Genomic DNA, 111,083 nt, shown 5'->3' with positions numbered 1-111,083 from the left:
GCGCGACCTCGGGGAGCCGGCTACGTAGCTCGGCACCGTCGTTGTTCCCCCAGCAGGCGAGCAGCGCCCGCGACCTGTCCTCCAGCTCGTCGAGGAGCTCGGGGGCGACCCAGTCCCCCGCGTGGACGACGAGGTCCGCCGCCTCGACCTCCTGCCACACCTGCTCCGGCAGCTTGCGGGCCCGCTTGGGGACGTGGGTGTCGGCGAGGAGGAGGACGCGCATGGCGACCACCGTGCCACGGTGAGGTGACGACGCACGCGGGGGGCGGCGTCGTCGTCGCTCAGGAGTCGAAGGGGACCGCCTCGGCAGGAGCGGGGTCCGCGGCGGGGCCGTCCGCCGCGGGGGCGGCCACGCGGTCGCCGCCGAGGGGCTGGCCCTCCCAGAGCTCGGCCCACCAGCCCTCGCGGGGGCTGCCCTCGAGGACGACGGCGCCGGTGTTGGTGATGGGGTGGTACGCGGCGTGCTCGCCGGTGACGTTCTCGGCGCGGACGGCCGTCCACGAGCGGATGACGGCACCGTGGCTGAACAGGACGGCGGTGCGGGCGCCGTCGGCGTGGGCCTCGGCGACGACGTCGTCGAAGCGCTGCCACACCTCGTGGCCGTTCTCGCCGCCCGGGAGCCGACGGCTGGGGTCCTGCGCCCAGCCGAAGATCGTGCCGACGTAGGCGCGGTGCGCCTCCTCGTCGCCGCGCATCTCGAAGTCTCCGGCTGCGATCTCGCGGATGCCGTCGCGCACGCGGAGCTCGAGGCCCCGCTCGGCGAGGAGCGGCGCGGCGGTCTGCTGGGTGCGGACCAGCGTGGAGGCGTAGACGACGTCGATGTCCTCGTCGGCGAGGCTGCGCGGGACGGCGGCGGCCTGCTCGCGGCCGAGCTCGGTGAGGTCGGCGCCGGGCTCGGCGGTGTCGAGGAGGTCGGCGACGTTCGAGCTGGTCTGGCCGTGGCGGACGAGGATGAGGCGCATGCCTCCCATCATGACCCAGCCGGGCGAACGGGCGGTGACCGGAGGGGTCACCTCCACTCCATGACGCGACCGGCGTGCCGGACCATCTCGTCCACGACCCCGAGGTCCACGGCGTCGGCTGACGGGAAGGAGATGCTCGCCGACCCGACCTTCGTCGCCCCGAGGCGCTGGCCGTAGACCTTGGCGAGGGGCTCTCGTCCCTCGGCGGCGTTGACGTAGAGGCTGAGGTAGGTCGCCTGCCGGGCGAGCCCGACGAGGAACCACTCGACGTCGGCACCGCGGGGGCGGGGCTGGACGGTCGCGCCGTAGCCGATGATCGACTGCTCGGTGCCGCCCCAGAACACGCCCTGCCAGAGCACGCGCGTGGCGCCGGGCAGCGCGGCGGTGATGACGCGGTCGAGCGTGGCGAGCGAGCCGTCGGGGTCGTTCGCAGGGATGAACTCGTCGACGGGGATATCCGTGGTTCGCATGGACTGGCTCACGGGGCCAACCTACGGCGGGTGTAGGCGAGCCGTGGTCCGGAGAATCCGGCTCTCGGCGGTAACTGTACTGTCGGCGATAAGTGTGCTGTCGGCGATAAGTGTGCTGTCGGCGGTAAGTGTGCTGCCGGCGCGGACGGGGGCGGGGCACTCACTCGAAGAAGATGCGTTCGACGACGGTCCTGGCGCGGCGGGTGGCGCGGAGGTAGTCCTCCTCCAGCTCCGCCGTCTCCCCGGGGCCGTAACCGAGCAGGCGGGCGACGGCGGTGAGCTGGCCAGGGTCGTGCGGCAGGACGTCGATCTTCGCGCCGGTCACGCGGCCGGTGGCAAGCGCGATCCCCGCGCGCAGCCGTGAGGCGAGGGTCCACGCGCTGACGAGCAGCTCGCAGTCCTCCTCCCCCAGCACCCCGGCGTCGCGGGCGGCGGTCAGCGCCTCCACCGTGCGCGGCGTGCGCAGCTCGGGCACCCGGCCGGCGTGCTGCAGCTGGAGGAGCTGGGCGGTCCACTCGACGTCCGAGAGCCCTCCGCGCCCGAGCTTGAGCTGCCGGTTCGCCGGCACGCCGCGCGGCATCCGCTCGGACTCCACCCGCGCCTTGACCCGCCGCAGCTCCCGCAGGGCGCGGTCGTCCAGCCCGTCGGCCGGGTAGCGGTAGGGGTCGACGAGAGCGCAGAACCGCTCGAGGAGCCCCTCGTCCCCGGTGACCGGCCGCGCCCGCAGCAGCGCCTGCTGCTCCCACGGCTCGGCCCACCGCTCGTAGTACTGGGCGTAGGACGCGAGCGAGCGGACCATCGGGCCGTTGCGCCCCTCGGGCCGCAGCGCGGCGTCCACCGGCAGAGCAGGTTCGGGCCCAGGGTCGCCGAGCAGGGCGCGCACGTGCCCCGCGACGGCGACGGCGAAGTCCTGGGCGCCGTCGTCGTCCTCACCCTCGAGCGGCTCGTGGACGAACAGGACGTCGGCGTCCGAGCCGTAGCCCATCTCCTGTCCGCCCAGGCGCCCCATCGCGAGGATCCCGAAGCGCACCGGCGGCTCGGCCAGCCCGCGCTGCTCAGCGGTGCGGCGCAGTGCGACCTCGAGGGCCGTGGTGAGGGCCTGGTCGGCGGCCACGGACAGGACGGTGCGGTCCCGCTCGTCGCGCACGCCGTCCAGGACGTCCCCGACGGCGCCGCGCAGCAGCTCCCGGCGGCGCAGGTAGCGCACGGCCCGGACCGCCTCCTCCGGGTCGGGCCGCCGGCGGACGAGCGCGCTCGCCTCCCGGGCCAGCTGCTCGGGCGTGCGCGGGCGCAGGGCCTCGTCCTCCCCCAGCCAGGCGGCGGACTCGGGCAGCGCCTCGAGCCCGTCGGCGACGTACCGGCTGGTGGCGAGGAGGTAGCTGAGCCGCGGGGCGGCCACGCCGGAGTCGCGGAGCATCTGGAGGTACCAGTGGGTGCTGCCCAGCGCCTCGGAGACCTTGCGGAAGGCGAGGAGCCCGCCGTCGGGGTCGGCGCCGCGGGCGAACATGCCGAGCATGGCGGGCAGGATCTGGCGCTGGATGGCCGCGGTGCGGGAGACGCCGGCGGTGAGCGAGTCGAGGTGCCGCACGGCCCCGGCCGGGTCGCGGTAGCCGATCGCCGCGAGCCGCTCGCGCACCGCCTCGGGACGCAGGCGGGCGTCCTCGGGGCTGAGCTGGGCGATGAGCGGGAGCATCGGCCGGTAGAAGATGTCCTCGTGGAGCTCGCGCACCTCGCGGCGCACGGTGCGCAGCCGCTGCTCGAGCGACTCGGCGCTGCGCGGCCCCTCCCCCGGCAGCGCCCGCGCGAGCCGCCGCAGGTCCGCCTCGCCGCTCGGGATGACGTGCGTGCGCCGCAGCCGGTACAGCTGCATCCGGTGCTCGAGCACGCGCAGGTAGCGGTAGCACTCGTCCAGCCGCTGCGCCGGGTCGCGCCCGATGTAGCCGGCCTCCGCGAGCCGGGCGATCGCGTGGAGCGTGCCGGCGGTCCGGATGCTCTCCTCGGTGCGGCCGTGGACCAGCTGGAGCAGCTGGACGGTGAACTCGACGTCCCGCAGCCCCCCGCGCCCGAGCTTGAGCTGCCGCTCCGCCTCGGCCACCGGGATCGTGTCCTCCACGCGCCGGCGCATCGCCTGGGAGTCCTCGACGAAGTTCTCCCGGCCCACCGCCGACCACACGAAGGGCTCGACGGCGGCGACGTACTCGGCACCGAGCGCCGGGTCCCCGGCCACCGGGCGCGCCTTGAGCAGCGCCTGGAACTCCCACGTCTTGGCCCAGCGCTCGTAGTACGCGCGGTGCGAGGCGACCGTCCGCACCAGCGGCCCGTCCTTGCCCTCGGGGCGCAGGTTGGCGTCCACCGGCCACAGCGGCGGTTCCGCCCCGACGGCGCCGCTGACGTTGCGGGCCATCGCGCCAGCCAGGCGGGTGGCGACGGCGGTGGCCTCCGCCTCGTCGGTCCCCTCCGCGGGGGCGACGACGTAGACGACGTCGACGTCGGAGATGTAGTTGAGCTCGCGCCCGCCGGTCTTGCCCATGCCGATGACGGCGAGCGGCGCGCCGCGCCCGTGGTCGGGCAGGTCGGCGCGGGCGACGGCGAGAGCGGCCTCGAGGGCAGCGGCGGCGAGGTCGGAGAGCGCGGCGGCGACGGCGGGGAAGGCCGCCAGCGGGTCCGCGCTCGTGAGGTCGGCGGCGGCGACCTCGAGGAGGCGGCGGCGGTAGCAGCGGCGCAGCGCCTCGACCCCGGCCGTGCCGGTGACGGCGGCGACCGGGGCGTCGTCCGCCGAGTCGGCGCCCACGGCGGCCAGAGCGCGCTCCCGCTCGTCCTGCGGGCTGAGGTCGAGGACGCCGTCGGCGTGCTCGTCGGCGAGCAGCGCGGCGTCGGCGGGGCGGGACACGAGCATGTCCCCGAGCGCACTCGAGGCGCCGAGGACGGCGAGAAGTCGGGTCCGGTGACCGCCCTCGGAGGCGAGCACGCCGGCGAGGTCCGGTGCGCCGTCGTCGTCCGCAGACGCCTCGAGGAGGCGGACGAGGGTGAGGAGCGCGAGGTCCGGGTCGGCGGTCCGGCCCAGGGCCGTCGGAAGCGGCGCGCCGGCGTCCTCCGCGCGCGCGAGCGGCCCGGCGAGGACCGGCTCGTCCAGCAACTGCTCGGCCCGGCGCGGGTCGGTGAAGCCGAGCCGGAGCAGCTCCTGGGTGGGCGTGGGGGCGCGCACGGCTGTCAGACGCCGGGCAGCAGGCTACGCAACTCGTAGGGCGTGACCTGGGACCGGTACTCGGTCCACTCCTGGCGCTTGTTGCGGACGAAGAACTCGAAGACGTCCTCACCGAGGGTCTCGGCGACGAGCTCGGAGGACTCCATGACCTCCAGCGCCTGCTCGAGGCTGCCGGGCAGCGGCTTGATGCCCATGGCCTTGCGCTCGACGTCGGACAGCGCCCACACGTTGTCCTCGGCGCCGTCGGGCAGCTCGTAGCCCTCCTCGATGCCCTTGAGGCCCGCCGAGATGAGGACGGCGAAGGCGAGGTAGGGGTTGGCGGCGGAGTCCAGCGCGCGGTACTCGGCGCGAGTGGAGGGGCCCTTGTCCGGCTTGTGCCGCGGCACGCGGACGAGCGCGGAGCGGTTGTTGTGGCCCCAGCACACGTAGCTGGGCGCCTCCCCGCCGCCCCACAGGCGCTTGTAGGAGTTGACGTACTGGTTGGTGACGGCGGTGATCTCGGCGGCGTGGTGGAGCAGGCCGGCGATGAAGGAGCGGCCCGTCGCGGAGAGCTGGTACTGGCCCGCGGGGTCGTAGAAGGCGTTCGCGTCGCCCTCGAACAGCGAGAAGTGCGTGTGCATGCCGGAGCCCGGGGACTCGATGAGCGGCTTGGGCATGAAGGTGGCCATGATCCCCTGCTGGAGGGCGACCTCCTTGACCACGGTGCGGAAGGTCATGATGTTGTCCGCGGTGGACAGGGCGTCCGCGTAGCGCAGGTCGATCTCGTTCTGCCCGGGGCCGGCCTCGTGGTGGGAGTACTCCACCGAGATGCCCATGGACTCGAGCAGCGTGATGGTGTCGCGCCGGAAGTCGTGGGCGGTGCCGCGGGCGACGTGGTCGAAGTAGCCGGCGGTGTCGATCGGGACGAGGGGCGCGTCGAGGCTGCTGCGCTGCTCGAAGAGGTAGAACTCGATCTCGGGGTGGGTGTAGCAGGTGAAGCCGGCGTCCTTGGCGCGCTCGAGGGTGCGCTTGAGGACGTTGCGCGGGTCGGAGCGGGCCGGCTCGCCGTCGGGGGTGAGGATGTCGCAGAACATCCGCGCGACACCGTTCTCGTCCCCGCGCCAGGGCAGCAGCTGGAAGGTGGCCGGGTCCGGCTTGGCGAGCATGTCGGCCTCGTAGACGCGGGTGAGGCCCTCGATCGAGCTGCCGTCGAAGCCGATGCCCTCGGCGAAGGCCGCCTCGATCTCCGCCGGGGCGATCGCCACGGACTTGAGCACGCCGAGGACGTCGGTGAACCACAGCCGGATGAACCGGATGTCGCGTTCCTCGATCGCGCGGAGCACGTACTCCTGCTGCCTGTCCATCGGCGGCTTCCTTCCGTCGTCGCGTCGTGCCACCTGCTGCGCCGAGAGTACAGTTCCCGGCCGACATCCCTCGTCACCGGGCCACCCGGTGACCGCGCCGCGTCAGGAGACGGCGGCGCAGGCGTCGACGAGCCGCTTGAGCGGGGACTCCAGGCCCCAGCGCTCGGCGAGCTCGAGGAGCTTGTCCCCGTCCGCCGGGACGTCGCCGATCTCGCCGCGGTCGTCGGCCACCGGTGCGTCACGGGCCACCTGGACGACGGTCGGCGCGACGGCGAGGTAGTCGGCCGCCGCGAGGATGCGCTTGCGCTGCGTCGCGGTGAGGGAGGACCCGGCGTCGTTCGCCGCCTCGACGATCCCGGCGAGCGTGCCGTGCTGCGCGAGCAGGGAGGCGGCGGTCTTCTCCCCGATCCCCGCGACGCCCGGCAGCCCGTCGCTCGGGTCGCCGCGGAGGGTGGCCATGTCGGCGTAGGCCTGGCCGCTCACGACGCCGTACTTCTCGCGTAGCCACGCCTCGTCGATCCGCTGCGGCTCCTTCTGCCCGCGGACCGGGTAGAGGACGGCGACGGCGGCGGCGTCGTCGACGAGCTGGAACAGGTCCCGGTCACCGGTCATGACGAGCACCTCGGGGGCGCGGTCGGTGGCAGCGACCTCGCGGGCGGCGAGGGTGCCGATGACGTCGTCGGCCTCGTAGCCGGGCGATCCCAGCCGCGGGATCCCGACGGCGGAGAGCACGTCGACGATGATCGGCACCTGGGCGGTGAGCGCGGGCGGGACCTCCTCACCGCCGTCGTCGGAGAGTCGGTGCTCCTTGTAGGAGGGGATCGCCTCGACCCGGAACGCCGGGCGCCAGTCGTCGTCCCAGCAGGCGACGACCCGGGAGGGGCGGTGGGTCTCGACGAGCCGGGAGATGGCGTCGAGGAAGCCGCGCACCGCGTTGACCGGCGTGCCGTCGGGCGCGGTCATCGTCTCGGGCAGGGCGAAGAAGGCCCGGAAGTACATGGAGGCGGAGTCGAGGAGAAGCAGGGGTCCCGGCTGGTCACTCATGCGGGCGATCCTTCCAGATCGACGGCGGGCGCGGACCCGCCGCGACGGCGGGCGTGGTGAGGTGTGCGCGAGACGTCCAGCTGATTCACCGGGTGGATCAGCTGGACGTCTGCGCACACCACACGCCGGGCCTCTCCTCAGGTCCGCACCGCGTGGTGGAGGCAGACCACCCCGTTGGCGAAGCGTCGGTGGTCCAGGAGCTCGAGCTCGAGGCGCACACCTCGCGGCAGCGCGGGCTTCCCGCCCCCGACGAGCACCGGGTGGACGAGCAGGACGCACTCGTCGACCAGCCCGTGACTGAAGGCCTCGGCGCCGAGGCCCGCTCCCCCGACGCTGATGCCCGCGCCCGACTCCTCCTTGAGGCGCCGTACCGCCTCGGGCTCGAAGCGCCGCTCGAGCCGGGTACGCGCCGTCGTCACGGCGTCGAGCGTCGAGGAGTAGACGACCTTGTCCGCGTCCCGCCAGATCGTCGCGTACTCGCGGACGATGGCGGGTGCGTCGACGAGCCAGTCGTCCTCCTCCCACACGCGCATCGCCTCGTACATGCGCCGCCCGTAGAGCGAGGTGCCGATACGCCGCTCGTGCTCGTTCCAGAAGGCGTGCACCTCCTCGCTCGGCACGGACCAGTCGAAGGCGCCGGTCTCGTCCTCGAGGTAGCCGTCGAGGGAGACGTTGGCTGCGTAGACGAGCGTGCCCATGGGTGCCTCCAGCCGGACGGAGGGCTACAGGGTCCTGCGCCGAACCGGCGCCGTCAAGGGCCGCCTCGTCGCCGCCGGGCCGTGGCGGGTCGCACGCCCGCTGCGCCGGGTTTCGCCCGGTTCACCGACCTAACCTGGACGTATGCACTCCGACGACATCAACTTCCACACCCGCAAGTGGATCCGGCCCGAGGACCTCAACGCCAACGGCACCCTCTTCGGTGGCAGCCTGCTGCGGTGGATCGACGAGGAGGCGGCCATCTACGCGATGATCCAGCTCGGCAACGAGCGCGTCGTCACGAAGTACATGTCGGAGATCAACTTCCTCAGCTCCGCCACGCAGGGCGACATCGTCGAGATGGGGCTGCGCGCCACCCGTTTCGGGCGGACCTCGCTGACCATGCGGGCCGAGGTGCGCAACCTCTTCACCCGCCACAGCATCCTCACGATCGACTCGATCGTCTTCGTCAACCTCGGTGAGGACGGACGACCCACCCCGCACGGCCAGACGGCGATCACCTTCGACCGTGACCGCATCCCCGAGCGGCTGCGACCGGACGTCCACGAGCCGCGCCCCCGCTGATCCGGCCCCTGTGGACGGGTGGCCCGTCCACAGGTCCGGGAAGAACTCTGCTCTCGGCGGCAGGGGGCGTTGTCAGCGGTTGGTCCAGGACAGCAGGTCCTCCAGGGGCAGGGCGTTGACGATGCGCTCGCGCGGCACGCCGGCCTCGGCGGCGCGGGCGCAGCCGTGGTCGAGGAACTCCAGCTGACCGGGCGCGTGGGCATCGGTGTCGATCGCCATCCGGCACCCGAGCTCGACGACCCGCTCGAGCAGCCGCATCGGCGGGTCCAACCGCTCCGGGCGCGAGTTGAGCTCGACGGCGACGTCGTTGTCCAGGCACGCCCCGAACACCGCCTCCGCGTCGAACTCGGACTCCGGGCGCGTGCCCCGGCCGCCGGTGACGAGCCGTCCCGTGCAGTGCCCGAGGACGTCGACGAGCGGGTGCTCGACGGCGGCCACCATCCGCCGCGTCATCGCGCGCGCGTCCATCCGCAGCTTGGAGTGGACGCTGGCGACGACGACGTCGAGCCGGGCCAGCAGCTCGGGCTCCTGGTCGAGCCCGCCGTCCTCGAGGATGTCGACCTCGATACCGGTGAGGATGCGGAAGGGTGCGAGCTCCGCGTTGAGCTCCTCGACGACGTCGAGCTGCTCCCGCAGCCGCTCGGGCGACAGCCCGCGCGCCACCGTGAGCCGCGGCGAGTGGTCGGTGAGCGCGAGGTACTCGTGCCCGAGCTCGACGGCGGCACGCGCCATGTCGAGGATCGGGGTGCCGCCGTCGGACCACTCGGAGTGGGAGTGCAGGTCCCCGCGCAGCCAGCCGCGCACCTCCTCCCCGCCCTCCGCGAGCGGGCCGTCCGCCCGCTCCTCCAGGGCCGCGAGGTAGTCGGGCACCTCGCCGCGGGCCGCCTCCATCGCCACGCCGGCCGTCCGCTGGCCGACGTCGGGCAGCTCGGTGAGCGTCCCCGTGGCGAGGCGTCGCTCGAGCTCCCGGGCCTGCAGCCCCTCGAGCCGGGCCGCCGCCTTGCGGAACGCGGTGGCACGCCGAGCCTCGGCCCGCTCCCGCTCGAGGAGGTAGGCCACGCGCTTGAGCGCCGCTACCGGGTCCATCTGCGGAAGGCTACGACGGCGCCGCGCGCTCTGCGCGGGATCACTCCGAGGTCCGCAGGAGGCCCTGCTCCTCGACGACCTGCTTGGACAGCGTCTTGTACCCCTCGTCGGGGAAGAAGACGGTGAGGCGGTCGTCCTCGGTGTTCATCACCGTGCCGCGGCCCCACTGCTCGTGGACCACCTCGTCCTGCATGCCCGGCCCGTCGCCGGCCGCCGCGGCGTCCTCGGCAGCCCGCTCCTGGGCGGTGCCGGCGGCGCAGGTGTCGCAGCTCTCGCACGGTCCGGGGTAGTCCTCGCCGAAGTAGCCGAGGAGGAACTCACGGCGGCAGGACAGCGTCTCGGCGTAGCCCCGCATCATCTCCACGCGCGAGCGCTCCACCCGCTGACGGGACTCGGTGTGCTCCTCGGCGAGGGCGACGACGTCACCCGGTCGCTGCTTCCCGCGCGCCCTGACCCCGCGCCGGGTCTGCGTCACGGCGCCGACCTCCTGGAGGAGGTTGACGGCGGCGGTCACCCGCCGGGGCGGAAGCTCCAGGGCGTTCCGCAGCGCCGTCGCGCCGAGCGGCCGGTCGGCCCGGCGCACGGCGGTGAGCACCGCCCGCAGGTCCTCCTCCCGCACGCTCGCCGTCGCGAAGAAGGACCGCAGCCCGAGGTCCTCGGGCCGGTAGTGGAGCACCGCGAGGGCGGGCTCGCCGTCACGCCCGGCACGGCCCACCTCCTGGTAGTAGCTGTCGAGCGACCCGGGCGGGTCGGCGTGCAGGACGAAGCGGACGTCGGCCTTGTCGATGCCCATGCCGAAGGCGGAGGTCGCGACGACGACGTCGAGCCGCCCCGCGGAGAAGTCGTCGTGGACCTGCTCGCGCACCTGCGCCCGCAGGCCGGCGTGGTAGGCCGCGGCCCGCAGGCCGCGCTCGGCGAGCTCGGCGGCGTAGGCCTCGGTGTCCTTGCGCCGCCCCGCGTAGACGAGGCCGGGACCGAGCAGCGTCGCGGCGTCCTCGAGCAGCGCCCGGCGCTTGTCCGCGGCGTCGACGTGCCGCACCACGCGCAGCTCGAGGTTGGGCCGGTCGAAGCCGCGGGTGATGAGGAGCGGGTCGCGCAGGCCCAGGCGCCGGGCGATGTCGTCGCGGACGGGAGGTGCCGCCGTCGCCGTGAGCGCGATGACCGGCGGGCGGCCGAGCCGCTCGATCGCGTGGCCCAGGCGCAGGTAGTCGGGGCGGAAGTCGTGGCCCCAGGCGGAGACGCAGTGCGCCTCGTCGACGACGACGAGCGAGGGACGCACCTGCGCGAGCCGCTCGACGACGTCGTCCTTGGCGAGCTGCTCCGGGGAGAGGAAGAAGTACTCGGCCTCCCCCGCCGTCACCGCCTGCCACGCCTCCTTGCGGTCCGCCGCCCGCAGCGCGGAGTTGAGGGCGACGGCGTCGGGCGCCTCGGGTGCGTCGGTGATCCCGGCGATCTGGTCGCCCTGGAGGGCGATGAGCGGGGAGACGACGACGGTCGCCCCCGGCAGGACGACGCCCGTCACCTGGTAGATCGCGGACTTCCCGTAGCCCGTGGGCATGATCGCGAGGACGTCACGCCCCTCGAGGACGCCCTCGATCGCCTCGAGCTGCCCGCCGCGCAGGTCGTCCCAGCCGAACTGGTCGTGGGCGATGTCCTGCAGCTCCTCGCGCGTCGTCATCCCCCAACGGTCAGGGGCGTCACCCGGGTCGGCAAGCGGGAGTGGGCCCCGCCACCTGCCCCGCCCGTGCCGGGTGTGGGCGCGCGGGTGGCTAGGCGTCCGCGGTCTCGCGGCGCCGCGCCAGCACGCGGCCCCACCGGTCCACCCCGACGACGACGGCGAGACCGAGCACCGCGAGCAGCACCGGCGCACCGACAGGGTCCGTCGGCGCGCCGAGCACCGTGCTCTCCAGGCCGTGCGGCCACGGCCACAGCAGCCGCAGGGACCCGAGCATGAGCCCGATGAGCGCGGCGAGCACGAGGTCGTGGTAGCGGTCGAGCAGCCAGGTGAGCAGGGAGGAGAAGGCCGCGAGCCCCAGCCCCGCGCCGAGGACGAAGACGAGCAGCACGCCGATCTGCCGGTCGTTGACCGCGCCGAGCACCTCCGTGTACATCCCGAGCAGGACGAGGATGAACGAGCCGCTGATGCCGGGCAGGATCATCGCGCAGATGGCGACCACGCCGGCGAGGAAGAAGGCCCACGCCGGGCGGGTCACCGCCTCCGTGCCGGCGGCCTGGCTGGTGTCCTGCAGCCCGAGGAAGAGCGCGAAGGCCACAGCGGCCACGAGCGCGACCACCGCGAGGCGGGGGCTGGGGCGCTTGACCAGGCGCCAGGAGACGAGGACGGCCCCGAGGATGAGGCCGAAGAAGAGCCCGGCCATCGCCTGGGGCTGGTCGGTCAGCAGCCGCTCGAGCGGTCCGGACAGCAGGACGATCGCGGCCCCGATGCCGGCCAGCAGCGCGATGACCCAGACCCAGGGCACGGCCGCGAGCCGGCGTCCGGTCTCGCGCAGGTCACCGCGCACGAGCGACCCGAGCGCGGAGGACGCCGTGAAGATGGCGTGGACGAGCCGCTCGTAGATCCCCAGGACGAGGGCGATGGTGCCGCCGGAGACGCCGGGGACGATGTCGGCTGCTCCCATGAGGAAGCCGCGGAGCAGCTGGGGCACGGGCTGGGAGGCGTGCCGTGGCGAGGTCGGGCGCACGGCGTTGCGAGGCTCAGCGGGCATCGCGCCAGGCTACCCAGTCGCGGAGGGAGGACAGGTCGTAGTCGGGGCCGCTAGCGGAGACGGTGAAGAGCGTGGCACCGGCCTCGACGAGCGCCTCCCCGCTCTCGCTCGGGCTGCCCTTGACGCCGACCGAGCGCTCGATCTCGCCGGGGTCACGGCCGATGTCGGCGCAGTGCTGGTCGAGGACCGCGCTCTTGTGCCGCAGCGTCTCGAGGTCGGCGAAGCTGTGCCAGATGTCGGCGTGCTCGGCCGTGTAGCGCAGGGTCTTGCGCTCCCCGCCCCCGCCGACGAGCACCGGGATGTCACGGGTGGGGGGCGGGTTGAGCCTCCCCCACCGGTCCTTGATCCGGGGCAGTGCCTCGGACAGGTCGGCCAGCCGCGACCCGGCCGTGCCGAAGTCGTACCCGTACTCGAGGTAGTCGCGCTCGAACCAGCCGGCCCCGATGCCGAGGATGAGCCGGCCGCCGCTGATGTGGTCGACCGTGCGGGCCATGTCGGCCAGCAGCTCGGGGTTGCGGTAGCTGTTGCACGTGACGAGCGCGCCGATCTCCACGCGGCTCGTCTGCTCCGCCCACGCCCCGAGCATCGTCCAGCACTCGAAGTGCTGGCCGTCGGGCTCCCCGGTGAGGGGGAAGAAGTGGTCCCAGTTGAAGACGACGTCGGCCCCGGCGTCCTCGGCGCGCAGGACGGCGTCGCGGATCTGGGCGTAGTCGGCGTGCTGGGGCTGGAGCTGGACGGCGATCCTCACGGGGTGGGTCATGGCGCCATCGTGCCAGCGGCCGGCGACGTCCCGCGCGCCGCACAACGTCAGAAGGTGAGGACGAGCCGCCCGCGCGTGCCGCCCGCCGCCAGCTGCCGGTGCGCCTCGGCGGCGTCCTCGGCCGGCAGGGTGCGCGCCACCCGCAGGGACAGCACCCCGCGCACGGCGAGGTCGACGAGCTCGGCCAGCCCCTCGCCGTCGTGCACGTAGTCGGCGGGGGTGACGGTGTAGACGTCGATGCCCCGCTCAGGCTCCCCGTCGAAGGGGCGGACGCAGGCGACGACACCGCCGTCGCGCACCGCGGTGAGGACGGGCGCGCCCATGACGGCGGCGTCGAGCAGCGCGTCGACGCCGCCCGGCTCGTGCTCGAGGACGGCGGCGGGGAAGCCCTCCCCGCGGGGCAGGACGAGGTCGGCGCCGAAGGACTCGACGAGGGCGACGTCCTCCTCCTTCGCGTCGGCAACGACCCGCAGCCCCGCGTGCTTGGCCAGCTCGATCGCGTAGCCGCCGACGGCGCCCGCGGCGCCCGTCACCGCGATGGTGCCCGCGTGCGGGACCCGCATGCGCCGCAGGGCGTGGCGGGCGGTGAGCGCGTTGAGCGGCAGGGAGGACGCGGCGACGAGGTCGACGTCGTCGGCCAGGCGAGCGACGCCGTCGGCGGGGACGACGACGAGCTCGGCGTACGCGCCGCCGCGTGGTGTGCGCGGGTCGACGATCGCGACCACCCGGTCACCGGGGGCGAGCTCGACGCCCTCCCCGACGGCGTCGACCACGCCGGCGGCGTCCATGCCGGGGACCCACGGCGGCTCGAGGCCGTCGGTGCCGACGCCCTCGCGCAGCACCGTGTCGGTCGGGTTGACGGCCGCGGCGACGACGGCGATGCGCAGCTCTCCCGGCCCGGGCTCGGGAAGGGGCAGGTCGAGGACCTCCAGCTGCTCCGGTCCCCCTGGCGTGGTCACTCCGATGGCTCGCATCCGTCCACGCTAGGACGACGACGGCGCACCCGCCGCCCGAGAGTCACTCCCCCTGGTCCTGGGGCTTGGTGAGCCGGGCCTGGGTGGCCGCCTTGGCCTGCTCGGGCAGTGCCTTGGCACCGCGCGACATGAGGGTGTTGCGCACGGTCGAGCCGACGACGCCGTCGTCCTTGCCGGCAAGCATCGCCTCGATGCCGTCGCGGGCCACCTGGACCGGGTCGTCCTTGCTGTCGCTCTGCCCCACCCGCGTGTCCTCCATGTCGGCGCGCGCGAAGAACTCGGTGTCGGTGGGGCCGGGCATCATCGTCGTGAGGGTGACGCCGGTGTCCTTCAGCTCGTAGCGGACCGACTGCGCGAAGTTGAGGAGGAAGGCCTTGGAGGCGCTGTAGGTCGCGTAGTAGGGGCCCGGCATCATGCTCGTGACCGAGCCGGTGATCAGGACGCGCCCGCGTCCCGCGGCGACCATCCGGGGAAGGAGGCGCTTGGCGAGGTGGACGTTGGCGGTGACGTTGAGCCCGATGAGCGTGAGGTCGTCGTCGAGGGAGGTCTCGACGAAGCTCCCGCCGACGGCGATGCCCGCGTTGAGGACGAGCGCGTCGACGTCGCGGTCGCCGATCGCATCGACCAGGTCCTCCACGCCGTCGTAGGTGGACAGGTCCGCCCGGACCGCCTCGACGCTGAGGCCCGGGGGCGCGGGGACGGCGGTGGCGACGGCCTCGTCCTCCGCGCAGACGACGAGGTCGTAGCCCTGCTCGGCGAGGAGGATGGCGACCTCACGGCCGATGCCGCTCGAGGTGCCGGTGACGACGGCGAGGGGGTGGTCCGACTGGGTAGCTGACACGGGTCCTCCCGGTGCTGGTGTGGGTGCCGGACACGCTAGGCCGGGGACGGGGGCGCCGCGCGCCGGGGCCACCCTTATCCACATACTTGTCCACGCCTTGTGCATGAACGCGTCACCGTCGCGCCGGGCAGCGACGCGCGCGGACCGCGCCGCAGTCGTGCCGGCCGATGACCGCTGAGACACGGGTACAAGTGGGGGCCCGCGTGTCCGCGTCCGTGCCATGATCACCCTCACGGGAACGGTCGCACGGCGTTGGGGGACGTCATGAACGGAACGGCAGGCTGGGTTCGGGTACGTACGCGCCCCCACAGCGTCCTGCTCGAGCTGGGCGGTGAGGTCGACGCCGTCATGGAGGGTGAGCTCGAGCGCGCCGTCACCGAGGCCCGCTCGCGCGACCTTCCGGTCGAGGTCGACACCCGCGCGGTCACCTTCATGGACTCCCTGGCCCTCGCCAGCCTCGCCCGGCTCACGGCAGGTCAGCGCGCCACGACCTTCGTCGACCCGCCCGACCTCGTCCGCTTCCTCCTCGAGGTGACCCGCCTCGGTGAGGTCATCGCCATCCGGGAGAGCGGGGACGGCGCCCGGTCCGCCACCTGAGGCACCCCGGCGTGCGGGGGCGTGCGGTGTGGTGGAGCCTGGTGGCTCGACCTGAACTGGAGGGTGAACCATGGCTCAGCCCAGCACTGCTGCACGTACCCGGGGACCACACCAGTACCTCGCGCTGGTCATCGGTGTCGTCTACGCCCTGGTCGGCGTGGCCGGCTTCTTCGTCACCGGATTCGACGGCTTCACCGAGCACAACCACGACCAGACGCTGCTCGGCTTCGCGATCAACCCGCTGCACAACATCGTCCACATCATCATCGGAGTCGCGGGCCTCGTCCTGTGGAGCAGCGACTCGCGCGCCCGCACCTACGGGTGGCTGCTCGCCATCGGGTACGGCGCCACCTTCGTCTACGGCCTGTTCGTCGTGGACGACCCCGACACCAACATCCTCAACATCAACTGGGCCGACAACTGGCTGCACATCGCCAGCGTCGTCGCCGGTCTCGCCATCGCGCTGTGGCCCCGCCGCCGGGTCGACGACACCCGGGGCACCACCCGCCGCTGAGCCGCTCCCGCTCCCGACCGTCGCCCCGGAGGCGCAGGACCGCCCGTCCGCGCCGTCGGGGCGTCGTGCACGCCGCCCGGTCACGACGGGCGGGCCGCGGTCACGCACACTGGTGGGCATGACCCCCGTGCACGCGGCCCGCAGGCGGCTGAGCGACCTGCTGCTCGCACGTGTCGCCGGCCCGGAGGCCCACGACGCGCGCCGGCGCATCCACGGCGAGCCCGGCGAGCGCTGGTTCGAGCCGAACTCCCCCATCCAGCGCGTCCACGGGGACGCGTCGATGTACGTCGGCGGCCTGCGTGCCCTGCTCCTCCAGTCGCTCCACCCGCTCGCCATGGCGGCAGTCGCCCAGCACTCCGACTACCGCACCAACCCCTGGGGCCGGCTGGCCCGCACGAGCACCTTCCTCGCCGAGACCACCTACGCGCGGGTGGAGGACGCCGAGCGGGCCGTGGCGGTCGTCCGCGCCGTGCACCGGCACATCTCCGGGACGACGACGGACGGCGTCCCCTACCGCGCCGACGACCCCCACCTCATCATCTGGGTGCACGTCGCCGAGGTCGACAGCTTCCTCACCGCCCACCAGCGCTTCGGCGCGCGCCCGCTGACGCCCGCGGAGACGGACGCGTACATCGGCCAGGCCGCAGGCGTCGCCCGGCGCCTCGGCGGGGAGTCGGTGCCCACGACGCATGCCGAGCTCGTCGCCGCCCTCGAGCGCTACCGCCCCGAGCTGCGCTCGACGCCCGAGGCGCTGGAGGCGGCGCAGTTCCTGCTCCACCGCCCACCGGTCACCGGCCCCGCACGGGCGGGCTACGCCCTCATCGGGCGCGCCGCCGTCGCGACCCTGCCCCGCTGGGCGCGCGAGCCGCTCCGCCTGCCCGACCGCCCGCGCCGCGACGCCACGCTCGGCGTCGCCGCGGGCCAGGCGGCGACCCGGGGCCTGCGGTGGGTGCTCGGCGGCCTGGGCGCCACCCCCACCGCCGAGGAGGTCAGTCCCCGCTGACGCGCTCGCTGCCCTGCTGGAGCTCGTCGATGAGGCTGGACGCCTGCGCCTTGGTGAGGTTCCCCGGGACCTCCCGGCCGGCCTCGCGGGCGAGGGTGCCGAGGTAGCTGAGCTGGGCTCCCGTGGCGGGCTCCTCGCCGGTGGTCCAGTCCTCGGGGTCCTTGATGGTGCCGCTGGGCTGCTCGCTCATGCGCCCACGCTAGGACCGCGCCGGGCACCCGGCGAGCGGAGTCAGGTCAGCTGGAGCGTCGTCAGGCAGGTCGGGTCCTCCTCGCCGGTGGCGACCGGGACCTCACCGGTGCGGCCGTCGTGGGTGACCTCGAGGACGCCCTCGACGTCGCGCGGCAGCCAGAAGCCGGCGAAGCCGTTGGCGAAGGTCGTCGTCGCCTCCTCGAGGAGCACCTCGCCGTCGGCCGTCGTGAAGGTCACCTCGATGTCCGCCTCGGCGAGCTCGCCCTGGCAGGTGGTGAGCGAGTGGAAGTAGCACTCGTGGCTCGCGTCGACGTAGGGCGCGACGGAGAGGTAGAACTCGTCCTCGGGCAGCGCGACGGCGAGCTCCTCGGTGCCGTCGGAGACGAGCAGCTCGTCGGGGCGCACGGAGGCCATGAGCTCAGTGGGGCGGTCCGCCCCGCCGAGCCGGTCCAGGTGGTCGACGATCTCCCTGCCGCTCATCCCGTCGAGGCCGTACTCGGCGAGCAGCGGTGCGGGTTCCGGGGCCGCGGCGCTCTCCTCCGCGGGGTCGGAGCAGGCGGACAGGGTGAGCAGCAGCGCGGCGGTGGCGGCCACGGCGGGCGAGAATCGTGCCATATGTCGAGTGTGCGGGAGGCGCCCGCTGCTCGTCCCGGGCCCTTGGTCCCGCGGAGAATCCGACTCTCGGCGAAGGGGGTGGGGGCCGGTCGGGCGGCGCCGGGCGCGGGTGACATCCTGGGCGGATGCAGCCGATCCTCGCCGTTGCCGCGATGGGCGGGACCATCGCGATGACCGCCCCCGAGCCGGACGCCACCGCCCAGCCGCGCCTCGACGCCGTCGACCTCGTCCGCGGCGTCCCCGAGCTCGCCGAGCTCGCCGCCGTCCTGGCCACCTCCGTGTGCACCAAACCCTCGGCCTCCGTCGACGTCGCCGACGTCCTCGCGGCCCTCACCTGGGCCCGGGCGCAGGTGGACGACGGCGCGCGCGGCGTCGTCGTCACCCACGGCACCGACACGCTCGAGGAGACGGCCTACCTCCTCGACCTCGTGTGGGACCGGCCCGAGCCGCTCGTCGTCACCGGCGCCATGCGCCAGGCTGACCTCACCGGCACCGACGCGCCCGCCAACCTCCTCGCCGCCGCGCGCGTCGCCCTCGCCCCGGAGGCGCGCGAGCGCGGCGTCCTTGTCGTCCTCAACGACGAGATCCACCTCGCCGCGCGGGTGACCAAGGAGAGCTCGACGGCGCTCGACACCTTCACCTCCCCCGGCTTCGGTCCCGTGGGGCGGGTGCAGGAGCGCCGGGCCCGCTTCTCCTCCCCCGTCCCCGTCCGGCCCGCCCCGCTGCCGCCGCCCGAGGCGGGGCCGGTGGACGTCGCGCTCGTCGAGGCGCCCCTCGCCGACGACGGCCGCATGGTCCGCGCGCTCCTCACCGCCGGCTTCCGCGCCCTCGTCGTCGACGGCAGCGGGCTCGGCCACGTCTCCGCGGCCACCTCGCGCGAGCTGGCGACGGCGGTGGGTGACGGCGTCGTCGTCGTGGTCGCCTCCCGCACGCTGCGCGGGGGCACGGGACGGGCCACCTACGGGTACATCGGCTCGGAGGCGCAGCTCATCGAGGCGGGGGTGCTCATGGCCGGGGAGCTGTCCGGGCGCAAGGCGCGGCTGCTGCTCCACGTGCTCCTCCACGCCGGGTACACCGGTGCGGAGCTGGCCGCGGCGCTCGAGGAGCGCTCCCTCGTCTGAGCCGGCTCAGCGGGCCAGGGTGGTGAGCAGCTGCTCGAGGAGCGGGCCGGCGGTCTGGGCGCCGGAGACGCCGGTCTCGACGAAGACGGCGACGGCGAGGTCGCCCTGCGCGGCGACCATCCACGTGTGGGTCTCGTGCGCGCCGCTCTCGTCGGGGTTGCCGAACTCGGCGGTGCCGGTCTTCGCGAGGACGGGCTCGCCGGGGACGTCGGCGAGGAGGATGCCCGAGCCCTCGCTGACGACGGCGCCCATGAGCTCGCGCAGCTGGGCGGCCTCCTCCTCGGTGAGCGGCCGGGCCGGCTCGGCGGCTGCGGGCCCGTCGTCCGCGTCCGCGACGAGCTGGGGGACGACGGCGTGGCCTGCCTGGACCGACGCCGCGACCGTCGCCATCGCCAGCGGGCTGGCGAGCACGCGGCCCTGGCCGATGAGCGAGGCGGCCTGCTCGGTCTCGCTCTCCGGGGCGGGGACCTGGCCGAGGTAGGCCGGGAAGCCGAGCTCGCGCTCCACCCCGATGCCCAGTGCCTCGGCAGCGGCGGCGAGGTCGCCGTCGTCGAGGAGGTCGCGCTGGGACATGAGCGCGGTGTTGCACGAGTGGGCCAGGGCCGTGCGGAAGGGCACCTCGCCGAGCGCGGAGGCCGGGTAGTCGTCGTAGTTGGTGAACTCGCGGCCGTCCACGGTGAGGCTGGGCGAGCAGGTGACGACGTCCTCGGGGGCGAGGCCGGCGCGCAGCAGGGCGAGGGAGGTGACGACCTTGAAGGTGGAGCCCGGGGCGTACTGGCCCGCGGTCGCCGCGTTGAGGCCCCCGTTGCCCGGGCCGTTCGCTGCGGCGAGGACCTCGCCGGTGGAGGGCCGCAGCGCGACGATCGCGCTGGCCGAGTCCTGCGTGTCCGGGCTGGAGTAGAGCACCTGCTCGGCGGCGGTCTGCACGCCGAGGTCGAGGGTGAGGCGCAGGTCCTGCGGCTCGGTGCCCTCGGCGGTGAAGAGGGTGCGGCGGGCGTCGCCGGCGCCGACGGCGGCCACCTCGATGTCCGGGGTGCCGCGCAGCTGGTCCTCGAAGGCGGCCTGCAGGCCCGACAGGCCCACCTCGTCGCCGGCCCGCACGCGGCCCTCGGAGGCCTCGACGACCTCCGCCGTCGCCGGCCCGACGCGGCCGAGCAGCTCCCGGGCGAACTCGCGGGTGGGGGCCAGCGGGATCTCGTCCTGGACGACGCGGGCGCCGGGGATGTCGGTGAAGCCGGGAGCCACCGTGCCCTCGACGTCCTCGGGACGCAGCACGATCGCCTCGACGAAGGCGCGCGGGCCCATCGACTCGGCGCGCTCGCGGAAGGCGGCCGGGTCGACACCCAGGGCGGTGGCCACCTCCTCGGCGCGCTGGCCCACCTCGGCCTCCTCGACGAGCGTCTTGTCCAGGCCGTAGCGGCCGACGGGACGCTCGGTGACGATGAGCTCGTCGTTCGCGCCGAGGACGGCGGCCCGCTCGGGCAGGGTGCGCACGACCTCGAGGCGCTCGTCGGCGGTGAGCTCCGGGGCGAGGACGGCGGGGTCCCACGCGAGCGCCCAGCCCTCCTCCTGCTCCACGAGCTCGGCGCTCGTCGTGTAGGCCCACTCGTGGTCCTCGATGGTCCAGGTCCACGCGAGCTCGACGCTCGCGTCGTCCTCCTCGCCGCGGGTCACCTCGCCGGCCTCGACCGTGAGCTCGTAGTCGGCCAGCGGCGCGAGCTGCTCGACGGCGGCGTCAGCGCCGGCCGGGTCGGTGAGCGTGACGCCGTCCAGCGTGCGGTCCGCGAGCGCCGCGGCGAGGCCGGAGGCGGCGTCGTCGAGCCCGTCGTCGTCGGAGCCGGAGCAGGCGGTGAGGAGAAGCAGGGCACTGACGAGAGCGAGGCGCCGGATCACCCGGGCGAGTATTCCCGGCCGCGTCCGTGCCGGGCAAGGCCCTCCGGGTGCCGCGCAAGGCTGCGGACGCTAGACAGGAGGCATGCCTCGCTACGGTTTTCACGCCTCCCACGAGCAGATCGCCCCGTCCCAGCTGCTGCGCGACGTCCAGCAGGCCGAGCGCGCCGGTTTCGACATGGCGATGTGCTCGGACCACTTCGCCCCGTGGTCGGCGCGGCAGGGGCACTCGGGCTACACGTGGTCCTGGCTCGGCGCCGCGCTCGCCACGACCGGGCTGCGCCTGGGCACGGTGAGCGCGCCGGGCCAGCGCTACCACCCGGCCGTCCACGCGCAGGCGTCCGCGACGCTGGCCGAGATGTTCCCCGGCCGCTTCTGGGTGGCACTGGGCAGCGGGCAGAACATGAACGAGCACGTCACCGGCGAGAAGTGGATCGGCAAGGACCTGCGCCAGGAGCGGCTCGAGGAGTGCGTCGAGGTCATCCGCCGCCTCCACGCGGGTGAGGAGCTCACCTACCGGGGCCGCCACGTCACCGTGGAGCGCGCCCGCCTGTACTCCCTGCCCCCGCAGCCGCCCGCCCTCCTCGCACCGGCCCTGTCCCCCGCCACCGCCGCGCGCGCCGCCCGCTGGGCCGACGGCCTCATCACCGTCAACGCCGAGCTCGAGTCGGTGCGCGAGATCGTCGCGGCTTACCGGGAGGGCGGCGGCACCGGCCCGCTCGCCCTGCAGGTGCACGTCTCCCTCGCGCCGACGATGAGCGAGGCCCGCGACATCGCCCGCGACCAGTGGCAGAACAACACCTTCCCCGAGCCGATCGCCCACGACACGGCGACCCCCGAGGACTTCGACAAGATCGGCCGGTACGTGCCCGACGACGTCATCGCCGGGGCCGTCATCGTCACCGACTCCGTGTCCGGGCTCGTCGAGCGGCTGCGCGAGTACGAGGCGCTCGGCTTCGAGGAGATCTACCTCCACCACGTGGCCCAGGACCAGGCCCCCTTCCTGAAGATCGCGGAGGACAAGCTCCTCCCGGCCCTGCGCGCCTGACCCCTTCTCCGCCGAGTACGCACCTACGGTCACCCAGCAGCGGCCGGACGGGCCGTGCAGTGACCGTAGGTGCGTACTCGCGTTGGGGGCGACGACGGGGCGGCGGTGAGTTTGCCCCGGCCCGTCGGTCTGTTCCTCCATGGCTACCTTCATGCTGCTCCCCGGCGCAGGCGGCTCCGGCTGGGTCTGGCACCTCGTCGCCCGTGAGCTCGAGGCCCGCGGCCACCGCGCGGTCCCCGTCGACCTCCCCGCCGGGGACGACGACGCCGGGCTGGCCACGTACGTCGACACCGTCGTCGCCGCGGTGCCGCCGGGTGCCGACGACCTCGCCGTCGTCGCCCTGTCGATGGGCGCCCTGACCGCCCCGCTCGTCTGCGAGCGCCTCCCTGTGCGGCTCGTCGTCCTCCACAACGCCATGGTCCCCATGCCCGGGGAGACCGGCGGAGACTGGTGGCGGGTGACCGGCCAGCACGACGCGATGGTCGAGCACGCCCGGAGCATCGGCCTGAGCGAGACGGACCTGGAGGACGAGGCCGTCCTCTACGGACACGACGTCCCGCCGTCGCTGTTCGCCGAGGAGGGTGAGCGGGGCGGCGACCAGTCCAGCCGCCCCTTCGCGGAGCCGTGGCCGCTCGCCGCGTGGCCTGACGTGCCCACCCGCGTCATCACCGGGCGCGACGACCGCCTCTTCCCCCGCGACTTCCAGCACCGCCTCGCCCGCGAGCGCCTCGGGATCGTGCCCGACGACGTCGACGGCGGCCACCTCGCCGCCCTGAGCCACCCCGAGCAGGTGGCCGGTCTGCTCGACCGCTACGCCAGCGAGCTTTTCGCCCCTGTAGCCGGCTGAGCCACCCCCGGGCGCACGGAGGACCAGCGGGCGCAAGGTGCGCGAGGGACCTTGTTAGGTGACTGTTTGGTCACCTATGCTGCCGGTGTGGACGACGACCTCGTGTTCAAGGCGCTGGCGGACCCGGTCCGGCGGCTGCTCCTGGACGCCCTCTTCGAGCGCGACGGGCGTGCGCTCGGGGAGCTCGAGGCCGTCGTCGCCGAGCACGTCGAGATGACGCGCTTCGGCGTCTCCAAGCACCTGCGCCTGCTCGAGGCGGCGGGCCTGGTGACCACCCGCAAGGTCGGCCGGGTCAAGGAGCACTACCTCAACCCGGTCCCGGTCCAGCAGATCCACCGCCGCTGGATCGGCAAGTACACCGACAGGGCGCGCACCGCTGACGCCCTCATCGATCTCAAGGAACGTCTCGAGGACAAGGACCCGTCATGAGCACCGACGTCATCCACACGATCTACATCAACGCCCCGGCCCAACGCGTCTGGGACGCCATCACCACCTCCGAGTACACCAAGCAGTGGGGCTACGGCGGGGAGGTCGAGATCGACCCGCGGCCCGGCGGCACGTACCGCAACCTCTCCACGCCGGACATGGTCGCCTTCGGCATGGGGCCGGTCGCCATCGAGGGCGAGGTCGTCGAGATCGACCCGCCGCGCCTCCTCGTCCTGTCGTGGAGCCCCACCTGGCGACCGGGCGCGCCGGCGACCCGCCTCACCTGGGAGCTGACCGAGTACCCCAACGGCCAGACGAAGGTCGTCCTCACCCACGACGTCAGCGCCGCGCCCGACCAGGCCGAGGAGCTCAACGGCGGCGGCGACCCGGAGGGCGGCGGCGGTGGCTGGCCGTGGTCGCTGTCCGGGCTCAAGACGCTGCTGGAGACCGGCCGGCCCATGGACGCCCCGGCCGCCTGAGCCCTCGGGCTCCACAGGAGGGCGGTGCGGGCTGGGCTGATACCCGGGATCGCGCCTCCGTGTGCCACTATCGTCCCGGCGCTCGGGGCACGCCTCGCCCGGCGCCGGTGTCGTGCCTATCGAGGGAAGGGCAGAACGGGTCGATGACGGTCGCTCCTGCGGTCACCTGCGGCGTGTGCGCACACCCCCTGGGCGAGCCGACCGACCGCTGCCCCGCCTGCGGCGCCCCCACCGGCACGGCGGCGCCCGTGGCCCCCGGGGCACTGCCCACGCTGCTCGCCGGGTGCGTCCGGGCCACCGGCGGTGCGCGCGCCCTGGCCGTCGTCGTCGACGCCGTGGTCGCGGTGGCCCTCGCCGCGCTGGCCCTCCTCGACCCCGTGCTCGGCGTCGCCGCCGTGCTCGTGCACGTGCTCGGCACGCTGCTCGCCCTCGCCCTCACCGGGCGGACTCTCGGCGGGCTCGTCGCCGGGCTGCGCACCGTCGACCTCTTCACCGGCGCGCCCCTCTACGGGCGGGTGCTGACGGCGTCGGGCGGGGACGGCGTCACCCTCGACGTGCGCCGGGGCCGCGACCCGCTGCGTACCGCCACCACCGGCCACACCGCCGGGCGAGCCAGTGGCTCCCGGTCACGCCGGGCCGCCGCCCAGCCGCCCGCGGCCGCTGCCCAGCAGCCGACCCGCGCTGCGGCACCCCAGGCTCCCGCACCGCCCTCACCCGCAGGCTGGGCACCGACTCCACCGGAGAATCCGGCTCTCGGCGCGGGTGGCGCGGGCGGGCCGGCGGAGTCCGGCTCTCGGAGAGGGGCGGGCGCACCGGCCAGCCCCACACCGGGCGCTGGGGCGTCGTGGGCGCCGCGCCCCGCCGCACCCGCGGCCGGCACCGCGTCGCTGCCCGTGACGCCTCCCGCCACGACGCCTCCCCCCGCGCCCGGCCGGCACGCCGAGCCCGCGCCGTCCCAGCAGCAGGGCGGCCTCACCCTCGTCACGGCCGACGGCGGACGGCACGTCGTCGTCGGCACCGCCCTGCTCGGACGCAACCCGCAGCCGCGGCCGGGTGAGCAGGTCGACGGCCTCGTCCCCCTCACCGACCTCGCCCGCACGGTGTCCAAGACGCACGCCGCCCTGCGCTGGGACGGGCGCACGGCCTGGGTCACCGACCGCGCCTCGACGAACGGCACCTTCGTCACCGACACCGCGGGCGTCACCCGGCGGCTCGAGGCCCACGCCGAGACCGCGGCGGAGCTCGGCTCGACGCTGCACCTCGGCGACGTCGTCCTCACCCTCACCGGCGAAGGAGTCCAGCGATGAGCGTGCCCCACCCCGGCCAGGACGGCTACGCCGCCGGCGCGCTCGTCTCCGAGACGCGCGCCGAGGTCGCCTACCTCAGCGAGCTGCGCGCGGACCTCGTCTCCCGGGCGGCCACCGAGGGCCACCGGGTCATCCTCGTGAGCGACGAGGTCACCCGCCTCACCTACCCGATGCGCCAGCTGCTCCTCGACACCGGCGGCGGCTGGGCCGTGCGCGGCATCGACGGCACGCTCCGCGACGGCCTCACCGGGCGCCGGCTGAGCCGGGTCTCCGAGGTCCTCGACGCCACACCGATCCGCGCGCAGGAGGACGTCGCCGTCCGCTACCTGCGCCCCGCGCCCGCCCAGGCCGTGCAGCTCGTCGTCTCCCAGTCCGTGCGTCACAAGGCCGCCGACACCACCCTCCTCGGCGGGACGGCCGAGATCCTCTCCCAGGAACTCCTCGGCGCGGCACCCGCCGGCTGGGGGCCCTACGAGCCGGCGCTGCGCCGCTGGGACCGCGGCGCGCTCACCGAGCTCGTCCGCGGCCGCGCGCCGCAGGACACCGCCCTCGTCCTCAGCGGGGACGCGACGCACCCGCTGAGCGGCACCCTGCAGCTGCACCGCACCGCCGAGGGGCTGGAGGAGACCACCCAGCTCCTCCTCGGCGTCGGCGCCCCCGGCAGCGACGCGACCCGCCGCGCGCTCGAGGCCCTCCCGGGCGCCTTCGCCACCCTCGCCGCCCACCACATGCCGCTGTTCGGGCTCGTCATGGCACGCACCGGGCGCCGCGACCTCACGCTCGACTCCCTGCTCTCGGCGCCGCCCACCGCGCTCGGGATGCTCATCGGCCCGCCCGGTGTGCGCGAGCTCGGCCTCGCCGTCACCGATCTCGCCGAACGGTTCGACGCGCGCGTCGTCGGCCGCCCCCGCATCCCGGGCCTGTACTTCCCGCTCGGCGGGCTCGGCGAGCCGGGCTGGGACCGGCTCGACGCCGTCGTCGCCCACCTCGGGCGCGACCGTGTCCAGGGCATCGTCGACATCGCCGGAACCTGGATGGAGAGCACCCGTGCCCGCTGACTCCGACGCCCTCCTCCTCGAGTCCGCGCGCGTCCGGCGCCAGCGCCTGCGCGCCGCCTTCCTCCACGGGGACCTGCGCAGCCGCCGCCTCACCCGCGACAACGTGCGCCGCTTCGTCGGCAGCACGGTCATCGCGGCCCTCGCCTGCGCCGGCTGCGCCGGCTGGTCCTTCATCCAGGCGAACACCGACCGCCCGCTCTTCGGCCAGACGGCGGAGGGGCAGCGGTGAGCGACTACACCCGGCTCACGCTCGTGGGCACCACCCACCGCGCCGACGTCGTCGTCCCCTCCACCGAGGAGCTCGGCGCGATGCTCCCCGAGCTCCTCGAGCTGCTCCGCGAGGAGCCCCAGGACCTCCCACAGACCGTCGCGCTCGTCCGGGTCACCGGGGAGCAGGTCGCCCTCGACGCCGACGCGGTCACCCAGCGGCTGCGCGACGGCGAGGTGCTGCGCCTCGTGCGCTCCGCCGACGCGCCGCCGCCCCCGCAGGTCGCCGACGTCACCGACGCGACGGCGGACCGGCTCGGCGAGCGTGCCGACCGCTGGACCGTACGCACCCGCCAGGCCGTCACGGCCGTCGTCGTCGGCCTCGCGGTCGCCGTCGCCGGGCTCCTCCTCGCCGGTGTCCCGCTCCTCGACCCGACACCGCAGGGCGCCGTGGGACTGCCTGCCGTGGGCGCGGCTGCTGCCGTGGCGGCACTGGCCTCCGCCGCGCTCGGCCGCGCCGGGCGGCGCTACGCCGGGACCGTCCTCCTCGCCGTCGGCCTGGGGCTGGTGCCCGCGCTCGTCGTCTCCGCGGGCACGCTCTTCACCGGGGAGGTCACCCTGCGCCTCGGCGTCCTCGCCGCGTGGGTGGTGCTCGGCGCGGGACTCGGCATCGGCCGCTCCTCGCGCGGGGCCCTCACCGGCGCCACCGCCGGCATCGTCCTCACCGTCCTGGCCACCGCGCTCGACGTGCTGCTGCCGGCCACCGAGGCCGACGCCGTCGTCGCCGCGGTCACCGCCTTCCTCGCCGGGCTGCTCCCCTGGTACGCCATGGCCTCCTCCGGCCTCACCGCACTGGACGACCAGGCGCTCGACGGCGCGCCCCCCGCCGCCGGGCGGGTGCGCGACACCCTCGAGGACTCCTACCGCTCCCTCACCTGGTCCACGGTCGCCGTCGCGCTCACCGCGGCGTGGGCGACGAGCGGGCTGCTCACCTCCGGCCAGGGCATCGCCGCGGTGCTCGGGCTGCTCGTCGTCGCGGTGCTCGCGCTGCGCAGCCGCAGCCTGCCGCTGCGCTGGCAGGTCGTGGCGATGTGGGCCGGCGTGGCCGTGCCCCTCGTCGTCGCCCTCGCCGGTCCGGTGGCGGCCCACGACACGCTGCTGGCCGCGGCCGTGGCCGCCGCGGTGGCCGCCGTCGTCGCCGTCGCCGGCGCGCTGGAGCCCTCGGGCCGCCAGCAGGCGCGGCTGCGCCGCCTCGGCGACCTGGCCGAGCTGCTCGCCGTGCTCGGCGTCCTCCCGCTCCTCCTCGGCGTGCTGGGCGTCTACGGCCGGCTGCTGGAGACCTTCTGATGCCGGCCCTGGCCGACCCGCTGCGCGTCGCGACGGGCGCCCCCGCGCTCCTGCGCCGGCTCACCACGGCCGACGGGGAGCTACGCCGGGCCGTGCCCACGAGCCGGCGCCTGTCGATCCTCCAGGCCGACGGCGGTGCGGGCGCCACGACGACGACGGCGCGCCTCGGCGCCGCGCTCGCCGTCCGCCGCCACGGCGAGGTGCTGCTCGTCGACGCCGCGCGCGGCGGTGGCGCCCTCGCCGCCGCCGCCGGGCTCAGCGACCCGCCCTCCCTCGCGCACGCCGCGCGCCGCGCCGCCGGGGCCACCCGCGCCGGGCAGCTCCGCGACCTCGGCCCGCGCACCGCGTCCGGTCTCCTCGCCGTGGGCGACGGCGCGGCCCCCGCCACCCGGGCGGACTGGGTGCCGGTCATCAGCGGCGCGGGACGGTTCTTCGACGTCGTCCTCACCGACTGGGGCGTGCGCGACCTCCCGCAGGGACGCGAGGTGGCCGCCTCGTCCCACGCCGTCGCCATCCTCGCGCGGGCGGACCGCGGGCCGGCCGAGCGCGGCCTCGCCCTGGCCGCCGCGCTCGCCGCCGACGGCGCCGCACCGGTCCACCTCGTGCTCGTCGACGTCGGCGGGACGGGCGGGGCGAGCGCCGCCGTCGTCGCGGACCTGGCCCCCGTCCCGGTCCTGCGCCTCCCGCATGTGGCCGCCCTCGGCGCCGGCGGAGCGGCCGCGGCACGGCTGGGGCTCAGTGCCCGGGCCGCCTACGCCGCGGCGGCCGCCGCGCTGCTGCGCGCGTCCCTCGGGGAGGCGGCATGACCCTCGAGCAGGTGCACCGCCCGGCCCGTGTCGTGCCCCCGGTGGCCGACGCCGAGCCGGTCGCCGTCTCCCCGCCGCCGCCGCTCGGGGAGTCCGGCGGCGGCCTGCCGCTCCAGGCGCTCCTGCCGGTCGTCGGCGCGCTCGCGTCCATGACGATGATGATGGTGCTGCGCAACAACCCGCTGTTCGTGCTCCTCGGCATCGTCATCCTCGTCGTCGCGATCGTCGGCGGGGTGGGCATGGCACTGACCCAGCGCGGGCAGGCCGCCCGCAACCGCCGCACGCAGCGCGAGCGGTACCTCGACTACCTCGAGTCCCTGCGCGGGGACCTGCGCGAGCGGGCCGACCGTGTTCGCGAGCACGCCCGCAGCGTCCACCCCGACCCCGCCGCGCTGCCCGACGTCGTGCGCAACCCGGCGCGCCGGTGGGAGCGCCGCCGCGCCGACCGCGACTTCCTCCACCTGCGGGTGGGGACCGGTGACCGGGCCTGGTTCCCGGTGACGCTGCCCGAGGACCCCAACCCCACCCAGCCCTTCGACCCGACGATGCTCGCCGAGGCGGAGGGCATCGCCCAGCGCTACGCGACCGTCCACCAGCTGCCCGTGCCGGTGCCGCTCGACCTCGCCGGGGAGGTCGCCGTCATCGGCCCGCGGGAGCAGACGCTGGCGGTCGCCCGCGCCCTGCTCGCCCAGGCGCTGGCCCTCCACGCCCCCGACGACCTCGTCCTCGCCCTCACCCACTCCCCCGAGCGCGCGGCCGACTGGGCCGCGCTCGGGGCCGTGCCGCACCTCGTGGACGACGAGCTGCTCGACGGCCCGGTGCCGGTCCGCCGCGTCACCCCCGACCTCGCCTCCCTCATCCGGGTCGTCGGCCCCGAGCTCGCCGAGCGCGCCCAGCGCGTGGCCTCCGCCCAGCGCAGCTCCGCCGGCCCAATCGCCCGCTTCGGACCCCGCATGCTCGTGCTCGCCGACGAGCACGGTGAGGTCGCCGGCACCCTGCCGCACGTCGACGAGGCGCTCACCCCGGCGGCCCTCGGCGTCACGGTCGTCCACCTCCTCGCCGACCGCCTCGACGAGCCCTCCGACGTCGCCGTGCGCGTCACCGTCGACGCCGCGGGCGCGCTGACGGTCGAGGACCTGCGCGAGGAGGGCACCCCCGCCGTCCACGCCGTCCTCGACGACGTCCCGCCCGCCCTCCTCGAGGGCCTGTGCCGGGCGCTGACCCCGCTGCGGCTGAGCGTGAGCGAGACCGAGGAGGCCACGCAGGCCGCCATCGGCGTCGGCGACCTCATCGGCATCGGCGACCCGACCCGGCTGGACCCGGCGGCCGGGTGGCGGCCGCGCTCCTCGCGCGACTTCCTGCGCGTGCCGATCGGCCTGGACGACGCCGGCCGGCCGGTCCTGCTCGACCTCAAGGAGTCCGCCCAGCTCGGCATGGGCCCGCACGGCCTGTGCGTCGGGGCGACCGGCTCGGGCAAGAGCGAGATGCTCCGCACGCTCGTCGCGGCCCTCGCGCTGTCCCACCCGCCCGAGGACCTGTCGATGATCCTCGTCGACTACAAGGGCGGGGCCGCCTTCGCGCCCTTCGCCACGCTCCCGCACGTGGCCGGGATCATCGACAACCTCGCCGACGACGCCGGCCTCACCGAGCGGGCCCGCGCCTCGATCGCCGGGGAGGTGGTCCGCCGCCAGCAGGTGCTCCGTGACGCGGGCAGCTCACCGTCGATCACCCACTACCGCGAGCTGCGGGCCACCAGCCGCCCCGACCTGCCCGCCCTGCCCCACCTCCTCGTGGTCATCGACGAGTTCGGCGAGCTGCTCACCGCGGACCCCGACTTCGTCGACCTGCTCCTCACCATCGGGCGCATCGGCCGGTCCATCGGCATCCACCTGCTGCTGTCCAGCCAGCGCATCGAGGCGGGCAAGCTCCGCGGCCTGGACACCTACCTGTCCTACCGCCTGGGCCTGCGGACCTTCTCCGAGGCCGAGAGCCAGGTGGTCCTCGACTCCCCCGACGCCTTCCACCTGCCCGCCGTCCCCGGCTTCGGCTACCTCAAGGTCGACACGACCGTCTACCAGCGCTTCCGCGCCGCCTACGTCTCCGGGCCGGTGCACGTGGCACCCGAGCCCACGACCGAGCACACCCCGCGACCGCTGCGGCTGCCCGTCTACCAGGGCGTCGCCCGGCTCAACGGGCTGGACGACGGCGACGCCTCCGCCGAGCCGGAGCTCGTGCGCCCGACCACCGGTGCCACGCTCGTCGACGTCATCGTCGAGCGGCTCTCCGGCGCGGCCACCCCCACCCGCCCGGTGTGGCTCGACCCGCTGCCCACGACCGTCGCGCTCGGTGAGGTCCTCGGGCCCGTCGGCCACGTGCCGGGCCGCGGCCTGCAGGCGGAGTCCGCCCGCGGCGGCCTGCGCGCACCGCTCGGCGTCCTCGACGACCCCGGCCGCCAGCGCCAGGAGCCGTGGACCCTCGACCTCACCCGCGCCGGCGGGCACGTGGCGATCATCGGCGCCCCGCAGTCGGGGCGCACGACCCTGCTGTGGACGCTCGCCGCGTCCCTCTCCCTCACCCACACCCCGCGCGAGGTCGCCGTCTACGGCATGGACCTCAGCGGCGGCGGCCTGGGCCGCATCCAGTCCTTCCCGCACGTCGGGGGCGTGGCCACCCGCGCCAGCCGCGAGCGGCTGCGCCGGCTCCTCGAGGAGCTCCACGGGATGCTCGCCCAGCGCGAGCGGGTCTTCGCCGCCCACGACATCGACTCCCTGGCGATGCTGCGCGCCGAGCACGCGGCCGGGCGGGTGCCCGAGCTGGCGGCCGCCGACGTCGTCCTCCTCGTCGAGGGGATCGGCGCGACGCGCACGGAGTTCGAGGAGCTCGACGAGCCGCTCACCGAGCTCCTCCAGCGCGGCGGGAGCTACGGCATCCACGTCGTCGCGACGATGACCCGCTTCAACGAGCTGCGGATGAACACCCAGTCGCTCGTCGGCACCCGGGTGGAGCTGCGGCTCAACGACCCGGCCGAGTCGAGCATCGGGCGCAAGCTCTCCGCGACGCTGCGCGCCGACCAGCCCGGGCGGGTGCTCACCGAGGACCAGCGCTTCGCGCAGGTCGCCCTGCCCGTCCTGGAGACCACGGACGACGACGCCCGCCCGGTCGGTGGCGCCGTCGAGGATCTCGCCCACGCCGTCGCCGAGGCCTGGGGCGGGCCGGCCGCCCCGCCGATCCGGCTGCTGCCCACCGAGTTGTCCCCCGCCGAGCTGCCCGACCCGCTCGACGAGCCCGACGCCGTCCCCCTCGGCCTGCGCCAGGACACCATGGGCTACGAGCTGCTCGACGTCACCGGACGCGACCAGCACCTCCTCGTCTTCGGCGACACCCGGTGCGGCAAGACGACGCTGCTGCGCGGGGCGATCACCGGCCTCGTCGACCGTGCGACCCCCGACGAGCTCGTCGTCGCCGTGTGCGACGTGCGCGGCGGCCTGGCCGAGGTCTGCCCCGAGGAGTACCTCGGCGGGCTCGCGACGAGTGCGCCGCTCGCCTTGTCGCTCGCGACGTCGATCGCCGCGGAGCTGGAGAACCGCACCGGCAAGGGCCCGGTGACCGGCCCGCGGATCGTCGTCGTCGTCGACGACTACGACATCCTCGCCTCCGGCGGGACCGACCCGCTCGGCCCGCTGCGGCCCTACCTGCCCGCAGCCCGCGACCTGCGCCTGCACGTCCTGCTCACCCGTCCCGTGGCCGGCGCCTCCCGCGCCCTGTACGACCCGATCCTCCAGGCGCTGCGGGACACCGGCGGGACCGGCGTCCTCATGGCCGGCGACCGCAGCGAGGGCCAGGTCTTCCCCGGCACCTACGCCGAGGCGCTGCCCGCGGGCCGCGCCAAGGTGCTGCGCCGCGGCGAGCGGCCGCACCTCGCCCAGTTCGCCCTCTTCCCGGAAGGTGGCCCCCATGCCTCGTGAGATCGTCGTCCTGTCCCCCACCCCGCCGGACGTCGAGGCGCTCCTGCGGGCCGGCGCGGCCGTGGACGACCAGCTGCGGGTCCGCACCCTCTACGGCGGCGCGGTCCACGAGCTGTGCACCGGCGACGGGACCGGGGACGACGCGGTGCTCAGCGTGTGGCAGCCCAACGACGTCGCCAACCGCGCGGAGATCGGACGGCTGCTGCCCGACGCCCCGAGCCTCCCCGACCCGGTGTGGTGGGTGGAGGCCGTCGCCCCGTGGGGCGAGCGCGGCAGGGTCGGGGTGGCCGTCGCCTACGAGCTCGCCGCCGTGCTCGGCGGCGCGTGCGTGGTCCAGGACGGCGAGTGAGCGTCGTCGTCCCGCCCGAGGCACGCCGCTGGCTCGACGCCCCCGTGCCACCCGGCGCGCGCGTCACCGTGGCGGGCGTGGCCGGCGGCGTCGGCACGACGACGGTCACCGGGCTGCTGTGGTGGGCGTTGACGACGTACGGGCACCGGCGCGTGGCCCTGCTCGACCACGGGGGCGGCTCCCTCGCGGCCCGGCTCCCCTCCGCCCCGCCCGTCCCGGCAGCGGACCTCGAGCTGCACGACGCCGGGTCGCTGGTGGGCGCGGCGGCACACCTTCCCGGCGCGTGCGTCCTCGTCTGCGGGGCGCACGCGGCCGGCCTGACGGCGGCGGCCACGGCGGTCCGGGACGGCGGGGCGCACGGGCGCTGCGTCGTCGTCCCCGTCGCCGTCACGGGCACCGCGCTGCCGGGTGCCGCACTGCTCGCGACGGCGCGCCGGCTCGGGCTCGACGCCCCACTCGTGCCGCTGCACCGCAGCCGCGCGCTCGCCGCCGGCGGTGACGTCCCCGGCCCGGAAACCGCACGATCGCTGGCCGACGCGCACCGGGCCGGCGTCGCCGTCGCAGCGGAGACCATGCGCGTGCTCGTGTCCATGGGGACCTCTCCCCATGCGAAACACGGCTGATCCCTTGGTCCCTCCCCCGGGCCTGTGTCAGCATCGTGCACCGTAGCGGTCCAAGCCGCTGGACCCGATCGGGAGGGGAAGGTCATGAAGTTCGCCATGGGGTCGGACGTCCTCGGGACGCTGACCAAGAAGACGTCGAGCTCCAACGAGGACCTCGGTGCCCTCGTCCGCGAGCTCGCCGCGGCCGCCGAGCCGCTGCAGGGCAAGTTCAACGGCGCCGGACGCGCCGCGTTCGACCGGTTCAAGTCGGAGACCGACCGGATCTCGGTGGACCTCAACCACGCGCTGTCCTCGGTCCTCACCGGTATCGCCGGCATGGACCGCACCTTCATCGAGGGTGACCAGCAGATGGCTGACGAGACCCGGGCGACCGAGTCCGCCACCGCATTCGACGCCGCGCGCTTCAGCGCCCGAGGCTGAGGGGAAACGACATGACCGGAAACGCTGCCGACCGCCGCGACTACGACGAGGCCGCCTCGCAGACGGCCCAGGAGAACTTCAACCGCGTCGCCGCGCGCCTGGAGTCCCTCATCGACCAGCGCGACTCCGACGTCAAGGCCGCGATGGCGGACTACGAGGCCACCGGTGTCTCGGAGGAGTACGCCGCCAAGGAGGCCCGGTGGAACGCCGTCGCCCAGGAGGTGCGCACGATCATCCGCACCCTGCGTGAGTCGCTGACCAAGACCGACGCCACGGCCCAGTCCACGCTGAGCCGGGCCAAGAGCGCCGTCGACGCGATCGGCTGACACAGTGGCGGGCTGGAGGATCACCCCCGAGGGGGTCGGGACGGTGCTGACGTCCGTGGGGACGGCGGCTGACCTGCTGTCCGGGACGATCGACGAGCTGCCGCCGGCTGCCGAGGCCGCGGCCGCCGGTACCGGCAACAGCCCGGTCATCGCCGACGCCCTCATCGGGTTCTTCGAGCACTACGCGCCCACGCTGGAGTCGATCGGCACGCGCATCAACAACGCCGTCGGTGGTGCCAGCGCAGCGACGCGCGCCTACATCGACGGTGACCTCGAGATGGCCGGTGAGGTGCAGGCCGCGGCCGCGGCCGCCGGCGGTACCGAGGTCTGGGCGCCCGCGGGTGCGGGCACGGGGAGCCCGGAGGGGCAATGACGGACATGTGCTACGCGTCGGGGATCAACCCCTCGGCGATCCCGGGCCAGGACCTGGACCCCGACGCGGTCGAGGCGGGCGCCTCGACGCTGCGGACCAAGGCCGGGGCGGTGCGCGACAACGGCGCGGGCGTCGTGGCCGAGTGGCGCGGGCTGGCGGCGCACTACGAGGCGCCCGAGGCCGCCCAGCTGCTCGCGGTGATGGACGAGGTGGAGACCAAGTCCCGCGACTTCGGCGACGCGCTCGAGTCCGTGGCCACCGCGCTCAGCGACTTCGCCGCCGAGATCCGCCCGATCAAGTCCGCCCTGGACGCGGTGCGGGCCGACGCCTACGCCTTCCGCGAGAGGATCTCCGGCAACGCCGAGTGGGAGTACGACCAGGACCTGGTCGACGAGAACACGGCGCTGGTCAACCGGGTGAACACCCAGCAGGTGGCGCTGTGGGACGCCGAGCGCCGGTGCGCCAACGCCATCCGGGCGCTGTACTGCGCGGCCCCGTGGCGCGCGGCGACCAGCGAGAACGACCCCCTGGGCTACGGCGTCAGCGAGCTGAGCAGCGACGTCGCGATGCCGTGGGGCTCCGCCGTGGACCGCAAGGACCACTGCCCCAAGGCCGCGGCCGTGGAGGTCAAGCGCTTCGTGTGGGACGGCGTCCTCGTCGAGGGCGTGTGGGGCACCGTCGAGGGTCTGGGCCTGCTCGTCGGCATCGACGGCAACGGCTTCTCCACCGAGACCCTGGGCAGCACGTGGAACGCCATCGGCTCACTCGTCGGCCTGGGCGACATCCCGCCCGGCGAGGCGTGGGCCGGCATGGGCAAGGGCATCATCATGTGGGACGCGTGGGCCGAGGGCGACTACGGACGCGCCCTGGGCGGCACCGCGTTCAACGTCGTCACCGCCATCATCCCCGGTGGCGCCGCAGTCTCCTCCATCAAGGGCGGGTCCACCGCCGGACGCGCCGGGCGCGGGGCGAGCTGGCTGACTCGCGCGAACAACGTGCTCGACTTCGTCGACCCCGTGGCACTCGGCATCCGCGGTGGCCGGGCCATCGCGCCCACCATCTCCAACCTCTTCAACGGCCTCACCGACGGCCTGCGCAACCTCGAGGTTCCCGACTTCCCCACCCGCTTCGACACCGGCGACGTGCCCGGCGGCGGCCGCGGCACCGACTACGACGCCCCGAGCACCGACACGGCGCCCGTGCGCGACCCCGACGCCGCGCCTGTCCGCGAGCAGCCCGCCGAGGCCCCCGCGCCCGAGCCGGTCCCCGTCAACGCCGGCGGCGTCAGCGACAACCTCACCGACGGAGCCCAGCCGGGCGGGTCCGGTCAGCCCGGACCAAGCCAGCCCGGCGGGTCCGACCAGCCCGGTGGCGCCGGCACCAGCCCCGAGGGCTACACCGGCTCCCCGTCGCACTCCCCGGCTCCCCACGCGGGCGGGACTGACGCACCCACGAGCGGGTCCTCCGGGCCTGATGGGGGAAGTGGCGCACGTAACACGATCGTGGACTCCGGTACCCCGCGCCAAGGCGGCTCCGCCAGTTCTGGTGCGGGCTCCGGCACCCTTGTCGACGAGCTGACGCCCAGCGACGTCGCCGACGACGTCACCCGCGGTGCCGACGACGGTGCAACAGCTGACGTCAACGGCGGTGACGCACCACCCCCGGGCGGTACGGCCCGGTACGACACGGATGCCATCGAGCCGCAGCGCTCGATGAGCGAGGTCCTGGCGAGCCCCGCCTTCCGCGAGGTCCTCGAACGTCACGGGCTCTCCCGCGCCCGGCTCGGCGAGCTGATCGCCACCCCGCTGGACGAGCTGACCTCCGGCCAGGTCCGTGCCCTGGTGGAGATCCGTTCGCAGATGCCCCCGATCATGCCCGGGGACATCATGGAGAAGGTCGTCCGGCCGGAGCTTATCCACCGGGAGCTCGATACGAAGATCTTCGAAGCTCTCGCCGACGAGAACCTCATCCGTCACCTCGACGGCCAGAAGGGCCTGTACGGGGCAGATGCCTTCACCGGCTTCGTCGCGCGGTCCGCAGACATGCTCGACCCCTCAGTCCAGCGAATCTTCCACCAGCTCGGTTTGGGTTACCCAGGGTCGCCGTTCACGCCGGACACGTCGATGTTCAGCATCCGCTTCCACGCTGGGGACATTGGGGGCGGCCTCTCCTCGTACACGGTGCCGGACGTCCTCGGTATGCTGGACGAGGCAATGGACCTGCCAGCACGCAACGGGTCTGGCTCCCTGTTCGACGAGATCCGCGGCCTGCCTGACAGCACGCAGCGGACACAGGCGTGGACGGAGTTCGCTGACTCCCGGGTGCGCGGGGCCGAGGCCGCTCTACAGGACGCCGTGCGCACCGGCGCCTCCCCCGAGACGCTCGCGGACCTCGAGGCCGCAGTGGCCCTACGCGAGGCGGAGGTTGAGACCCTCAAGGACGCGCTCGCGAAGAACAACCCATTCCGGGGGAACGGCTTTGCCGGGCATGCGCACGCCTACGGCCCGGAGTACACCCTCCAAGGGCTGAAGCGGGTGCCCGAAGGCGCCGAGATGTGGCAGACCCTGCCCGATGGCACCAGGCGCTTCATCGGCGTGTACGACGGGAACAAGTGGCAACTCGCAGACCTCCCGACGGACCGATGAGGGCAGGTCAGTACGCCGTGGTCGACGGGGTGGAGTACCGAGCGAAGTACCTCGCCGGCAAGGACGACATCGTCCTGATGATCGCCTCGGGACAGGAGCCACCCGCTGGCGTCGTCCCGGAGCGATACTTCGACGGCACACTCCAGGCGACAGTTCCACGTTCCCGGGCAAGCCGACTGTTCGAGGTCGAGACGTGGGCGCTGCTCCACGGACGCTTCCCCGTTCAGGTACACGTGGTGAACCCGGACGGGACGGTGGCGCTCGAGGCTCCCCGCGTGGGTTTCACGCCAGTGGGGCGCCCGGTCCGGGACGAACAGAACAACGTCGTCGTTCCCCCGGGGCTGTCCGGCCGCCCCGGCGAGCTGTCATTCTGGGGTGGAGTGCGCCCCGACGAACTATCCGACGTCCAGGAGATGGTCCGTGAAGTTCGAGGGTGAACGTTTCTGCCGTACCGACCGCTGCGAACACGGCGACGACGGCGCGGCATCTTTACGACCACGCCCGACCACGAAGGTCGCACCTCAATGAAATATGTCGGTACGCCGACGTCAACGGTGCGGCTCTCGCCCCGTTCTACGACGCGATCTTTGTCCGCCCAGATCTTGACTTGCTGAAGTCGGGCAAGAAGGGCCGCTCGAGCGTGGACAGCGCCCGCTTGTTCGGTCCCCGGAGGGCAAACCTCCTCGCGCGCATGCAGACGCACCTACCAGCTCGCGGCCGCGAGGTACTTCCGGTCTGAGGAGTAGGGTCCGGCGGGTATCAAGCGAAAGCCCCAAGCGCGGCGGAAACCTCAGCGCCGCGCGCTCCTCAAAGTGACGCGCGACCTCCGAACCGACGTCGCCAGCGGGCTGTCCGCCGCAATCGCTTGCAGGCTGTGAACGGCGATCAGTGGCCACCCGAGAGCAGCGATGATAAGAACCTGAACCATTGAGGGGGGCGCAGTGAGAACTAGCCAGTACGCCGTCGTCGACGGCGTCGAATACCGCGCGATCTTCCGGTCGGACATCGACTTCATCCTCGTCACCGTCGATCCCGGACTGACGGCGCCCAGCGGGAGCGACCAACGGCAGCGTGAGGACGGCACCGTCGTCGCCCGCCTGCCGCGCGCCCGTGCCACGCGGCTGTTAGAGGTCGAGACCTGGGCGCTGCTCCACGGACGCTTCCCGGTCCAGGTCGACCGCCTCGACCCCGACGGCCGGGCGGCGGTCGCACTGCCGGTGGACAGGACCACCCCGGTCGGGAAGCCCGTGAGGGAGCGGAACGCCAAGGTCCTCCCACCGGGATTCGCCGGCCACGGGGCCGACTCCTGGTTCTTCGGCGGAGCGCAGCTGGAGGAACTGAGCGAGGTCCACCAGACCGTCCACGAGGTCGAGGTCTAGCAGCGGAACGATGAGAGAACCGCAGTGAAGGCCGGCCTGTACGCCGTCATCGACGGCGAGGAGTACTCCGCCTTCTTCCAAGACGGCGTGGACCGCATCCGGATCACGGTGTGGCCCGGCCAGCGCCACCCAGCAGGATTCACCGGGGAACCGATGTTCTACGGGACAGTGGAAGGAACCCTGCCACGGTCGCGCGCCAGCCGACTCTACGAGATCGAGACCTGGGCTCTTCTCTACGGGCGCTTTCCCGTCCAGGTCGACCGCATCAATCCCGACGGAGTGGCTGCAGTCGCGATGCCGATCTATGAATCGACTCCGGTGGGAGAACCGGTGCGGGACGAGCAGTATGCCAAGGTCATCCCGCCCGGCTTGTCCGGTCACCCCGCCGACACCTGGTTCTTCGGCGGGGCTCCAGTGGAGGAGCTCTCGAACACCCATCAGACGGTCCACGAGTTCGAGGTCTAGCGGCGCGCCCGCCAGCCCGGACACCTCGCGGGCAGACTCGTTAGACCTTCAGCCGCGACCTACAGGCCTGTGGAAACCGCGTGTCAGCGCGCAGACCTCGCTAGGGTCGCGGTGGACGCCCACCAGCCGACCCCTGAACCACGCAGCTCGACTTGGAGATCCCATGCCCCTGATGCAGAAGGCCGTCACCCCTCAGACTGCCGCCGCCTACCTCGAGGGCGGGTTCGACCGGGTCGGCGGGTTCGTCGTCAACGCCGCGGACGTGCAGCACGCAACCACCCCCGCCGCGCTGTTCGAGGCACACGGTCTCGGATTCCCGGGCAGCCCGCACCGGCCCGACGCGGACCACATCGACGTCCTGCGCTTCCCCAGCACCCCGCAGCTGCGGTTCGAGAACGCCACCGGCGGTGTGGACGCGCGGACCCAGGCCATCACCGGCGGCCCGTTCATCGACCGGCCGCCCTTCACCGGCAACGGCTTCGTGGGCACCCGTGAGGCCATCATCCCGCTCTACTGGCTGGTCCACTCCCGAGTCCCGGCAGGGTCCCAGCTGCTCCGCGCCCATGCCGACGGCACCTGGCAGGTCCTGGCCACCTACGTCGACGTCGGCCACGCCTGGCAGTCCGACACCGTGCGCATCACCCACTCCCCCAGCCCCCAGATCTCCCGCTACGTCGGCCCGATGGCCACCTGGGCCCAGACCCCGCTCAACGCCGACGTCTTCGAGGACCACGTCGTCGTCGTGGCCGAGGTCGAGCCGCCGGCTCAGTACGGCTTCCAGCGCACGGCCGCCGGGCGCTGGCGCCGCGAGGTGCCGCGCGGGGAGGTCGAGCAGCTGCTCGAGATGTATGTGACCGCGCGGTGGAACGGGCTGGAGATGCGGCTCGTGGACCAGTGGAAGCAGCAGGACGGGCAGTCCATCGCGCACGTCAGTTATATCGGGCACAACGCGGACCTCGCCGAGGGCCTGCGCCTGCCCAAGATCGACGCCGCCCTGTACGAGGTCAGCGTCCCGACGGCATCCCTCCAGGACGTCCAGATGTCCCAGCTCGTCCCCCGGCAGTGGGACACGGCGGCTACGGCCTAGGCGTGCAGGTCCACGCAGGACGGATACCGGCTCGGCGAAGCGCCACGATCGAAGGATCCGCGCGAGTGAGGCGAACGTGACTCTGACCTACATCACACAGTCCGGGCCCTACGCCGAGTTCTTGAAGCTCTACGAGCCTGAGTTGGCAAGGTCGTGGGTGAACCCGTCCGGGCAGACGTTGCTCCATCTTGCCCTGAGCCATGGCAAGCCGGAGCAGCGCGTGGCCATCTCCAACCGTCTCCTCGACGACGGCGCGGATCCTTCCACCTTGGCGCTCGACGAGGGCCTTACGACACTTCACGCGCTCTTCGGTCACAACGACCACGACTTCGACGCGGAGGCGCTCGTCCTCGAGCGACTCCTCGAGGGTGGCGCCGACATCAACGCAGTGGCCGGCGATCGCTGGGGGACGCCGATCCAGACCCTCGCCGCGAAGGGGAAGTTCTCGGACGCGCAGCTGGCCCCGTTCTACGACGTCATCTTCGCCCGGCCGGACCTGGACCTGCTGAAGCCAGGTAAGAAGGGTCGCGCCGACCTGGACAGCGCGCGCCTGTTCGGCCCTCGCCGAGCCGATCTCCTCGTACGCATGGAGGCCTATCTGCGTGACCAGGGCCGTGAGATCCCCGCACCCGAGAGAGAAAAGTGACATGGCGAGCTATCCCGAGTTCATCCCCAAGGCAGGGGCCTGCATGGTCTCCAAGAACGTCATCAGCGGCGTCGGCCGCGTGCGCTGGATGATGCGCGTGCCCTCCCAGGCACCGGTCGACAACGGCTGGCGCATCTCCAGCCACATCGACACGAGCGAGTACCTCGCCGACCCGAACAACCTGCAGATCACCGACTACAACGCCGCCTGCGCCATCGAACCGGCCCTCATCGGCATCTACGACTTCCCCGTCGGCTCCGACCTGCAGATCGTCGACGACAGCAACGGCACCCGCGTCGTCGACACTGCAACAGGACGCGAGATCCCCGAGGAGAACCTCTACGTCCCACCCGCCCACCGCGCCGAGCAGTAGGGCGACGGCGCGGTCCGGACGAGAGCTCAGCGCACGCCGTCGTGCACGACCACCGTGCCGGCGACCTTGTCCGCGAAGGTCTGCCCGCGGCGGTCCCAGATCGGCCACAGCAGGCCGAGGCACGCCGGCAGGATGTCGAGGACGTGGGCGAGGTCGCGGACCACCAGGCGCCCCGCCGTCGGCGTCCGTCCGTGCGCGTCGACGACCCGCAGCCCCTGGCGCCGCTTGCCGATCGTCTGCCCGGTGCGCGCCTGGCGCACGTACCGGTTCCAGCTCCACAGGACGAGGTAGATGAGCACCCCGGCCCACGCGGCGGCGATGCCCGCCGGGGTGAGGTCGACGGCGTCGCTGTACTCGCGCGGTACCGCCGTCACCTGGGCGTACCCGACGAACGGGATGATGACGAGGACGAAGGCGAGCAGGTCGATCCACGTCGCCCACACGCGCGCCGCCCACGGCGGCTTGCCCGTGGAGGCGTGGACGGTCTGCATGTCGGCGCTCTGTGCCCCCGGCGAAGTCATGCCGCACATGCTAGGGGCAGCGCCACCTCATCCAGGCCTCGCGGAGACCGCGACCAGGCCCGCCCGCTCGGCGACCGCCGTCGTCCTCCAGCCCGCACCGTCCAGTGCACCCTCCATCCCGACCCGCACCCGCGAGTTCGGTGCGGGCGGGGCGACGACGAGGTGCAGCGCTCCCCCGGGCCGCAGCACCCGCCGCAGCGCCGCGAGCTCGGGCACCGCGGCGCCGGTCCAGAACAGGTTGACGTCGACGGCGAACGCGGCGTCCACGCTCGCACTCGGGAGGTCGAGCTCCGCCACCGTGCTCTGCAGCAGCGTGACCCGGCCGGCCGCCACCTCCTTCCCGAGCCCTCGCCCGGCACGGGCGAGCGCCGTCGCCGACCGGTCGACGCCGATGAGCCGCGCCTGGGGCAGCCGCTCGGCGAGCAGTGCGAGAGCCGTCCCGTTCCCGCAGCCGAGCTCGAGCACCACGTCCGGTCCGTCGGCGGCGACGAGGCCTGCCGCGCGCAGGTGACGCTCCGCCGTCGTCATCCACCCATGGTGCGGCAAGCCAGCCCCCGCGGTACGCGGTACGTAGCGCGGAGAATCCGGCTCTCGGCGGGGGTGGGGTGAGCGCATGTCCACGATGTGGACCGCGATTCGACCACGAAGTGCTCAGAGAGTGAGACACGGTGTGTTAGTTTCCATACCCGCGTACCGCCTCCTGTGGCGGGGCGCACACAGCTCCGCCCGGGCTCGCACCACGAGTGGGCGGCTCCTCCGTTCCGAAGGAAGTGAACTATGGCCCTCGCTCACCAGCGGCGCCGGGTACTGGTTGGTGCCTCGACCGCGCTCATCCTCGTCCTCGCGGCCTGCGCGGAGACCGACGACGGCGGCGGCGGGGGCTCCGGCGACGACGCCACGGGCTCCGGCGGCGACGGCATCACCGTCGGCACCACCGACGTCATCTTCTCCCTGGACCCGGCCGGCTCCTACGACAACGGCTCCTTCCTCGTCCAGAACCAGGTCTTCCCCTTCCTCCTCAACACCCCCTACGGCAGCCCGGACGTCGAGCCGGACATCGCCGAGTCCGCGGAGTTCACGGCTCCCACGCAGTACACGGTCACCCTCAAGGAGGGCCTGACCTTCGCCAACGGCAACGAGCTCACCTCCTCGGACGTGAAGTTCAGCTTCGACCGTCAGCTCGCGATCGCCGACCCCAACGGCCCCTCCTCGCTGCTGTACAACCTCGACAGCGTCGAGACGCCGGACGAGCTCACCGTCGTGTTCAACCTCAAGAGCGAGAACGACCAGACCTTCCCGCAGGTGCTGTCCTCGCCCGTCGGCCCGATCGTCGACGAGGACGTCTTCTCCGCCACCGAGCTGACCCCGCCGGAGGAGATCGTCGAGGGCAACGCCTTCGCCGGCCAGTACACGATCACCGACTACACGCAGAACGAGCTCGTCCGCTACGAGGCCTTCGCCGACTACGGCGGCATGCTCGGCGCGCCGGAGACGGACGTCGTCACGGCCCAGTACTTCACCGAGGAGACCTCCCTCAAGCTGGCCGTGCAGGAGGGTGACGTCGACGTCGCCTTCCGCAACCTCTCCCCCACCGACCTCGCGGACCTCGCGGAGGACGACGGCGTGACCGTCCACGACGGCCCCGGTGGCGAGATCCGCTACATCACCTGGGACTTCAACGCCCAGCCCTACGGCGAGAACACCCCGGAGGCCGACCCGGCCAAGGCCCTGGCCGTGCGCCAGGCCGCCGCGCACCTGCTCGACCGCGAGGCGCTGAGCCAGGAGATCTACCAGGGCACCTACACCCCGCTGTACTCCTACGTGCCCGAGGGCCTCAGCGGCGCCGCCGAGCCGCTGCTCGAGATGTACGGCGACGGCGAGGGCGGCCCGGACGCCGAGGCCGCCGCTGCCGCGCTGGAGGAGGCCGGTGTCGAGACGCCCGTCGCGCTCAACCTCCAGTACAGCCCCGACCACTACGGCAACTCCTCCGACGAGGAGTACGCGATGATCGAGAGCCAGCTCGAGGCGAGCGGCCTGTTCGACGTCACGCTGCAGTCCACGCTGTGGGACACCTACAACAGTGAGCGCGTCGAGAGCATGTACCCCGCCTACCAGCTCGGCTGGTTCCCGGACTACTCCGACGCGGACAACTACCTCTCCCCGTTCTTCCTCATCGAGAACTTCCTCGTCAACGGCTACGAGAACCAGGAGGTCAACGACCTCATCCTCGACCAGGCCACCGAGCCTGACGAGGAGGCCCGTGCGGAGAAGATCGCCGAGGTCCAGCGCCTCGTCGCCGAGGACCTGTCCACCCTGCCCTACCTCCAGGGCGCCCAGGTGGCCGTGGCCCAGAACGACATCACCGGCGTCACCCTCGACGCCTCCTTCAAGTTCCGCTACGCCCCCCTCGGCCGCTAGGCCGCGCAACATCCACGACGACGGGACGGGGTGCCGCTACCGCGGCACCCCGTCCCGTCCGTGAGAGGAGAGTCTTCGTGACGATCGCAGACGAACGGACGGTGAGCACCACAGCCGCCACCAAGTCCGGCGGATCGGGGCTGGGCCGCTACATCCTCGTGCGGTTCCTGCTCATCATCCCCACGGTGTTCATCCTGGTCACTCTGGTGTTCTTCCTCATGCGGGTGGTCGGTGACCCGATCTCCGCCTCGGTGGGCGGGCGTCTCACGCCCGACCAGCTCGCCGAACGGCTCGCCGCGGCGGGCTACGACCGGCCCGTGCTCGTGCAGTACGTCGAGTACCTCGGCCAGATCTTCACCGGCGACTTCGGCCGCACAGTGACGGACAACCGGGCGATCAGCGAGATCCTCCTGACCTACGGGACCGCGACCCTCGAGCTCGTCATCTTCTCGCTCATCGTCGCGCTGCTCGTCGGCATCCCGCTGGGCCGCATCGCCGCCTACCGCCGCGACCAGCTGCCCGACGCCGTGCTCCGCATCTTCGCGATCCTCTGCTACGCGACCCCGGTCTTCTTCGCGGGCCTCCTGCTCAAGCTCGTCTTCTCCGTGTGGCTCGGCTGGTTCCCGCTCGGCGGGCGGGCCACCCCCGGCACCCAGCTCACCCTGGACCGCATCTCCGGCTCGAGCGGCATCAACATCCTCGACGCGCTGCGCACCGGGCGCTGGGACCTCATCTCCGACGTCCTGTCCCACGCCGTGCTGCCCGCCGTCGCCCTCGGGCTGCTCACCGCCGGGGTGTTCCTCCGGCTCGTGCGCACCAACCTCATCGGCACCCTCGGCATGGACTACGTCGACGCCGCCCGCTCCCGCGGCGTGCCGGAGGGACGGCTGCTGCGCAAGCACGCCTACAAGCCGGCGCTCATCCCGATCATCACGGTCATGGGCATGCAGATCGCCCTCATGCTCGGCGGGGCGATCCTCACCGAGACCACCTTCGAGTGGCGCGGCCTGGGCTTCCAGCTGGCCCAGTACCTGGGCGCGCGCGACTTCGTCGCCGTCCAGGGCATCGTCGCGCTCCTCGCGGTGATCGTCGCCGTGACGAACTTCGTCGTCGACGTCATCGCCGCCCTCATCGACCCGAGAGTGAGGTACTGACGATGAGCACCGCACCCGACCCGATCGAGCACGGCGCCGCCGCGCACGAGTCCCGCTGGAAGAAGCTGCCGATCGTCTGGCAGCTGCGCCGCAGCGTCGGCCTCCAGCGCGGCATGCTCATCGCCGGCCTCGTCATCTGCGCCGTCTTCATCCTCATGGCGGTCCTCGCGCCGCTCATCGCCCCGTACTCCTTCAACCAGCTCAGCGGCCCGGACGGGTCCTTCCCCCGTCAGGCGCCGCCGTCGAGCGAGTTCTGGTGGGGCACGACCGTCGGCGGCTACGACGTCTTCTCCCGCGTCGTGTGGGGCGCCCAGACGGCGCTGCTCACCGTGGTACTCGCCGTCGTCGCCTCGATCTTCCTCGGCATCGCCTTGGGCCTGGTCTCCGGCTACCTCGGCGGCTGGCTCGACCGCGTCCTCGTGACCATCGCCGACGCGATCTACGCGTTCCCCTCCCTGCTGCTGGCGATCGTCGTCTCGATCATCATCTCCGGCGGGCAGTCGAGCTTCTTCGGCGGCATCGCCGCGGCGGCCATCTCGATCACCGTGGTCTTCGTGCCGCAGTACTTCCGCGTGGTGCGCGCCGAGACGGTCCGGCTCAAGGCCGAGGCCTTCGTCGAGTCCGCGCGCGTCCTCGGCGCCTCCACGCCGCGGATCCTCTCCCGCCACGTGCTGCGCAACGCGACCCGCTCGCTGCCGCTCATCGTCACGCTCAACGCCTCCGAGGCGATCCTCACCCTCGCGGGGCTGGGCTTCCTCGGCTTCGGCATCAACCCGACGGCGGCCGCCGAGTGGGGCTACGACCTCAACCGGGCGATCTCCGACGTCGCGAGCGGCATCTGGTGGACCGGCGTCTTCCCCGGCGTCGCCATCGTCCTGCTCGTCCTGGGCATCACCCTCGTCGGGGAGAGCCTCAACGACCTGTCCGACCCGCGCCTGCGCATCCGCCGCCGCCCGCCGCGGCCGCGCCGCGTCGCCACCGCCATGAAGGGAGCCGCGTGATGACCGCGCACGACGCCGACGGCGGACCCGTCGTCGACATCCGGGACCTGCACATCACCTTCGCCACCGACGGGGAGCCGGTCAACGCCGTCGACGGCGTCTCCCTCCACGTCAACCCCGGCGAGGTGCTCGCCGTCGTCGGCGAGTCCGGCTCGGGCAAGACCGTGACGGCCAAGAGCGTGCTCGGGCTGCTGCCCGACAACGCGAGCGTCGAGGGCGCCGTCGTCCTCGCGGGCAGTGACGTCGTCCAGCTCAGGCCCGGCGAGCTGCGCCAGGCCCGCGGCCGGGACGTCGCCATGGTGTTCCAGGAGCCCTCGACGGCACTCAACCCCGTCTACACGGTCGGCTGGCAGCTGGCCGAGGGGCTGCGCGCGCACGGGGAGTACACGAAGAAGGCGGCCCGCGAGCGGGCGGTGGAGATGCTCGGCAAGGTCGGCATCCCCGACCCCGAGACGCGGGTGGACCACTACCCCCACCAGTTCTCCGGCGGGCAGAAGCAGCGCATCGTCATCGCGATGGCCCTCGCCCTGGACCCGAAGGTCATCGTCGCCGACGAGCCGACGACGGCGCTCGACGTCACCGTCCAGGCCGAGATCCTCGACCTGCTGCGGGCGGTGCGCGACGAGTTCGGGCGCGCCATCATCCTCATCACCCACAACATGGGGGTGGTCGCCGACCTCGCCGACCGGGTGGCGGTCATGTACCGCGGCAAGGTGGTGGAGCAGGCGCCGGCGCGCGAGCTCTTCGCCGCCCCGCAGCACGAGTACACCCGCCAGCTGCTCGGGGCGGTGCCGAAGCTCGGGGCACACACCCCCGACTGGGAGCCGGGGCCCTCCCCCGCCGCCGCGGACGCCGGCCCGGAGCCGGTGGTGCGCGCCCGCGACCTCGAGATCGTCTACCCCGGGCGCCTGCGCCAGCCCGAGTTCCGGGCCGTCAACAAGGTGAGCTTCGAGATCGCGCCCGGCGAGGTGCTCGGCCTCGTGGGCGAGTCCGGCTCGGGCAAGACGACGATCGGCCGGGCCATCGCGGGCCTCACCCGCGCGACCGGCGGCTCGCTCGAGGTGCTGGGCCACGAGATGGTCGGGTTCAAGGAGAAGGGCTTCCGGCCGCTGCGCGCCCGGGTCGGCTTCGTCTTCCAGGACCCGGCGACGAGCTTTAACCCGCTCCTCACCATCGGCGAGGCCGTGGCCGAGCCGCTGCTCATCCACGGCCGGGCTCGCGACGCAGCTGCGGCGCGCCCCCGGGTCGAGGAGCTGCTCGACGCCGTCCACCTGCCCACGCACTACGCCGAGCGCTACCCGCACGAGCTCTCCGGCGGGCAGCGGCAGCGCGCCAGCCTGGCGCGCGGCCTGGCGCTCGACCCGGACCTGCTCATCGCCGACGAGCCCACCTCGGCCCTGGACGTGTCGGTCCAGGCCAAGGTGCTCGAGGTGTTCAGCGAGCTCCAGGAGCGCCTGGGCTTCGCGACGCTGTTCATCAGCCACGACCTCGCGGTCGTCGGCATGCTCGCCGACCGGATCGCCGTGCTCTACCGCGGCGACCTCGTCGAGCTCGGCACCGGTGAGCAGGTGCTCCAGGCGCCGCAGCACGCCTACACCCAGAAGCTCCTCGCCTCGGTCCCCGTGCCGGACCCGGTGGAGCAGGAGCAGCGCCGCGAGGCGCTGGCGGCCCTGCGCAGCTGAGCGCTCGCGCGTCCCGCGGGAGGTGCGAGTGCGGAGGCGTCAGATTGATTCACCTGGTGGCTCAGTCTGACGCCTCCGCACCACACCCCCTCCTCCCGCGGGGCGCGGGCCGGGTTCCCGGTCCGCGGGCCGTGACACGCCGCTACCGTGGTCGGCAGACCGACGACGGAAGGACCGACATGTCACTCCCCGCCCAGTCCTCCCCACGCAGCGTGCGGGTCGCGGTCGTCCTGGCGGCCGTCCTGCTCCTCGCCGGCGTGTGGGGCACCTTCGTCCGCGAGGTCGCCGTCGGGTGGCCCTCGTCCATGCCCCTCGTCTCGGGCGCCCCGCGGATGGTCGTCCTCGACACGCCCGGCGTTCTGTTCCTCCTCGCGCTCGTCGTCGGCGCGGTGCTCCTCGCCGGGGCAGCCGGCTACCGCTGGGCCCGCCGATGACCCGCATCACCGAGACCTCCGACCAGTGGTGGAAGACCGCCGTCATCTACTGCCTCGACGTCGAGATCTTCTTCGACTCCGACGGCGACGGCGTGGGGGACCTCGCCGGTCTCGTCGACCGGATCGACTACCTCGCCCAGCTCGGCGTCACGTGCCTGTGGCTCATGCCCTTCTACCCCACGCCCGACCGGGACGACGGCTACGACGTCACCGACTTCTACGGCGTCGACCCGCGACTGGGCAGCCTGGGCGACGTCGTCGAGCTCGTCCGCACCGCCAAGGACCGCGGCATGCGGGTCATCGTCGACCTCCTCATCAACCACACCTCCGACCAGCACCCCTGGTTCCAGGCCGCCCGCCGCTCGAAGGACGACCCGTTCCGGGACTACTACGTGTGGCGGGCCGAGGAACCGCCGGACACCTCCGACATGGCGGTCTTCCCCGACCAGGAGGGCGGCATCTGGACCTTCGACGAGAAGACCGAGGAGTGGTACCTCCACCACTTCTACTCCCACCAGCCCGACCTCAACGTCGCCAACCCCAAGGTGCGCGACGAGATCATGAAGGTCGTCGGCTTCTGGCTCGAGCTCGGCATCGACGGCTTCCGGGTCGACGCCGTGCCCTTCTTCCTCGAGGACGTCGGCATGACCGGCGAGGACGCCGACGCGATGCAGCACCCGCACGACCACCTCAGGGACATCCGGGCCTTCCTCTCCCGTCGCCGCGGGGACGCCGTGCTCCTCGGTGAGGTCAACGTGCCGCACGAGGAGCAGGCGACGTACTTCGGCGACGGTCACCAGCTCCACATGATGTTCGACTTCATCACGATGCAGCGGCTCTACCTCTCCCTCGCCCGCGGCGACGCCGGACCGCTCACCGAGGCGCTGCTCGCCCGCCCGGAGATCCCCGAGGACTGCCAGTGGGCCACCTTCGTGCGCAACCACGACGAGCTCACCCTGGACAAGCTCACCGAGGACGAGCGGGCCGAGGTCTTCGCGGCCTTCGGGCCCGAGGAGGAGATGCAGATCTACGGCCGCGGCCTCAAGCGCCGCGTGCCGCCGATGATGGACGGGGACCCGCGGCGCATCCGGCTCGTCTACTCCCTGCTCTTCTCCCTGCCCGGCACGCCGTCGCTCTTCTACGGCGAGGAGATCGGGATGGGCGAGGACCTCGCCGCCGAGGGACGCATGGCGGTGCGCACCCCGATGCAGTGGTCCCCGGAGCCGGGCGGCGCCTTCTCCACCGCCCCGCCCGAGCAGCTCGTCGCCCGCCCGGTGCCCGGCGGCTACGGCCCCCAGTTCGTCAATGCGTGGGACCAGATGCGCGACCCGGACTCGCTGTGGACCTTCGTGCGCCGCCTCGTCCAGACCTACCGCTCCCACCCCGAGCTCGGCCGGGGCACCTTCCACGTGCTCGACCAGCCCCACACCGAGGTCCTCGCGCACTGCGTCGCGTGGGAAGGACGGATGGTCGTCGCCGTCCACAACCTCGGCGGCGACGCCCGCACCGTCCCGCTGCGGGTCGACGCGCCCCCGGGGTCCTTCCTCGAGAGCCTCCTCGGCGACGAGCGGCTCGTCGACGACGACGGCGCCGCCGAGCTGGCCCTCGACGGTTACGGCTACCGCTGGTTCCACGTCCACCACGCCGGCGGGCTGCGCCTGCCGTAGGTCCGACCACGGGTGGACCCCGGGCCACCAGGATCAGCCGCCGGGCCGACGCGGACCGGCGCCCCGCCCGGCGAGGATCGTCCCGTGAGCACGAACCGTCCCCGCACCCCGCTGCCCGAGCTCGCGGGCGCCGTCGCCGTCGGCGTCGCGCTCGCGGCACTGACCCTCGCCGTCCTCCTCACGCTCCACGTGGCCACCGACCGCCTGCTCCCCACGAGCGGTGCCACGGGAGCGGAGAACGACGCCACACAGCTGCGTGTCCCATCCCACGAGATGGACCCGACCCGCGTGCCCTGACGCGCCGTCGCCCCGGGGACAATGGGGACATGACGTCGCCCAGCACCCGCACCCAGCCTCGCGTCCGCGCCTCCGAGCTCACCGGCCGCGGCTGGCTGAACACCGGCGGCCGCGAGCTGACCCTGGCCGAGCTGCGCGGCAAGATCGTCCTCCTCGACTTCTGGACCTTCTGCTGCATCAACTGTCTGCACGTCATCGACGAGCTGCGCGAGCTCGAGGAGAAGTACCACGACGTCCTCGTGACGATCGGCGTCCACTCCCCCAAGTTCGTCCACGAGGCCGACCCGGACGCGCTCGTCGCCGCCGTCGAGCGCTACGACGTCGCCCACCCCGTCCTCGACGACCCCGAGCTCGTCACGTGGAAGGCCTACACCGCCCGCGCGTGGCCCACGCTCGTCCTCATCGACCCCGAGGGGTACATCGTCGGCCACATGGCCGGTGAGGGGCACACCCCGAACATCGCCGCCGCCATCGAGCAGCTCGTCGCCGAGCACGAGGCCAAGGGCACGCTGCACCGCGGCTCCGGCCCGTACGTGCCGCCCGAGCCCACCGCCGGCCTGCTCAAGTTCCCGGCCAAGGCGGTCGCGCTGCCCAGCGGCAACCTCCTCGTCGCCGACGCCGGCCACCACCGCCTCGTCGAGCTCGAGCCCGACGGCGAGACCCTCGTCCGCGCCATCGGCTCCGGCACCCGCGGGCACGCCGACGGCGCCCCCGAAGTCGCCGAGCTCAACGAGCCCAACGGGCTGTGCCCCCTGCCCGGTGAGGTCGCCGAGCAGGTGGGCTACGACGTCGTCGTCGCGGACACCGTCAACCACCTCCTGCGCGGGGTGCGCCTCGCCGACGGGCACGTGAGCACGCTCGCCGGCACCGGTGAGCAGTTCATGGTCGGCGCGCCGGACAACGTCGCGCCGGGCGAGGAGCCCGCCACCGAGGACTACGGCCCCGCCCGCCGTCTCAAGCTCTCCTCCCCGTGGGACGTCACGTGGTCCGCCGAGGCGAAGGCCGTCGTCGTCGCCATGGCCGGGCACCACACGCTGTGGACCTTCGACCCGCTCGCCGGCTTCGTCGCCCGCCTCGGCGGGACGATGAACGAGGGCCTCGTCGACGGCGAGCTGCGCCAGGCCTGGTTCGCCCAGCCCTCGGGCCTGTCGGTCGGCGCCGACGGGCGCGTCTGGCTCGCCGACTCCGAGACCTCCGCCCTGCGCTACGTCGACGTGCCCGCCGGCCAGGTGCGCACCGTCGTCGGGCAGGGGCTCTTCGACTTCGGCCACCGCGACGGCGCCGCCTCCGAGGCGCTCCTCCAGCACCCGCTCGGCGTCGCCGCCCTCCCGGGCGGGCAGGTCGCCGTCGCCGACACGTACAACGGCGCCGTGCGCCTCTACGACCCCGCGACCGGGCAGGTGAGCACCGTGGCCACCGGGCTGCGTGAGCCGTCCGGGCTCCTCGTGGACGACGACGGCACCCACCTCGTCGTCGTCGAGTCCGCCGCCCACCGCCTCACCCGGGTTCCGCTGCCCGAGGGCGCGGCCGAGCTGCACGACGGCGGTGCGCACCGGACCCACCGGCCCGCCACCGAGGTGGCGCCAAGCTTCACGCTGCGCGTCGTCTTCACCCCGCCGGCGGGCAAGAAGCTCGACGACCGCTTCGGCCCGTCCACCCAGCTGTCGGTGTCCGCGGACTCGCTGGTGGCGGGGGGCGGCACCGGGACGGACCTCGAGCGGCAGGTCACCCTGAGCCTCGGCTCCCTCGACGGCGGGGACGGGCAGACGGTGCTCTCGGTGACCGCCAAGGCCGCCTCCTGCGACGACGACCCGGCGATCGAGTTCCCGGCGTGCCACCTCGCCGCCCAGGACTGGGGCATCCCGGTGCGCGTTGTCGAGGGCGGTCCGGAGGAGCTGGTCCTCAACCTGCACGGCTGAGGCGAGGGCTCAGCCGACGGGCTCGGCGATGACCACGATGTTCTCGGAGTAGCGCCCCGTCGCGTCGTCGTAGGTACCGCCGCAGGTGACGAGCACGAGGCGGTGGGGGCCGTCAGTGGCGAAGAGCGCGGGGTCCAGGCTCTCCTGCGGCGTCGTGCTGCGCTCGACGACCCGGTAGTCGTGGACGTTCCCGTTGGTGTCCTCGAGGGAGACGACGTCCTCGGGCTGGAGGTCGAGCAGCGCGCTCATCGCCCCGCCGCGGCGCAGGCCGTCCATGTGCCCGGCGAGCACCACCGTCCCCTCGGCCTGGCCCGGCAGCCCGCCGGCGGCCCACCACCCCACGCGCGCGGGGTCTTCGGGCAGCTGGAGCTCCCCGGAGGACAGCACATAGGTCTGTGGCGTGACGGGCGCCACGCGACGTCACGGTACTCGCCAGTCCCCGCCACTGCCCCGCCAACCCTGGTCTCGTCCGTCGTCCACGCCGTGAGACAGCGCGGTACCGGTCGAGCGGTCCTGGGCCCCGTCGTTACATTGGCTGGGTGTCTGAGACCACCCCGCTCGAGCCGAGCACGGCCTACCTGGCGCACCTCGCGGACGAGACCGACGCGCGGATGCGGCAGTCCACCGCCCCCGTCTCCCCCTTCGCCGGCGCGCCCGTAGAGCTGAGCGACGCCGTCGAGTCCGCCGCCGAGTCGCTGGCCCCGGAGCTGGACCACGTCGTCGCCGCCCTCCACGCCGAGCCGGAGACGGCCTACGAGGAGCACCGCAGCGTCGCCACGCTCGTCGAGGTCCTCGCCCGCCAGGGCGTCCGCGCCGAGAGCGGTGTCCACGGCGTCGAGACCGCCTTCCGCGCGGAGGTCCGCGGCCGCGCGGACGGCCCGACGATCGCGATCCTCGCCGAGTACGACGCCCTGCCGAACCTCGGCCACGCGTGCGGGCACAACGTCATCGCCGCAGCCGGGGTCGGCGCGTTCCTCGCCCTGGCGCGCACCTTCGAGACCCGGCCCGACGCCGTCGCCGGCCGCGTCGTCCTCCTCGGCACCCCCGCCGAGGAGGGCCACTCCGGCAAGGAGGTGCTCGCCCGCGGCGGCGCCTTCGACGACGTCGACGCCGCGATCATGGTCCACCCCTACGGCTACGACCTCGCCGACCAGGTGTGGCTCGGGCGCCGGCTGCTGCGCTGGACCTTCTCCGGCGTCTCCGCCCACGCCTCGGCCCAGCCCTTCATGGGCCGCAACGCCCTCGACGCCGCCGCCCTCGCCTACCAGGGCATCGGGCTGCTGCGCCAGCAGCTGCCGCCCGTGGACCGGATCCACGCCGTCGTCACCGACGGCGGCACGCGCCCTAGCGTCATTCCCGACCGCGCCGTCGTCGCGCTCTACGCACGGTCCAAGTACCCCGACACGCTGCGCGACCTCAGCCGCCGCCTCGACGACATCGCCCGCGGCGCCGCGCTCATGACCGGCACGAACGTCGAGATCGAGTGGGACGAGCACCCGCCGTCGCTGCCGGTGCGGACCAACGAGGCGCTGACCGCCCGCTGGGTCGCCGCCCAGCGGCGCCGCGGCCGCCAGCCGCTCGCAGGCGGCGTCGTGCCCGAGACCCTCGCCGCGTCCACCGACTTCGGCAACGTCAGCTACCGGGTGCCGGGCATCCACCCGCTCATCGCGATCGCGCCGCCCGACGTCGCCCTCCACACCGAGGACTTCGCCCTCGCCGCCGCCGGCCCCGCGGCGCGGTCCGGCGCGCTCGACGGCGCCGTCGGTCTGGCCCTCACGGCCCTGGACTACCTGTGCGACGCCGAGCTGCGCGACGCCGTCGCCGCCGAGTTCGCCGCCCAGGGCGGCCCGCTCGACGTCCCCCACTACTTCGACTGACCGAGGGCGAGATGAGCACAGAGACCACGGCCACGAGGCAGAGCTGGCCCTCCCGGATCCTCGACGGCGTCGAGCGCGTCGGCAACCGGCTCCCCGAGCCCTTCACCCTCTTCCTCGCGCTCTTCGTCATCGTCGCCGTCGCGTCGACGGCGATGGCCTGGGCGGGCGTCACGGTCCAGATCCCCGGCAGCGACGAGGTCACGGAGATCCGCGGCTTCTTCACCGGCGAGGGCCTGGTGTGGCTCACCGAGAACCTCGGCGCGAACTACGTCGGCTTCCCGCCGCTCGTCACCGTGCTGCCGATTCTCCTGGCCGTGGGCGTGGCAGAGAAGTCGGGGATGCTCGCGGCGGCGATCCGCAAGCTCATCGGGTCTGCACCGCGGCGGGCGCTGCCCTACGCCGTCGGCGTCGTCGGCGTGCTCGGCTCGGTGCTGTCCGACGCGTCCTTCGTCGTCATCCCGCCGCTGACGGCGCTGGCCTTCAAGGCCGCCGGCCGCCACCCGGTCGCCGGCCTCATCGGCGGCTTCGCGGCCACCGGCGCCGGCTACTCGACGAACATCCTCGTCACGAGCCTCGACGCGCTCTTCGCCGGGATCACCCAGTCCGTCGTCGGCGTGCTGCCCGACCCCGGCGCGCCGGTCAACCCGGTGTCGAACTGGTTCTTCAACATCGCCGCCGCCCTCATCCTCATGGCGCTGGCCGGCCTCCTCATCGACAAGGTGCTCGAGCCGCGCCTCACCCGCCAGGACGTGCCGCGCACCGAGCAGGCGTCGGAGGACGACGACGGCGGGCCGGCGGCGAGCGAGGCCGTCACCGCCGAGCTCACGGCGGTCGAGCGGCGCGGCCTGCTCTGGGCCGGGCTGGCCTTCGCGCTCACGGTGGTGGCGGTGGTCGCCGCCGTCGTCGTCCCCGGGTCCCCGTGGCGGAACGAGGAGGGCGGCTTCCTGCCCACCTCTCCCCTGCTCAGCTCGATCGTCTTCCTCGTGTTCCTCGCCTTCCTCGTACCCGGGCTGGTCTACGGCTGGGTCGTGGGGACGGCGCGGAGCGTCGCGGACGTCACCTCGCTCATGGGCAAGGCGATCCGCGACATGATCCCCTTCCTCGTCCTGGCCTTCGTGCTCGGCCAGTTCATCGCCTTGTTCAACTGGTCGGGGATCGGCTCGTGGATCGCGGTGACCGGCGCCGAGGGGCTGGAGGCGGCGGGGCTCACCGGCTTCCTCGCGATCCTGCTCTTCGTCGTCCTCGCGTCCTCGCTCAACCTCTTCATCATCTCGGGCTCGGCGCTGTGGACGCTCATGGCGGCGGTGTTCGTCCCGATGTTCGCGCTCATCGGCTACGAGCCGGCCTTCATCCAGGCCGCGTTCCGCGTCGGCGACTCCGCCACGCAGATCCTCACCCCGCTCAACCCGTACATCATCGTGCTGCTGACGATGCTGCGGAAGTACGAGCCCAAGGCGGGCCTCGGCACGATCATCGCGCGGATGCTGCCCTTCACCGTCGTGTTCTGGGTGGCGTGGGTGCTCGTGCTGTCGGTGTTCTTCGCCCTCGACCTGCCCCTTGGGCCCGGCAACGGAATCTTCCTCGACCAGTGACTGTTCGCCCTGACATGACTCTCCCCATCTACGCCCTGCACGAGAACCCCGAGTGGTTCCCTCCCTTCGCCAAGGCCTTCGCCGAGCGCGGGGTCGAGGTCGTCGAGTGGGTCCTCACCGACGGTGTCCTCGACCTCGACTCCACCCCGCCCGAGGGGATCTTCTGGTCGCGGATCAGCGCCTCGTCCCACACCCGTGGGCACACGCTGTCCAAGGACTACACGCGGGCGGTGCTGTCGTGGCTGGAGGCGCACGGGCGGCGCACGGTCAACGGCCGCCGGGTGGTGGAACTGGAGATGAGCAAGGTCGACCAGCTGACCGCGCTGCGCGCCGCCGGCATCGAGACGCCGCGGACGGTCGCGGCGATCGGGCGGGAGCGGATCCTCGAGGCGGCGCGGGACTTCCCCACGCCACTCATCCTCAAGCACAATCAGGGCGGCAAGGGCCTGGGCGTGCGGCGCTTCGACTCGTACCCCGAGCTGGAGGCCTACGTCGGGTCCGCCGAGTTCGAGGAGCCGGTGGACGGCATCACGCTGGTGCAGGAGTACGTCCAGGCGGCGACGCCGCGCATCACCCGCGTGGAGATCGTCGGCGGGGAGTTCATCTACGCGATCGACGCCGACACCGCCCGCGGCGGCTTCCAGCTGTGCCCCGCCGACGCCTGCGAGATCGACCCGAGCACCGGCCGCCCGATCACCCCGCCCGGGGCGACCATCGCGCCCGAGATCGGCCAGCAGCTCTTCAGCCTCCGCGAGGGCTTCGACCACCCGATCATCGGCAAGTACATCGAGTTCGCCAAGCGCAACGGCATCGAGGTGCTCGGCGTGGAGTTCATCGAGTCGGAGGACGGGCGCCTGCTCACCTACGACGTCAACACGAACACCAACTACAACGCCAACGTCGAGGCCGTCGCCCCGCGCTCCGCCCCCGGCGCCCTGGCCGACTACCTCGTCCGCCTGGCACAGGAAGCCGACCCCGCCGCCGCGTAAGCGGTCCTCCCCTCTCGCGCCGAGAGCCGGACTCTCCGCCGCCGAGAGCCGGACTCTCCGCCGCATCCCCACCCCGCCGACAGCCGGACTCTCCGCCGCACTCCCACCCCGCGCGAGAGTCGGATTCTCCGCTGCCCACCACCGCGCCGAGAGCCGGATTCTCCGCCGCCGGCGCCGGCCCTCGCGCGCACTGTCGGGATCCTGCGTACAACCGCCAGTCGCTCGACCGGGTCCAGGCTCCAGCCTTGACGCCCGGGCGTGTCACGCGACGTGTCGCGGACTTGTGCGCAGATCAGCAGCAGCTCGGCCGGCGAGGGTGCCACAAACGGCACCGACCGACCCCCCGTCGGGGCCCACGCGGCAACCGACCTGGGCTTTCGCCGCAGCGCCACCGCCATTTGTGGCACGCACGCGCACCGGCTCTCGCGCGCGCTGTCGGGATCCCGCGCACAACCGCCAGTCGCTCGCCGCAGGTCCAGGCTCCAGCCTTGACGCCCGGGCGTGTCACGCGACGTGTCGCGGACTTGTGCGCAGATCAGCTGCAGCTCGGCCGGCGAGAGTGCCACAAACGGCACCCACCCGCCGCCCGTCGGGGCCTCACGCGGCAGCCGACCTGGGCTTTCGCCGCAGCGCCACCGCCCTTTGTGGCACCGAGCGCGCCGAGAGCCGAATTCCTCCGCGGAGGGATCCGGCTCTGGGCGCCAGCGGACGGGCTCAGTCGCTACGGGACGATGACGGCGCGGCCGCGCAGGGTGCCGTCATGCAGCTTCTCGTAGGCCTTGGGCGCGTCCTCGAGGGAGAAGACCTCGGTCTCGACGTGGACGGCGCCGGTCCGGGCGAGGTCGAGCACCTCGAAGAGCTCGTGACGGTAGCCCCAGTACGGCGCGCGGACCTGCGCCTCGTACGGGCGGTCGACGAAGCCGACGGGCAGCGTGCCGCTACCGACGCCGACGTTCACCTGGTCGCCGGCGACGGCAACCATCTTGGCCCCGAGGTCCATCGTCGGCTGCACACCGACGAAGTCGAAGACGGCAGTCGCCCCGCGGCCACCGAAGAGGGCGCGGACCTGCTCCACGGCGTCGTCGTTGGAGAGGAACGCGTGGTGCGCACCCACCTCCTTGGCGAGCCCGAGCTTGTCCTCGGCGAGGTCGAGGGCGATGACGGTCGCCGGGGTGATCGCTCGGAGGATCTGGATGCCCACGTGCCCGAGGCCGCCCGCGCCGATGACGACGGCGACCGAGCCCGGGACGAGCTTGTCCAGCGAGCCCTTGATCGCGTGGTACGGCGTGAGGCCGGCGTCGGTGAGGGAGACGTTCTGCACGGGGTCGAGGTCGCCCAGCGGCACGAGGTGGCGGGGGTCATCGACGATCATGTACTCGGCCATGGCGCCGGGGGCACCGAGCCCGGGCGGGGCGATGCCGAGCTCGCCGGCCCGCTCGCAGTAGTTCTCCTTGCCCTGCGCGCACATGTAGCAGTGGCCGCAGCCCCACGGGCCGTAGACGGCGACCGAGGTGCCCACCTCGAGGCCCGTCACGCCCTCGCCGAGCTTGTCGACGACGCCGGCGCCCTCGTGGCCGAGGGTGAGCGGCAGCCCGTAGATGTACTGGTCCTCGGGCAGGCTCATGATGAACGAGTCGGAGTGGCACACGCCGGCGGCGGTGACCTTGAGGCGCACCTGACCGGGGCCCGGCTCGGGCGTCTCGATCTCGACGACCTCGGGGCCGGCGCCGATCGTACGGTACTGAACTGCCTTCATGCTGATCCTCCTTCTGGACCGGCTCGAGGTGCCGGCCCTCCCCTCCACCTTCTCAGGCAGTCCGGTTCCCAGCACGGGCAGCTGGTCCCAAGGAGGGCTCAGTCCTGCTCGCCGCGAAGGTGCTCCTCCACCCGCTCGACCTTCGCGCTGAGCTGGCTCTCGTAGCCCGGCCGCAGGTCGGCCTTGAGGACGAGGCTGACGCGCGGACTGTAGGCCGCGACGGCGTCGCACGCCGCCTTGATGACCGGCATGACCTCGTCCCACTCACCCTCGATGGTGGTGAACATGGCCGTCGTCTCGTTCGGCAGGCCGGACTCCCGGACGACCCGGACGGCGGCGGCCACGGCCTCGGACACGGAGCCGTCCGCGGAGTCGGTGGCGGTGGGCGCGACGGAGAAGGCGAAGAGCATGGCGCCATCGTAGGGCGGAGTCGCGCACCCTTGACCGCGTGACCCGGCTCACGTACCGTCGCGTGGAAGCGTTTACGCCCGCGGCCCACGACACCGCTGTTGACGCCGGGACGAGGGCCGTCCCGGGAGCCGCGAGCAACGCTGCCCGCCCCGGCGACGCCGCCGCGCCGTCGCCGGCCATCCCCTGCGAGGAGAGCTGATGACGACGACGAAGAGGACAGCCGGCGCCGTGGTCGCCGCACTGTTGGCGATCGCCATCGTGTGGTCACTGGCAATCACCGCGCACGCCGCACCGGCCGAGGACGCGGCCGGGACGCGCAGCGGCACCTGGTACGAGACGGCCTACGCGACCTGGACCGGGCCGGCCGACGGCGGCTACCGCGCCTACGTCCGCACCCTCGGCGCCCACGACTGGCGGGACGACAGCCCCATCACCGGCTGGCTCGAGGACTGGACGGAGGTCGACGCCCCGCTCGTCCGCGAGGTCGACCCCCACCGCGACACCTGGCGCGTCGACGTGCCGGGCCTGCCCCGCGGCACCTACGAGGTCCAGGTGAGGACGGCCGACGGCGAGCCCGTCCACACCTTCACCGACCTGCGCACCGAGTCCTTCCCCCGCCACGGTGCCGCGTTCGTCCCGTCAAACGAGAACGAGTTCGAGGGCACCCACGACTTCGCGCTCGACGGCGCCGTCGGCGGCTACCTCCCCGACGGCCGCGTCGACCCCGAGGCCCGCATCGTGTACGTCACCCACGACACCATGGCCGAGGCCCTGCCGGCCGACCTCTTCACCACCGGCCGCGGCGAGACGGCGAACGAGCGCACCCCCGTCGTCGTCCGCCTCCTCGGCACCGTCGGCGACTTCGAGACGGTCGCCCCCACCCCGCAGGAGGCCGGCGCGCAGGTGCCGCCCGGCGCGTTCAACAACAACCGCAAGCTCAGCGTGGGCGCTGGCAACGGCAACGTCACCTTCGAGGGCATCGGGCCCGACGCCGTCGTCTACGGCTGGGGCATCTCCACCGGCGGCGCGCACAACGTCGTCGTCCGCAACCTCGAGTTCGACCAGTTCTTCGACGACGCCGTCGAGATCCACGGCGGCGGTACCGGCGTCCGGGCGTCGAACGTGTGGGTACACCACAACTCCTTCGGCTACGGCCAGAACAAGTTCCTCACCATCCCCGACACCGACCCCGACCAGGCCAAGGGCGACGGCGCCACGGACGTCGTCAACCACGCGCGCAACTACACGGTCGCCTACAACCACTACGCCGGGAGCAGCAAGGTCCTGCTCATCGGCGGCGGCACCGGCTCCATCAGCGCCCACTACGGCACGCTGCACCACAACTGGTTCGAGGGCAGCGAGGAGCGCACGCCGCGGGTGCGCAACGGCCGGGTCCACGTCTTCAACAACCTCTACGAGGACATCCAGGGCCACCCGCACCACGACGTCCTGCTCGAGCGGAACACCGGCTACGGCATCGGCGCCGCCCACAACGCCACGGTCTGGGCGGAGGGCAACGTCTTCGACGGCGTGAACTTCCCCTTCCTCCGCAGCCGCCAGGGGCACGCCCGCGGGCACCAGCCCATCGACTACCAGCCCGGACCCGGTGAGTCCGACGGCGCGAACGCCGGGTTCAACCACTTCTTCGGCGACGCCCCCGGCTTCATCGTCACCCGCGAGGTCGTCACCGACGGCGACTTTCCCGACACCGTCGCCGGCTTCCGCCAGCCCTCGGACCACCTCCCCGGGCTGACCGAGGCGGAGCTCGACCGGCTGCGGGAGGCGGCGCTCGCGCTCCAGCCCAACGTCCTCGACGCCGCGTCGCAGGAGAACTTCGACCCGCAGCTCGACATCGGGGTGACCGTGGCGGAGGGGTCGACGACGACGAACCCCACCATGTCGACGAACCCGCCCGCCCAGCTCGACTGGTCCTTCCGGCCGGCGGCGGGCGGCGTGTGGCCCACCGGCGACGCGGGACAGGTCGCCGCCCTGCGCGCGGAGGTCGAGACCCGCTCGGGCACGATGCCCGCGCCGGCCCCGGCGGAGGTTCCGCTGGCGCCGACGATCACCGACGTGCGGGTCAACGACGAGGTGCTGTCCGTGGGCGGCTCCTTCATCCCGGAGCCGAGGGTCGTCGTCCACGAGGGCACCTTCACGATCGACTGGGCAGCGACCGACGTCCTCGCGGAGGCCTACGAGATCCAGTGGGACGGCGGCGCCGGCAGCTGGGAGACCCTCGCCTCGGTTTCGGCGAACGCCCGGCCCACCAGCTTCGTCACCCAGGAGATCGACCAGTTCGCCCACCTCGAGCGCATCCTCGCCCAGGTCGACGACGACGCCACGTACGCGTTCCGGGTCCGTGCGGTCAACGCCGCAGGACCGGGTGAGTGGTCGGTCGTGCACCGGGTGCCGGTGGGCCCGATGGCGTCGGTGGCCGAGCTGCGGGCCTCCCTGGAGCGGCACATCGCAGAGGGTGACGTCGCCGGCCCGATCGCGCAGCAGCTGGCCAAGGCTGCCGAGCTGGCGGCCCGGCACCTCGACGCCGGGCGTCCCGACCCGGCGGCCACTGCGCTCGACCGGTTCGTGCGGCACCTCGACAACCCCAAGCGCCCCGACACCCTGAGCGAGGAGGCACGCCAGGACCTGCGGGAGCAGGCAGAGGCGATCCGCACCCTCCTCGCCTGACCGCTGCTCTCCCCCTTCGCCGAGCGCGGAGTTGTTCCGGACATTGCCAGTAACAACTCCGCGCTCGGCGTGGGGGCGGGTGCGCTCGGCGAGCGGGTGGAAGGTGCGCTCCGCTACTCGGCTACCCTCGTCGGCGGAATTGTCGGCATCTGCGCGGGACCACCGCGCCACCAGCACCTCGAGGGTCTGCTTCATGCGCTCAGCTCGTCTCTCCCTGTCGGTTCTCGCGGCGGGGGCGCTCCTCCTCGCCGGCTGCTCGAGCGAGTCGGAGCCCGCCTCCTCCGCCGCCGACCCCACGCCCACGGCCACCACCGCGAGCGAGGAGAAGCCCAGCGCGACGGAGGAGGCCAAGGACGAGGCGCCGACCGGCCCCCGCTTCCCCGAGTGCCAGCCCGGGGAGGGCAAGACGGTCACGATGCTCGAGGACGAGGTGATCGAGGCCCAGGAGATCCCGGCGGTCGTCGTCGAGGCCTTCGAGCTCGGCGGCGAGACCGTCCCCGAGCAGATGGTCGAGGCGGTCAAGATCCCCGAGCGGGTGGTCGAGCGCGGCTGCATCGTCGAGTACGACGCGCCCGGCGGCTGCCTGGGTGCGGTGGAGATCAGCGGCGCCTTCATCCCGGGCTACTCCGCCCCCGAGCGGGTGCTGCCCGCGGTCACGCTGCCGGACGGCACGGTGCTCGAGGAGATCGTGCTCGAGGGCGTCGAGCAGGAGGACGTCGTCGTCGAGGGCGTGTCGGTCGACGAGGTCTGCCAGGTCGAGCCGGGCGGGGCGGACACCTACGTCTCGGCCGTGTACCGCTCCGCGCTCTACCGCGGCGCCGCCTACCAGGGCGCCTCCTACATCTCGGCCGCCTACCGCTCGGCCGAGTACCTCGACGACGGTCAGGTCCCCGGTGTCTCCATCCCCGGTGTGTCGATCCCGGGCGTCTCCGTGCCCGGGGAGAGCGTGCCCGGCGCCTCGCTCGAGGGCTACCGCCTCGAGGGTGCCGAGGACGTCGAGGTCACGAGCAAGGACGAGACCGTCTCCTACAGCAGCGAGGGCGATGTCCTCTTCGGCGACAACGAGGACCAGCTGCGGCCCGAGGCCGAGGCCGGCCTGCAGGCGATCGTCGCGGACGTCGCGGGCCGCGGCACCCCGACCGCCGTCGTCGTCGAGGGGCACACCGACGACGTCGGGACCGAGGCGCACAACCTCGATCTCTCCCAGCGGCGTGCCCAGGCGGTCGCGGACTGGCTCGTCGCCAACGGCGGCATCGACCCCGCGATCGTCACGACCGAGGGCTTCGGCCTCGCCCACCCGCGCGCCGACAACACCACCGACGAGGGCCGCGCGCAGAACCGCCGCGTCGTCATCACCATCAAGCTCGGCTGACGCCCTCCCCTCGCACCGAGAGCGGAGCTGTTCCGGGCGAGGAACAACTCCGCTCTCGGCGACAACATGGCTGCGGGGGCGTCAGTCGGTGCTGAGGAACCGGACGTAGTCGAAGCTCGCCTGCGTCTCGGGCTGGGCGCCGCCGCCGGTGTACAGGCCGACGCGCGCGTCGGAGCCGGCGGGCAGGGTCCACGTCGCGCCCCAGCGCCACGACTCGCCGTCGGTCGAGAAGGCCGAGCGGTACAGGTGCTCGCCGGCGTCGTTCGTCGTGTGGTGGATGCGCAGCCACGTCGTGTCGGCGGGCGGGCCGCTCGCGTGCCCGCCCCAGGACAGGAAGCCGTCCTGCAGGGTCTCCTTGCCGAACTCCACCTGGCGGGTGTTCCAGATGGCCACGTGGCCCAGCCGCAGGAAGTTGTCGTCGTCGGCGTGCACGACGAGCCCGGCCTGCTGGTAGTTGCGGACCTCCGTCTCCCCGAGGTCGAGATCGACCTTCGTCTCGACGACCCAGTCACCGGCCGGCGGCTCGCGCAGCAGCAGCCCGCCGGACCCCCCGGCTCCCACGAGGTCGGCACCGGTGAGCGGCCACACGAGCGCGCCGCCCTCGACCCGCGCGGCGGTGTCCTCGCGGACCCACTCCCAGCCCTCGAGGCCGGCGCCGTCGAACTCCTCGGACACGAGGACGTCACCGGCAGCCGGCGTCGGCACCAGCTCCGTCACCGGTTCGTGGGCCGCGTTGACCGAGAGGTTGTCCACGTGGGCGCCGGTGCCGCGGAACTCCACGGGCGCCGAACGGAGGATCCCGGGCCGCAGCTCGAGCGCCACCTCGGCGATCTCGTCCCCGAGCCGCGACTCGCTGAGCCGTGCCCGCACCTCGCCCTCGACGACGTGCACCTGCAGCGCCGTCCACACCGACAGGTCGTACCCCGCGGGGATCGGCACGGCGGCCTCCTCCTGGAAGCGCCCGTGCCCGTACTCCACGTGCAGCTCGCGCTCGCCCGGGTCGACGGTCACCTCGACCCGGTTCGACCCGCGGCCCGTCCACACGAAGAAGGGCTCCTCGCGCCGCGTGCGCAGGTCGAGCTCGACGTGCACCTCCTCCGGCGCCGCCTTCTCGGTCCACACCCGTCCGCGGAACAGCGCATGCTCACGGGACTGCGGGTCGATGTCGGGGCGGAAGGAGCCGCGCAGCGCGCGCCCCTCGGCGGGGTTCTCGACCGTCAGCCCGAGCAGCGACGAGGCCACCGGCCCGGCCTGCGAGCCCTCGCTCGGCCCGGCACCGGCCCGCGTCACCGGCCAGCCGTCCACCCAGTCGAGCCGGTCGAGCAGCGTGGGCCGCCGGTTGATCCCTCCGGGCTCCGCCAGCCACGGGTCCTCGCGGTCGATGGCGTGGTAGTAGATCCAGTCCTGGCCGGACAGGTCGGTGACGACGGCGTGGTGCCCCGCACCGATCCACCGGTTGCCGTTCTGGACGAGCACCTGCGTGCCACCGGGCCGGTCGTCGAGCAGCGACACCCCCTCGTGGTCGACGAAGGGTCCACGCGGGCTCTCCGAGCGCCCGGCGAACACGCTGTACCCGGTCGACGGTCCCGCGCAGCAGTTCGCCGAGGACGCCATGAGGTAGTAGTACCCGTCGCGCTTGAGCACGTAGGCGCCCTCGAACTTGTCGTTGATCGCCACCTGCGTCGCCTCACCCACGGCCCGCAGCCCGCTCTCGTCGAGCTCGGTCACCCACAGCCCGCCGTAGTAGCTGCCGAAGTAGAGGTATCGGCGCCCGTCGTCGTCGGCGAGCATCGAGGGGTCGAAGGTCCAGAAGAAGTTGTTGCCGTCGGGCCGCGGCGGGACGACGGGCTCGGCCACCGGCGTCCACGGCCCCTCGGGCGTCGGCGCCGTCGCCGCCCCGATCGCCGAGTCGTCGCCCGGGTTGAGCGTCGTGTCGGTCACCGTGAAGTACAGGACGTACTGCCCGTCGACGTAGCGGATGTCCGGCGCCCAGAAGAACGAGGTGTCGGTAGCCCACGAGGGCGCGGAGCTCTCGTCGAGGATCGTGCCGCGGTACTCCCAGTCGACCATGTCCCGCGAGCGCGAGACGTGCATGAGCCCGAACTCCCCGCCCTCGACGAGCGGGTCGGACGTCGCGTAGAGGTACCACCAGCCGTCCTTGCCGCGGATGATCGCGGGATCGGCGTAGGTGTCGGCGAATTCCGCCGTCACCGGGTTCGTGTAGGAGGTGGCGGGCGGCTCGTGCCCGTCCGCCTGTGCCGGGGCGAGCGCCCCCGCCGCCAGGCCGAGCGCGAGCGCCACCGCGCCCAGCGCCGTCGTCAGTCGGTGTCTCATCGTTGCTCTCCGAGTGTCAGGGCACGACGACGACGGGACGGCCGTCGTCCCACTCCAGCGGCAGCACGTTGAGGCCGCGGTAGGAGGTGTCGCCGTACCAGGAGTGGAAGACGATCCGGTCGGTGCCGTCGGGCGCCGTCACCACGTCCTGCCCGCCGGGGCCGATGAACCGGCCGTCGGTGGCGTCGGTGGTGAGCAGCGGCCCGTCGGCCTTGGTGTAGGGGCCGGCGACGGCGTCGGCCGTCGCGTACCCGACGGCGTACTGCTCGCCGCCGTAGTCGTTCGCCGAGTAGAGCAGGACGTAGGTGCCGTCCCGCTCCACCAGCGTGGGCGCCTCGACGAGGCGCCCCTCCCAGTCCTGGTCCTGCCGGACCAGGCGCACCGCCTCACCGGCGAGCGTGAGCCCGTCAGCCGAGAGCGGCGCCAGGTACAGCCAGGTGTCCACACCGACGGCGTTGCCGTCGTTCTTCCACAGCAGGTAGCGGGCGCCGTCGGTGTCCACGAAGGTCGAGGCGTCGATCGCCCCGCCCTCCTCCTCGGGGCAGACGAGCATCTGCTCCCCCACCACCGTGAACGGCCCCTCCGGCGAGGACGCCGTGGCCACGCCCACGCACTGCGCGTAGGGGTCGTAGTTCGTCGCGGTGAAGTACAGCGCGAAGCTGCCGTCGTCGAGCTCGGTGACCTCCGGCGCCCACGTCTTGCCCGGGATGACCCACGAGGGCAGGTCGGGCAGCGCGTCCTCGAGCAGCTCCCACTCCTCGAGGTCCGTGGATCGCGCGACCCGCACGTTGCGCAGGTTCCCGTTGGTCCCGTAGGCGTAGTACACGCCGTCGACCTCGAGGACGTCGGGGTCGGGGAAGTCGTCGTCGATCACCGGGTTCGCATCCGCGACGGACGACGACGGCGCGGGCGTGGCGGCGTCGTCGTCCGTGCCCCCGCCACCGCAGGCGGCGAGCACGACGACGCAGGCCAGCGCCGTCGTCGTCGTGCCCGCCCGCCTCATCCCTTGAGCCCCGAGCGGGAGACGCCCTCGATGATGTAGCGCTGGAGGAAGACGTACAGCGCGAGGACGGGGATGGAGGCGATGACCGCGCCGGCCATGAGGAGGTCGTAGCGCACGGCGTTGGCGGTCTGCAGCGTGGACAGACCTGCCGGCAGCGTCTGGACCTCCGGGCTGAACAGCACGTAGACCGGCCAGAGGAAGTCGTTCCAGTTGGTGAGGAAGGACAGCAGCGCGAGGGTCGCGAGCGCCGGGCGGGCCAGCGGCAGGGCCACCTTGAGGAAGGCCTGCCACTGGTTGGCGCCGTCGAGCCGGGCGGCCTCCTCCAGCTCCCCGGGGAGGCTGATGAAGAACTGGCGCATGAAGAACACCCCGAAGGCCGAGGCCGCGGTCGGCACGACGACGGCCGCGAGGGTGTTGAGCCAGGCCAGCTCCCCGACGATGAGGTAGTTGGGGATGATGAGGATGACCGGCGGCACGAAGAGCGTGGCGACCACCGCCGCGAAGACGAGGCGACGCCCGCGGAACTCCATCCGGGCGAGCGCGAAGCCGGCGAGGGTCGAGGTCGCCACGACGAGCGCCGCGTTCGCCGTCGCCGCCATGAGGCTGTTGGCGAACCAGCGCAGCACCGGGGTACCGGGCGCGCCGAGGATCTGCTCGTAGGCGTCCGTCGTCGGCGGGGTGGGGATCCACGTGGGTGGGAAGCCGGCCGCCTCCCCGCGGGTCTTGAAGGAGGTGACGACCATGTAGATGAGCGGGCTGATGAACAGCAGCGCCAGCGCCCCGAGGACGACGTAGCGCACGACGACGCGCCCCACCGGGCGCCGCCGGGTCGCGGTCTCGGTGGCCATCAACGTCTCCTCTCCCGGAACAGCCAGAAGATGACGATGCTCAGCACCATGAGCGCGGCGGTGAGGATGTAGCTCATCGCCGCAGCGCTGCCCATCTGGTAGTTGCGCAGGCCCGTCTCGGCGATCTGGTAGATCGCCGTGCGGGTCTCGCGGCCCGGGCCGCCCTGGGTCATGAGGTAGGACTGCCCGAACATGTTCGCCGAGGCGATGATCGTGATCGTCGTGATGAAGGCGAGCACGGGCCGCAGGCCGGGGATGGTGACGTTGCGGAACTGCTGCCACCGGTTGGCGCCGTCCACCCGGGCGGCCTCGTAGAGCTCGGCCGGGATGTCCTGGAGGGCGGCGAGGTAGATGACGGCGTTGAAGCCGAGGGTCCACCACACGGTGACGCCCACGAGGCTCACCCACACCGCGGGGCTCGAGGTGAGCCACGGGGTGTCGTCGGGCAGGCCGAGCAGGCCCAGGTAGTAGTTGACCAGGCCGATGTTGTTGTCGAGCAGGTAGCGCCACAGCACCGCGACCACCGCGACGCCCAGCACGTAGGGCGCGAAGTAGACGGCCCGGAAGAAGTTCCGGCCCTTGAACTTCATGTTCATGATGAGCGCGACGCCCAGCGGCACGGTGAGCAGGAGCGGCACCGAGAAGAGCGTGAAGATGCCGGTGGCCTCCATCGCGTCCCAGAACTGGGAGGCCGCGATCGAGCTCGAGTCGAAGAGCCGGGTGTAGTTCTCCAGCCCGACGAAGGGCCTGCCCGGCAGCGTGTAGTCCCAGCGGTGCAGGCTGATCCACGCGCCGAGCACGATCGGGGCGAGGACGAAACCGAGGAAGAGCACGAGGTAGGGGGCCAGGAAGAGCCACGGCGTCGCCTTCCCGTGGGTGGGGATGGCGCGCCGCGGCTCCTCCCGCAGCCCTTCCTCGCTGCGCGGTGGTGCCGCAGCGGTCGTCATGGCTAGCCCCCGAAGCTCTCGAGGTTCTCCTCCATGAGGGTGGTGGCCTGCTCGGCCGCCGTGCCCAGCGCCTCGTCGGGACTCTGGTTGCCCAGGACCGCGTCGGAGATCGCCGGCTCGAGCGCCTCGGTCTGCACGCCACCGACGCCGGGCACCGGCGGCAGGAAGCGCATCGTGTCGATGACCTCGGCGATGGCCTGCTGGGGCATGCCGTCCAGCACGCCGCTGTCACGCACCGACAGACGGGCAGGGATGAGGCCCGAGCCGGCCCACTCGGCGGACTGCTCGGACATCCACGCGATGAAGACCTGGGCCGCAGCTGCGGTGTTCTCGTCCTCGGTGGCCTGGCGGGTCATGAAGAAGTGGTGGGAGTTGGCCCAGACGGCGTCCTCCTCACCGATCGTCGGGACCGGGGCGATGCCGTAGGGCACCTCCTCGGCCTCGAGGTCGTTGATCTGCCAGATGCCGTCCCAGGTGATCGAGGTCTCCCCGTTCTTGAAGGCGATGTACTGGGAGTCCGGGGCGACGTCGTTGGGGCTGTAGCCCTGCTCGATGATCGAGCGCTGCCACTCCAGCGCCTCGACGCCCTCGGCCGAGTCGTACATCGCGGCCGAGCCGTCCTCGGCGTAGATCTCCCCGCCGTTCTGCCAGGTGAGGGAGAGCCACATGAGGTGGCTGGGCCACACCTGCGGCATCCAGAAGGGCTGCTCGAAGCCGGCGGCCTGGAGCGCGTCGAGGGCCTCCATGAACGAGGCCTCGTCGGTGGGCGGCTCGGCGATGCCCGCCTGCTCGAAGTGCTCGGTGTTGTAGTACATCGCCAGGGAGTGGACGTCGAGCGGGATGCCGTAGCGGGCGTCCTCGTAGATGCCGGCGTCCCAGACCTCCTCGGTGAAGTCCTCGGCGGTCAGCTCGAGGGACTCGGCGAGATTGTCGAGCGGGACGATGACGTTGCGCGCCGCCATCGTGGCGAGCTGGTCCAGGTGCATGACCCCGACCTCGGGGCCCTCCCCCTGGGTGACCGCGGCAGGTAGCCGCTGGTAGAAGTCGCCCCACTCGATGGTGTTGGGGACGACGTTGATGTTCTCGTGCTCGGCGTTGAACTGGTCGACGAGCTCCTGCATGAAGGGTCCGTCGCCGCCGGTGAAGCCGTTCCAGTAGGACAGCTCCACCTCCGGACCGGTGTACTCGCCGGTGAACTCCGGCGCCTCGGTGGCCCCGCCCCCACCGGCGGCCTCCTCGGGTGTCTGCCCGCCGCCGCAGGCGGCGAGGACGACGACGGCGGCCGTCGTCGCCAGAGCGGTGAGCGCGCGACCACGTCGGCCGGTGCTCGGTGCTGTCCGTGTGCTTCTCATCGCGAAAGCCCCCTCGTCGGTGAGGCGCACCTCCGCCTGTGGAGGTGCCCGGAACGCCTTTGTAGCACGGGCGGTAAACGTTGTATAGCGGTGGGGGTTCTCGCTAGGGTCGGGGCAGTCGGACGACGGAGGAGGCGGCACGCATGGGGGGTCGGGTCGGGCTGCGCGAGGTCGCCTCCCGGGCGGGGGTGTCGATCAAGACGGTCTCCAACGTCGTCAACGGCACCGGCTCGGTCACGGCCGCCACCCGCGAGCGCGTGGAGGAGGCGCTGGCCGCGCTGGGCTACCGCCCCAACCTCGCCGCCCGGCACCTGCGCCGCGGGTCCAGCGGGCTCATCGCCGTCGCGCTGCCCGAGCTCACCCAGCCCTACTTCGCCGAGCTCGCCGCCGAGCTCGTGCGCGCGGCCAAGGCGCGCGGGCGGATGGTGCTGCTGTCCCAGACGGAGGGCACCGAGGAAGCCGAGCGCGCCCTCCTCGAGGGGCACGACCTGCCGGTCCTCGACGGCCTCGTCCTCTCCCCCCTCGCGCTCGACGCCCCCGCGCTGCGCCGGCGGGTGGACCGCTCCCCGCTCGTCCTCCTCGGTGAGCACGTGGGCGAGCCGGTCCTCGACCACGTGACCATCGACAACTGCGCCGCCGCCCGCGACGCGACCGCCCACCTGCTCTCCCTCGGGCGACGGCGGGTGGCCGCGATCGGCGCGCAGGTCGCCGGGCCGAACGAGACCGCCCTGCTGCGCCTCGAGGGCTACCGCGAGGCACTCGGCGCTGCGGGGGTGGCCTACGACGAGGAGCTCGTCGCCACCGTCGACCAGTTCCACCGCCCCGACGGCGCCGCCGCCATGGCCCGGCTCCTCGAGCTGCCCGACCCGCCCGACGCCGTCTTCTGCTTCAACGACGCCCTCGCCCTCGGCGCCCTGCGCACCCTGGCCGTGCGCGGGCTGCGGGTGCCGCAGGACGTGGCCGTCGTCGGCGTCGACGACGTTGAGGAGGCGACCTACGCGACGCCGTCGCTCACCACCATCGCCCCCGACAAGCAGGCGCTCGCCACCGCGGCGATCGACCTCCTCCTGCGCGGCGGCGGCGACCCCCCGCAGACGGTGACGGTCGCCCACCGACTAGCCGTCCGCGAGAGCACCACCGGCCCCACCGGCACCCCCCACCCGCCCACAGCCCACTTCCCGCCGACAGCACAGTTACCGCCGACAGCACAGTTACCGCCGACAGCCGGATTCTCCGGACCACCCGCCGACGCCGAGGAGCAGCCATGACCGCCAGCCGCCAGGACGGCACCTACCCTCGCCCCCAGCTGCAGCGCAACCGCTGGGCGGACCTCTGCGGGACGTGGGACTTCGCCGTCGCCAACGCCGCCACCCCCGCCGACGTCGACTTCGACCGGCAGATCACCGTGCCCTTCCCGCCGGAGTCCGCGGCATCCGGGGTCAGCGAGACCGGCTACCTCGGCGAGGTCTGGTACCGCCGCCGGATCGAGCCCGCCGACCTCGCCGCCGCAGGCCTCGACGAGCAGGGCGACCGGCTCGTCCTGCGCTTCGGCGCCGTCGACTACCGCGCGCGGGTGTGGCTGGACGGCGCCTTCGTCGGCGAGCACACCGGCGGCCAGACGCCCTTCGGCATCGACGTCACCGAGGCGGCCCGCGTCGCGGACGGCCCCCTCGAGCTCGTGGTCCAGGCGGTCGACGACCCGCACGACGCCGCCCAGCCGCGCGGCAAGCAGGACTGGCAGCGCGAGCCGCACGTCATCTGGTACCACCGCACCACCGGGATCTGGCAGCCGGTGTGGCTCGAGGCGGTGCCCGCCCAGCACGTCGCCGAGCTCGCCTGGACGCCCGACCTGCCCGCCGCCACCGTCGCCGCGACTGTGCGCCTGGCCCAGCGGCCGGCACCGGGCACCTGGCTGACCGTGCGGGTGGAGCACGAGGGCGAGCTCCTCGCCGAGCAGCGCGTGCGCGCGCTGGACCAGGACGTCGAGCTGCGCGTCCACCTCGCCCGCCAGGCCAACGGCCAGGCCTACGAGGAGCTCCTGTGGTCACCGGAGCGTCCCACGCTCCTCGACGCGACCCTCACCATCGACACCGACGACGACGGCGCGACGGGCCGGTCCGACGTCGTCGGCTCGTACCTGGGGCTGCGATCCGTCGCGGTCGAGCACGGCACCTTCCTCCTCAACGACCGCCCGTACTACCTGCGCTCGGTGCTCGAGCAGGGCTACTGGCCCCAGACGCACCTGGCCGCGCCGAGCGCGGACGCGCTGCGGGAGGAGGTCGAGCTCATCAAGGCGCTCGGCTTCAACTCGGTGCGGGTGCACCAGAAGGCCGAGGACCCGCGCTTCCTCTACTGGGCCGACCGCCTGGGCCTCACCGTGTGGGGCGAGACGGCCAACGCCTACGCCTTCTCCCCGCGCTCGGTCGAGCAGCTGACCAAGGAGTGGGTCGAGCTCGTGCGGCGCGACGTGTCCCACCCGAGCGTCGTCACCTGGGTGCCGCTCAACGAGAGCTGGGGGGTGCAGCACGGCGCGCACGACCCGGCGCAGCGGCACTACGCGATCGGGCTGGCCAACCTCACCCGGGCGCTGGACCCGAGCCGGCCGGTCGTGTCCAACGACGGCTGGGAGCACACCGACTCCGACATCCTCTCGATCCACGACTACTCCCCCACCGGCGCCGAGCTGCGCGCCCGCTACGGCACCGCCGAGGCGGTGCGCGAGCTGCTGGCCGGGATCGGCCCGGCCGGCCGGCGCATCCAGCTGCGCGAGGACGTGCGGGACCAGCCGGTCATGCTCACCGAGTTCGGCGGGGTGAGCTTCGCGGCCCGCCACGAGGGCGACTGGGGCTACTCGACGGCGTCCGACGCCGCCGACTTCGAGTCGCGCCTGCGCGACCTCCTCGACGCCGTCCGCGACAGCGCCCTCGCCGGCTTCTGCTACACCCAGCTCACCGACACCGGCCAGGAGACCAACGGCCTCCTCGACGAGCACCGCCGCCCCAAGCTCCCCACGGAGACCCTGCGCAACATCATCACCGGCCAGTAGCCCGGCCCACTCGCCGACAGCTCACTTACCGCCCCCATCAGCCCGCCGACCCCGATGAGCTCCCGCCACGCGGACGGTCGATCTCTGCATGGACACCGCCGACGCCCAGCTCCCCCAGGGCGACCTCCGCCTGCTCGACGCTCCCCTCGCCCAGCGCCTGCTCCACTCGACCATCCCCGCCCGCCTGGCCTACACCGCGCGCGACGGCACACCGCGCGTCGTCCCCACGTGGTTCCACTGGACGGGCGAGGAGCTCGTCATGGCGACCTTCCTCTCCGCCCCGCACGTCGCCGGCCCGGCACGCCGGCTGCCCGCGCTGCGCGCCCGCCCGGACGTCGCCGTCACCATCGACACCGAGGCCTTCCCGCCCGAGGTGCTCCTCGTGCGCGGTCGCGTGCGCATCGAGGGGCTCGACGGCGTGGCCCCCGAGTACGCCGCCGCCGCCCGGCGCTACCAGGGCGAGGAGGGGGGCGGCCAGTACCTCGCCTTCGTCGACCAGCCGGGCACCCGCATTGCTCGGATCTCGTTGCGCCCCTCGTGGGTAGGACTGCTCGACTTCCAAGCACGCTCTCCGGGAGCGCTGGCGAGTCAGTAAACGATCCCGAACACCCACACCGCGAGGGTCATCGCGGTCAGGGTGACGAGCACGATGCCGATGAGGTTGAGCCACAGTCCCGCCTTCATCATCTGCGGGATCGTGACGTAGCCAGAGCCGTAGGCGATCGCGTTGGGCGGGGTGGCCACCGGGAGCATGAACGCGCAGGTCGCGGCGATGGCCACCGGGATGGTGGCAAGCAGGACCGGCATGTCGATGCCGATGGCGAGGCCGCCCACGACGGGCAGGAAGGTCGCCGCCGTCGCCGTGTTGGACGTGAGCTCGGTGAGAAAGATGACGAGCGCGACGAGCACGACGACGACGAGGATCACCGGCGCCCCGCCCAGCGCCTCGGCCTGCTCACCGATCCACGCCGTCAGCCCGCTGGACCCGAACTGGGCGGACAGCGCCAGGCCGCCGCCGAAGAGCAGGAGCACGCCCCAGGGCAGCTTGACCGCGCTCTCCCAGTCGAGCAGGCGCACGCCGCGGGCGCTGCCGGACGGGGTGAGGAACAGCAGCAGACCCACCACCATGGCGATGCCGGCGTCGGAGATGAAGGGCTCGTCGAAGATCAGCGGGATCGCGACCCACGACAGCGCCGCGAGCACGAAGATCGCCAGCACGCGCTTCTCGCCACTGGACATCGGACCGAGCTTGGCGAGCTCCTCGTTCATCAGCTCGCGCCCGCCCGGGATCTCCTTGATCTCCGGCTTGTAGAGCACCTTGGTGAGGACGAACCAGCAGATGGCGAGGAAGACGACGGCGAGCGGCAGCCCCACGAGCATCCACTGCCCGAAGCCGATCTGGATGTCGTGGTTGTCGGCCAGGTAGCCGACGAGCAGCGTGTTCGGCGGTGTGCCGATGATGGTGGCGAGGGACCCGATCGAGGCGGCGTAGGCGATGCCGAGCATGAGCGCGGTCCCGAAGGTCGACTCGATGACGTGCTCCTTGACCTCCTCGGACTGCAGGTCGGTCTCCCCGCCCGCCCCGGGTGCGCCCGCGGGGACCTCACCCTTGAGCTTGGCCACGAGCATGAGCACCGAGACACCGATGGGCAGCATCATGACGGCGGTCGCGGTGTTGGACACCCACATCGACATGAAGCCGGTGGCGACCATGAACCCGGCGACGACCATCGACGGACTCGTCCCCATGGCGCGGACCGTGACGAGCGCGATGCGCCGGTGCAGGTTCCACCGCTGCATCGCCAGGGCGAGGAGGAAGCCGCCCATGAAGAGGAAGATGATGTTGTTGCCGTAGGAGGCGCCCACCTGGTCGACGGTGACCGGGCTTGTGGTGCCGTCCTCCGCCGTCGTCTCGTTGAAGATGGGGAAGACGACGAGCGGGACCAGCGCCGTGGCGGGGATCGGGATGGCCTCGGTCATCCACCACAGCCCCATGAGGACGGCGGTGGCGGCGGTGACCCGCGCGGAGACGGCGAGGTCGTCGGGCAGGAGGAGGAAGACGAGCAGCCCGCCGCCGACGCCGGCCGCAAGCCCGAGGAGGCGGTTGCGCCAGGTTGTGCGCTTGAGCGGTTCGGCGCGCTCACCCGCCGAGCGGTTGTCCTCCCCTGTGTCCTTCGGCCTCGGCGAGTACGCCCGTAGGTGATCGCCCGGTACGGGTCGCTGAGTCATGACCAACCCCCTCGTCAGTGTGCTTCCGGGCACACGTTAGTGTCTGGCGCCGACACCGGCGCCCTGCCACGCGGCTCCGCCAGCCCTACAGTGGGCCGATGCCCGCCCCGCAGCCTGCAGCCGCGGGCCTGCGACCGCAGGACCCGCAGTACCGCCGGGCGCTGCTCGCCCTCGGTGCGACGGGCGTGGCCGCCTTCGCGATGGTGTACGTCGTCCAGCCGTTGCTTCCCCTCGTGTCCGCCGAGCTGGGCGTGGGCGCCACCCGCGCGAGCCTCCTCGTCTCCGCGTCCACCCTGGGCATCGCCGCCGCGGTCCTGCCGCTGGCGCGGCTGTCGGAACGGCTGGGCCGCGCACGGACGATGGTGCTGGGACTGGCGGCCGCCGTCGTCGCCGGGGTGGTGGCCGCGCTCGCGCCCAGCTTCGCGCTCATGCTCCTCGCGCGCGCCGTCCAGGGCGCGGCGATGGCCGCGGTCCCGGTGGCCGCGCTCGCCTGGGTCGCGGAGAACGTCGCGCCCGGGTGGGTGACGCGGGTGGCGGGACTGTACGTCGCCGGGACGACCGTCGGCGGGATGGGCGGGCGCGTGCTCGGCGGGGTCGTCGCGGACGTGACGACGTGGCGGACGGCGATGCTCGTCGTCGCGCTGGCCGGCGCGGCACTGACCGCGGCCGCCGCGATGCTCCTCCCCCGCCGCCCTACGGGCGTCGCGCGCTCGCGCGGCCCCCAGCGCCCCGACGACGCCGACGCCCGCGCCGCCCGGATCCGCGTCTACCTGCTCGGCGGGCTGGGGATGGCGACGTTCGTGGGCATCTACAACGTCATCGCCTACCGGACGCACGCCCCGCCGTTCCTGCTCGGCACGGGCCTGGGCTCGATGTTCTACCTCAGCTACCTCGCGGGGACGGCGACGTCGTCGCTCGCCGGACGCCTCGAGCGGCGGGTGGGGCTACGCACGACGACGCTGACCGGGCTGGCCGGGTGCGTCACCGGCGTGGTGCTCACGGTGCCGGACGCGCTCGTGCTCGTGTGGCTGGGGCTGGCCGTGGTGGCCGCCGGGTTCTTCATGGTGCACGCGGTGGCGTCCGCGGCATCGGCGCGGCTCAGCCCGCGGCCGTCCGACGGCTCGGGCACCTACACGCTGGCGTACTACGCGGGCTCGTCGGTGGGCGGGGTGCTGCTCGGGCAGGCCTGGGAGGTCGGTGCCTGGGGCGGGACCGTGGTGGCGGCCGTGGCACTGCTCGGCCTCGCCGCGCTCGTCAGCCTGGGACTGCCGCGGCGGACGGCCCGCTGAGGCGACCGGCTTCCGGATCGCGCCACAAAGCCGGCGGACGCGAGGGCGCAACAAGCCAGTTGGCTTGACGGAGCACCGCTGCAGCGCATGTTGGTGGCCCTTTGTGGCGGGATCCTGCGATGCGGTTCAGCCCGGCGCATCCGGCCGGCTGCCGGCCACCACGCAGCCCCCAGCAGCTCAGCCGCCGGTCTGGCCGAGCGAGCGTGCCACAAAGCCGCGGCGATCAGCCCCGGCTCAAGCACTCAGCCTTGCCGACCGCCGCGAACCAGCCGAGTCCCCCGCCTTTGTGGCACGCTCCCACGGTCCTCAGCGGGGGGCGAGCTTCTTCTTCCGCCGGCGCAGGTGCCCGCCGCCGTACAGCGCCCACAGGATGAGCACCGGCTGGAAGAAGAGCCGCCCGAGGCGCTTCTCGTCGGTGTCGAGGCCGAAGCCGTCCTTGCCCTCGAGGTACTGGGCGATGTTGCCCGGGAAGATGACGACGAAGAACAGCGCGAGCAGCGCCCCGACCACCCGCTTGTGGCGCGGCAGCCCGATGAACGCCGAGCCCAGCGCGATCTCCACGACGCCCGAGGCGAGAACGGTGAAGTCCTTGTCGATCGGGAACCAGTTCGGGACCTGCGCCTGGAACTCCTCGCGCTGGACGGTCAGGTGCCCCGCCCCCGCACCGATCATGGCGACGCCGAGAGCAAGTCGGGCGACGGTGCGCAGCTTGGACATCAGCCCATCCTCTCCAGGACGAACACGGGGATCTCGCGGTCGGTGCGCTCCTGGTACTCGGCGTAGGGCGGGTAGGCCTCGACGCACCGCGCCCACCACTCCTCCTTCTCCGCACCCGTGACCTCGCGCGCCTGCATGTCCCACTTCTCCGCACCGTCCTGCAGCTCGACGTGCGGGTCCGCGACGACGTTGAAGTACCAGACGGGGTGCTTGGGCGCACCGCCCATCGACGCGACGACGGCGTAGCGGCCGTCGTGCTCGACCCGCATGAGCGGCGTCTTGCGCAGCTTCCCGGACTTGGCACCGCGGCTGGTGAGGATGACGACCGGCCGGCCGCCGAGGGTGTTGCCCTCCTGGCCGTTGGTCCGTTCGAAGAGCTCGACCTGCTCGCGGGCGCGGTCGCTGGGGCTGGGGGCGTACTCACCGTCTAGTGGCATGAACACTGTCTACACGACGCGCTAGCCGCCCGCAGGCTGCGCCGGCCGCATTGTCCGTCCCGCGCGAAGTGCCGCGCTCGAACCCACCGTGAGTCATGCTTCGGGTATGCCCGTGGAGATGGGAATCTGGAGAATCGACGGCGGATCGCCGCGCCGACTCGGTGCGTCCGTGCTGCCGTCCGAAGCAACGCTTGAGGACTACCTCGAGCAGGACCCGTCTCTTCTCGGTCAACGCCTCCTGGTCATTGGCCGTCAGGTGCCGACGGCTTACGGAAAGTTCATCGACCTCCTCGCCATGGATGGCGATGGCAACCTTCACGTGCTCGAACTCAAACGCGACCGCACCCCACGCGACGTAGTCGCCCAGCTCCTTGACTACGGTTCGTGGGTCGCAACCCTGGATCGGGAGTCGGTTCTCGACATCGCGAACCGCCACCTCAACCACCCGTTCGAGACTGCCTTCGACACCGTCTTCGGACACCCCGCTCCCGATGAGCTCAACGCGGAGTTGCAACTGACCATCGTGGCGACAGAACTCGATCCGAGCTCTGAGCGGATCGTCACCTACCTGCGCTCGTTCGGTATCCCCATCAACGCCGTGTTCTTCACCTTTCTCGAGGACGACGGCCGCCGATACCTCGCACGATCCTGGCTTGTGTCGACCGATGAGGAAGCCTCAAGTGGGGCGCCCCGAGCCCGTGGCAGGCAACGCAAGCGCGCCGACTGGAACGGTTTGGACTGGTTCGTCTCCTTCGGGGAGGGCAACAGCCGGTCGTGGGACGACGGCCGCCGCTTCAACTTTGTCTCGGCCGGAGGGGATCCTTGGTACTCGCGGACGCTTCGGAGCGTCCCGGTCGGCGCGCGCGTCAACGTCCACGTTCCCGGACTCGGATATGTCGCTGTCGGAGTCGTCCTGGCTGAAGCAGAGCCGTTTGAGACAGCGAGAGTCCTGGTGGACGGCACCTGGGTTCCGTTGGCGCAGCAGCCTCTCAGAGCGCCCTACTCGCACGACAGCCGGCGCGAGCCAACGACCGAAGACAACGCGGAGTACGTGTTGCCGGTGCGCTGGATCGTCGCTCACCCGAGATCTGACGCGTACTGGGAGAAGGGGATGTTCGCGAACCAGAACAGCGCTTGCAAACTCCGACAAGAGTTCACCCTCGAGAGACTGGCGCACCACTTCGGCCTCGACGACGCCCCGGTCTGACGAAAGCGCGACGCACCTGCAATCACCAACCCATGCCGACGCGGTGTGGGGCTCGATCAGCCCCGACGAATCGGAATTCCCGAACGCCAGCGCCCTCGGATGTCGGTGCGCCCCGGCATAGTGGACCCCGATGCGCCACATCGACGACACCGAACGCCGCAGCAGGCTCGCGATCCGCCACGGGCTGCACCCGGCCCACCGCCTCACCGACCCGGTCGCAGCCACCCGCGCGATGACGGTCCTCCACGCGACCGAGCCCGCGACCGTCCACCTCGCCGTCCACGCCCGCACCGACGGCGTCTCGCCCGACGACGTCGAGCGCGCGCTCTACGAGGACCGCTCCCTCGTCAAGCAGATCGCGATGCGCCGCACCCTCTTCGTCTTCCCGCGTGACCTCCTCCCCGCCGCACTCGGCAGCGCCTCCGCCCGCGTCGCCGCCGAGGAGAGGCGGACGATCATCCGCGACGTCGAGAAGTACGGCGTTGCCGACGACGGCGCCGCCTGGGTCGACACGGCCGCGAGCGCCGTCATGGCGCACCTCGCCACGTCCGCTCCCCTGTCCGCGCGCCAGCTGCGCGAGAAGGCCCCGGAGCTCACCGGCCAGTTCACCGCCAACCTCGACAAGAAGTACGGGGGCACCTTCCAGATCGGCCCGCGTGTCCTCACGATGCTCGGCGCCGAGGGAAGGATCGCCCGGGCCGCCAACGCCGGCCCCTGGCGCCTGGGCCGCCCGACCTGGACACTCACGGAGTCCTGGCTCGGCGAGCAGCCCGTCCCCCTGCCCGCCGACGAGGGCTACGCCGAGCTCGTCCGCCGCTGGCTCGCCACCTTCGGTCCGGGCACGGTTGAGGACGTCCAGTGGTGGCTCGGCTCCACCAAGTCTGCCGCGCGGGGGGCGATCGCTGCCGTCGGCGCTGTCGAGGTGAGTCTCGACGGCGGCCACACCGGCTGGGTGCTCCCCGAGGACGAGGCACCGGTGCCCGCGCCCGAACCGTGGGCGGCCCTCCTACCCACCCTCGACCCCACGACCATGGGCTGGAAGGGCCGCGGCTTCTACCTCGACCCCGCCGACGTGCCCTACCTCTTCGATACCAACGGCAACGCCGGGAACACCGCGTGGTGGGACGGGCGCATCGTCGGCGCGTGGGTCCAGGACGACGACGGCGCGGTCCAGGTGGTCCTGCGCGGCGACGTCGGCACGGTCGCACGTGCCGCCCTCGACGCCGAGGCCGCACGGCTCACCGCCTGGCTCGACGGTGTGCGGATCACCAACGTCTATGCGTCCCAGCTCATGAAGCAGGCGCGCCTGCCCTGACCCGCCGGCGTCCCGAAGTCAGACCGTCTCGTCGCTCGGAGAGCTACCGGTCGAGCCCTCGACAGCGTCGGCGCCGCTCCCACGCCGCCGCAGTCCTCGCTCGGCGAGGCCGGTCGAGAACTTGTTTCGTGCCGACCTCGCACGGTCCAGCGCCTCGCTGCCGAGGACGCGAGCCGCGACAACGCCTTCGGCCCCGGTCTCCAGCGCCTTGTCGCGGGCCTCCGTCGCCGCCTCCGTCCAGCGCCTCATCTCCACAGCTTCGCGGCTCGCCTCGATGCCGAGTCGCCCGTGGAACTCGATGACGGCACCGGATACGTAGTTCCCGGCGTTCACCACGGTCCGCGGGGCAGCCGGGTGGAGCAGCACCTTGGCGTTGGCAGTGCCCGCCGCAGCATCCATGCGTTCGATCAGCCGCTTGGTGGTCCGGGAGATGAGGTTGGAGCGGTTCTCGCGTGCTGCGCGGAGCGCGAGACGGTGCTGCTCGAGTTCTTCCGGGGCGGCGTCGAGCACCCGGTCGAGCTCCAGCACGGCGACACCGTCCTGCAGCTGGAAGCAGCGCGCGAGAACGGCGAGCCACTCCTCGACCTTCTGCTGGGCCTCCTTGGCGGCATCCGCGATCTCGCCCATCTTGCTCTCACGCTCGAGCTTCTCCGCCAGCGCGTCGAGCTGGCGAAGCGCATACCCCTGCGTGCGCGCGATCGTCTGGGTCGTCGCCTGGACCTTCGACCACGTCACCTCGGAAACCCGACCGACCTGCTCGCGGATGACCATGGCTTCTTCGATGACGAAGTCGACACCGATGATGTCGGCGAGGACCGCGTCCTTCTGAGCACGGAGGACGTCATCGAGCTTCTCGTCGATCGTCTTCAGGTAGTCGGTGATCTCGTCCATGGTCTGCTGCATGGCCAGCTGCGCCATGAGGCCAGCGGCGCCCGCCATAAGAGCGGGACTGGGACCAGCCACACCTGGCTTCACGATCTCCATCAGGCCGGTGATGCCGCTCGTGGTGGTTCGTGAACACGGCCCGGCTGACGTCCGAGCTCGAGCCCTTCATCAAGTTGTACTTGCTGAGGTTCTGCGCCGACTCCTCGGTCAGCTTCACCCACCGGCCCGAGCTGGCAGCGATCTCCGACCCTGCCTGCGTCAGGCCCGCGGCGCCGCGGAGCTTCGGCCCCAGCCGCTGCAGTCCCAGGTCCTTCGACGCCGGCAGCCCCTCGGAGATGAGAAAGCGCTCGACAGCGCCCGCTGCTCCGATGACAGCCAGGCCGTCACCATCGCTGATCAACTGGATCTCACTGCTCAACGTCGGCTCCTGATGTGTGGGCAGAACACGGTCCCGCCCGTCAGGCGGGAACGCGCAGAGGAGATGTCGCGGCCCTCCACGATGGCTGCCCCGCTCACCGTCAGAAGACGATCCCGACTGGCACACAGTACTGCTGCGCCGCGTCACCGCCGCGCACTACCCCGCCGAGACCGTTCGCACAACACGTACGGCTCACGGGCCGGGCCCTCCCGCCGATTGTCTAGAACGTCAGACCCGGCGGGGGCGGGTGAAGATCCGGCAGGAAGCCACTACCCCCGTGCACACCCACACGTCTTCGGCGCGCCCGCTTTCCCGGGCCCTCATGACCCTCCTCGCAGCCCTCCTCGTCCTCACGTCGATGTCGACGCCCGCCACCGCGGCGGTGGAGAGGGACCACGCCCGCTACGAGGACCGGATCCTCGAGCTCCTCAACGCCGACCGCCGCGCGAAGGGCCTGCGCCCGGTCCAGCGCGTCACCCAGCTGGACGCGGTGGCCCGCACCTGGTCGGCGCAGATGGCGCGCGAGCGGCACATGTACCACAACCCGAGCTACTCCCAGCAGATCCCCTCCGGGTGGCGGCTGGCCGGCGAGAACGTCGCCTACGGCTACCAGACCCCGGAGGCGATGTACCGCGGCTGGTACAACTCCCCCGGCCACTACCGGAACATGTTCGACCCGGAGTTCACCCACATCGGCATCGGCGTCGTCTACGCGAACGACCCGACCTTCGGCCTGGTCCCCTACGGCACGCAGAACTTCGCCAAGTACGAGAGCAAGTCGCTCACCACGACCCCTCGCCCGGCCGCGCAGCTCGCCGCCCAGGCCTCAGCACGTCAGAGCACCGATGACGGCGGCATCGGCGGCACCGGCAAGGAGTTCCACCTCGCCGACAACCTCACCGGCCCCGCGAACCACATCTTCCAGTACGGGTACCCGAACGAGCGCTTCTACGTGGGCGACTGGAACGGCGACGGCGTGGACACCCTCGCCTACCGCGTGGGCGCCACCTTCTTCATCCGCGACAGCAACTCCAGCGGCTCCCCCACCCGCGTCGTCACCTACGGCCGCCCCGGCGACCGCGTCTACGTGGGCGACTGGGACGGTGACGGCGTGGACACCTTCGCCGTCCGTCGCGGCAAGACCTACCACGTGAAGAACAGCATCTCGAGCGGCAACGCGGACAAGGTCATCGCCTACGGCCGCGAGGGCGACGACGTGCTCGTCGGCGACTGGGACGGCAACGGCACCGACACCTTCGCCGTACGCCGCGGCCGCACCTACCACGTGAAGAACAGCATGGCGGGCGGCAACGCGGACAAGGTCGCCGCCTACGGCCGCGAGGCCGACGACGTCTACGTCGGCGACTGGAACGGCGACGGCACCGACTCCTTCACGGTGCGCCGCGGCAAGACTTACTACATCGCCAACGCCATCCGCGGCGGCAACGCCGACCAGGTCGTCGCCTACGGCCGCGACGCCGACACCACCCTGGTCGGCGACTGGAACGGCGACGGCCGCGACAGCCTCGGGATCCGCCGCTGAGCTCCTAGCCCTGGAACCGCTCGATCCGCCGCATCGCCTCGGCGACGGCGTCCGCCCCGGCCGCGAAGGACAGCCGCACGTACTCGCGGCCGTGGGCGCCGTCGAAGTCCACGCCGGGCACGACGGCGACCCCTTCCTGCTCGAGCAGCTCCTCGCACCACTCGACGGAGCTCGCATACGACCCAAGCCGGTCCCTGAGGCCGGCGTAGAGGTAGAAGGCGCCGTCAGCGGGGGCGACGGGTCCCCACCCGAGGCGGGGTACGTCGTCGAGCAGGACGGCGCGGGTGGCGGCGAGGTCGGCGGCCCGCGCGTCCATCTCGGCGTAGGTGCCCTCGGAGAAGGCGCCGAGGGCCGCGAACTGCGCCGGGGCGGGCGGGCACAGGGCGACGTTCCCGGCGAGCGCGTCGACGGCGTCGGCCAGGTCGGCGGGCAGCAGCGCCCACCCCAGCCGCCACCCCGTCATCCCCCAGTACTTGGAGAAGGAAGAGACGACGACGGCGGACTCCGCACCCGGCACGTCCCACGCGCACACGCCGCGCGCGTCGGGGGCGGCGGGGTCGGCCGGGTAGGTGATGCCGTGGTAGATCTCGTCGCTCACCAGGCGCACGTCGTTGGCGGCGCACCAGGCCGCGAGCGCCGTCATCCGCTCCCGGTCGATCATCGTGCCGGTGGGGTTGGCGGGTGAGGCGATGACGAGCCCGGCGACGCGCCCGTGCTCGGCCAGCACGCCGTCGAGCAGCGCGGGCGTGGGCTGGAACCCGACGTCCACACCGCAGTCGACCTCCACGACCGCGCACCCGAGGGTCTGGAGGATGTTGCGGTAGGCGGGGTAGCCGGGTCGCGCGAGGACGACGACGTCGCCCGGGTCGAAGGCCGCGAGGAAGGTGAGCATGAACGCGCCCGAGGACCCGGTGGTGACGGCGACCCGCTCGGGCGGCACGTCCAGCCCGTACCAGCGCCCGTAGTGCCCGGCGATCGCCTCGCGCAGCTCCCGCAGGCCGAGGGCGCTGGTGTAGCCGAGGGCCTGGTCGCCGGCATGGGTACTCGTCGCGAGCTCGCGGACCTCCCGGGGCGCCCCGCCGGACGGCTCGCCCGCGCACAGCGAGATGACGTCGCGGCCCTGCGCGCGGAGCTGGGCGACGCGGTCGAGGATCGCCATCACCTGGAACGGCGCGACGGCGGAGCGGCTGGACGGTCGAGGCATGCTCCCTGTCTACACCGTGCGCAACATGACCGAAACGCCGGCGTCCTACCGTGCTCCCGTGCGCATCGAGCCCGGCGACCTGGACGCGGCGGACGTCCGCGCGCTGCTCGGCGAGCACCTGGCCGACATGTACGCGACCTCGCCGCCCGAGAGCGTGCACGCGCTGAGCGACGAGGGCCTGCGTGAGCCCGCGGTCACCTTCTTCACCGCGCGCGACGACGACGGCGTCCTCCTCGGCTGCGGCGCCCTCAAGCAGCTCGACGACGGCGCCGCCGAGCTCAAGACCATGCGCACCGTCACGGCCGCGCGCGGGCGCGGGGTCGGCTCGGCGATGCTCACCCATCTGCTCGGTGTCGCACGCGCGCGTGAATGCACGGCCGTCTACCTCGAGACCGGCTCCATGGAGTACTTCGCCGCCGCCCGCCGGCTCTACGCCCGCCACGGCTTCGTCGAGACAGGACCATTCGCCGACTACGCGCCCGACCCGCTGAGCACGTTCATGGTCCTGCGGCTCATTCCGTGAGTGAGCGCGCACCGACACAGCGGTAGACCATGGTGCGATGACGCCCTCCTCGCGAGGCACGGCCGCGGTGGCCGGGCTGGCCGCCGGCGCGGTGACACTCGGCGTCGCGGAGCTGCTCGCCGGCCTACTGAGCCGCGTCACGACGGTCACCGGCACCCCGTCACCACTCGTCGCGGTGGGCGACGCCTTCGTCGACCTCACCCCGCCGTGGCTCAAGGACGTCGCCGTCGCCACCTTCGGCACCGCGGACAAGACGGCGCTGTTCGTCGGCATGGGCCTCGTCCTCGCCGCCCTCTGCGCCGGGATCGGCCTCCTTGCACGCCACCGTCTAGCCGCCGCCCTCGCCGCCGTCGCCTTCGTCGGGGCGCTTGGCGTCGCCGCGGTGCTCACCCGGCCCGGCGCCGGGGTGACGGACGCGCTGCCGACAGTGGCCGGCGTCGTCGTCGGCGTCCTCGTCCTCGCGTGGTTCAACCGCGACATGACGACGACGGCGCTGGCCGCGACGCCCAGAGACCTCACCCGCCGCTCGGTGCTCGTCGGCGGCGGGGCGCTGGCGGTGCTGGGTGTGCTCGGGATCGTCGCCGGGCGGGTGCTCAGTGGTGCGGGCGAGGCCGTGCGGGCCGCGCGCGACGCCTTCGTCGTCCCGCGGGTCACGGACCCCGTGACGGTGCCGGCCGCCGCGGACCCGGGCGTGCCCGGGCAGACGCCCTTCCGCACGCCCAACGACGACTTCTACCGGATCGACACCGCGCTCGTGGTCCCCCAGGTGGACCCCAGAACGTGGCGGCTGCGGGTGCACGGGCTGGTGGAGCGGGAGGTCGAGACCGACATGGCCGAGCTGCTCGACCAGCCGATGGTCGAGGCGCTCGTGACGCTCACCTGCGTGTCGAACGAGGTGGGCGGCAACCTCGCCGGGAACGCGGTGTGGACCGGCTGGCCGGTGCGCGAGCTCCTGGCCCGCGCGCGCCCGCTACCGGAGGCGGACATGGTGCTCTCGACGAGCGCCGACGGCTGGACCGCCGGCACCCCGCTGGAGGTGCTCACCGACGAGCGCAACGCACTCCTCGCCGTCGGGATGAACGGTGAGCCGCTAGCCCCTCAGCACGGCTTCCCGGTGCGGATGGTCGTGCCGGGGCTGTACGGCTACGTGTCGGCGACGAAGTGGCTGGTCGACCTCAAGGTCACCCGCTTCGCCGACGACGAGGGCTACTGGACCCCGCGCGGCTGGTCCGCGCGCGGCCCGATCAAGACGGCCTCCCGCATCGACGTGCCCCGCGGCGGCCCGATCGACGCCGGCCCGACCGTCGTCGCCGGGGTCGCATGGGCACAGCACCGTGGCATCACCGCCGTCGAGGTGCGCGTGGACGACGGCGAGTGGCAGCCGGCCACCCTCGCCGCCGAGCCCACGCTCGACTCCTGGCGGATGTGGACGCTCGAGTGGGACGCCGAGCCTGGGGAGCCCACGCTCACCGTCCGAGCGACGGACGGCACCGGTGAGGTGCAGACCCAGCGGCTTGCCCCGCCCGTGCCCGACGGGTCGAGCGGGTGGCACTCGGTGGACGTCGAAGTTCGCGGCTAGTTCGGGAGCGCTGTCACGAAGATATGTACGTATGCTGTTTGGACAGCACGGCTACGCACACCAAGGAGGGTTCCCGGCGTGGGTTTTCGGGCGCGGAAGTCGATCAAGATCGCACTTGGCGTGCGGATGACCATCTCACCGAAGAGCGCAAGCTTGCGGGTCGGCCCACGTGGAGCGGGCGTATCGGTCAACACTCGCGGAAGAGTGACGAAGTCCGTGGGAATCCCAGGGTCGGGCGTCTCGTATCAATCCTCGTCCAAGCTCGGCTCTAAGCCAAGAGCCGCACGACGCGCTCCTGCGCCGCTCCCGCAAGTTGCGGCAGCGCCTACACCCAGCTTATTCGCCCCCAAGTGGGAGAAGGCCCTGCATCGCGCACTGATCAAGGATGCCGACATCACGGCCACAGCCGAGGTCGCCGACAAGTACCCCGAAGCTCGAGCCGTAGCAGCAATCTTTGAGGCTCTCAAGAGTGCGATACCCGCTGGCGACGTCGTACGGGCACGCGGACTCGTCGAATGGGTGTACGGCACGGGCTTCGACCCTACGACCGACCCCTTCTTCGAGAAGTACTTGCCGGGGCAGGTGCTGACGCTCGGCGTTGCGGAGGGGGTCGAAGCCCGCCTGCCAATGGACCGAGATTCCCTGGCTCTCCTGCTCGCTGAGCTCCTCCAGGCAAGCGGCGATCTCGCTGCAGCGGTCGAGGTGGTCGAAGGCATCGAAACGCCCACTACAATCGCAGCGGTGTCACTGGCCGAACTCTACGCCGAGCAGGAGCGATGGGAAGAGATCATCGCCCTGACCGACAGCATCACGAACCAAGACGACCCATCGACTTACCTGCTGATTCAACGCGCTATCGCTTTCCGGGAGCAAGGGTACTTCGAGTCCGCCCGTGAGTCGTTCAAGGAGTCGCTGAGGATTCGCACTCGGCCGGTGGAGCTCCGCAATCGTGCTTACCTTGAGAGGGGCATCACTTACCTGGCTGAAGGAAAGCGAGCCATGGCTAGGAAAGACCTCGAGCGGCTCCTTGCGGCCGACAGCTCGTACCCGGGTCTCCAGGAACAAATCGCCAAGCTGCGCGACTAGCCCTCACGTCTCACAGGCCCGCGAGACTGTCCCCAGCAGTGTCGCGCTGAGGGCCCCGGCGCCACACTCTCCTCATGGCCAGATCAACGAAGACAGCAGCCACCGACGACGTCAGCCCCGAGGCCGCCGGGTTCACCACGACGAAGATCCCGAACAAGGTCTACGAGGCCGAGCTCTACCGCCTGCAGGGCGAGCTCGGGAAGCTCCAGCGGTGGGTGAAGCAGACGGGCGCACGCGTCGTCGTCGTCTTCGAGGGCCGCGACGCCGCGGGGAAGGGCGGCACGATCAAGCGGATCACCGAGTACCTCTCCCCGCGCACCGCGCGCATCGCCGCGCTGCCCGCGCCGACGGAGCGGGAGCGCGGGCAGTGGTACTTCCAGCGCTACATCCAGCACCTGCCCGCGGCGGGCGAGATCGTCCTGTTCGACCGCTCCTGGTACAACCGTGCCGGCGTCGAGAAGGTCATGGGCTTCTGCACGCCCGAGGAGCACAAGCGCTTCCTGCGCCAGTGCCCGATCTTCGAGCAGATGCTCGTCGAGGACGGCATCCACCTGCGCAAGTACTGGTTCTCCGTCTCCGACGACGTCCAGCTCGAGCGCTTCCGCAAGCGCCTGCACGACCCGCTACGCCAGTGGAAGCTCTCCCCCATCGACCTCGAGTCGATCACCCGGTGGGAGAACTTCTCCCGCGCCAAGGACGAGATGATGGTCCACACCGACACGTCCGTGGCGCCCTGGCACCACGTGGCCTCGGACTCCAAGAAGCAGGCGCGGCTCAACATGATCCACCACCTGCTCTCCTCCCTCCCCTACGAGGACGTCCCGGACGGGGAGAAGGTCACCCTGCCCAAGCGCCCGCCCGGCACCGGCTACCAGCGGCCGCCGATCGAGGTGTCCTCCTACGTCCCGGACTGGGCCTCGACGCTGGTCGACGACCCTTCCCGGGCGAAGGGCAAGGACGACAGGTAGCGCGGCGCGTCAGAGCGCATGGTCCGCGATGAGCCGGTTGAGGCCCCGGATGTCCACGCCGCGCGCGAACTCCAGCTTGATCCGCCCCAACCCGCTGAACCACAGCTCCATCTCGGAGTCGAGGTCGAAGGTGCCCGCGGTCTCCACCGAGAACGCCTGGATGCGGCTGTACGGCAGGGAGGTGTAGTCGCGCTTCTTCCCGGTCATCCCTTGCACGTTGAGGGCGACGATCCGCTTGCTCGTGAACGTCACGGAGTCACGGATGCCCTTGAACGCCAGGTAGATGCTCTCGCCGTCAACGAGGATCTCGTCTAGAAGTCGATCATCGGGTGGGGCTCTCGGAGGGGTCGGAGTTGCGCCGATCGTAGGTCGGCCCACTGACATGCCCCGCAGTCGCCGCCCGGTCCGGTCCGTGCTGGGCTGGCACCATGTGGTTCGACACCTGGTCCGACATCGTCCGCATCCTCGCCGTCGGCGCCGCTGCGTACGTGGCACTGGTCCTCATCCTGCGCGTCACCGGGAAACGGACGCTGGCCAAGCTCAACGCCTTCGATCTCATCGTCTCCGTCGCGCTCGGCTCGATCCTGGCCACGGTCCTGCTCGACACGAACGTCACCTGGGCCGAGGGCCTCGCCGCCTTCAGTCTGCTCACCGTGCTGCAGCTGGCCATCACGTGGACCTCAACCCGCGTCCCCAGCTCTCGGTCGGTCATCACCGCGAAGCCGACGCTGCTGCTCCGCGACGGGCAGCCGCTGGAGAAGGCCCTCCGCGAGGAGCGCGTGACCATGGGCGAGCTGCGGCAGGCGGTGCGCGCCACGGGCAACGGCGACCTCGCCGACATCGGTGCCGTCGTCCTCGAGGGCGACGGCAGCCTCAGCGTCATCCCGGCGGGCAAGATGGGCACCGGCACCGCCCTCGACGGCGTCGAGACACCGCGGTCCGCCTGACGGCCAAGAGCCACCGCGCCAGCTCTGATCGTGCACAGCGGCGGAACCGATGAGTTCCGCCGTCGAGATCTGTCGGTACCGGCACCATCCCACCCGAGGAGGCCCCGTGGGCTCGCTGCTGTACGTCCCCATCTGCTCGCTCGACGGCTATATCGCCGACCCCACCACGGAGGGTGACGGTGGGGAGCCGTCACCCGAGCTCTTCGACTTCCTCAACGAGCTCCAGGAGCGGATCGGCACCGAGCTCTACGGGAGACGCACGTACGAGCTCATGCAGGTGTGGGACACAGATCCGATCCCGGCCGAGTGGGGTGAGCACGAGCGGGCCTTCGCGACGTGGTGGCAGCGGGTGGACAAGGTGGTCTACTCGACCACGCTGACCGACGTCCCCACGCGACGCACCCGGCTCGAGTCCCGCTTCGACGCCGAGGCCGTGCGCCGCCTCAAGGCCGACTCCCCCGCGGACCTCAGCGTCTTCGGTCCCACGCTCGCCGGTCACGCCTTCGCGGCCGGACTCGTCGACGAGCTGCACCTCGTCATCAGCCCCCGCACGCTCGGCGGCGGCCTGCGTGCCCTCCCGCCCATGGCGGTCCAGCTCGAGCTGCAAAAGGACCGGCGGTTCCCCGACGGCAGCGTCTACCTCCACTACGCCGTCCGCCCGTAGTCGCGATCCTCTGCTACGCAGCCAGGGTGCGCCACTCCCTGGGTGCAGCCCGGCCTTCCCCGCCCGATCGCGCCGCACGAGGGTGGAGGCATGGCAACCACATACCCCGCCTTCACCCCCGCCGGCCTCGACTCCGTCCGCGCCGGCGCCGACCGTCCCCTCCTCCTCACCAACGCGACCGTCCACACCCTCGACCCGCTCATCGGCACCATGACCGGAGCCGACGTCCTCATCGGCGGGAGCGTCGTCGTCGGCGTCGGTCCCGGCATCGTCACCGCCGCGGAGGACGACGGCGCCGTGGTCGTCGACGCGACCGGCACCACCATCCTCCCCGCGCGTCTCGACGTCGACGTCGCCCTCGGCGTCGCCGCCCGTGGCACGGGGGCCGGGACCCTCGCCCCCGGCGCCGACGCGAGCCTCGTCGTCGTCCCCGACGAGCACGCACGCGACCTCACGGCGGCGCTGCACACCGCCGTCGCCCGTCCCGAGCACCTCCTCGCGGTGCTGCGGGAGGGCCGCCCCACGTACTGGGCCGGCGAGCACCTCGCCGGCCGCCCCACGGTCGGCCTCACGCCCGAGCGCCTCGCCGTCGACCCGGCCCGCGTCGGCGTGTGGGTGGACACCGAGGACTTCCTCCACCAGGAGCTCACCGCCGACGGCCGCTACGACGAGACCCGCGGCGGGCGGCCGCACGCCTTCCAGGGCAGCTACTGGGTGGACGGCGACCGCATCGACTACCTCGACGACCTCGGCTTCTGGGCCTTCGGCCACTTCGCCGGCGACGCCCTGCACCACGCCGGCTACACCATGCAGCGGAAGGACAACCGATGAGCGACCGCACCCTCGACGCCCTCACCCGCTCCGCCTCCGACCCCGACCGGCTCGTCCTCCTGCGCGGCGGCACCGTCGTGACGATGGATCCGGCCCTGGGCATCATCGACGGCGGTGACGTCCTCATCCGCGGCACGCGGATCGTCGAGGTGGGCCGCGACCTGCCCGACGCCGGAGCCCTCGTCATCGACATGAGCGGCACCATCGTGGCACCCGGCATGGTCGACACCCACCGGCACGCCTGGCAGGCCCAGATGCGCCGCACCATCTCCGACGTCGACGACCTGGGCGGCTACCTGCAGCACACGCTCATGCGGGTCGCCCCCGTCTACACCCCCGAGGACGTCTACGTCGGCACGCGGCTGGCCGCGCTCACGGCTCTCGACGGCGGCATCACGACGATGCTCGACTTCTCGCACAACTCCCGGACGGCGGCGCACTCCGACGCGGCGATCACCGCGCTGATCGACTCCGGCATCCGCGGCGTGCACGCCTCCATGGCGCCGCACTTTGGTGACTGGGACGGCCAGTGGCCGGCGGACCTCGCTCGGCTCCGCTCGACCTACGTCCCCACCGACGACCAGCTCGTCACGCTCCGCCTGGCGGCCCTGGCCACCGGCGACATCGCCGAGCACCTCGCCTACGGCCCCGAGCTGGACCAGATCGCGCGCGACCTCGACATCGGCGTGAGCCTGGACGTCATGTTCGGCGAGGCCGCCTCCCGGGCGATCATCGCCTGGCAGCGGCAGGGCCTGCTCGGCCCGCACCTCGAGTCGATCCACTCCACCGCGCTGTCCGCCGGTGCCTGGGCGGCGATGCGCGACCACGGGGTGACGGTCTCCCTGGCCCCCACGTCCGACGCCCAGATCGGTCTCGAGGACGCTGTCCCGCCGGTGGACGAAGCGCTCGCGCACGGGATCCGGCCCGGGCTGTCGGTGGACGTGGAGGTGGCGCTGGCCTCCGACATGTTCACGCAGATGCGCGCCCTGCTGACGATCCAGCGCATGCGCGCGGTCAACGGTGTCTACGGCACCGACGCGGCGCCCTGCCGGATCACCACCCGCGACGTCCTCGACTTCGCCACCCTCTCGGGGGCGCGCACCCTGCGGCTGGACGACAGGACGGGGTCACTCACGCCCGGCAAGCAGGCGGACTTCATCACGGTGGACGCCGAGGCGCTCAACACCATGCCGCTGCACGACGCGATCGGGACCCTCGTGCTGGGCGCTGACCGCTCGAACATCTCCTCGGTGTGGGTGGCCGGCCAGGTCCGCAAGTGGGACGGCGAGCTCGTCGGCGTCGACATCGGCGAGCTCCGCACCCAGGTGCACGAGTCGGTCGCCGGGATCGCCGAGCGCCTCGCCGCCGCGGGGGCGCCGTCGTCGTGACACGAGCACGTACGTAGCCGCACGCACACGGCGCGGGACCCCACCAACCGGACAGGGTCCCGCGCCGTCGTCGCCGGCACCGATGACTCGCCCCGCGTCACGGCCACGGAGAAGATGGACGACGGCGCCGCACCGGCGTCGTCGTCCACGACCCCGCCCGCTCGACGGCGCGTCGAAGGAGCAGCCCGTGACCTCGCAGCCCGACCACATCTCCGTCCGCGGCGCCCGCGTCCACAACCTCAAGGACATCGACGTCGACATCCCGCTGCGTGAGCTCGTCGCCATCGCGGGGGTGTCGGGCTCGGGCAAGTCCTCCCTCGCCCTCGGCGTCCTCTACGCGGAGGGCTCGCGCCGCTACGTCGAGGCGCTCTCCACGTACACCCGCCGCCGCATGTCCCACGCCCCGCGCGCCGCCGTCGACTCCGTCGAGCACGTCCCCGCCGCCCTGGCCCTGCGTCAGCGCCCCGGCGTGCCCGGCGTCCGCTCCACCTTCGGCACCTCCACCGAGCTGCTCAACGTCATCCGCCTCATGTTCTCCCGCCTCGCCTCGCACGTGTGCCCCAACGGCCACCGCGTCCCGCCCACGATCGACGTCGCCGCCGAGGTCCCCTTCACCTGCCCCGAGTGCGGCGCGCAGGTCGAGGCACCCGGCGCCGAGCAGCTCGCCTTCAACTCCGAGGGCGCGTGCCCCACGTGCACCGGCACCGGCGTCGTCCGCGACGTCGACGACGCCGCCCTCGTTCCCGATGAGTCCAGGACGATCGACGAGGGCGCCGTCCTTCCCTGGCAGATGTTCAACTTCAAGGTCCAGCCCGCGATCGTGCGCGAGTTCGGCGTCCGCACCGACGTCCCCTTCCGCGACCTCGAGGACTGGGAGCGCGAGATCGTCCTCAACGGGCCGGAGGAGAAGAAGCACATCACCTTCGCGACGAAGAAGAACGTCCACGACCTCAACTTCACCTTCCGCAACGCGCGGCTCACCGTCACCGAGGAGCTCAAGCGCGCCACCGACGAGAAGCGCCTCAAGCGCGTGGCCCGCTTCCTCACCGAGGGCACCTGCCGCACCTGCGGCGGCACCCGCCTCAGCGAGCGCGCCCGCCTCCCCCGCATCGGCGACCTCGGCCTGGCCGACGTCACCGCCATGACCCTCGACGACGTCGTCACCTGGGCCCCGTCCGTCACCGCCACCCTCCCCGCGACCATGCACGAGATGGCCGACGGCCTGATCGACACCCTCCAGCGCATGGCCCGCCGCCTCGTCGAGCTCGGCCTGGGCTACCTCACCCTCGACCGCGCCGGTTCCACCCTGTCCACCGGCGAGCGTCAGCGCGTCCAGCTCGCCCGCGCCGTCCGCAACCGCACCACCGGCGTCCTCTACGTCCTCGACGAGCCCTCGATCGGCCTGCACCCCTCGAACGTCGACGGCCTGCTCGGCGTCATGCGCGACCTCCTCGCCGACGGCAACTCCGTCGTCTTCGTCGACCACGACGTCCAGATCCTGCGCGAGGCGTCCTGGCTCGTGGAGATCGGCCCGGGCTCGGGCACCGGCGGCGGCCGTGTCATCGCCCAGGGCACCGCCGCGGACCTCGCGGCCAGCCCCGACTCCCTGCTCAGCGGCTTCCTCACCGGCGAGGAGCCCGTCGTCGTCCGCGAGCGCGCCGACGAGTCCGCGATGTTCGACGCCGGCCGCCTCCGCCTCGCCACCGACGCAATCCACACCGTCCACCCCCTCGAGGTCGACATCCCCCGCGGCCGGCTCGTCGCCGTCACGGGCGTCTCCGGTTCCGGCAAGACCACCCTGGTCCTCGAGTCGCTCGTCCCCGCGCTCACCTCCCTCATGGACGACGACGGCGCAGCCCGCCTCCCCAAGCACGTCCGGTCCGTGGAGGCGGAGGGGATCACGCGCGTCCACACCGTCGACGCGACGCCGATCGGCATCAACGTCCGCTCGACCGTGGCCACCTACTCCGGCGTCTACGACGACCTGCGCAAGGCCTACGCCGCCACCGACGAGGCGAAGCGCCGCGGGCTCAGCGCCTCGGACTTCTCCTACAACACCGGCTCGCTCGCCTGCCCGCGCTGCGACGGCACCGGCCAGGTGACCCTCGATGTCCAGTTCCTGCCCGACGTCGATGTCCCCTGCCCCGACTGCGGCGGCTCGCGCTACGCCCCCGTGGCGGAGGAGATCCTGCGCGACGGCCTGTCCCTGCCCGAGCTCCTCGGCTTCACGGTGGACGAGGCGATCGACGCCGTCGGCGACATCGCCAAGGTGCGCCGCCGCCTGCAGGCCCTGGCGGACCTGGGCCTGGGCTACCTCACGCTCGGTGAGGACACCCCGGCGCTGTCGGGTGGCGAGGCGCAGCGGCTCAAGCTCGCCACCCAGCTGCACCGCGACCAGTCCGACGCCGTCTTCGTCCTCGACGAGCCGAGCGTCGGCCTCCACCCCCTCGACGTGCGCACGCTGCTCCACGTCCTCCAGCGCCTCGCCGACCGCGGCGCGACCGTCATCGTCATCGAGCACGACCTCGACCTCGTCGCCAACGCCGACTACGTCATCGACATGGGCCCCGGCGGCGGCGAGGCCGGTGGCCGCATCGTCGCTGTTGGGACGCCAGATCAGATCGCCGAGGACGCCCACAGCGTCACCGGGCAGTTCCTCTCCGCGCACCTGCTCATGGCGAGGCGCTGAGGGCGCGCCGCGTCGACCCTCGCCCAGGACGCGACCGAGGACGCTCGGCCGTCACCGTCCCGCCGGCTCTTCGGCGACGACGCCGGGTAGGTCACCGAACCTGGCCACGGCGTCACGGCTGAGCAGGACACGTCCGGTCTGGGCGGCGTGAGCCGCGATGACCAGGTCGTGAGCTCCGCGGACTCTGCCCGACCGTCGCGTGTGGGCGATCAACCGTGCGTGGTGGGCGGCCGTCGCCTCGGTGTAGTCGAGCACCTCGATCGCCTCGGTGATGAGTGCCAGGGCACGGGACCGTGCCGCGGCCCGCTCGACCGAGTTCGCGAGCTCGATGCCGGTGCGGTACTCCGCCACCGTGATGGCAGCGATCGCCAACTCATCGTCGTCCAGGGCTGCCTGATCCAGCTGCCCCCGCTCGTAGTCGATGAGGACGTTGGTGTCGAGGATCAGGCGTCTCGCCACGGGTCGGCCACCTCCTGGGCCAAGCCGCCCACTGCCCCGGCGATATCGGCAGCGAACCGGTCGTCGGGAGCGTCGGCCTGAGCGAGCGCCTCGCGCAGGTCGCGGCCCGTGCGACGACGGGCCGGGCGGATCTCGGCCACCGGCCGGTTGCCGCGGGTCACCGTCACCGCTTCCCCCGCCTCGATCGCATCGAGCAGCTCGGAGAACCGGCGCGACGCCTCGGTGGCCGTGACGGTGCGCATAGCAGCATGCTATCTGATTATCAGATTCTCGGACGATCCCTCCAGGATCGTCCCAGGCCTCCACTGGCAGGGCGTCAGCTACGCCTCGGCCGGGTCGTTCGCCGGAGGCACTGTCCCGGTCTCACCATCGCGGTCCCCCCGCACCCACGCGATGTGCCGCTGCGCGGACCACTCGACGGCCTCGCGGGCGCCCGTCTCGATCGAGTTGGCGAAGTTGCCGACGATCCGGTCGAACTCGAGTGACGCCAGCCGGTCGGCGATGCGGCGCACCGCCGCCCCGGACAGCGGCAGCCGGTTGGGGTAGCTCCGGAGGAACCCGACCGACCTGCGGTCCGGGTTGGGGTACACCGTGTCACCGCTGAGGACGATGCCGCGGCCGCCCGCGCCGTCGGCCCAGTGGGCGACCGCGCTGCCGGGGAAGTGGCCGCCCACGCGGTGAAGCCTGAGGCCGGGTCCGACCTCCCGGAACTCCTCGTAGAGCTCGATCCGGTCCGAGCGGCGTCCGATCCACTGCTCGTCGGCCGCACAGACGAGGACCGGCGCGTCGAGCGCCTCGCCCCAGGCCAGCTGGACGCCGAACATGTGCGGGTGGCTGGCCGCGACCGCGAGCACCGGCCCGCGGGCGAGGATGCGCTCGACCGTCACGTCGTCGAGGTAGCCGGTCGGGTCCCAGAGCAGGGAGCCCGCGGGAGTCGTCACCAGCTGTGCGGTCTGGCCGATCCCCAGGGACGGCTCGGCGCCGATCTCCACCCGGTTCGGCTCGACCTCCGACCAGGTGAGGCGCTGCCCGTCGGCGCGCAGGGCGGGCAGGCTCGTCCACTGCTGCCCGTCGTCGGGCACCGACCACTCGCGCTCGTCGGCGCAGATCGGGCACACCTCGGGTGGCGGCGTCGTGTACTCGACGGCGCACGTGGCGCAGATGGCGAACATCGTTCCTCCTCCGGGCCGGTCATCCACCACGACACCAGAACGGGCACCGTCCGCAAGGCGAGCAGCGCAGCCGTCGCGCAAGATGATCGCCATAACCCTGCGCGAGAGGAGGCACCATGAGCGACGTCGTCGTCGGAGTTCTCGCTGTGCTGCTGGGTCTCCTGCTGTGCTTCCGCGGGAGCGGCGCGCTGCGGGTCCTGCTCGCGGTCTGGGGCGCCTTCATCGGCTTCGGGATCGGCGCCGTCGCGGTGGTGCAGCTGACGGGTCAGGAGTACCTGGGCACCGTCACCGGCTGGGTCGCGGCGGTCGCCGGGGCGGTGGTGTTCGGGGCGCTCGCCTACGTGTTCTACGCCGTCGCCGTCATCCTCGGCTTCGGCGCGATGGGCTTCGTCCTGGGGCAGACGGTTGCGTCCGCCGTCGGCGCCGAGGAGCCGTGGGTACTCATCATGGTCGGCCTCGTCGGCGGTGTCGTGCTCGCACTTCTCGCGATCGCCACCAACCTGCCCGAGCTCGTGCTCATCGTCGTCAGCGCCTTCGCCGGCGCGAGCATCACCATCGCCGGACTCGTGCTTTTGCTGGGCATGCTCGACGTCGAGTCGCTCGTCGGCGCCGACGTCTCCCTGGCCGGCCGCCCGGCCTGGTACGTCGCGGACCTGGTGCTCGCCGTCGTCGGGATCCTCGTCCAGCTACGCCACTCCCGACGGCGGAACCTGGCCACCGTGCGGCAGTCCTGGGCGGCGTCGGGCCGGTGACCTGCGAGCCGCTCGCCGACGGCCTGCTCCAGGAGCCGGTCGCCGCGGTGAGCAGCCTCGCGTTCGTCGTCGCCGGGACGGTGATCGCGGCGCAGTACCGTCGCGCACAGCGTCGTGCCACGGCCGACGGCGCAGTCCGCACCCGTGCCGGACGCTCGGCACTCGGCTACCCAGCACTCGTCGCGGGTATCGGCATCGGCTCCTTCGTCCAGCACGGCCCGGACCCGGCGTACTCCGACCTCGTCCACGACCTCCCGCTCCTCGCCACGCTGGCCTTCGTGGCCGCGGACTCCGTCGCCGCGCTCACCCTGCGCCCCCGGGACTGGTGGTGGTGGGCGGTGCCGACCGTGGCGCTCGTCCCGCTCATCCTCGCGGCTCCGCGCGCAGGCGACCTGGCCCAGGTGGCGGTCGCGGCAGTAGCCGTCGGGTCGACCTTGCTTCGTGCCCGGAACCAGCCGTCGACACGTCGGCAGATCGGCTGGGCGGTGTCGCTGCTCGCCGTCGGGAGCCTCGTCGGGACACTCTCGCGGGCCGGCGGACGGCTCTGCGGGCCGGACAGCCTGTGGCAGGGCCATGCCGTGTGGCACGTGCTCGCCGCGACGGCCCTGGTGATCCTCGCGCCGGTCGTCCAGGCCCGCTCGCCTGAGCGGAGCCGCAATCCCTAGCGGGCGTCGTCGTCCAACCATTCCCGGAAGGTGATCCGCCCGCGGGGCCCGTCCTGCGTCGGCAGCAGCGACCCGTCGGTCATCGCCCGCCCCGCTCCCCCGGGCACCCGCACCGGAAGCACCGGACGCCGCAGACCGCGCGCCGCTGTCACCTTTCGGGCGAGGTCGACGATCTCGTGCACCTCCGGCCCCGCGAGGTCGGCGGCCCTCCCCTGCGGCTCCCCGACGGCGATCTCGACGAGGTGCGCCGCCACCTCCGACGCCGCCACCGGCTGGATCCGCATCCGCGGGACGACAGCCACCGGCCCGGGCACCCGGGCGAGCGTCTGGTCGACGAACTCGTGGAACTGGGTCGCGCGCAGCACCGTCGCGGGCAGCGGCCCGGCCAGCACCGTCTGCTCCTGCCGCAGCTTGGCGCGGTAGTACCCGAGCGGCGACCGGTCGACACCGACGATCGACAGGAGCACGTGATGGCCCACCCCGGCGCGCCTGCCGGCGGCGAGGAGGTTCCCGCTCGCGCGGATGAAGAACCGCTCGGCAGGGCGCCGGGCCAGCGTGGTCACGTTGCTGACGTCGACGACGGCGGAGACGCCCTCCAGCGCGCCGTCCAGTCCCGCGCCGGTCGTCAGGTCCACGCCGCGCGAGCGGGCGAGCACCACGGGCTCGTGGCCCGCAGCGGACACGGAGTCCACGACGTGCCTGCCGACGACGCCGGTCCCACCGGCCACAGCGATCCTCATGACCAGATCGAAGCACACGGCCCGGTAGTCGGGCGCAGCCTTCCCGTCCCCACGCTCCCACGCTAGCGTGGCCGGATGACCTCGCAGACCTCGCCCCAGCCCACGACCTCACCGGCCGACCGCGCACGGGCGCTGTCCGCCCTGCACGCAGCCCCCGAGATCCTCCGCGTGGTCAACGTCTGGGACGTCGTCTCCGCGAAGGCGATCCTCGCCCTGCCCGAGACCAAGGCGATCGCCACCGCCGGCCACTCGATCGCCGCCACCTTCGGCTACCCGGACGGCACCATCCCCTTCGACCTCACCCTCGACATGGTCGGAAGGATCGTCGAGGCCGCCGGCGACGTCCCGGTCACCGCCGACCTCGACGACGGCTACGAGGACACCGGCGAGACCACCCGTCGCGCCATCGGCGTCGGCATCGTCGGCGCCAACATGGAGGACCGCCTGCGTCCGGTCGCCGAGTCCGCGGCCCGCGTCGCGGCCGTCGTGGCCGCCGGCGAGGCCGAGGGCGTGCCGTTCTCCCTCAACGCCCGCACCGACGCCATCGTGCGCGGCGGCGATCGCCCGATGGAGGAGTCCGTCGCCGACGCCATCGAGCGCGGCCGCGCCTACCTCGACGCCGGCGCCGACATCGTCTTCGTCCCCGGCGTCCTCGACGCCGACGTCACCCGCCGGCTCGTCGAGGGCATCGGCGAGCGCAAGGTCAGCGTCATCGGCCTGCCCGGCGCCCTCGCCGCCGCCGAGTACGAGGCCCTCGGCGTCGCCCGCATCTCCTACGGCCCCACCACCCAGCGCGTCGCCCTGACCGCCCTGCAGGACGTCGCCAAGAGCCTCTACGCCGACGGCGTAATCCCCGAGTCGACGCGGGCTCTCAACTGACGCCTCGTCGCGCGACCCCCAACGAGTCCGAGCCCGCCGTCCCCATGCTGCTGACCATGCCGCCGTTCCTCCAGCAACCCTGCCCACCGGGCGGGTGTTGCACCGGAAGGAACATGACATGGACGCGAACGACCACGCCTGGCCGCTGAGACGGAAGCTGCCCGAGGGCTTCCAGTTCATGACCAAGACCGAGGTCCTGGAGTTTCTCGCCAACTTCGACGAGGACACCCCGATCTGGATCGACAACTACTGGCAGCCCGTCCGGCAGATCGCCCAGCGCCCGCTCGAGGTGATCACGAACCAGCCTGACGGCGTGCACTTCGGCTGACCTGAGCGACTCATGGCTGGACGGACTGGCTGGAGATGGCCAGTGAGTGGACCACCTCGACGGACGGGAGGCATCGCTGCGCCTGGGCGATCCCTGCCCGGCGCTTCCCCGGGACGAGCTCCCTACCGATGGCGACGGACGAACCCGGGCGTCAGCTCGGCCAGCTCGCGCGGGTGGGTGGTTGCGACGAGGTGACCGGCGCCGACGACGGTCGCTTGCTCGGCGTGCGGCAACCACTGGACGAGCAGCTCCTGCGCCTCACGGAACCACGCCTCGCTCCCCGTCCCGCCGATCACCATCACCGGGCGGTCCACGGCTGCCAGCGCCGCCGGGTCGGCTCTCCACGCCAGCAGTGCGGGGAGGTCGACCGCGAAGAAGGTCTCCGCATCACGCTCGATGGCGGCGATCTTGTCGGGACCACCGAGCTCGGGTGCATCGCGCCACGGCTTCCCGTAGAGCCGAGGCATGAACTCCTCGAGCGCCGCTGCCGTACCTCGCGTCCTCGCCGTGGCGATGAGCCCGGCCGTGGCCGCACGGAATTGCTCGGCCCCGGGGCCGTCGACCGGCGGCGGCTCGACGAGCGTCAGGGACCGCACGTGGGACGGCGCCAGAACCGCTAGGGACAGTGCGACGGCGCAGCTGAAGCTCGCCCCGACGACGTGCGCGGGCACGACGCCGAGCCCGTCCATGGCGTCGCGGCAGTCCGCCGCCATGTCGGGCATCGTTGTCCCGAACCGGCCGCGACCGCTAGCGGTGCCGTACCCGCGGCGGCCGAGGTGGATCGCCCGAAGGCCCGCCCCTCCCCTACCAGCTCGGTGAGCGGCAGCAGCTCGTCGCCGGTGAGCGCGGTCTGGATGACGACCACCGCCTCGCCGTCGCCGTAGCTGACGACCTCGAGCGCTACGCCGTCGGCGATCATCACCGTCCCTCGCGCCCCGGCCGCCATGAGGGTCGCGCCTACTTGACCCCGAAGTCGAACGCCTCGCGGTGGAGGTTCCCGTACTTCTCGCGCAGGAAGTTGCCCGTGGTGGTCAGCTTTGCCGGGATCCGGCTGTGCCGGCTCGCGTGCAGGGCCTCGGCCTGGCCGGCGAGGAGCTGGAGCTGCTCGGCGAGCTCCTCGTTCGGGGTGCGCCCGTTGGGCTGGCGGGTCTCCACCATGGTCGGCGGGATGGCGAGGTAGCCGCGCAGGACCCCGGGTAGGTACTCCCTCACCATGGCGTCCAGCTCGTACTCGAACCGCGCATCGCGCGACGGCTCCCGCCGCTCCGCCTCGACGACGGCGCCCAGCAGCCGGTGCGTCCGCTCGAAGGTAACGTAGGCGCTGGAGGGAAGCCGCATCCGGCTCTGCCTGGCGAGGGCCCCCACCCAGCCGAGTGCGGCAGCCCAGCCGTCCGCCCCCTCGACCGCGGCCTCCGGCGGGGGCGTCGCCTCCACCAGTTCCTGCGACGGTGCGCCGGTGAACCGGTGCCACCACCGCCGTCGGGCAGGGAGCCACAGGTCGCGCAGGTGCCAGGAGCGCACGGCCGAGACGCCCATCGACGCGAGGGCGAGCACACCGCCGACGCCGATGATGTCGAGCACGAAGATGCCCGCCGTGAAGCCGGCCGCGTACAGCAGGCCCTCGAGGATGACGCCGAGCTTCTTCTTCACCCCGCCGATGAGCAGGACGAGGTAGGCGATGAAGGGAAGGAAGAGGACAACGAGGCCCACCTTGACGACGTTGCCCAGAGTCAGCCGTGACATCGTCAGCTCCTTTGCTCGGGATCGGTGGTCGAGGCGTCCGAGGAGTGGCTGCGCTCGAGCTGCAGCCGCGCGCGGCCGACCTGCCCCTCGAGAACCTCGACCGTCTGCTTGATCGACCGCGTCGCCTCGACCTTGTACCGGTCGATCTCGTCCATGGCCTGAAAGACGTTGTCGAACGCCTGCTGGAGCTTGGCCGGGTCGACGGTCGCCTTCGCCGCCTGCTGCTGGATGGCGGTCCCCTGGGAGCGCAGCAGCTCGGAAGTGGAGACGATCATGTCCGCGGTCGTCGAGTTGAGGGCCTCGATCTGCGCCAGCGTGATCTGCTGCTGCGCGAGCGCCTGGGACACGATGACGGCCACCCGCAGCGCGGCGATCGTCGTGTCGAGCGCGCGGTCCACGCCCTTGATGAGCTCGGTGTTGTTCTTCTTGACGACGTCGAGGGCGAGGTAGCCCTGGACCGAGACCGCCATCTGGGTCATGAGGTCCTGGTGGCGCTGGCGGACGTAGAAGAGCGCGTCGGTCTCGAGGGTGGTCGCCTCGTCCGTCTTCCCCTCGGCGCGCAGGCCGGCGATGCGCTGCTCGAGCCCGTCACCGAGGTACCGGGCGAGTACGGCGTAGTTGGCGAGCTGCCCGAGCGCCGCCCACAGCGAGTCACGCTCGGTCTGGATGGCGGCGTTGTCCATGCGCAGCTCGTCCTGACCGCCCTTGAGCGCCTTGGTGATGGCGTCGAGCTGGTCCTGCGCGGACTCGTACTTGCGGAAGTACCGCTCGATCGCGTTGCCACCGGGCAGAAACTTGAGCAGCCGCTTGCCGCCGGTGAGGTCGTGGCGCTTGGGGTCGAGGTCGGAGACGATCTGCCGCAGCTCGGCCAGGCTCGCCCCGGTTCTCGACGCCGGATCCTCTCCGGACGCCGACGCCGCGGCTGCCGGCCGCTGGAGCATCCGGTTGGAGGAGTCCCCCGCCTGCCGCATCGTGTCCTCGCCCAGCTTGGTCAGCTGCGCGACCTTCGTCTGGAACTCCGGGCTGTGCAGCGGCGCGGCGAGCAGGTCGTCGAGGAACTCGCGCGCGGTGTCCGCGTGCTTCTGCTGCGTCTCAGCGTCCACGAGGATGACGCCGCCAACCTTCTCCGGCTCGCGCACCTCCACCTCGGCCGCCGGCGCAGGCGGCTCGAGCTGCAGCGGGTTCTCGACGGCGGGGGTCTGGTTCTGGCCAAGGTCGAGCGGGTTCGACATGCGGTCTGCTCCTCAGGCGCGCGGGATCCAGCCCCAATTCTCTCAAACTGCGGAGCGAGGCGGGCTATGAACGCTAAGAGCGCAACCGCTGTTGCAACTGATCGAGTGTGCGACCGGCTGGACGTGGCTACGCTCCTGCGACGCGGACGGCAACGCGGGGGTTGACGCGCGTCCGGAGCATGCTCTGGGTTTCTGGGTCCATGGAGTACAGCAGCGTTCCTCGCAGCCCGCGCGTGAGCAAGACCTTGTACACGTGCCGCACGAGGCGGTCGAAGGTGGCATCGTCGACCGCTGCCTTCGACCGGAAGTCAGGGTCCTTATTGAACTCTCGTCGCGACACCCAGTGGTCGTCTCGCCACACCAAGTCGGGACCGAGCACCACACCGTTCCACGCATACTCGAAGCCCTGCGCGGTGTAGACGCAGCCGACCTGGTCGAATCCGGCTGGGTCGGTCGCCCACAGTGACGACGGAGGGGCGCCGCCCACTGCGCGGTCGCTCTTGAGGTTCCAGGGACGGCTCCACTCGCCGATCTGGACGTCGTGCACAAGCCGACCGTCCTTCGTGGGGTTGCTCCACGGCCAGCAGAAGCCGGCGGTCATCCGAGCGGTGACTCCGGAGTCGTGGAAGGAGCGAAGTCGCCCTTCGAGCTCCTCCACCGAGTCCACGACGTCGACCGAGAACGTCGGCTCATCTTGCCAGTCAAGTGACCCGACTTGGGAGGAGTTCTCGTCGGTAAGTCCGAGCAGGCGGTGCACCCAGTCGAGATAGGCCTGGCTGCCGCCCGCCCGGAACTGAGCGTTCAGATCGATGTGGCGGACTGGCAGCCCCCTTCTGGTGGCATGAGCCTCGATGTCCGCGACAGTTCCCATCTCCCCAGGGCGAACTACCTGGTGCTCGTCCAGGAGGAAGACGGGCACGCGCGCTGCGTCGATCAGTTCCTCGATCTGTGGCCGCGCAATCTCCCGCAACTGCTTGGGCGTGTACCGGTTGACGGACTTCTCTCGAATGCGGTGAGCCTCGTCGAGTACCAGGACGTCGAGACCGTTCCTCTCGGCGTCCATGAACGAGTTGAAGTACTTGAAGAGGCTCTTGACGCGCGTGGAGCCCTTACCCGCGACTTGACGCATGGTCTGGGTGAATGACCTAGACCCGGTTGCGTGGATCACGGCCCGCCCCTGACGAGCCAGCTCACCGAGGAGAGAAAGCGCGATGACGCTCTTCCCGCTGCCCGGTGCCCCCGCGATGACGACAACTGACTTGCTGTCCGCTTGCCTAGCGGCTTCGACTTCCCGGAGCACGATTTCATAAGCGACCCGCTGTTCGTCGAGCAGCACGAACTGCTCGCGATCTCGGATCTCGTCGGCAGCCACACTCAAGAGCTGCTTGGAGGGAGCGATGGCAGCGCTGAGGAACTGGTCGGCCACATCGACGGCCGGCTCTGGTGCCAGGCGCGACCGAAGGTAGTCGTGGAACGCTCCGCGACGCTGGCCCGTGAAGAGCCGGGAGGACTCTGTGAGAGGAAGCCCAAACAGGTCGGCCACGGCGTTGTCGGTCGCGTTGTGGAGGTACGCAACACCGGCGGTCATGCTCGGGTCGTCGGCAAGGACAGGCATGAAGTCTCTGAGGTACTCCACGTAGCCCCTGACCTGGACGCCCGGGTGGAGCGCCGGTCGGTATGGGGCCGCAGCGACGTCAACGAGGGTGTCGCTACCCTCCCAGCTCGTCGCGCCACTCCACTGCTTGAGCTCCACGACGACGATGCTTGGTTTCCGTGTCTCTGGATGACGCCCCACGAGCAATGCGTCAATACGCTTGCTCGACAGTGGCAGTCGGTGCTCCAAGATGACCTCGACGTCTCCGAGACCCGCGTCTACGAGGTCCTGGGCCAGGACCGGAAGACTCCCACGCCAGGACCGCCGCTCGCCCGGCCCGGGTGCCCCAGCACCAGTGCTGTAGAGGTGGCTGGCCATACGGTCCTCGAGAACCGAGATGTCACTGCTGCAGATGTCAGCAAGCGCGCGTGCGCTCGTTCGAACGTCGGCCACCAGATGGATCCCTCACACGGCACGAGTAGTCGTGCGGTGGGGACATATCCGGGAACCGGAAGTCCGTCGTTACCGCTTGCAGTTCAGAGGTTACCGAGTCCAGCAGCCCACGTCCGGCACCTGTGCTGTGGACGGGACCTCTGCCGTCGTCTCGGTCGCCCGGCACGGCGTGAGCCGCCCATCCGAACCCTGTCGCTCATGTGTCTATGTTCCCGAGGCCTTCGACGCCGAGAACCACGGCGACCTCGTCCCGGTCAGCCTCCGCGGCATTTACTCCGACCACCACGACAGACTCGAGAACGCCCGACGGCGACGGTCGCCGTGCCCAACGACGCCTCGAACACGGCTCGCGGCTACCTGCTGCTCGAGCAGCTCGGCTGGTTCGAGGTCGACGAGTCGGCCGACCGCACGATGCTCACACAGGCGGCTGCAGGTTGTGCCGGTTCTCCGTGATGTGTAGACGTTCGAGCCGGTGATGACGATGGATGGGCAGCGAGCGCATCTCGGTAACCGTTGGCATCGGCCCCTCGACCGCGCTGTCCACCGAGGACATCCTCGACCACCTCGTCCGTCTCCGCGCCGACACATGCCCCGCGTTCCAGCCGAGTACGCTCGCCATACCAAGGTGGCGGCATGGCAGTCCGTAAGGTGGCGATCACTCTTTCGGAAGAGCTCTACGAACTCGTCCAACGCGCGCGGGCGGTTTGGCACAGGAGCCGGTCGGAGGTCATCCAGGAGGCCCTGCGCGCGTGCTTCAGCGGGGCCAACTACCCTCCGAGCAAAGCCGAGCGAGCAGCGCTCGTCGCGGGACTCAAAGAACCGCACGTCGATCCCACGTCAGTCCGGACTGGTCTGAAGTACGGGCCCAGCTGAGAGCCCGTCGTTAACTATCCGCTTCGCCGCAAGTGCCGTCATTGGCCTCGATTTGCTCGCGACTACTGCTCCGCATCGACCCGGAGCCTTGGCCACCGGTTCCTGAGCAACATCGACGCCGCGTGCGCCTCAAGACCTTTCGCGCGGGCGCCCCACCTGTTGAAGGTTCAGCGAGCGCGTCCTCGGGCGGGTCGGCATCACGGCAGACCGGCCCGGTCGAACTCCTGCTGGAGGCGCGGCCGGCGACGGTGAGTCTCGCGCAGCTCGGCGACGAACCGTTCGACGTCGGCCACCTCGTCGCTACCGGCGGCGAGCCGCCGCATCCTTGCGAGCCGCCGCGCGGCGGCGCGGTAGCGCTGAGCGTCGGCTTGCGTGAGCTCACGCTCGACTAGCCGCCTGAGAACCGGCAAGACGGCCAGTGGGTGGGTCTTCGCGTACTCCTCGGCGAGCCGCTCCCAGACGTCATCGGCCTCGAGCGTCAGCGAGTGGGCGAGCTCCCAGGCGAGCTCGACCTCCTTGAGGGGGTCGAGCGCGAAGACCACGGCGTCGCGCGGGCTGCCGGAAAGCCGACTCATGACCTCCTCGCGGTACTCCGGCCACGCCTCCACGGCATCCCGGTACAGGCCGGCCGCCGTGCTCGACGTCGGCCAGCGCCGGAACACCTCGACGCGCGCCGCGAGAAGCTCGCCCGGGCGGTGCTCAGCAAGCAGCGCGCACCAGTAGTCGGAGGCCCGGAGCGACTGGTGGCCGAGGTTGAATCGCGTCGCCTGCCGGGCCCAGTCGATTGCGAGATCGAACGCGCCGATCTCCGCGAGCGCCTCTGCCGCGTCCTGCAGCCACGCGGCGACCTTCTGGTCCCTCGCGTGCGTACGGATGATCGCCTCGACGTCGCGGTCGAGCACCGCGAGCCGGCGTCCGTTCCACTCGAGGACCCACCGCTCGTGCCGGTTCGGCACGTCCCACCGCTCTGTTCCGGCCGGCAGCGGCCCGAGGGCGTCCGCGATCTCCGCGAGCCTCGCCCGGTACATGGCCAAGCCCTCCTCCCCCAACGCCGGGGCGTAGGCGACGGGGTCGAGCTCGAAGTAGTCGACGTCGCCGTCGAACTGGAACGCGATCATCCAGTCGACGAGCTTGCGGGGCGGGACCTGCGCGGCAGCCGCTGCCTTCGGGTGGAGGTCGAGCAGGCGGCGGCAGGCGTCACCGATGATGCCGCTGGAGTCGTCGGCGCGCGCGATCACCTTGATCGCGGACGCGAGCGCCTTGTGCGTGACGGCGTACACGCCCACCGGATCCTCGGACCCGACGGCTTCTTCGAGGATGTCGAGGGCGTCGTGCATCTGCCGACCGTGCGCGTTCGCAGCGCTCCACCGATGGAGGTCGGCACGAGTACGGATGAGCGGCAGGACGGCGTCGGCCAGGGGTGGAGAGGTCACGGGACCGATCCTCCATGCCCGCCCCGGCCCTTCACAAGAAGCGGATAGCGGCACAACCTGGCAGTTCGCGGCACCCAAGGGGCGAGCTCCGAAAGGGCCGCCAGGCGGCACCGGGTCTTGCGGACACGTGTGTGCGGCGTCGCAGATCGCTGGCCGAGGGACACCTCGTGCTCGACCCACGGGTGCGTGTGACGATGCCGTCGTGCGACCCCGTGACGAGACCGACGATCGCCCCGCGCTCTCCGGAGTGCTCGTCGTCGTGCCTGCGCGGGACGAGGAAGCCGAGATCATCGGCTGCCTGCACAGTGTGGCGACGGCGGCCGACCGCGTCGACCTGCCCGTCGTCGTGTCGGTCGTCCTCGACCGGTGCACGGACCGGACCGCTGAGAAGGTGGCGGGCGTCGCTCGCGAGCACCCGAACGTCCACTGGGCCACCGTGGACAGTGAGGCCGACTCTTTGGGTGGTGCACGTGCCGACGGCGTCGACGCCGGTCGCTCGCACGAGGCGCTGGCCGGCCTGCCGCCGACGACCCTCTGGTGCGCGAGCACCGATGCCGACTCCCAGGTGCCGCCCACCTGGCTTGCCGAGCAGCGCATCCTCGCTGACCGCGGCGTGGACCTCCTGCTCGGCACGGTCGAGCCACGCGAGGACGGTTCCCCGTCCGCCGCATTGTTGCGCGTCCCGCACCACCTGACTGAGGGGCACCTGGGTATTCGCGCCGCCAACCTCGGCCTGCGCCTGTCGGCCTATGACGACGCCGGCGGCTTTCCCGACCTCGACGAGGGCGAGGACGTCCACCTCGTGCACGCCGTCCGGGAGGGCGCAGGCCTGCCGTGGACCAGCACCGACCGCACAAGGGTCATTACCTCCTCCCGGCGGCAGGGCCGGTCCGCTCGCGGATTTGCCCGCTTCCTCTCACATCTTGACGATGCCGTCGCAACGTTCGGCGCCAGCCGCGAGCTGCAGGACCGGCTGCGTGGCCAGTTGCTCCGGATCGCCGAGGAGCGCGGGAGCGGCAAGACCCTGTGTCCGTCCGACGCGGCCGGCGCGGTGGACCCCGAACATCGTCGGGAGCTGACGCCTGTCGCCCGGGCGGTGGCCGGCATGCTGGCGGACGAGGGTTTGGTTCTCATCACGCAGAAGGGCGTGCCGGTCGACGCGCGCACCGCCGTCGGCCCGATCCGTGTGAGGCTCGCGCCGGCCGAGATGGCCTGAGGAGACCGTCCGCACCCGCCACCCTCAAGGACCGGGGAGCGGTCCGCCGTCGCGGTCGGCCGGGCTCACACGAGGCCCGCCAGCTCACGCTCCTTGACCGCGCCCTTGTGCCACACCGTGCCGAGCACCACCAGTGCCAGCCCGGCGGCGACGGCGCCCCACGGGACGGCGGCGATGCCGAAGGCGGGGATCTCCGCGCGCGCGGCGAACTGCGAGGTCTCGAGGACCCACCGGTGCAGGAGCCACGTGGCGATGGCGAGCACCGGCGCGCCGAGCGCGATGACCCCGCCGGAGATCGTGAGCCTGCGGGCGCTGGCGAGGGTGAACACCTCCCGGTGGCGGCTCTGGGCGACGGCGGTCGCGAGCCACCACCACAGGACGGCCATGACAACGAGCGGGACGACGTGGAGCGCGGCGTGCGCGACGTACTGCCACCCGGAGGAGAAGAACTGCAGCGACCACCCGATGTTCACGTCACCCTGGTTGCGGATGCCGAGGCCGTTGGCTTCGTGCGCCGCGAGCATCATGTCCTGCGGCATGGCGTCGAGGAGACGGTCGACGGTGCCGTCGGTGAAGTAGGCCCCCATCCGTAGGCCGCTGTACAGGCCGTCGGTCGGCCCGAACTGCGAGCGCAGGAACCCGCCGGACAGCTCGGCGATCCAGTGCTTTACGCCGCTCGGCAGGACCCACAGCAGGGCACTCGCCACCAGGACACCTGACCACACCTTGAGCACCAGCTCGAGCAGTCGACTCATGGCCGGCCCCTTTTATCGAATGCCGATAATACCGACAGACGATATGGCCGCACGGGTACCCGCACAAGGCTCTCGGGACACCGACATTCCGAGACGGCGCCGGAGCGGCCACGTCGCCGCTCCCCCGCTCCGTAGGCTGGGTCCCATGGCCGAGCTCACCGTTCTTCACAACACCCGCTGCTCCACCTCACGCCACGCCGTCGACGCCGTCACCGCCGCGGGCTCCGACGTCGAGATCGTCCAGTACCTCAGGACGCCGCTGGACCGGGGGCAACTGCTCGACCTCATCACCAAGCTCGAGGACCCGCCCGCCGACCTCGTGCGCAAGGACGCCTTCTTCACCGAGCAGGGCCTGTCCGCGGAGGACTACACGACGGCGGAACAGGTCGCCGACCTGCTCGTCGAGCACCCGCGGCTCATGCAGCGTCCGGTCCTCGTGCGCGGCGACCGCGCCATCATCGGGCGTCCGAAGGACCGCGTGGCCGCGTTCCTCGCCGAGAACTGAGGAGCCAGCGCGGCGAGCTCACCGCCGGTTCAGGGCGCGCCCTCCGCATACCGGCGCAGGTGCTTGCGCAGAACGTCGCCCGTCCGCGGCTCGACGCGCGCGCCGCCGCCGCGCCGTGAGAGCCACGCCTCGACACCATCGAGCGGATCACCTCAGCCCGCCACCTCCAGTGCCGCCCGGACCACCTCCTGCCACACCGCCGTGATGCTTGCGGGCCCTCGGTCAGGGTGCAGCCGGTTCGTCAGCAGTACGACCACGAGCTCCCGCTCCGGGTCGAAGAGGAACTCCGTCCCGGTGAACCCGTTGTGCCCGAACCCGCCGGGCACGTCGGCGAAGGAGAGCCGGTTCGACCAGAACCCGAGCACCTGCCCGGCGTCGTCCTGCGGCTCGAGGAACTGCGCCACGGTGTCCGCCGAGGCGAGCTGCGCGTCGGCGTAGCCGCCGCCGTTGACTAGCGTCTGGCCGTAGATCGCGAGGTCCCGCGCCGTCGAGAAGAGGCCCGCGTGCCCGGCCACGCCCTCCCAGCCGTACCAGGCGTTCCCGTCGTTGACCTCCCCCACCAGCGTGTAGTCACGCCAGTCCGTGAACTCCTCCGGCGAGAGGTCGCCGACGATCGGGTACGGGTTCCCTGTCTCGATCATGGTGTGCTCGTAGGAGTTGCCCAGCGAGGTCGCGGCGATGCGGTCGCGCAGCGCCGGGTCGGGCAGGTACGTCGTGTCGGTCATCCCGAGCGGCTCGTGGACGTGCTCGCGCACGTACTCGTCCAGCGGCTGCCCGCTCACCCGCTCGACGATCACGCCGAGCAGCATGAACCCGATGTCCGAGTACCGCCGCTGCGTGCCGGTCTCGTAGCGCAGGTCCAGCTCGGTGAGGAACTCCAGCACCTCCTCCTGGTTGCGCCCGTGCAGGTACGTCGGTTGCCACTCCCACAGCCCCGACCGGTGGGTGATGAGCTGCCGGACGGTGATCGCGCCCTTCTCGTCGTCGAACTCGGGCAGGTGCTCGTCGAGCCGCGAGTCGAGGTCGAGCCGGCCCTCGTCGACGAGCCGCATGACCGCCGCCGTCGTCGCCTCGACCTTGGTGATCGAGGCCATGTCGAAGATCGTGTCCACTGTCGCGGGCCGCGGCTCGGCCAGCAGGTCAGCGCCGTCGTGCGTCTGCGCGTCCCCGAAGGCCTTCTCGTAGACCACTTGCCCGCGGTGCGCCACGAGCGCGACGGCGCCGGTGTACCGGTCATCCGCCTCCACCCCGAGCCGGCTCTCCACCGCCGCGTCGATCCGCGCGAGCACCGCCGGGTCCACCCCCACGTCGGCCGGGTCGACGTCGACGAGCTCGGGGAAGTCGACGCTGACGTACGCGTCCCCGCGCACGAGCCGCACCTCCACCGTGTTCTCCCCTGCGTCGACGAGCTCTGAGACGTCGACGACGGCGTCCCTCCCGCGACCCAGCGCGGCCGCCACCCCCGGCACCACCTCGCCGTTGAAGCGCACCTGCCCCGCCGCCCGCCCGTCGGCCGTCACCCGCAGCGTGGCGTGGCCGTGCGGCGAGGTGAACGTCGCGGACTGCTCGTCCTGGTCCCTCGGCTCGGCGGAGAGGGCGAGCACCACCTGCCCCTCGGGCGGCGCCTCGGTCTCAGCCACGGCGGGCATTCCTGCCGTCAGCGCCAGTGCCGGCACGGCGAGCAGCGCCGCCGCCCGTGCCGTCGTTCTTCTTGTCAACTCCATCGCTTCCCCCTTGGTCAAGACGCCCGCCGGCCGGCGGCGCCGTCATCTCACCGCGCCCGGTGCACGGCTGAGCAGCAGCGGCATCCGCTCGCCCTCGCGCTGCGCGACGTGGCACGCCACCGGGTGCGGCGTCCCGGCGTCGGTCAGCGGCGGGACCTGCGCCACGCAGACGTCCTCACGCAGCGGGCACCGCGGGTGGAAGGTGCAGCCGCTCGGCGGGTCGGCGGGGTTGGGTACCTCCCCCACCACCGTCGCCGAGATCGGCTGCGCGACGCTCGGGTCGGGCACCGGCACCGCCCCGCGCAGGCCGTGCGTGTAGGGGTGCAGCGGCTCGTCGAGCACCGGCTTCCACGGCCCGATCTCCACCACCTTGCCGAGGTACATGACGCCGACGTCGTCGCTGATCTGCCGCACCATCGCGACGTCGTGGCTGATGAACACGTAGGACAGGTCGAGCTCGTCGCGCAGCCGCACGAGGAGGTTCATCACCTCCGCCCGCACGGACACGTCGAGCGCGGAGACCGGCTCGTCGA

The 111,083-nt window shown here is 72.4% G+C and carries 108 protein-coding genes and 2 pseudogenes (2 of these 110 cut by a window edge); 64 read left to right on the top strand and 46 right to left on the bottom strand.

Going from position 1 to position 111,083, the window contains the following annotated elements; translation table 11 throughout:
* The 7 genes from AA0005_RS08775 to AA0005_RS08745 all read right to left on the bottom strand — a co-directional run.
* A protein-coding gene (locus AA0005_RS08775; protein WP_413453075.1) for a metallophosphoesterase family protein crosses the window boundary here: on the bottom strand, positions 1-223 show its 5' portion. Its footprint begins 275 nt before the window's first position; 223 of the gene's 498 nt are visible here — the first part of the coding sequence; the start codon lies at positions 221-223; the stop codon falls past the left edge of the window.
* 58 nt (positions 224-281) lie between these two features.
* Positions 282-1,013, bottom strand: a complete 732-nt coding sequence (locus tag AA0005_RS08770) for a histidine phosphatase family protein (RefSeq protein ID WP_413453033.1) — start codon at positions 1,011-1,013, stop codon at positions 282-284.
* Positions 1,010-1,432, bottom strand: a complete 423-nt coding sequence (locus AA0005_RS08765) for a hypothetical protein (protein WP_413453032.1) — start codon at positions 1,430-1,432, stop codon at positions 1,010-1,012. Before AA0005_RS08765 ends, AA0005_RS08770 begins: the two co-directional genes overlap by 4 nt.
* A 160-nt stretch (positions 1,433-1,592) precedes the next feature.
* Complete coding sequence (locus AA0005_RS08760) at positions 1,593-4,637, bottom strand: bifunctional [glutamine synthetase] adenylyltransferase/[glutamine synthetase]-adenylyl-L-tyrosine phosphorylase (RefSeq protein ID WP_413453031.1); 3,045 nt, start codon at positions 4,635-4,637, stop codon at positions 1,593-1,595.
* 5 nt (positions 4,638-4,642) lie between these two features.
* A complete protein-coding gene (glnA, locus tag AA0005_RS08755; protein WP_413453030.1) occupies positions 4,643-5,980 on the bottom strand; it encodes a type I glutamate--ammonia ligase in 1,338 nt (445 codons plus the stop codon).
* Between the two features lie 102 nt (positions 5,981-6,082).
* On the bottom strand, positions 6,083-7,024 hold the full coding sequence (locus AA0005_RS08750) for a 5'-3' exonuclease (RefSeq protein WP_413453029.1): 942 nt from the start codon (positions 7,022-7,024) through the stop codon (positions 6,083-6,085).
* A gap of 137 nt (positions 7,025-7,161) precedes the next feature.
* A complete protein-coding gene (locus AA0005_RS08745; protein ID WP_413453028.1) occupies positions 7,162-7,722 on the bottom strand; it encodes a dihydrofolate reductase family protein in 561 nt (186 codons plus the stop codon).
* Between the two features lie 142 nt (positions 7,723-7,864).
* Between AA0005_RS08745 and AA0005_RS08740 the strand changes: the two genes are divergently transcribed.
* Positions 7,865-8,305 (top strand): acyl-CoA thioesterase, encoded by a 441-nt coding sequence (locus AA0005_RS08740; protein ID WP_413453027.1) that lies wholly within the window; start codon positions 7,865-7,867, stop codon positions 8,303-8,305.
* A 72-nt stretch (positions 8,306-8,377) separates the two neighbouring features.
* Here the strand turns inward: AA0005_RS08740 and AA0005_RS08735 are convergent, their stop codons facing one another.
* The 6 genes from AA0005_RS08735 to AA0005_RS08710 form a co-directional block, all read right to left on the bottom strand.
* Entirely contained in the window at positions 8,378-9,391 is a 1,014-nt protein-coding gene (locus AA0005_RS08735) for a PHP domain-containing protein (protein WP_413453026.1), read from the bottom strand.
* Positions 9,392-9,431: 40 nt separating this feature from the next.
* A complete protein-coding gene (locus tag AA0005_RS08730; protein WP_413453025.1) occupies positions 9,432-11,069 on the bottom strand; it encodes a RecQ family ATP-dependent DNA helicase in 1,638 nt (545 codons plus the stop codon).
* A 91-nt stretch (positions 11,070-11,160) separates the two neighbouring features.
* The gene (locus AA0005_RS08725; protein WP_413453024.1) at positions 11,161-12,117 is read right to left on the bottom strand and encodes a DUF368 domain-containing protein; all 957 of its coding nucleotides are present in this window, start codon (positions 12,115-12,117) and stop codon (positions 11,161-11,163) included.
* Entirely contained in the window at positions 12,107-12,877 is a 771-nt protein-coding gene (locus tag AA0005_RS08720; RefSeq protein ID WP_413453023.1) for an LLM class F420-dependent oxidoreductase, read from the bottom strand. Before AA0005_RS08720 ends, AA0005_RS08725 begins: the two co-directional genes overlap by 11 nt.
* Positions 12,878-12,924: 47 nt before the next feature.
* Entirely contained in the window at positions 12,925-13,851 is a 927-nt protein-coding gene (locus AA0005_RS08715) for a quinone oxidoreductase family protein (RefSeq protein WP_413453022.1), read from the bottom strand.
* A gap of 43 nt (positions 13,852-13,894) precedes the next feature.
* Positions 13,895-14,692, bottom strand: a complete 798-nt coding sequence (locus AA0005_RS08710) for an SDR family NAD(P)-dependent oxidoreductase (RefSeq protein WP_413453021.1) — start codon at positions 14,690-14,692, stop codon at positions 13,895-13,897.
* A gap of 264 nt (positions 14,693-14,956) precedes the next feature.
* On the opposite strand from AA0005_RS08710, the gene AA0005_RS08705 reads away from it, so the two are divergent.
* The 3 genes from AA0005_RS08705 to AA0005_RS08695 all read left to right on the top strand — a co-directional run bounded on the left by AA0005_RS08705 (position 14,957) and on the right by AA0005_RS08695 (position 16,806).
* Positions 14,957-15,289, top strand: a complete 333-nt coding sequence (locus tag AA0005_RS08705; protein ID WP_413453020.1) for an STAS domain-containing protein — start codon at positions 14,957-14,959, stop codon at positions 15,287-15,289.
* 70 nt (positions 15,290-15,359) lie between these two features.
* Entirely contained in the window at positions 15,360-15,803 is a 444-nt protein-coding gene (locus tag AA0005_RS08700; protein WP_413453019.1) for a DUF4383 domain-containing protein, read from the top strand.
* A gap of 118 nt (positions 15,804-15,921) precedes the next feature.
* Entirely contained in the window at positions 15,922-16,806 is an 885-nt protein-coding gene (locus AA0005_RS08695) for an oxygenase MpaB family protein (protein ID WP_413453018.1), read from the top strand.
* On the opposite strand, the gene AA0005_RS08690 is transcribed toward AA0005_RS08695, so the two are convergent.
* A complete protein-coding gene (locus AA0005_RS08690; protein WP_413453017.1) occupies positions 16,793-16,996 on the bottom strand; it encodes a DUF3072 domain-containing protein in 204 nt (67 codons plus the stop codon). The genes AA0005_RS08695 and AA0005_RS08690 overlap by 14 nt on opposite strands.
* Before the next feature lie 41 nt (positions 16,997-17,037).
* Complete coding sequence (locus AA0005_RS08685; RefSeq protein ID WP_413453016.1) at positions 17,038-17,613, bottom strand: CueP family metal-binding protein; 576 nt, start codon at positions 17,611-17,613, stop codon at positions 17,038-17,040.
* A gap of 125 nt (positions 17,614-17,738) precedes the next feature.
* Here AA0005_RS08685 and AA0005_RS08680 point away from each other — a divergent pair, with 125 nt between their 5' ends.
* A complete protein-coding gene (locus tag AA0005_RS08680) occupies positions 17,739-18,734 on the top strand; it encodes an asparaginase (RefSeq protein ID WP_413453015.1) in 996 nt (331 codons plus the stop codon).
* Positions 18,735-18,740: 6 nt separating this feature from the next.
* On the opposite strand, the gene AA0005_RS08675 is transcribed toward AA0005_RS08680, so the two are convergent.
* Positions 18,741-20,627, bottom strand: coding sequence for a penicillin-binding transpeptidase domain-containing protein (locus AA0005_RS08675; protein WP_413453014.1), 1,887 nt, complete (start codon positions 20,625-20,627; stop codon positions 18,741-18,743).
* 82 nt (positions 20,628-20,709) lie between these two features.
* Here AA0005_RS08675 and AA0005_RS08670 point away from each other — a divergent pair, with 82 nt between their 5' ends.
* The 22 genes from AA0005_RS08670 to AA0005_RS08565 all read left to right on the top strand — a co-directional run bounded on the left by AA0005_RS08670 (position 20,710) and on the right by AA0005_RS08565 (position 40,803).
* Positions 20,710-21,672: a TIGR03885 family FMN-dependent LLM class oxidoreductase gene (locus AA0005_RS08670; RefSeq protein ID WP_413453013.1), complete on the top strand. Its 963-nt coding sequence runs from the start codon at positions 20,710-20,712 to the stop codon at positions 21,670-21,672.
* 139 nt (positions 21,673-21,811) lie between these two features.
* Complete coding sequence (locus tag AA0005_RS08665) at positions 21,812-22,519, top strand: alpha/beta fold hydrolase (RefSeq protein WP_413453012.1); 708 nt, start codon at positions 21,812-21,814, stop codon at positions 22,517-22,519.
* A gap of 87 nt (positions 22,520-22,606) precedes the next feature.
* Complete coding sequence (locus AA0005_RS08660; RefSeq protein WP_413453011.1) at positions 22,607-22,948, top strand: ArsR/SmtB family transcription factor; 342 nt, start codon at positions 22,607-22,609, stop codon at positions 22,946-22,948.
* Entirely contained in the window at positions 22,945-23,427 is a 483-nt protein-coding gene (locus AA0005_RS08655) for an SRPBCC domain-containing protein (RefSeq protein WP_413453010.1), read from the top strand. Before AA0005_RS08660 ends, AA0005_RS08655 begins: the two co-directional genes overlap by 4 nt.
* A 143-nt stretch (positions 23,428-23,570) precedes the next feature.
* Entirely contained in the window at positions 23,571-24,734 is a 1,164-nt protein-coding gene (locus AA0005_RS08650; protein WP_413453009.1) for an FHA domain-containing protein, read from the top strand.
* Entirely contained in the window at positions 24,731-25,792 is a 1,062-nt protein-coding gene (locus AA0005_RS08645) for a DUF6177 family protein (protein ID WP_413453008.1), read from the top strand. Before AA0005_RS08650 ends, AA0005_RS08645 begins: the two co-directional genes overlap by 4 nt.
* A complete protein-coding gene (locus AA0005_RS08640) occupies positions 25,782-26,021 on the top strand; it encodes a hypothetical protein (protein ID WP_413453007.1) in 240 nt (79 codons plus the stop codon). Before AA0005_RS08645 ends, AA0005_RS08640 begins: the two co-directional genes overlap by 11 nt.
* Positions 26,018-27,346 (top strand): EsaB/YukD family protein, encoded by a 1,329-nt coding sequence (locus tag AA0005_RS08635; RefSeq protein ID WP_413453006.1) that lies wholly within the window; start codon positions 26,018-26,020, stop codon positions 27,344-27,346. Before AA0005_RS08640 ends, AA0005_RS08635 begins: the two co-directional genes overlap by 4 nt.
* Positions 27,346-28,152: a hypothetical protein gene (locus AA0005_RS08630; RefSeq protein WP_413453005.1), complete on the top strand. Its 807-nt coding sequence runs from the start codon at positions 27,346-27,348 to the stop codon at positions 28,150-28,152. Before AA0005_RS08635 ends, AA0005_RS08630 begins: the two co-directional genes overlap by 1 nt.
* On the top strand, positions 28,149-32,117 hold the full coding sequence (eccCa, locus tag AA0005_RS08625; RefSeq protein WP_413453004.1) for a type VII secretion protein EccCa: 3,969 nt from the start codon (positions 28,149-28,151) through the stop codon (positions 32,115-32,117). Before AA0005_RS08630 ends, eccCa begins: the two co-directional genes overlap by 4 nt.
* A complete protein-coding gene (locus tag AA0005_RS08620; RefSeq protein WP_413453003.1) occupies positions 32,107-32,466 on the top strand; it encodes a hypothetical protein in 360 nt (119 codons plus the stop codon). The genes eccCa and AA0005_RS08620 overlap by 11 nt, the downstream gene beginning before the upstream one ends.
* Positions 32,463-33,089, top strand: coding sequence for a hypothetical protein (locus AA0005_RS08615; protein WP_413453002.1), 627 nt, complete (start codon positions 32,463-32,465; stop codon positions 33,087-33,089). The genes AA0005_RS08620 and AA0005_RS08615 overlap by 4 nt, the downstream gene beginning before the upstream one ends.
* 84 nt (positions 33,090-33,173) lie before the next feature.
* Complete coding sequence (locus AA0005_RS08610; protein ID WP_413453001.1) at positions 33,174-33,509, top strand: hypothetical protein; 336 nt, start codon at positions 33,174-33,176, stop codon at positions 33,507-33,509.
* Between the two features lie 11 nt (positions 33,510-33,520).
* Positions 33,521-33,835, top strand: coding sequence for a pore-forming ESAT-6 family protein (locus tag AA0005_RS08605; RefSeq protein WP_413453000.1), 315 nt, complete (start codon positions 33,521-33,523; stop codon positions 33,833-33,835).
* A 4-nt stretch (positions 33,836-33,839) separates the two neighbouring features.
* Complete coding sequence (locus AA0005_RS08600; RefSeq protein ID WP_413452999.1) at positions 33,840-34,208, top strand: DUF6507 family protein; 369 nt, start codon at positions 33,840-33,842, stop codon at positions 34,206-34,208.
* Entirely contained in the window at positions 34,205-36,853 is a 2,649-nt protein-coding gene (locus AA0005_RS08595) for a hypothetical protein (RefSeq protein ID WP_413452998.1), read from the top strand. Before AA0005_RS08600 ends, AA0005_RS08595 begins: the two co-directional genes overlap by 4 nt.
* Positions 36,850-37,290, top strand: coding sequence for a hypothetical protein (locus tag AA0005_RS08590; protein ID WP_413452997.1), 441 nt, complete (start codon positions 36,850-36,852; stop codon positions 37,288-37,290). The genes AA0005_RS08595 and AA0005_RS08590 overlap by 4 nt, the downstream gene beginning before the upstream one ends.
* A 504-nt stretch (positions 37,291-37,794) precedes the next feature.
* A complete protein-coding gene (locus AA0005_RS08585; RefSeq protein WP_413452996.1) occupies positions 37,795-38,232 on the top strand; it encodes a hypothetical protein in 438 nt (145 codons plus the stop codon).
* Positions 38,233-38,256: 24 nt separating this feature from the next.
* The gene (locus tag AA0005_RS08580; RefSeq protein ID WP_413452995.1) at positions 38,257-38,697 is read left to right on the top strand and encodes a hypothetical protein; all 441 of its coding nucleotides are present in this window, start codon (positions 38,257-38,259) and stop codon (positions 38,695-38,697) included.
* A gap of 163 nt (positions 38,698-38,860) precedes the next feature.
* A complete protein-coding gene (locus AA0005_RS08575) occupies positions 38,861-39,784 on the top strand; it encodes a hypothetical protein (protein WP_413452994.1) in 924 nt (307 codons plus the stop codon).
* A gap of 76 nt (positions 39,785-39,860) precedes the next feature.
* Positions 39,861-40,430: a hypothetical protein gene (locus tag AA0005_RS08570; protein WP_413452993.1), complete on the top strand. Its 570-nt coding sequence runs from the start codon at positions 39,861-39,863 to the stop codon at positions 40,428-40,430.
* Position 40,431: 1 nt separating this feature from the next.
* Complete coding sequence (locus AA0005_RS08565; RefSeq protein WP_413452992.1) at positions 40,432-40,803, top strand: DUF2185 domain-containing protein; 372 nt, start codon at positions 40,432-40,434, stop codon at positions 40,801-40,803.
* A 26-nt stretch (positions 40,804-40,829) separates the two neighbouring features.
* On the opposite strand, the gene AA0005_RS08560 is transcribed toward AA0005_RS08565, so the two are convergent.
* Together AA0005_RS08560 and AA0005_RS08555 are read right to left on the bottom strand one after the other, a co-directional pair.
* Entirely contained in the window at positions 40,830-41,324 is a 495-nt protein-coding gene (locus AA0005_RS08560) for an RDD family protein (protein WP_413452991.1), read from the bottom strand.
* A 27-nt stretch (positions 41,325-41,351) separates the two neighbouring features.
* Positions 41,352-41,852, bottom strand: a complete 501-nt coding sequence (locus AA0005_RS08555) for a class I SAM-dependent methyltransferase (RefSeq protein WP_413452990.1) — start codon at positions 41,850-41,852, stop codon at positions 41,352-41,354.
* Positions 41,853-42,101: 249 nt separating this feature from the next.
* Between AA0005_RS08555 and AA0005_RS08550 the strand changes: the two genes are divergently transcribed.
* From AA0005_RS08550 to AA0005_RS08515, 8 genes are all read left to right on the top strand, one after another.
* On the top strand, positions 42,102-43,742 hold the full coding sequence (locus AA0005_RS08550) for an ABC transporter substrate-binding protein (protein WP_413452989.1): 1,641 nt from the start codon (positions 42,102-42,104) through the stop codon (positions 43,740-43,742).
* A 77-nt stretch (positions 43,743-43,819) separates the two neighbouring features.
* Positions 43,820-44,896 (top strand): ABC transporter permease, encoded by a 1,077-nt coding sequence (locus AA0005_RS08545; RefSeq protein WP_413452988.1) that lies wholly within the window; start codon positions 43,820-43,822, stop codon positions 44,894-44,896.
* 2 nt (positions 44,897-44,898) lie between these two features.
* Positions 44,899-45,897, top strand: coding sequence for an ABC transporter permease (locus AA0005_RS08540; RefSeq protein WP_413452987.1), 999 nt, complete (start codon positions 44,899-44,901; stop codon positions 45,895-45,897).
* The gene (locus AA0005_RS08535; protein WP_413452986.1) at positions 45,897-47,579 is read left to right on the top strand and encodes an ABC transporter ATP-binding protein; all 1,683 of its coding nucleotides are present in this window, start codon (positions 45,897-45,899) and stop codon (positions 47,577-47,579) included. Before AA0005_RS08540 ends, AA0005_RS08535 begins: the two co-directional genes overlap by 1 nt.
* Before the next feature lie 179 nt (positions 47,580-47,758).
* Complete coding sequence (locus AA0005_RS08530; RefSeq protein ID WP_413452985.1) at positions 47,759-48,013, top strand: hypothetical protein; 255 nt, start codon at positions 47,759-47,761, stop codon at positions 48,011-48,013.
* Positions 48,010-49,680 carry an alpha-amylase family protein gene (locus AA0005_RS08525; RefSeq protein ID WP_413452984.1) on the top strand — a complete coding sequence of 557 codons (1,671 nt, stop codon included), beginning with the start codon at positions 48,010-48,012 and terminating at the stop codon, positions 49,678-49,680. The genes AA0005_RS08530 and AA0005_RS08525 overlap by 4 nt, the downstream gene beginning before the upstream one ends.
* 84 nt (positions 49,681-49,764) lie before the next feature.
* Positions 49,765-49,977: a hypothetical protein gene (locus tag AA0005_RS08520; protein ID WP_413452983.1), complete on the top strand. Its 213-nt coding sequence runs from the start codon at positions 49,765-49,767 to the stop codon at positions 49,975-49,977.
* 29 nt (positions 49,978-50,006) lie between these two features.
* Positions 50,007-51,896, top strand: a complete 1,890-nt coding sequence (locus tag AA0005_RS08515) for an NHL domain-containing thioredoxin family protein (RefSeq protein WP_413452982.1) — start codon at positions 50,007-50,009, stop codon at positions 51,894-51,896.
* A gap of 9 nt (positions 51,897-51,905) precedes the next feature.
* Here AA0005_RS08515 and AA0005_RS08510 read toward each other — a convergent pair whose 3' ends face one another.
* Positions 51,906-52,310, bottom strand: a complete 405-nt coding sequence (locus AA0005_RS08510; protein ID WP_413452981.1) for a class F sortase — start codon at positions 52,308-52,310, stop codon at positions 51,906-51,908.
* Between the two features lie 125 nt (positions 52,311-52,435).
* Between AA0005_RS08510 and AA0005_RS08505 the strand changes: the two genes are divergently transcribed.
* The 3 genes from AA0005_RS08505 to AA0005_RS08495 are packed head-to-tail and all read left to right on the top strand — an operon-like array spanning position 52,436 to position 56,354.
* Complete coding sequence (locus AA0005_RS08505) at positions 52,436-53,773, top strand: M20 family metallopeptidase (RefSeq protein WP_413452980.1); 1,338 nt, start codon at positions 52,436-52,438, stop codon at positions 53,771-53,773.
* 11 nt (positions 53,774-53,784) lie between these two features.
* On the top strand, positions 53,785-55,365 hold the full coding sequence (locus AA0005_RS08500) for an AbgT family transporter (protein ID WP_413452979.1): 1,581 nt from the start codon (positions 53,785-53,787) through the stop codon (positions 55,363-55,365).
* A 14-nt stretch (positions 55,366-55,379) separates the two neighbouring features.
* Positions 55,380-56,354, top strand: coding sequence for an ATP-grasp domain-containing protein (locus AA0005_RS08495; protein ID WP_413452978.1), 975 nt, complete (start codon positions 55,380-55,382; stop codon positions 56,352-56,354).
* Between the two features lie 721 nt (positions 56,355-57,075).
* On the opposite strand, the gene AA0005_RS08490 is transcribed toward AA0005_RS08495, so the two are convergent.
* Both AA0005_RS08490 and AA0005_RS08485 read right to left on the bottom strand, forming a co-directional pair.
* A complete protein-coding gene (locus AA0005_RS08490) occupies positions 57,076-58,110 on the bottom strand; it encodes an NAD(P)-dependent alcohol dehydrogenase (protein ID WP_413452977.1) in 1,035 nt (344 codons plus the stop codon).
* A gap of 98 nt (positions 58,111-58,208) precedes the next feature.
* Positions 58,209-58,520: an MTH1187 family thiamine-binding protein gene (locus AA0005_RS08485; RefSeq protein ID WP_413452976.1), complete on the bottom strand. Its 312-nt coding sequence runs from the start codon at positions 58,518-58,520 to the stop codon at positions 58,209-58,211.
* Between the two features lie 199 nt (positions 58,521-58,719).
* On the opposite strand from AA0005_RS08485, the gene AA0005_RS08480 reads away from it, so the two are divergent.
* Positions 58,720-61,206, top strand: coding sequence for an FIMAH domain-containing protein (locus AA0005_RS08480; RefSeq protein WP_413452975.1), 2,487 nt, complete (start codon positions 58,720-58,722; stop codon positions 61,204-61,206).
* Between the two features lie 193 nt (positions 61,207-61,399).
* Positions 61,400-62,578 carry an OmpA family protein gene (locus AA0005_RS08475; RefSeq protein ID WP_413452974.1) on the top strand — a complete coding sequence of 393 codons (1,179 nt, stop codon included), beginning with the start codon at positions 61,400-61,402 and terminating at the stop codon, positions 62,576-62,578.
* An 81-nt stretch (positions 62,579-62,659) separates the two neighbouring features.
* Here AA0005_RS08475 and AA0005_RS08470 read toward each other — a convergent pair whose 3' ends face one another.
* Genes AA0005_RS08470 through AA0005_RS08450 form a run of 5 tightly spaced genes read right to left on the bottom strand, consistent with a single transcriptional unit; the run spans position 62,660 to position 69,062 of the window.
* Positions 62,660-64,912 (bottom strand): family 43 glycosylhydrolase, encoded by a 2,253-nt coding sequence (locus AA0005_RS08470; protein WP_413452973.1) that lies wholly within the window; start codon positions 64,910-64,912, stop codon positions 62,660-62,662.
* Between the two features lie 16 nt (positions 64,913-64,928).
* Positions 64,929-65,915 carry a glycoside hydrolase family 43 protein gene (locus AA0005_RS08465; protein ID WP_413452972.1) on the bottom strand — a complete coding sequence of 329 codons (987 nt, stop codon included), beginning with the start codon at positions 65,913-65,915 and terminating at the stop codon, positions 64,929-64,931.
* Positions 65,912-66,763, bottom strand: coding sequence for a carbohydrate ABC transporter permease (locus AA0005_RS08460; protein WP_413452971.1), 852 nt, complete (start codon positions 66,761-66,763; stop codon positions 65,912-65,914). Before AA0005_RS08460 ends, AA0005_RS08465 begins: the two co-directional genes overlap by 4 nt.
* The gene (locus tag AA0005_RS08455) at positions 66,763-67,710 is read right to left on the bottom strand and encodes a carbohydrate ABC transporter permease (RefSeq protein ID WP_413452970.1); all 948 of its coding nucleotides are present in this window, start codon (positions 67,708-67,710) and stop codon (positions 66,763-66,765) included. Before AA0005_RS08455 ends, AA0005_RS08460 begins: the two co-directional genes overlap by 1 nt.
* A gap of 2 nt (positions 67,711-67,712) precedes the next feature.
* A complete protein-coding gene (locus AA0005_RS08450; protein WP_413452969.1) occupies positions 67,713-69,062 on the bottom strand; it encodes an ABC transporter substrate-binding protein in 1,350 nt (449 codons plus the stop codon).
* Between the two features lie 143 nt (positions 69,063-69,205).
* Here AA0005_RS08450 and AA0005_RS08445 point away from each other — a divergent pair, with 143 nt between their 5' ends.
* From AA0005_RS08445 to AA0005_RS08435, 3 genes are all read left to right on the top strand, one after another.
* Entirely contained in the window at positions 69,206-70,330 is a 1,125-nt protein-coding gene (locus AA0005_RS08445) for a LacI family DNA-binding transcriptional regulator (RefSeq protein WP_413452968.1), read from the top strand.
* On the top strand, positions 70,327-72,108 hold the full coding sequence (locus AA0005_RS08440; protein ID WP_413452967.1) for a glycoside hydrolase family 2 protein: 1,782 nt from the start codon (positions 70,327-70,329) through the stop codon (positions 72,106-72,108). Before AA0005_RS08445 ends, AA0005_RS08440 begins: the two co-directional genes overlap by 4 nt.
* 88 nt (positions 72,109-72,196) lie before the next feature.
* A complete protein-coding gene (locus AA0005_RS08435; RefSeq protein WP_413452966.1) occupies positions 72,197-72,703 on the top strand; it encodes a pyridoxamine 5'-phosphate oxidase family protein in 507 nt (168 codons plus the stop codon).
* Here AA0005_RS08435 and AA0005_RS08430 read toward each other — a convergent pair.
* Positions 72,697-74,337 (bottom strand): SLC13 family permease, encoded by a 1,641-nt coding sequence (locus AA0005_RS08430; protein WP_413452965.1) that lies wholly within the window; start codon positions 74,335-74,337, stop codon positions 72,697-72,699. The two genes, AA0005_RS08435 and AA0005_RS08430, sit on opposite strands and share 7 nt — an antisense overlap.
* A gap of 98 nt (positions 74,338-74,435) precedes the next feature.
* On the opposite strand from AA0005_RS08430, the gene AA0005_RS08425 reads away from it, so the two are divergent.
* Positions 74,436-75,626: an MFS transporter gene (locus AA0005_RS08425; protein ID WP_413452964.1), complete on the top strand. Its 1,191-nt coding sequence runs from the start codon at positions 74,436-74,438 to the stop codon at positions 75,624-75,626.
* Between the two features lie 306 nt (positions 75,627-75,932).
* Here AA0005_RS08425 and AA0005_RS08420 read toward each other — a convergent pair whose 3' ends face one another.
* Together AA0005_RS08420 and AA0005_RS08415 are read right to left on the bottom strand one after the other, a co-directional pair.
* Entirely contained in the window at positions 75,933-76,343 is a 411-nt protein-coding gene (locus tag AA0005_RS08420; RefSeq protein WP_413452963.1) for a DoxX family membrane protein, read from the bottom strand.
* Complete coding sequence (locus AA0005_RS08415; protein WP_413452962.1) at positions 76,343-76,780, bottom strand: nitroreductase family deazaflavin-dependent oxidoreductase; 438 nt, start codon at positions 76,778-76,780, stop codon at positions 76,343-76,345. The genes AA0005_RS08420 and AA0005_RS08415 overlap by 1 nt, the downstream gene beginning before the upstream one ends.
* Before the next feature lie 106 nt (positions 76,781-76,886).
* Between AA0005_RS08415 and AA0005_RS08410 the strand changes: the two genes are divergently transcribed.
* Complete coding sequence (locus AA0005_RS08410; protein WP_413452961.1) at positions 76,887-77,987, top strand: endonuclease NucS domain-containing protein; 1,101 nt, start codon at positions 76,887-76,889, stop codon at positions 77,985-77,987.
* Between the two features lie 130 nt (positions 77,988-78,117).
* Entirely contained in the window at positions 78,118-79,302 is a 1,185-nt protein-coding gene (locus AA0005_RS08405; RefSeq protein ID WP_413452960.1) for a winged helix DNA-binding domain-containing protein, read from the top strand.
* A gap of 18 nt (positions 79,303-79,320) precedes the next feature.
* On the opposite strand, the gene AA0005_RS08400 is transcribed toward AA0005_RS08405, so the two are convergent.
* Positions 79,321-80,193, bottom strand: a complete 873-nt coding sequence (locus AA0005_RS08400; protein WP_413452959.1) for a hypothetical protein — start codon at positions 80,191-80,193, stop codon at positions 79,321-79,323.
* Positions 80,144-80,605, bottom strand: coding sequence for a hypothetical protein (locus AA0005_RS08395; RefSeq protein ID WP_413452958.1), 462 nt, complete (start codon positions 80,603-80,605; stop codon positions 80,144-80,146). Before AA0005_RS08395 ends, AA0005_RS08400 begins: the two co-directional genes overlap by 50 nt.
* A 322-nt stretch (positions 80,606-80,927) precedes the next feature.
* Between AA0005_RS08395 and AA0005_RS08390 the strand changes: the two genes are divergently transcribed.
* The gene (locus AA0005_RS08390; RefSeq protein WP_413452957.1) at positions 80,928-82,148 is read left to right on the top strand and encodes a CAP domain-containing protein; all 1,221 of its coding nucleotides are present in this window, start codon (positions 80,928-80,930) and stop codon (positions 82,146-82,148) included.
* 4 nt (positions 82,149-82,152) lie between these two features.
* Here the strand turns inward: AA0005_RS08390 and AA0005_RS08385 are convergent, their stop codons facing one another.
* A complete protein-coding gene (locus tag AA0005_RS08385; RefSeq protein WP_413452956.1) occupies positions 82,153-83,352 on the bottom strand; it encodes a pyridoxal phosphate-dependent aminotransferase in 1,200 nt (399 codons plus the stop codon).
* Here AA0005_RS08385 and AA0005_RS08380 point away from each other — a divergent pair.
* From AA0005_RS08380 to ppk2, 4 genes are all read left to right on the top strand, one after another.
* Entirely contained in the window at positions 83,351-83,875 is a 525-nt protein-coding gene (locus tag AA0005_RS08380; protein WP_413452955.1) for a GNAT family N-acetyltransferase, read from the top strand. The genes AA0005_RS08385 and AA0005_RS08380 overlap by 2 nt on opposite strands.
* Before the next feature lie 37 nt (positions 83,876-83,912).
* Positions 83,913-85,454 carry a molybdopterin-dependent oxidoreductase gene (locus AA0005_RS08375; protein WP_413452954.1) on the top strand — a complete coding sequence of 514 codons (1,542 nt, stop codon included), beginning with the start codon at positions 83,913-83,915 and terminating at the stop codon, positions 85,452-85,454.
* Positions 85,455-85,532: 78 nt separating this feature from the next.
* Positions 85,533-86,540, top strand: coding sequence for a DUF4236 domain-containing protein (locus tag AA0005_RS08370; protein ID WP_413452953.1), 1,008 nt, complete (start codon positions 85,533-85,535; stop codon positions 86,538-86,540).
* 74 nt (positions 86,541-86,614) lie between these two features.
* The gene (ppk2, locus tag AA0005_RS08365; RefSeq protein WP_413452952.1) at positions 86,615-87,508 is read left to right on the top strand and encodes a polyphosphate kinase 2; all 894 of its coding nucleotides are present in this window, start codon (positions 86,615-86,617) and stop codon (positions 87,506-87,508) included.
* A gap of 9 nt (positions 87,509-87,517) precedes the next feature.
* Here the strand turns inward: ppk2 and AA0005_RS08360 are convergent, their stop codons facing one another.
* Positions 87,518-87,892 carry a PH domain-containing protein gene (locus tag AA0005_RS08360; protein WP_413452951.1) on the bottom strand — a complete coding sequence of 125 codons (375 nt, stop codon included), beginning with the start codon at positions 87,890-87,892 and terminating at the stop codon, positions 87,518-87,520.
* A gap of 44 nt (positions 87,893-87,936) precedes the next feature.
* On the opposite strand from AA0005_RS08360, the gene AA0005_RS08355 reads away from it, so the two are divergent.
* From AA0005_RS08355 to AA0005_RS08335, 5 genes are all read left to right on the top strand, one after another.
* A complete protein-coding gene (locus tag AA0005_RS08355) occupies positions 87,937-88,455 on the top strand; it encodes a DUF421 domain-containing protein (RefSeq protein WP_413452950.1) in 519 nt (172 codons plus the stop codon).
* A 106-nt stretch (positions 88,456-88,561) separates the two neighbouring features.
* Positions 88,562-89,119, top strand: a complete 558-nt coding sequence (locus AA0005_RS08350) for a dihydrofolate reductase family protein (RefSeq protein WP_413452949.1) — start codon at positions 88,562-88,564, stop codon at positions 89,117-89,119.
* A gap of 90 nt (positions 89,120-89,209) precedes the next feature.
* The gene (locus AA0005_RS08345) at positions 89,210-89,950 is read left to right on the top strand and encodes an Atu4866 domain-containing protein (RefSeq protein WP_413452948.1); all 741 of its coding nucleotides are present in this window, start codon (positions 89,210-89,212) and stop codon (positions 89,948-89,950) included.
* Positions 89,947-91,338: an amidohydrolase family protein gene (locus AA0005_RS08340; protein WP_413452947.1), complete on the top strand. Its 1,392-nt coding sequence runs from the start codon at positions 89,947-89,949 to the stop codon at positions 91,336-91,338. The genes AA0005_RS08345 and AA0005_RS08340 overlap by 4 nt, the downstream gene beginning before the upstream one ends.
* 187 nt (positions 91,339-91,525) lie before the next feature.
* Positions 91,526-94,027 carry an AAA family ATPase gene (locus AA0005_RS08335; RefSeq protein WP_413452946.1) on the top strand — a complete coding sequence of 834 codons (2,502 nt, stop codon included), beginning with the start codon at positions 91,526-91,528 and terminating at the stop codon, positions 94,025-94,027.
* Positions 94,028-94,078: 51 nt separating this feature from the next.
* Here the strand turns inward: AA0005_RS08335 and AA0005_RS08330 are convergent, their stop codons facing one another.
* The 3 genes from AA0005_RS08330 to AA0005_RS08320 form a co-directional block, all read right to left on the bottom strand.
* Positions 94,079-94,486, bottom strand: a complete 408-nt coding sequence (locus tag AA0005_RS08330; protein WP_413452945.1) for a type II toxin-antitoxin system VapC family toxin — start codon at positions 94,484-94,486, stop codon at positions 94,079-94,081.
* Positions 94,471-94,728 carry a type II toxin-antitoxin system Phd/YefM family antitoxin gene (locus tag AA0005_RS08325; RefSeq protein WP_413452944.1) on the bottom strand — a complete coding sequence of 86 codons (258 nt, stop codon included), beginning with the start codon at positions 94,726-94,728 and terminating at the stop codon, positions 94,471-94,473. Before AA0005_RS08325 ends, AA0005_RS08330 begins: the two co-directional genes overlap by 16 nt.
* Before the next feature lie 78 nt (positions 94,729-94,806).
* Positions 94,807-95,658 carry a hydrolase gene (locus tag AA0005_RS08320; protein ID WP_413452943.1) on the bottom strand — a complete coding sequence of 284 codons (852 nt, stop codon included), beginning with the start codon at positions 95,656-95,658 and terminating at the stop codon, positions 94,807-94,809.
* Positions 95,659-95,774: 116 nt separating this feature from the next.
* On the opposite strand from AA0005_RS08320, the gene AA0005_RS08315 reads away from it, so the two are divergent.
* Complete coding sequence (locus AA0005_RS08315) at positions 95,775-96,410, top strand: DUF4203 domain-containing protein (RefSeq protein ID WP_413452942.1); 636 nt, start codon at positions 95,775-95,777, stop codon at positions 96,408-96,410.
* A gap of 4 nt (positions 96,411-96,414) precedes the next feature.
* Here the strand turns inward: AA0005_RS08315 and AA0005_RS08310 are convergent.
* Positions 96,415-96,465, bottom strand: a pseudogene (locus AA0005_RS08310) (hypothetical protein); the annotation flags it as partial.
* Here AA0005_RS08310 and AA0005_RS08305 point away from each other — a divergent pair.
* On the top strand, positions 96,458-97,075 hold the full coding sequence (locus tag AA0005_RS08305) for a hypothetical protein (protein ID WP_413453074.1): 618 nt from the start codon (positions 96,458-96,460) through the stop codon (positions 97,073-97,075). The pseudogene AA0005_RS08310 and the gene AA0005_RS08305 sit on opposite strands and share 8 nt — an antisense overlap.
* Here the strand turns inward: AA0005_RS08305 and AA0005_RS08300 are convergent.
* A complete protein-coding gene (locus tag AA0005_RS08300) occupies positions 97,072-97,815 on the bottom strand; it encodes an SDR family oxidoreductase (protein ID WP_413452941.1) in 744 nt (247 codons plus the stop codon). The two genes, AA0005_RS08305 and AA0005_RS08300, sit on opposite strands and share 4 nt — an antisense overlap.
* A 75-nt stretch (positions 97,816-97,890) precedes the next feature.
* Here AA0005_RS08300 and AA0005_RS08295 point away from each other — a divergent pair, with 75 nt between their 5' ends.
* Together AA0005_RS08295 and AA0005_RS08290 are read left to right on the top strand one after the other, a co-directional pair.
* Entirely contained in the window at positions 97,891-98,694 is an 804-nt protein-coding gene (locus AA0005_RS08295; protein WP_413452940.1) for an isocitrate lyase/PEP mutase family protein, read from the top strand.
* A 118-nt stretch (positions 98,695-98,812) separates the two neighbouring features.
* Positions 98,813-99,022: a hypothetical protein gene (locus AA0005_RS08290; protein WP_413452939.1), complete on the top strand. Its 210-nt coding sequence runs from the start codon at positions 98,813-98,815 to the stop codon at positions 99,020-99,022.
* Positions 99,023-99,144: 122 nt separating this feature from the next.
* Here the strand turns inward: AA0005_RS08290 and AA0005_RS08285 are convergent.
* From AA0005_RS08285 to AA0005_RS08270, 4 genes and pseudogenes are all read right to left on the bottom strand, one after another.
* Positions 99,145-99,816: pseudogene (locus AA0005_RS08285) on the bottom strand (alpha/beta fold hydrolase); the annotation flags it as partial.
* Positions 99,817-99,979: 163 nt separating this feature from the next.
* Positions 99,980-100,765, bottom strand: coding sequence for a hypothetical protein (locus AA0005_RS08280; RefSeq protein ID WP_413452938.1), 786 nt, complete (start codon positions 100,763-100,765; stop codon positions 99,980-99,982).
* Positions 100,766-100,767: 2 nt separating this feature from the next.
* Positions 100,768-101,997, bottom strand: a complete 1,230-nt coding sequence (locus tag AA0005_RS08275; RefSeq protein ID WP_413452937.1) for a toxic anion resistance protein — start codon at positions 101,995-101,997, stop codon at positions 100,768-100,770.
* A 127-nt stretch (positions 101,998-102,124) separates the two neighbouring features.
* Complete coding sequence (locus AA0005_RS08270; protein ID WP_413452936.1) at positions 102,125-104,044, bottom strand: DNA/RNA helicase domain-containing protein; 1,920 nt, start codon at positions 104,042-104,044, stop codon at positions 102,125-102,127.
* A gap of 321 nt (positions 104,045-104,365) precedes the next feature.
* Between AA0005_RS08270 and AA0005_RS08265 the strand changes: the two genes are divergently transcribed.
* Both AA0005_RS08265 and AA0005_RS08260 read left to right on the top strand, forming a co-directional pair.
* Positions 104,366-104,497 (top strand): hypothetical protein, encoded by a 132-nt coding sequence (locus AA0005_RS08265; protein WP_413452935.1) that lies wholly within the window; start codon positions 104,366-104,368, stop codon positions 104,495-104,497.
* Between the two features lie 180 nt (positions 104,498-104,677).
* Positions 104,678-104,917: a ribbon-helix-helix protein, CopG family gene (locus tag AA0005_RS08260; RefSeq protein WP_413452934.1), complete on the top strand. Its 240-nt coding sequence runs from the start codon at positions 104,678-104,680 to the stop codon at positions 104,915-104,917.
* A 197-nt stretch (positions 104,918-105,114) separates the two neighbouring features.
* Here the strand turns inward: AA0005_RS08260 and AA0005_RS08255 are convergent, their stop codons facing one another.
* A complete protein-coding gene (locus AA0005_RS08255) occupies positions 105,115-106,428 on the bottom strand; it encodes a DUF6880 family protein (RefSeq protein ID WP_413452933.1) in 1,314 nt (437 codons plus the stop codon).
* Between the two features lie 124 nt (positions 106,429-106,552).
* Here AA0005_RS08255 and AA0005_RS08250 point away from each other — a divergent pair, with 124 nt between their 5' ends.
* Positions 106,553-107,566: a DUF3253 domain-containing protein gene (locus AA0005_RS08250; RefSeq protein ID WP_413452932.1), complete on the top strand. Its 1,014-nt coding sequence runs from the start codon at positions 106,553-106,555 to the stop codon at positions 107,564-107,566.
* 65 nt (positions 107,567-107,631) lie between these two features.
* Here the strand turns inward: AA0005_RS08250 and AA0005_RS08245 are convergent, their stop codons facing one another.
* A complete protein-coding gene (locus AA0005_RS08245; protein WP_413452931.1) occupies positions 107,632-108,321 on the bottom strand; it encodes a hypothetical protein in 690 nt (229 codons plus the stop codon).
* A 145-nt stretch (positions 108,322-108,466) separates the two neighbouring features.
* On the opposite strand from AA0005_RS08245, the gene AA0005_RS08240 reads away from it, so the two are divergent.
* Positions 108,467-108,826 (top strand): ArsC/Spx/MgsR family protein, encoded by a 360-nt coding sequence (locus AA0005_RS08240; protein WP_413452930.1) that lies wholly within the window; start codon positions 108,467-108,469, stop codon positions 108,824-108,826.
* Positions 108,827-108,978: 152 nt separating this feature from the next.
* Here AA0005_RS08240 and AA0005_RS08235 read toward each other — a convergent pair whose 3' ends face one another.
* Both AA0005_RS08235 and AA0005_RS08230 read right to left on the bottom strand, forming a co-directional pair.
* Positions 108,979-110,568, bottom strand: coding sequence for a serine hydrolase domain-containing protein (locus tag AA0005_RS08235; protein WP_413452929.1), 1,590 nt, complete (start codon positions 110,566-110,568; stop codon positions 108,979-108,981).
* Positions 110,569-110,592: 24 nt separating this feature from the next.
* Positions 110,593-111,083, bottom strand: partial view of an ABC transporter ATP-binding protein gene (locus AA0005_RS08230; protein ID WP_413452928.1) — the 3' end only. It continues 517 nt past the right edge of the window; 491 of the gene's 1,008 nt are visible here — the last part of the coding sequence; the start codon falls outside the window, past its right edge — the gene reads right to left on this strand; it ends in the stop codon at positions 110,593-110,595.

Source organism: Georgenia phoenicis, assembly GCF_047302425.1.
Taxonomy (GTDB): domain Bacteria; phylum Actinomycetota; class Actinomycetes; order Actinomycetales; family Actinomycetaceae; genus Oceanitalea.
This window is presented reverse-complemented; position numbering and strand designations above follow the sequence as displayed.

Bases quoted from the DNA above. Each gene is read 5' to 3' on its own strand.
- AA0005_RS08765 (WP_413453032.1), bottom strand. From the start codon at position 1,432: ATGCGAACCACGGATATCCCCGTCGACGAGTTCATCCCTGCGAACGAC.
- glnA (WP_413453030.1), bottom strand. From the start codon at position 5,980: ATGGACAGGCAGCAGGAGTACGTGCTCCGCGCGATCGAGGAACGCGAC.
- AA0005_RS08750 (WP_413453029.1), bottom strand. From the start codon at position 7,024: ATGAGTGACCAGCCGGGACCCCTGCTTCTCCTCGACTCCGCCTCCATG.
- AA0005_RS08745 (WP_413453028.1), bottom strand. From the start codon at position 7,722: ATGGGCACGCTCGTCTACGCAGCCAACGTCTCCCTCGACGGCTACCTC.
- AA0005_RS08740 (WP_413453027.1), top strand. From the start codon at position 7,865: ATGCACTCCGACGACATCAACTTCCACACCCGCAAGTGGATCCGGCCC.
- AA0005_RS08735 (WP_413453026.1), bottom strand. From the start codon at position 9,391: ATGGACCCGGTAGCGGCGCTCAAGCGCGTGGCCTACCTCCTCGAGCGG.
- AA0005_RS08730 (WP_413453025.1), bottom strand. From the start codon at position 11,069: ATGACGACGCGCGAGGAGCTGCAGGACATCGCCCACGACCAGTTCGGC.
- AA0005_RS08725 (WP_413453024.1), bottom strand. From the start codon at position 12,117: ATGCCCGCTGAGCCTCGCAACGCCGTGCGCCCGACCTCGCCACGGCAC.
- AA0005_RS08720 (WP_413453023.1), bottom strand. From the start codon at position 12,877: ATGACCCACCCCGTGAGGATCGCCGTCCAGCTCCAGCCCCAGCACGCC.
- AA0005_RS08715 (WP_413453022.1), bottom strand. From the start codon at position 13,851: ATGCGAGCCATCGGAGTGACCACGCCAGGGGGACCGGAGCAGCTGGAG.
- AA0005_RS08705 (WP_413453020.1), top strand. From the start codon at position 14,957: ATGAACGGAACGGCAGGCTGGGTTCGGGTACGTACGCGCCCCCACAGC.
- AA0005_RS08700 (WP_413453019.1), top strand. From the start codon at position 15,360: ATGGCTCAGCCCAGCACTGCTGCACGTACCCGGGGACCACACCAGTAC.
- AA0005_RS08695 (WP_413453018.1), top strand. From the start codon at position 15,922: ATGACCCCCGTGCACGCGGCCCGCAGGCGGCTGAGCGACCTGCTGCTC.
- AA0005_RS08690 (WP_413453017.1), bottom strand. From the start codon at position 16,996: ATGAGCGAGCAGCCCAGCGGCACCATCAAGGACCCCGAGGACTGGACC.
- AA0005_RS08685 (WP_413453016.1), bottom strand. From the start codon at position 17,613: ATGGCACGATTCTCGCCCGCCGTGGCCGCCACCGCCGCGCTGCTGCTC.
- AA0005_RS08680 (WP_413453015.1), top strand. From the start codon at position 17,739: ATGCAGCCGATCCTCGCCGTTGCCGCGATGGGCGGGACCATCGCGATG.
- AA0005_RS08670 (WP_413453013.1), top strand. From the start codon at position 20,710: ATGCCTCGCTACGGTTTTCACGCCTCCCACGAGCAGATCGCCCCGTCC.
- AA0005_RS08665 (WP_413453012.1), top strand. From the start codon at position 21,812: ATGGCTACCTTCATGCTGCTCCCCGGCGCAGGCGGCTCCGGCTGGGTC.
- AA0005_RS08655 (WP_413453010.1), top strand. From the start codon at position 22,945: ATGAGCACCGACGTCATCCACACGATCTACATCAACGCCCCGGCCCAA.
- AA0005_RS08650 (WP_413453009.1), top strand. From the start codon at position 23,571: ATGACGGTCGCTCCTGCGGTCACCTGCGGCGTGTGCGCACACCCCCTG.
- AA0005_RS08645 (WP_413453008.1), top strand. From the start codon at position 24,731: ATGAGCGTGCCCCACCCCGGCCAGGACGGCTACGCCGCCGGCGCGCTC.
- AA0005_RS08630 (WP_413453005.1), top strand. From the start codon at position 27,346: ATGCCGGCCCTGGCCGACCCGCTGCGCGTCGCGACGGGCGCCCCCGCG.
- eccCa (WP_413453004.1), top strand. From the start codon at position 28,149: ATGACCCTCGAGCAGGTGCACCGCCCGGCCCGTGTCGTGCCCCCGGTG.
- AA0005_RS08620 (WP_413453003.1), top strand. From the start codon at position 32,107: ATGCCTCGTGAGATCGTCGTCCTGTCCCCCACCCCGCCGGACGTCGAG.
- AA0005_RS08610 (WP_413453001.1), top strand. From the start codon at position 33,174: ATGAAGTTCGCCATGGGGTCGGACGTCCTCGGGACGCTGACCAAGAAG.
- AA0005_RS08605 (WP_413453000.1), top strand. From the start codon at position 33,521: ATGACCGGAAACGCTGCCGACCGCCGCGACTACGACGAGGCCGCCTCG.
- AA0005_RS08595 (WP_413452998.1), top strand. From the start codon at position 34,205: ATGACGGACATGTGCTACGCGTCGGGGATCAACCCCTCGGCGATCCCG.
- AA0005_RS08590 (WP_413452997.1), top strand. From the start codon at position 36,850: ATGAGGGCAGGTCAGTACGCCGTGGTCGACGGGGTGGAGTACCGAGCG.
- AA0005_RS08575 (WP_413452994.1), top strand. From the start codon at position 38,861: ATGCCCCTGATGCAGAAGGCCGTCACCCCTCAGACTGCCGCCGCCTAC.
- AA0005_RS08565 (WP_413452992.1), top strand. From the start codon at position 40,432: ATGGCGAGCTATCCCGAGTTCATCCCCAAGGCAGGGGCCTGCATGGTC.
- AA0005_RS08560 (WP_413452991.1), bottom strand. From the start codon at position 41,324: ATGACTTCGCCGGGGGCACAGAGCGCCGACATGCAGACCGTCCACGCC.
- AA0005_RS08555 (WP_413452990.1), bottom strand. From the start codon at position 41,852: ATGACGACGGCGGAGCGTCACCTGCGCGCGGCAGGCCTCGTCGCCGCC.
- AA0005_RS08550 (WP_413452989.1), top strand. From the start codon at position 42,102: ATGGCCCTCGCTCACCAGCGGCGCCGGGTACTGGTTGGTGCCTCGACC.
- AA0005_RS08540 (WP_413452987.1), top strand. From the start codon at position 44,899: ATGAGCACCGCACCCGACCCGATCGAGCACGGCGCCGCCGCGCACGAG.
- AA0005_RS08535 (WP_413452986.1), top strand. From the start codon at position 45,897: ATGACCGCGCACGACGCCGACGGCGGACCCGTCGTCGACATCCGGGAC.
- AA0005_RS08530 (WP_413452985.1), top strand. From the start codon at position 47,759: ATGTCACTCCCCGCCCAGTCCTCCCCACGCAGCGTGCGGGTCGCGGTC.
- AA0005_RS08525 (WP_413452984.1), top strand. From the start codon at position 48,010: ATGACCCGCATCACCGAGACCTCCGACCAGTGGTGGAAGACCGCCGTC.
- AA0005_RS08515 (WP_413452982.1), top strand. From the start codon at position 50,007: ATGACGTCGCCCAGCACCCGCACCCAGCCTCGCGTCCGCGCCTCCGAG.
- AA0005_RS08500 (WP_413452979.1), top strand. From the start codon at position 53,785: ATGAGCACAGAGACCACGGCCACGAGGCAGAGCTGGCCCTCCCGGATC.
- AA0005_RS08495 (WP_413452978.1), top strand. From the start codon at position 55,380: ATGACTCTCCCCATCTACGCCCTGCACGAGAACCCCGAGTGGTTCCCT.
- AA0005_RS08490 (WP_413452977.1), bottom strand. From the start codon at position 58,110: ATGAAGGCAGTTCAGTACCGTACGATCGGCGCCGGCCCCGAGGTCGTC.
- AA0005_RS08485 (WP_413452976.1), bottom strand. From the start codon at position 58,520: ATGCTCTTCGCCTTCTCCGTCGCGCCCACCGCCACCGACTCCGCGGAC.
- AA0005_RS08480 (WP_413452975.1), top strand. From the start codon at position 58,720: ATGACGACGACGAAGAGGACAGCCGGCGCCGTGGTCGCCGCACTGTTG.
- AA0005_RS08475 (WP_413452974.1), top strand. From the start codon at position 61,400: ATGCGCTCAGCTCGTCTCTCCCTGTCGGTTCTCGCGGCGGGGGCGCTC.
- AA0005_RS08470 (WP_413452973.1), bottom strand. From the start codon at position 64,912: ATGAGACACCGACTGACGACGGCGCTGGGCGCGGTGGCGCTCGCGCTC.
- AA0005_RS08465 (WP_413452972.1), bottom strand. From the start codon at position 65,915: ATGAGGCGGGCGGGCACGACGACGACGGCGCTGGCCTGCGTCGTCGTG.
- AA0005_RS08460 (WP_413452971.1), bottom strand. From the start codon at position 66,763: ATGGCCACCGAGACCGCGACCCGGCGGCGCCCGGTGGGGCGCGTCGTC.
- AA0005_RS08455 (WP_413452970.1), bottom strand. From the start codon at position 67,710: ATGACGACCGCTGCGGCACCACCGCGCAGCGAGGAAGGGCTGCGGGAG.
- AA0005_RS08450 (WP_413452969.1), bottom strand. From the start codon at position 69,062: ATGAGAAGCACACGGACAGCACCGAGCACCGGCCGACGTGGTCGCGCG.
- AA0005_RS08445 (WP_413452968.1), top strand. From the start codon at position 69,206: ATGGGGGGTCGGGTCGGGCTGCGCGAGGTCGCCTCCCGGGCGGGGGTG.
- AA0005_RS08440 (WP_413452967.1), top strand. From the start codon at position 70,327: ATGACCGCCAGCCGCCAGGACGGCACCTACCCTCGCCCCCAGCTGCAG.
- AA0005_RS08435 (WP_413452966.1), top strand. From the start codon at position 72,197: ATGGACACCGCCGACGCCCAGCTCCCCCAGGGCGACCTCCGCCTGCTC.
- AA0005_RS08430 (WP_413452965.1), bottom strand. From the start codon at position 74,337: ATGACTCAGCGACCCGTACCGGGCGATCACCTACGGGCGTACTCGCCG.
- AA0005_RS08425 (WP_413452964.1), top strand. From the start codon at position 74,436: ATGCCCGCCCCGCAGCCTGCAGCCGCGGGCCTGCGACCGCAGGACCCG.
- AA0005_RS08420 (WP_413452963.1), bottom strand. From the start codon at position 76,343: ATGTCCAAGCTGCGCACCGTCGCCCGACTTGCTCTCGGCGTCGCCATG.
- AA0005_RS08415 (WP_413452962.1), bottom strand. From the start codon at position 76,780: ATGCCACTAGACGGTGAGTACGCCCCCAGCCCCAGCGACCGCGCCCGC.
- AA0005_RS08410 (WP_413452961.1), top strand. From the start codon at position 76,887: ATGCCCGTGGAGATGGGAATCTGGAGAATCGACGGCGGATCGCCGCGC.
- AA0005_RS08405 (WP_413452960.1), top strand. From the start codon at position 78,118: ATGCGCCACATCGACGACACCGAACGCCGCAGCAGGCTCGCGATCCGC.
- AA0005_RS08400 (WP_413452959.1), bottom strand. From the start codon at position 80,193: ATGGACGAGATCACCGACTACCTGAAGACGATCGACGAGAAGCTCGAT.
- AA0005_RS08390 (WP_413452957.1), top strand. From the start codon at position 80,928: ATGACCCTCCTCGCAGCCCTCCTCGTCCTCACGTCGATGTCGACGCCC.
- AA0005_RS08380 (WP_413452955.1), top strand. From the start codon at position 83,351: ATGCTCCCTGTCTACACCGTGCGCAACATGACCGAAACGCCGGCGTCC.
- AA0005_RS08385 (WP_413452956.1), bottom strand. From the start codon at position 83,352: ATGCCTCGACCGTCCAGCCGCTCCGCCGTCGCGCCGTTCCAGGTGATG.
- AA0005_RS08375 (WP_413452954.1), top strand. From the start codon at position 83,913: ATGACGCCCTCCTCGCGAGGCACGGCCGCGGTGGCCGGGCTGGCCGCC.
- ppk2 (WP_413452952.1), top strand. From the start codon at position 86,615: ATGGCCAGATCAACGAAGACAGCAGCCACCGACGACGTCAGCCCCGAG.
- AA0005_RS08360 (WP_413452951.1), bottom strand. From the start codon at position 87,892: ATGTCAGTGGGCCGACCTACGATCGGCGCAACTCCGACCCCTCCGAGA.
- AA0005_RS08355 (WP_413452950.1), top strand. From the start codon at position 87,937: ATGTGGTTCGACACCTGGTCCGACATCGTCCGCATCCTCGCCGTCGGC.
- AA0005_RS08345 (WP_413452948.1), top strand. From the start codon at position 89,210: ATGGCAACCACATACCCCGCCTTCACCCCCGCCGGCCTCGACTCCGTC.
- AA0005_RS08340 (WP_413452947.1), top strand. From the start codon at position 89,947: ATGAGCGACCGCACCCTCGACGCCCTCACCCGCTCCGCCTCCGACCCC.
- AA0005_RS08325 (WP_413452944.1), bottom strand. From the start codon at position 94,728: ATGCGCACCGTCACGGCCACCGAGGCGTCGCGCCGGTTCTCCGAGCTG.
- AA0005_RS08320 (WP_413452943.1), bottom strand. From the start codon at position 95,658: ATGTTCGCCATCTGCGCCACGTGCGCCGTCGAGTACACGACGCCGCCA.
- AA0005_RS08315 (WP_413452942.1), top strand. From the start codon at position 95,775: ATGAGCGACGTCGTCGTCGGAGTTCTCGCTGTGCTGCTGGGTCTCCTG.
- AA0005_RS08300 (WP_413452941.1), bottom strand. From the start codon at position 97,815: ATGAGGATCGCTGTGGCCGGTGGGACCGGCGTCGTCGGCAGGCACGTC.
- AA0005_RS08295 (WP_413452940.1), top strand. From the start codon at position 97,891: ATGACCTCGCAGACCTCGCCCCAGCCCACGACCTCACCGGCCGACCGC.
- AA0005_RS08290 (WP_413452939.1), top strand. From the start codon at position 98,813: ATGGACGCGAACGACCACGCCTGGCCGCTGAGACGGAAGCTGCCCGAG.
- AA0005_RS08280 (WP_413452938.1), bottom strand. From the start codon at position 100,765: ATGTCACGGCTGACTCTGGGCAACGTCGTCAAGGTGGGCCTCGTTGTC.
- AA0005_RS08275 (WP_413452937.1), bottom strand. From the start codon at position 101,997: ATGTCGAACCCGCTCGACCTTGGCCAGAACCAGACCCCCGCCGTCGAG.
- AA0005_RS08260 (WP_413452934.1), top strand. From the start codon at position 104,678: ATGGCAGTCCGTAAGGTGGCGATCACTCTTTCGGAAGAGCTCTACGAA.
- AA0005_RS08245 (WP_413452931.1), bottom strand. From the start codon at position 108,321: ATGAGTCGACTGCTCGAGCTGGTGCTCAAGGTGTGGTCAGGTGTCCTG.
- AA0005_RS08240 (WP_413452930.1), top strand. From the start codon at position 108,467: ATGGCCGAGCTCACCGTTCTTCACAACACCCGCTGCTCCACCTCACGC.